This is a genomic window from Bacillus lumedeiriae, from assembly GCF_044891285.1.
Lineage (GTDB): Bacteria > Bacillota > Bacilli > Bacillales > Domibacillaceae > Pseudobacillus > Pseudobacillus lumedeiriae.
The window spans coordinates 115,343-230,685 of the sequence record NZ_JAUIYO010000003.1 but is presented as its reverse complement, the minus strand read 5'-3'; the positions used below and the strand labels follow the sequence as shown (position 1 = coordinate 230,685).

The following is a 115,343-nucleotide window of genomic DNA, read 5'->3' as shown; positions in this document are numbered from 1 at the left end:
TTTCATTATTTCCACATTTCCCCTCGTCTGTTTTATGCTTGCTGCGGGGCTCCTGCGCATATGCCGTTTAGTTGTTTCAAGCAGATGATAATGGTAATATTAAATAGGCATTTTATAAGATTTTTAGGCTCACGAACGAACTTGTTACAAGTAAAAAGGAGCGTCTATAGATGGGGTTATTAACTAAGATGTTTGATGCAAATAAACGCGATGTTAAGCGATTAGAAAAAATGGCGCTGAAAATCGAAGCATTAGCCGACGAAATGGAACGTTTATCTGATGAAGAGCTTCGCGCCAAAACTACTGTTTTCAAAGAACGTTATGCGAAAGGCGAGTCACTTGATAGCTTGTTAACAGAAGCTTTTGCGGTTGTGCGTGAAGGGGCGCGCCGTGTGCTTGGTCTTTACCCGTATCGTGTTCAGCTGATGGGGGGGATTTCCCTCCATGAAGGGAACATTTCCGAGATGAAAACAGGGGAAGGGAAAACCTTAACGGCGACAATGCCGGTTTATCTTAATGCGATCTCTGGTAAAGGTGTTCACGTGATTACAGTCAATGAATATCTTGCTTCCCGTGACGCAGCAGAAATGGGTGAGCTTTACAATTTTCTCGGTTTGACGGTTGGCCTGAACGTGAACAGCTTATCAAAAGAAGAGAAGAAAGAAGCTTACGCTGCGGATATTACGTATGGAACGAACAATGAACTTGGCTTCGATTATCTGCGCGATAACATGGTGCTTTATAAAGAACATAAAGTGCAGCGCCCGCTTCATTATGCCGTGATCGATGAAGTAGACTCTATTTTAATTGATGAAGCGCGGACACCGCTCATTATTTCTGGACAGGCACAAAAGTCGACACAGCTGTATATCCATGCCAATAGTTTCGTTCGTACATTAAAAGTGGAAGATGATTATACGTACGATGAAAAAACAAAGAGTGTATTGTTGGCGGAAAATGGAATCAATAAGGCGGAAAAAGCGTTCAGCATTGAAAACTTGTTCGATTTAAAGCACGTCACACTAAACCATCACATTAATCAAGCACTAAAGGCGCATGTCACGATGCAGCGCGATGTAGATTACGTTGTTCAGGAAGATGAAGTGGTCATTGTTGACCAATTTACAGGCCGTTTAATGAAAGGCCGCCGGTATAGCGATGGTCTTCATCAAGCGATTGAGGCGAAGGAAGGCGTGCCGATTCAAAATGAAAGCATGACGATGGCGACGATCACGTTTCAGAACTTTTTCCGAATGTATGAAAAGCTTTCCGGTATGACAGGAACGGCGAAGACGGAAGAAGAAGAATTCCGCAACATCTACAACATGAAAGTCGTCAGCATTCCAACAAACCGGCCGATCGCCCGTGACGACCGGTCCGATTTAATCTATGCCTCGATGGAGGGGAAATTCCGTGCGGTTGTCGAAGATATTTACCAGCGGTACCAATTAAAGCAGCCAGTGCTTGTCGGTACAGTAGCTATTGAAACGTCCGAATTAATTTCTTCTTTATTAACTAAACGAGGCGTTCCTCATAACGTATTGAATGCGAAAAACCATGGACGTGAAGCGGAAATCATTATGGAAGCCGGTCAGCCTGGTTCCATTACAATTGCGACAAACATGGCCGGACGCGGAACGGACATTAAGCTTGGAGAAGGTGTGAAGGAACTCGGAGGTCTAGCGGTGATCGGCACCGAGCGCCATGAGTCCCGCCGGATTGATAATCAGCTGCGCGGACGTTCTGGACGTCAAGGAGACCCAGGAATTACTCAATTTTATCTTTCCATGGAAGATGAACTGATGCGCCGTTTTGGTTCTGATAACATGAAATCCATGATGGAAAGACTTGGAATGGATGACGATCAGCCTATTCAAAGTAAAATGGTGAGTAAAGCTGTGGAATCTGCTCAAAAACGTGTGGAAGGCAACAACTTTGATGCCCGTAAGCGTCTGCTTGAGTATGACGATGTCTTACGTCAGCAGCGGGAAATCATTTATAAACAGCGCGATGAAGTGCTGGAGTCTGAAAACCTTCGTGAAATTTTAGAAGGCATGATTTTGGCAGTGATTGAGCAGGTGGTTGGAGCACATCTGGCTGCGAATGCGTCGGAAGAACAATTAAATATGCAAGGAATCGTTGATTATGCAAATGCCAATTTATTAAGTGAAAGTGAACTCACACTCACTGATTTAGAGGGCAAACAAGCGGATGAAATGATTGATGTCATTTATGAGAAAGTGAAAGCGCGATATAGCGAAAGAGAAGAACAGATGGGCGAAGAGCAAATGCGTGAATTCGAAAAAGTCGTCCTGCTTCGTGCCGTTGATTCGAAATGGATCAATCATATCGATGCGATGGATCAGCTGCGCCAAGGAATCCATTTGCGTGCTTACGGCCAAATCGATCCGTTGCGTGAATACCAAAATGAAGGGTTTGCCATGTTCGAAAACATGGTCGCATCCATCAATGAAGAAGCCGCTAAATATGTGATGAAAGCTGAAATCCGCAACAACCTTGAGCGTCAAGAAGTCGCCAAAGGCCAAGCCGTCAATCCAAAAGAAGACGAAGACAGCAAAGCGAAAAAGAAACCAGTCAGAAAAGCCCCTGCAGTCGGCAGAAACGAACCATGCCCATGCGGAAGCGGAAAAAAACACAAAAATTGTTGTGGGTAAGTAGAAAAGCGGAGCCGACTGCTCTGGAGCGACTAGCATATGACCTCGAGCTCCAAGGAGGCGGAGCTGGCCAAGAGAAAAGCGTAAGCGCCTGAACTGTCTCGACAGGCAAATGTTCTTTCACCAAAGAAGCCGCTCTTTGGCTTCATTGGTGGAAGGTTATTTGACCCGAGGGACAAGGCGCTGCAGCTGGTCAAGAAAAGCGTAAGCGGCCTTTCTGTGCTGAACAATGCATAAAATCCTTGAACAAAGACAGAAGTAACATAGTAAAATAAAGAATCATTTTCATTTTTCTCAACAACATTGAATAAGAGGTGCTTATATGGAATTATTTGAAATTCGAAATGAGTTAGACAAAACAGCTAAGAAGTTAGCGGACTTCAGGGGGTCTCTTTGACTTAGAAAACAAAGAGGAACGGATTGCTGCACTTGAGGATGAGATGCTGCATCCTAACTTTTGGGATGATCAGCAGGCGGCACAAACAGTGATTAACGAGGCGAATGGCTTAAAGGAAATTGTCAATGAATATAAGGAATTGCTGGAGATCCAAGAAAATCTGGAGCTGACGCATGAGTTGGTGAAAGAGGAAGCGGATGCAGATCTGCAAGGCGAACTGGAAAATGAGATGGAGGAATTCCGTAATCGAATCAGTGATTTTGAGCTGCAGCTGCTTTTGAGTGATCCTTACGATAAAAACAATGCTATTTTAGAGCTTCATCCAGGAGCAGGCGGCACAGAGTCACAAGACTTTGGTTCGATGCTGCTGCGTATGTATACACGCTGGGGGGAGAAGCAAGGGTTCAAAGTGGAAACGATGAACTATCTTCCTGGAGATGAAGCAGGCGTAAAAAGTGTGACTCTTTTATTTAAGGGACATAATGCCTACGGTTATTTAAAGGCGGAAAAAGGTGTACATCGTTTAGTACGTATTTCTCCGTTTGATTCTTCTGGCCGTCGGCACACATCCTTCGTTTCCTGCGAAGTCATGCCAGAGTTTAATGATGACATTGAAATTGATATCCGCTCAGAAGACCTTAAGGTTGATACGTATCGGGCAAGCGGTGCGGGCGGACAGCACATCAATACGACAGATTCGGCTGTACGGATTACGCATGTGCCGACAAATACGATCGTGACGTGCCAGTCAGAGCGTTCACAAATTAAAAACCGCGAACAAGCAATGAAAATGTTGAAGGCAAAGTTATATCAGAAGAAAATTGAAGAACAAGAAGCTGAACTTGCAGAAATTCGCGGCGAGCAAAAAGAAATTGGCTGGGGAAGCCAAATTCGTTCATACGTGTTCCATCCATATTCCATGGTCAAAGATCACCGCACAAGTGAGGAAACAGGAAACGTGCAGGCAGTCATGGATGGAGAGATTACCCCATTTATTAACGCATACTTGCGCTCGCGTTTATAAAAGAGATGAAAAACTGTTCCGAAAATCAGTAACTCACTGACTTTCGGGACAGTTTTTTTGTGAGATCATGTTTAAAGTCATAAAAAACGTTTAAAATAACAAGGAATAGTTTATTACATAAAACTGGTCGTTATGCAGCAAAATAATTGTAATGCCACAATACATCGTACCAGGGGAGTCTTCACTTCATAAATAACGGGCTAGTGAAAGTTCAAAAAGTGTATACAATTGGTGAGAATGATTGACCTAGCTGTGTTAGCCGTTATTTTACGTATTTCCCAACCGTTCGACAAGGTTTTAAAAAGTGAAGGCTTTGGTATAATTAACGTGCATTGCATATTTTTTCTAGGAGGAGAGAACATGAAGTTCAAAAAATCATTTATGGCTTTGTTAGTTGGTTCATCGATTGCACTTGCAGCATGCGGCGGCGGCAATAAAGCAACAAATGAAACAGCAAATGAAGAGCCAACGACGGAAACAACGAGTGCACGAGGTGAAGAAGTGTACAAGCAAAGCTGTATGAGCTGTCACGGTCAAAACCTTGAAGGTCAAGTGGGCCCTTCTTTACAGAAAGTAGGAGCTAACCTCAGCAAAGACGAAATTTTAAATATTATTAAAAATGGTAAAGGCCAAATGCCTCCGAATGTTGTTCAAGGTGCAGATGCTGAAGCAGTCTCTGAATGGCTTGCAACAAAAAAATAAAGTAAAAACAAGGAATGCAGTGAATGAGCTGCATTCTTTATTTTTGCTTTATTACGGTCTAATATTTTCATTTGAGTTGTTACAAAATATTTCAATTTTTTCATTGTATATATAAGCGTCCTTATGCGGAAAAATCGATTATTTTATTTAAAGCGCATTCAAAACACTTGGATATGTTACGGTGCGAAAAGAAAATGTAATAAAATTGCGGCTTAACGCAAGTTTAATCAGTGATATAATAAATCTGAATTTGAGGAGGAAAACTGAGTTTTTTCAGCTTTTTTCCTGTATAACTGACAAATGATGATAGGTGGTTTTTATGATAGAAATGAAGGGTGTGACAAAAACATACCCAAACGGAGTCACAGCGCTGCGAAATGTTGATGTTTCCATTAAACAAGGTGAATTTGTTTATGTAGTAGGACCGAGTGGTGCTGGCAAATCGACTTTTATCAAGATGATGTATAGGGAAGAAAAATCGTCAAGCGGCCAAATCATTGTGAATGGCGTAAATTTGTCCACGTTAAAAGACAAACAAGTTCCGCTGCTTCGCCGGCAAGTAGGAGTTATATTTCAGGACTTTAAATTACTGCCGACTCTGACCGTCTATGAAAATGTCGCATTTGCGATGGAAGTGATTGAAGAAAGCCCGTCTGTTATTAGAAAACGGGTGATGGATGTGCTGAATCTCGTCGGATTAAAGAATAAAGCAAGAATGCTTCCATCAGAACTATCGGGCGGAGAGCAGCAGCGTGTATCTATTGCCCGTTCAATCGTCAATCAACCGAAAGTGGTCATTGCGGATGAGCCGACGGGAAACCTTGATCCAGATACGGCATGGGATATTATGAGCATTTTTGAAAAAATCAATCATCAAGGCACCACGCTGGTGATGGCTACACACAATAAAGATATTGTCAACACGATTCGCCGCCGGGTGATCGCCATTGAAAGCGGCCGGATTGCCCGGGATGAACAGCGGGGGGATTACGGATATGAAGCCTAGAACATTTCGCCGCCATCTTCGGGAAAGCTTTAAAAACTTAAGCCGCAATGGCTGGATGACGTTTGCCGCTGTGTCGGCTGTCACTGTTACGCTTTTGTTAGTGGGAGTCTTTCTTATCGTTTTACTAAATTTAAATAAGGCTGCGGCCGATATCGAAAATGATGTGGAAGTACGTGTGTTAATTAAATTGGACGCTGCGGAAGCAGAGAAGCAGGCGCTGAAAGAACAGCTGACAAGCCTGCCTGAAGTAGCAAGCGTCACCTATTCGCCAAAAGAAAAGGAATTAAAAAATTTAATTAAAGACCTCGGTGACGATTTTGCCTTATTTGAGCAAAACAATCCATTAAACGATGTGTTCGTTGTAAAAACGAAGCGGCCTGGGGATACACTCGCCGCAGCGAAGAAAATGAAGACGTTTGATTATACAGAAGGCGTTATTTATGGCGAGAAAAAAGTAGAAAGACTGTTTAGTTTTTTAAAAACAAGCCGGAACGTCGGACTGGTACTTAGTTTAGGGTTGTTATTTACGGCGATGTTCCTTATTTCCAATACGATTAAAATGACCATTTTTGCACGCCGGAAGGAAATTGAGATTATGAGGTTAGTTGGAGCCGCTAATGGATTTATCCGCTGGCCGTTTTTGTTAGAAGGATTATGGCTCGGATTGATCGGTTCAGTACTGCCTGTCGCTGTAGTAGTGATCGGTTATACATACGTTGTGGAAGAACTAACAGCTCATATGCAAGGCCACTTCATTCAGCCGCTCGCCTATTTCCCATTTGTATGGCAAATTAGCGGTGTCCTTTTACTTATTGGAGCGTTTATTGGTATGTGGGGAAGCTTGATGGCCGTTCGCCGATTTTTAAAAGTGTAATAGACAAAAAGCTAAACTAGAAGTTTTCAAGGGAACAGAGAGGGGATTTTGGATTGAAGAAAGGAATAGGACTGACGGCTGCTTTAGTCGCATCACTTAGTTTGGGAAGTACATTTGGGCTGGAAGATAGGGTATTTGCTTCAACACTATCGGATCTTGAAAGCCGTCAGCACGAAATTGACAACAAACAATCGAATATTGAACAACATATGAATGAGAAAAATAAAAAGATTATTGAACTCCAAAATGGGCAGGAAAAGCTGTCTAAAGAAATCAAAACACTGGATCAATCGATTTCAAAGGCAGCCAAGCAAATTCGGGAAAAACAAGAAGCTGTTGCTGAAATGAAAAAAGAAATTACGAAGCTCCAAAAAGAAATAGAGGAATTGAAGGTCCGAATCGCTGAACGTACCCTCGTCCTTCAAGAGCGTGCTCGTTCGCTCCAGAAAAGCGGAGGTTCAGCCAGCTACATTGACGTGCTGCTTGGTTCGGAAAGCTTTACCGATTTCATTAACCGTGCAAGCGCCGTCACGACGCTTGTAAATGCCGATAAAGAAATATTAGAAGAGCAGGAGCGGGACAAAGCTCAGCTCGAAAAAAGTGAAAAGCAGGTAAAAGAGAAGCTCGAAAGCCTCGAAAGTATGCTGGCTGATTTAGAAACATTAAAGGTGAGTCTTGATCAGAAAAGAGCAGAAAAAGATAAGGTAATGAAACAGCTGGCAAGTGAAGAAGACCATGTACATAGCCAAAAGTTAAGCTTGAAGGAAGAAGAAAAGCTGCTGGCATCTCAAGAATCAGCAATCAAAGCAGCTATTTCTGCTGAAAAAGCGCGTCTCACAAAGGAAGAGAAGGAACGTGCTGCCCGTGAAAGGGAAAGTCAGGCGAAAACAAATGCCCCTGCAAAATCAGCACCTTCTAAAGAAGAAACAAGATCGGCCGATCGTTCGGCTGATACACCAGCTGTTTCAGCAGGAGCATTTATGCGTCCGGCACAAGGAAATATCTCTTCTGAATTTGGTTTAAGAAGTCTAGGCAACCATAAAGGCATTGACATTGCCAACAGTGTCAGTGTGCCTATTGTAGCGGCTGCCGACGGAGAAGTGATTCGTTCTTATTACTCTTCTACTTATGGAAACTGTATTTTCGTTTCTCATTCTATTAATGGGAAAGTATTTACAACAGTATACGCCCATATGTCTGAGCGGGTTGTTCAAGGCGGAAGTGTGTCAAAAGGCCAGACGATCGGTTATATGGGAAATACAGGGCGTTCTTACGGACAGCATTTGCACTTTGAAATGCATGAAGGCCCGTGGACACAATCTAAAGAAAATGCTGTTGATCCGCGCAAGTACGTTCATTTTTGATTATGAGGAGTTATTACAATTAAAAGCAGAGATGAATGGCTTTGATCCGAAAACAAAAGGAGAAGCTATGAATGCATGAGGTACCAGCTGTTTTCTTAAGAAACATGTAGAGTTTAGAAAAAGAGCAATGGCAGCGTGTCAGCGCCTTAAATCTTATTATCCATGTTATTAGTATCTGGAACACCGTGCATCTATAACAAGCAATTGAACATTTGAAAACGACAGGAAAATATAAAGAGGAATTACTACCTCGTATATCCCCATTGAGATGAGAATAGGTGAATATTGATTTAAACCGGAGATTTGAGAGTCTATCTATTCACTACACCCACTTAAGATATAAAAACCCCAATTTTTCTCTGCGTTAAGGAGAAAAATTGGGGTTTTTGATTCTGAAAAACTCCTTATCTTGTAATATCTGTGTTTTGTTCCTAAGTTTGTTTTTCTTAAAAAGGGACAGTGCAAATTAGCTATTTAAATGTCTCTTTTACTTATACGAAAACACTAATATTATCTTAGTTTCATAGTGAATCCTTTACTGCCAGTTAAACAACTATAAGTCAATATCGACAAAACCTTCACAAGTAAAACGAACATCTGTTGAAATATAATTTTTAACACCTGTTTCGACATTAATTATCCCGCCTGGCTGATGTATGTTAAATTCGTTCTCTTTACTTTTCTTTGACAAGTAAATACCTAAAGCTAGACTTCCGGATCCACAAGCTTGCTCGAAGAATCTAGATCCCGTTTCTTTCACGTAAACATATGGCCATATTTCATATTCCTTTTCTGTTAACTTTCTATAGGGAATGATTCCAATTGCTTTGTTTTCAATTTTTTCAGAAATCGTCTCGATAATAAGGTTAAAATCATCCTTGCATGGCCAATAGTCTGTTAAGAAATGAGTGATCCCATTTAGCTGCACGCAACTTCCTGAAATGCTTCTTCCATTAAGATTAATAACAATATCTTTAATGGAAATAGGATATGGCATTTCAGCTTTCGCTTCAAAATGATTAGAAGATTTAGCTTCAACCACACAGGCAAGTGGTGATTCTGCTCCAGAAGATTCTAACAAAAATCTATTGTTTTCTGTGATCCCTTTGTAGTAACAGTATGCAGCAGCCCCTAAAAGTGCATTTCCACAAAATTCTCCTCCTGACATTTCCAATCTAAGTAAAGAATTTTTACTTTTCGGCGCAACTATAAAGCCTGCCTGTTCTGCATTAACATATTCATAGCCCATAATCGTATTGGCGATTTGTGCATAGTGATTAGGAGCAACATAGTTGGTTATTAAAACTGTCATATTTTTTGAAGGACTAATCTTTACAAAGTTAAGTCTCATTACATAATCCCCTTCCTTATTAAATCCCTGTATGTAACCTTATTTATTTGAGCAATAGATACATCTGCTTTAAACGCTCCTGTAAACGATCAGGATAACTTTCTTAATTGTACCAAATGACTTTTCGATTTGAGAAAATGTTTCATTTTGTTCAATTCTTACTGTATTAGCTTTAGTAACTCAGTCAACTGCCTCTATCTCATTTATCACCCTTTGACCACTAAAAGGCAGTTTACAATACAAACAACTTTTTCTCTATCAAAAAGGACTTTTCATACGCAATTAAAAGCAAGCGTCTGACCATTTAAATGTAATCATCTTTTTGTCTCCCTTCAATTTCCTTTAGTTAAGTAAAATCACAATAGAAAAGGGGGCTATATCAATGGAATCACTCAGAAATGATTTCACGATATAGCCCCCTATTAACTAAAAAACTATGGGCAAACTGCTCAGTTTTGCTAGATATTAAGTTAAATCAACAGATAACAAAAGAGAAATGGCTTGTTTCATCATACGACGATCTTTACTCGATGCCATATTAACATTCTTTCTTATTTCCTGGCTTAGAAGTCCTAATGACTAATAATCATTTTCATTGTAATCGCTTTATGACAGGGTGTCAACAGGCGGTTTCAAAATAGTAAATCAATATTGATGTCTATGAGGCTGACTTTACTACACTATTTGATGTAAAGAGTAAAAAAATGTTCTTGAATAAGCGTTGATAAGAACAAAAGCGCAACGCCTGACTTTAGCGACGTATTTTGTAATCAATCTTCCTGAGCCGGGCACCTAGGTTTTCCTAAAGAATCAACTCTGGGCGTTCGCCCGCGCAAACTTCTCCCTTTTGAATAATCTGTAATTGTAAGCGAGAGAAAGGGGAGGTGTTAAGTATGAGCGGTGGTGGCGGCTACGGAAGTGGATTCGCGTTGATCGTTGTCTTGTTCATTCTCCTAATTATTGTTGGAGCAGCTTATATTGGCTGGGGCTACTAATAATAATTAGAAGAGGAGAAAAACGGCCGTCGACAAAGTCGACCGCCGTTTTTTTATGTTTATTACAAAACTTATATGGATAGGTGTTTTGCTATATTCTGAAAGATTGACCCAAAAGGCTGCTAAAAACAACTTTTTAGAGTCCGTTCTTTTCTTTTGATTAAATTTTTGAATAGTAATGGGAAGACTTCTTCTTTTTTGATAACATTCAAACGTTTATTTTTCACTGAGTTAATTTTAGGAGAAAGCGATTGTCCCCAATGGAAATCAACAGGGGAATGTAACAAAGCATTATAATAAAAGAAATTGGACGGGAAAGTATTTTTTCTGTAAAGTAATACCTAAAGAGGTATAGAGGAGAGCTGGATATGTCTTATTTTTTTCGAAAAAAGATTGAAGAGGTCCGACTTGCAGCGGCTACTATTTTGGGGGTAAAGGAATAGAATGAAGTGAATTGGTTTACGATAGGATCTCTGACGATACCGGCTGTTCAGCTTGCCGTTCTTGCTGCTTTTATCATTGCAGCAGGTGTTCTTTGGTTTAAAAAGGACAAGTTGTTTTTACATTTTTATGAAAATGCGGTCCTGATTTTTATTGTTATATGGAAATTGAGTATAGTTTTATTTAGTTTTTCGCTCGTAAAGCAGGCACCTTTGTCACTCTTGTATTTTAACGGCGGCTGGAAGGGGATTTGGCTTGGAATATTTTTTGTTTATGGATACACTCTATGGAAATGCCCTCTGGAAAGGCGAACACAAGCTGCATGGATATGGATGCTGATCGTTGTCTCTTTTGAAATTATCCTCCCTTTACTCACTGGACAGGCAGGGGGGACAGCATTTATTCAGCTGGCAGGGGGACTCGTGCTGCTTGTCAGGCCGCTTCAGGAAGTTCGAGGAGTGATTTGGCTGTTTACGTTATGGCAGCTGTTGTTTGAGTCATGGACCGCTGAATTATTCTCCAACAGTGGCCTGCTTTACATAGGAACGGCCTTGTTTTTCACTTTCATGATGAGGAGGGAACCCATTGAATAAGAAATGGCTTGGCGTTGCTTTGCTTATGCTGCTCGCGGGCATTGCGATCGTAAATATTGTGAAAGATCGACAGGAAATAACGGAAATTGAAAATCCGGGAATGAAAGTCGTCGATCAAGAAGTGGTTTCAGGGGAAGAAAACGGTCTTGGCCTTGGCAGCCGGGCGCCGGATTTCACTTTGCGGACATTAGAAGGAAAGGAAGTCTCCCTGTCAGATTATCAAGGAAAAAAAGTCATTTTAAATTTCTGGGCGACGTGGTGCCCGCCTTGTAAAGCTGAAATGCCCCATATGCAAAGCTTTTATGAAAAAGAAGCAGAAAAAGGCAATGTAGAAATTCTAGCAGTGAATTTGACGAGTGAGGATAGAGGAAAAGAAGAGGTAGCTAAATTCGCAGAGCAATACGGTTTAACTTTTCCTATCCCGCTTGATGAGGACGGAACTATTGGCCAGCGATACCAAATCGCTACTATTCCAACTACTTATATCCTTAATACAGATGGCACCATCCATCAAAAAATCATCGGTCCAATGGACGAACAAATGATGCGTGAACTGGTGAGCGAACTCAAATAAGTGGAGTGTAAATCTTTCCATCTGATCATAACTTGTCCCCTCATTTCATAGTGTAAAAGAAGGGAGCTGTCCGTGTGGTAGTGAGCTGGACAGCTTTTTTAGCTTTCCAATTTGGAGGGGGCGGAATGGTGAAGAGAAAATGGATAGCAGTGCTGATCGTATCTTCTTTTATTACGGGAGCTGGAGGAATGTATGGGAGCTTAACGGTGCTTAATGAGAAAGAACATACAGTCCAGCCGCGGGAAAGCGGACAGGGACAGGCGACATCGGAAGGCCTGCCGGACGAGCTCCATAAAGTACAGACGGCCTATGAAGTCATTGCTGATCAATATGTTGAGAAAGTGGATCGTACGGAATTGATAGAGGGGGCGATTGATGGAATGATCGGCTCTTTGAAAGATCCCTATTCCGTCTATATGGATGCTGAAACAGTGAAGCAGTTCGAAGATTCTCTTGACTCTTCCTTTGAAGGCATTGGCGCAGAAATTACGGTTGTGGAGGGAAAGCTGACGATTGTCGCTCCATTTAAAGACTCACCAGCGGAAAAAGCCGGCTTGAAGCCGAAAGATCAAATCGTTGAGATTGATGGGCAGTCAGTAAGCGGCTTGACGATTTACGAAGCGACAAAGAAAATCCGCGGTAAAAAGGGCACAACAGTTACGATCGGCATTATCCGTCCGGGTATGACAAAGCCGCTTGATGTGAAAGTGAAGCGCGATAATATTCCGATTGAAACGGTATTCGCAAAAACAAAAGTGAAGCAGGACAAACGAGTGGGAGTGATTGAAATCACTTCTTTTTCGGAAGATACAGCCAAAGACTTTAAAGAGAAATTGAAAAAGATTGAGAAGAAAGAACTGGACGGGCTGATCATTGATGTACGTGGAAATCCGGGCGGCTTTTTAACGAGTGTGGAGGAAATATTGAAAGTATTCGTCACTGAAAATAAGCCTTACATGCAGATTGAAGAAAAGACCGGACGGAAATTGCCGTATTTCTCAGAAAAGAAAAAAGTGAAGCCCTATCCGATTGCTGTGCTTACAGATGAAGGAAGTGCTTCCGCATCTGAAATACTGGCAGGTGCACTGAAAGAAGCGGAGGGGTATCCGATTATCGGTGAGAAGAGTTTTGGCAAAGGAACGGTACAGCAGCCAGTGCCGCTTGGAGATGGAAGTAACTTGAAGCTGACTACTCATAAATGGCTGACGCCAAATGGCAATTGGATTCATGGCAAAGGCATTAGACCTGATATTGAAGTGAGGCAGCCGGATTATTTTTATGCCCATCCCCTTCAAGTGAATCAGCCGCTCACCCGTGAAATGAATAATGACAGCGTCAGAAGCGCCCAAACGATGCTTGACGGTCTCGGCTACGCTCCAGGACGAACCGACGGTTACTTCAGCACCGAAACAGAAAAAGCTGTCCGAGCTTTCCAAATCCAAACAGGCATCAAAGAAACAGGAACCATTGACAAACAAACAGCAAGCAGGCTAGAGCAAAAATGGATAGAAGAAATGAAAAAAGAGAAAAACGACCTTCAAATGCAAGCAGCCTTAGCCTATATAAGAAACTTAGATAAGTAGAAACAAAAGCGCAGAGTGCCTGCCTATCGGCGACAAGCATAAGGCGAGCCGGCGGGAAGGCCGCCCTGCAGCCTTCTTGCTGGAACGACTTATGACCTCGAGCCGATGGCGCTCGGAGCTGGATGAGAACAAAAGCGCAGAGTGCCTGCTGATCGGCGACAAGCATAAGGCGGGCCGGCGGGAAGGCCGCCCTGCAGCCTTCTTGCTGGAACGGCTTATGACCTCGAGCCGATGGTGCTCGGAGCTGGATGAGAACAAAAGCGCAGAGTGCCCGCCGATACAATTGAAAATCAATCAATAGCTGTCTCCATGTCTTGGAGATGGCTATTTTTGTTAAATAAACGGCTATTGAAAGCATCTTGATTGATAATCTGCTGTGATATACTCACGCGCAGCCGTTTTTTTTGGTACAATATCCATAGAATGCAAGGAATGTAAGGTGGGGAACGCCGTGTTACAAGAATGGTTGTTGGAGCTGCTCACTGGCTTCGGAAGATTATTCATTCACCCAATCTTTTATTTTTCATTTTTACTCGCTTTTGTCGTCGGTATGTTTCGGGTAACGAGAGAACGAAAGGATTTCCACACACGGGTGTATGATATTTATCAAGAAATTCGCTTCATATTGCCTTCCAGCTTATTGCTTGGGCTGCTGTTGTCGATCGCAGCTATCGTTTCCGGCTTAACGCTTCCGCTTGAGCTGTTGAATTTTATCGCTGCGATTACGATTATTTTAAGTGCAGGAGGCTTTCGTCTACTTTCTCCTGCATGGACGATCGGGCTTGCTTTATTGATCTTCGTTATATTCGAAAAAATAGGCCGTCCATTGATCCCGTATGACGGGTTGGAGCTCGGAAAGATCATTATGACGATGGCCATCATTTTAGCTTTGCTCTTAATCACTGAAGGTTTGCTTATTTTCAAACGAGGCTGGCAAGGAACTTCGCCGCGTCTCGTACGAAGCCCGCGCGGATTAAGTGTAGGGGTTCAATTCGCCCAGCGCTTATGGCTCGTTCCAGTATTTCTAGTACTGCCGGCAGGTGAACTTGCTTCTCCGTGGTCATGGTGGCCGGTTATATCTATCGGTTCGGAGACGTACTCGTTTATTTGGTTTCCTTTTTTAGTTGGTTTTGCCCAATTAATTAAAAGTACGCTGCCAGAGCTCGCTGTGAAAGCAACTGGAAAAAACATTATCACCATTGGCGTCATTACAATGCTGCTTGCTGTGGCTGCTTACTGGCTGCCGCTTCTTGCTATAGTAAGTGCGGTGTTTGCTATTGTAAGCCGTATCTGGATTTCCTGGCGGCACTACGCCTATGAAAAGAACCGCCATTATTTCTTTACACCGCAGCCAAAAGGGATTATGATTCTTGGTATTTTGCCGCATACACCGGCAAAAAAAATGGATTTGAAAATTGGTGAAATTATTTACAAAGTAAATGGCATGGAAGTAAACAACGAAAGCGAGTTTTATGAAGCATTACAAAAAAATGCCGCTTACTGTAAACTTGAAGTCGTTGACGTCAATGGTCAAATTCGTTTTGCGCAAGGGTCGCTTTACGAAGGGCAGCATTATGAACTTGGCTTGATTTTAGTCGAGGAAGAAAAGGAATTTGTCTCGGTAGAAAAGTAACATGGCTTTCATCGTGAACCGGAAAATACTCTTTATCCGGAAAGGAATAGAAAAGTGGAGAATGCTTTGATTCAATGGCTGCCAGCTCATCCGATTCCCGCATTTTTACTGAGTGTTACTCTAAATATTGTAATAGCCATTTCAGGTGTGCTTCCGAGCGCCTTTATTACAGCGGCAAACATTGCCCTTTTTGGCTTCCAAACGGGTCTGCTTATATCAATTATTGGTGAAGCAGCAGGGGCTGTAGTCAGCTTTATTCTATACCGAAAAGGTCTTAAAAAGTTTACTTCTCATATGAAGCTGGAAAACAAATTCTTAAATAAACTACAGAATACAAAAGGAATAGAAGCGGTTTTTCTTGTGATTTTTTTAAGGGTTTTGCCTTTTGTTCCTTCCGGTGCGGTCACGCTGACAGCTGCTTTTAGTAAGATGGGGCTGTTTACCTTTAGTATAGCGAGTACAGCAGGAAAAATTCCTTCGTTGTTCATCGAGGCATACTCAGTGGAGCGAATATTTGATTTAACTGTCGAATGGCAGCTTTTCATTCTTTTTGCTCTTATGTCTTGCTTTATGATCTATACATATTGGAAAAGAAAAAATCATTAAGAAATACTTGTCACTGCGGTTGTCTGATACAGGTATTCCCATGTCAAAAACTACTTGATTGTTTCCGAAAGAAATGGCAAAACCTATAGATGCTCAAGAGGAGCAATTTATTCAAAGTGGGTGAATATGCAATGAAAACGAACATTCAAGTGCTGCCTATTATCGCTTCAATTGGTATTGGTGCGGCTGCTTACAGTATGATGACAGGACGTGGCGGACAGCTTCAAAATATGCTCCCGCAGCTATCTGCCGTCGGCAGCCAGGGAACAAATAACCAAAATACCCAATCAACAATGGGAACAACTATGCAGTAAATATCAAGGGGGGTTCTGAAAGCTTTGCTTTCGGGGCACCCCTTCTTTCATTACGGTAAGTATTTTTTTAGCTTATAGATAAAATTTTTTATAAAAGAGTCCGTGTTTTCTGATATTTTGCTTTCTAAATATTGACTGAAAAAGTCCGGTGTTTTAAAGTAGAAGTATGTATATAAGTGAGGTGAGGATGTTGGGAAGGCAATAGAAAAAAATATAAGAATGTTTGCAGGCAGTGATCGTTGGTTTATGGACTTATTTCATCAGTCTGCTTTTTGTACGCAAACAGGCCGGATCAAGCCTCAGCGCACGAGAAAAAGGACGGTTGAATAGAGATATTCATTTTAATTTAACGGAGGTGTAATTCCTTGCGGCACAACGTTCGCCGTAAGGAGCTCATTTGGACATATTAAACTTAATCATGGTTGCCTTTTTAATTGCTTTAACCGGTTTCTTTGTAGCAACCGAATTTGCAATTGTAAAGGTTAGAAGCACAAGGATCGATCAGCTGGCAGCAGAAGGGCGTGCCAATACAGAAGCTGCGAAGAAGGTCATTTCGAATCTTGATGAATACTTATCGGCATGTCAATTAGGGATTACAGTGACGGCTCTTGGTCTTGGATGGCTCGGTGAACCGACGGTTGTACGTTTGTTGAATCCGCTGTTTGTTCAGTTGAATTTGTCAGATTCCCTGACTAGTGTTTTGTCATTTATAATCGCTTTTTCTACCATTACTTTTTTGCACGTTGTAGTTGGTGAATTAGCGCCGAAAACAGTGGCGATTCAAAAAGCTGAAGAGATCACTTTGTTGTTTGCCAAACCAATGATTATTTTTTACCGCCTGATGTATCCGTTTATTAAAACGCTAAATGGATCATCTAGACTCATCATCAGATTATTCGGTTTCAAGCCTGTTTCGGAAAACGAAATGGCGCATACAGAAGAAGAGTTACGTATGATTTTATCGGAAAGTTTGAAAAGCGGAGAAATTAACCAGTCAGAATACAAGTATGTGAATAATATTTTTGAATTTGATGACCGGCTGGCAAAAGAAATTATGGTTCCGCGTACCGAAGTGACAGCTTTCGACAAGTCACAAACAGTAGAGCAATGTATCGTCACCGCCATGGAGGAAAACTATACTCGTTATCCGATTGCTGATGGCGATAAAGACCGAATCATTGGTATGGTCAACATGAAGGAAGTGCTGACCGATTATATCAGGGATGAGAAGAAAAAGACCTTGACGATTGATCATTACATTCGTCCTGTGATTCAAGTGATTGAATCGATTGCCATTCACGACCTGCTCGTAAAAATGCAGAAAGAACGCATTCAAATGGCAATTTTGATTGATGAATACGGCGGAACAGCTGGACTCGTTACAACAGAGGATATTCTTGAAGAAATCGTCGGTGAAATCCGTGATGAATTTGACCAGGATGAAACGCCGATGATTAAGAGAGTCAACGATCAGCAAATGATTCTCGATGGAAAAGTATTAATCAGTGAAGTGAATGATTTATTCGGTCTGGACATTGATGAAGAAGACGTTGATACGGTCGGCGGCTGGATTTTAACTGAAAAGTTCGAAGTTCAGGAAGGCGATACGATCGAACGGGATGGCTGTACATTTAAAGTCATTGAACTAGACGGCTACCATATCAAGTTTATTGAAGTAACAAAAGAAGCCCCCGCCGTTTCACCAGCGGTTGGAGAAATAGAAGCTATAGAAGAAGCCTGATCCGCATTGTACGGATCAGGCTTTTTTTTGATTTTCTTTCTACATGCTTTATGCGCGCCGCTCTTTATAAAAATACAAAATAGATAATCGCTGCTAACACGATTCGATAGATAGCAAAAGGAGTTAGTTTGATTTTATTAATAAGAGCTAGGAAGAAGCGGATGGACACTAGAGCGAAGATAAAGGCGCTAATGAAGCCGGCAATAAAAAAGGGAAGAGCATCGAGAGTAAAGTACTCCCAGTTTTTAATCAGCGACAAGGCACTTGCTCCTGCCATGATCGGCATAGCCATGATAAATGTAAAGTCTGCTGCTGCCCGATGGCTCATGCCAAGCAGCACACCTCCAGAAATGGTAGAACCGGAACGGGAAAAACCAGGCCACAGGGCGATACACTGAAACAAACCGATAAGAAAGGCTTGTTTATATGTCACATCATCAACGGTTTCCGCTTTTACTTGTCCAGGAGCAAACCAGTCGGCTGCAAGCATAAGGATGGCCCCCGCTACAAGACCAATCAATACAGTATTAATGGTAAATAAATGCTCGTCAATATAATCCTCGAATAAAAAGCCAAGTACGACAGCTGGAAGCAGCCCGATGAACACATGAACGAGTGTTAAGCGCGGGCCAGCTTGATATGATGCCGCTTTTCCTCTTTGTAAGCCGAGGAGATTGATAATACGGTCTTTAAAAACAACGACCACTGCCAAAATAGAGCCGAGTTGAATCACAATTTTAAAGCTATTAGCTACTGGTGCTGAAAATAACTCTTTTGATTTTAATAAAAGGTCATCCACAATAATCATATGTCCTGTAGAAGAAACAGGCGCAAATTCAGTGGCTCCTTCTACAAGTCCAAGAATAAAAGCAACGAATAATTCCCACCAATTCATTTTGTCACCTCAAAAAAATAAAATAGATAGCCACTTAACGATTGTATGGCTACAATGAAAATATGTCTAGTTTAACGTAGAAATACCATTACTTTTTACTATTTATTATTATAAATGAAAGGAAGTGACTAGTTTATGGGAATACATAACTATTTTAAAAGTTTATCTGATTTGGAACATTTATTTAGGCTGCCGGGAAAGTTTAAATACCAGTCGCATACGGTGGCTGCTCATTCATTTAAAGTGACAAAAATCGCTCAGTTTTTGGGAACAATTGAAGAGTTACAAGGTGCAGACGTCAATTGGCGGGCCCTGTACGAAAAGGCGCTCAACCACGATTATGCGGAATTATTTACAGGTGATATTAAAACACCGGTTAAATATGCGACAACCGAATTAACAGACTTGTTCTCGCAGGTGGAGGAGCAAATGGCGAAGAAGTTTGTGGAACAGGAATTTCCCAAAGAGCTGCAAGGCATTTACGTTGAGCGTTTTAAAGAAGGAAAAGACGACACGCTGGAAGGAAGGATTTTATCGGTAGCGGACAAAATCGATCTGCTTTACGAATCATTTGGGGAAATTTTAAAGCGTAATCCAGAGCCGTTATTTCTAGAAATATATAAGGAAGCATTGACTACGATTATGGAATTCTCCGATTTAAACTGTGTGCAGTATTTTATTAAAAATATTTTGCCGGACATGCTCTCTGAAGAGTTTATTCCATACAACGAGCTCAATTATATGACGGACATGATCGTGCAAAAGTATGAAGATAAGTGAGATCTCTTTTGAAAAAAGCTTCTTGCTGGGAGTGAGAATATGATAGACAAACTCATCATGGCAATGGTCTTGCCCGGTTTTCTCGTCGTCTTTTTTACAAGAGTGACATTTAATCGTTATCTAGGACTCGGTTTGACCGTTGCTTTAATCGCAGCCTCCGCCTATAAAGGGTATACCCACACATGGCCGCTCATTATTATCGATGCTGCTTCATTAACGATCGGTTTCTGGTTGTCTAGCGGAATGATGAAAAGACAAAAATCAAGTCCATAAAAAAGAAATGAACGGCTATTGTTCAGCAGCCTCTGCAGCTGGATACGATAGATCCCGTTTGCCGGTTAACGGCAGACGGGATTTTTTTGTGGATAACTTGTTTAAAGTATCCAGCAATGTGGTGGAAAAGTGGATAACTTATCCAAAGTAGTGAACGATACTAGTGTATAAAAATTTCTGCTTGATTTTAAATAGGGTATGGGGTATTATAAGTTTAAATCATTTATACCCCACAGGGTAAAAGGAGGAAACGATTTATGTTTTTTCGTTCTTATTTCGATGAAAAATTAGCTCAATATTCTTATATGGTAGCTTGTCAGAAAACAGGAGAAGCGATTGTGATCGACCCGGCACGTGATATTACACCTTATGTGGAAACAGCGAAAAAAGAAGGTTTTCGTTTGACAGCGGCAGCCGAAACGCACATTCATGCTGATTTCGTCTCAGGGGCGCGTCAGCTGGCGAATGATTACGAAGCGACATTATATTTGTCGGATGAGGGAGACGAGAATTGGAAATATCAGTATGTCGATCAACTTTCTGCCGACCTTGTGAAAGACGGCGATGTTTTCATGGTTGGAAATGTGGAATTTAAAGTAATGCATACACCGGGACATACACCAGAAAGTATTTCTTTTATCTTAACGGATCGCGGCGGCGGTTCCGTCGCACCGATGGGTATTTTCACAGGAGACTTTGTCTTTGTCGGTGATGTCGGCCGTCCAGATTTATTAGAGAAAGCAGCGGGGGTAAAAGGAACAGCCGATACAGGAGCTGCACAAATGTATGACTCGATTCAAAAGTTCAAGCAGCTGCCGGATTATTTAGTCGTTTGGCCAGGTCATGGGGCGGGCAGTGCATGCGGAAAATCCCTCGGAGCCGTCCCGTTATCAACTGTTGGCTATGAAAAAGCAAACAACTGGGCGTTGAAAGAAACGAACAAAGAGCAATTCCAAAAAGAACTGTTGAAAGATCAGCCGGAACCGCCGAAATACTTTGCGATGATGAAGAAAGTGAATAAAATCGGACCGAGTGTGCTGACGAATGAATCGATTCCTTACGTGGAACATTTAAGCGGACTGGAAAAGTATTTGAATCAAGAGGACGTCATCGTGATTGACACGAGAAACGGCCATGACTTTGCTGATGGCCATATTGAAGGCACGATCAATTTGCCTTACACAAAAATTTTCACGAATTGGGCAGGCTGGATTCTCGATTATGATAAACAACTAGTTATTATTGCGGAGAAAGAACGGCAGATAGAGATTCAGAAGTCTCTCCAATCTATTGGTCTTGACAAAATTGTTTCTTTTGCGAGCCCGGCTGTGATCAGTGAAGTGGAAACGCTTGAGAAGTATACAAATATTGACGTCGAACAGTTAAAAGCTCAATATGATAAGGATGATGTGTACGTCATTGATATCCGTCAGCAGCAGGAGTGGGAGGCGGGCCGCCTGCCAACTGCCCATCATCATATGCTTGGTTATTTAGAAGAGGCAATAGCTCACCTGCCACAGGATAAAAAAATTATTGTCCATTGCCAATCTGGTGCCCGCTCTGCGATCGGCACAAGCTTGCTGCAGGCGAAAGGGTTCAAAAACATTGAAAACGCAGAAGGCGGCTTTGCCAGCTGGAAGAAAGCAAACGGAGAAATTGTGTATTCATAACAAGGAGGAATAAACATGAATAAAGTAACGGTGTACTCAACAAATACATGCCCATATTGCACAATGATGAAGAATTTTTTACAGGAGAAAAATGTTCCTTTTACAGAGGTAAATGTTCAACAGGATCGGGAAGCAGCACAGCGTCTCGTAGAAACAACCGGCCAAATGGGAGTGCCGCAGACGGAAATTAATGGCCAATGGGTGCTTGGATATGATCCTGATGCCGTCATGAAGCTGCTTAAATAATGACTAGAAGGCTGGCTCAAAAACAAAGCATCATGCCCTTTTGAGTCAGCCTCTTTTTCATCACTTACGGAGGTGGTTATTTGTGAAGTATGAAAAAGAGTTACAAAATCGCCTAAAACGTATCGAGGGTCAAGTGCGCGGTGTGCTGCGGATGATGGAAGAGGAAGTAGAATGTGCAGCTGTCGTTACACAGCTAAGTGCAGTCCAAAGCGCTGTCAGCCGAACGATGGGACTTGTAGTCAGCCAAAATTTGGAGAAGTGCCTTCGCGATCATATTGAACAAGGAGAGCAGACAGATATCCTTGTGAAAGAAGCGGTGAATCTTTTAGTGAAGAGCCGTTAATTTTTTGAAAAGAAATATACCCCTGCTAGTAAAAATGGTCATGTGTTATATATGTGTTTTACTGCTCAGGTCATTATTAAAAATAGAATGCTTGTTAAAGGGGTTTGATATGAGCGATCAAGTAGTAGAAGATAGAGAAATAGGAAAGGAGAGGAGAAGCCGATGGATTGGTCGATAGGATGGATAGCAGCCATTTTTTTAATCGCGTTCGCTGGATCATTCTTATCGGGAATGGTCGGAGTCGGCGGTGCGATTATTAATTATCCGCTGTTTTTATATATCCCTCCACTGCTTGGGTTTGTCGCTTTTAGCCCTCATGAAGTGGCTGGTGTGACAGCCATTCAAGTGTTTTTTTCTACGATTGCCGGTGTATGGGCCTACCGGAAAAGCGATTACTTAAACAAAACATTAATTGGATATATGGGTGTTGCTGTATTAGCGGGAAGCTTTTTAGGAGGGTTCTTCTCTAGCAGCATGGAAGAGACGATGGTGAATGTCATATATGGCATTTTAGCTGCTTTGGCAGTGATGATGATGTTTTTGCCGAAGAAAGGCATCGATTCCCGGTCGGCTGAAAATGTTTCATTTAATAAATGGCTCGCTGCTATACTTGCTTTCCTCGTTGGTGTTGGAGCAGGAGTTGTTGGAGCAGGAGGGGCTTTCCTGCTCGTGCCAATCATGCTCACTGTTTTAAAAATCCCTACGAGAATGACGATTGCTAGTTCTTTAGCGATTACGTTTCTCTCCTCAATCGGTTCAGCGGGAGGAAAGCTCCTAACGGGGCAAGTGCTGTGGCTTCCAGCACTCATTGCCGTCATTGCCAGTTTGATTGCTTCCCCTCTCGGTGCAAAAGTTGGACAGAAAATGAATACGAAGTGGCTGCAATGGCTGTTAATCATTTTGATTACCGCAACAGCCATTAAAATTTGGCTCGATATTTTGTAGAAAGGCTATGTTAATGATGATTGTTGAATCCGCTGCTTCGCTGATTGGAGCAGAAAGAGAGTACCTTCAGCAGAAATAAACAGGGGAATAGAAAAAACCTTTCCGATCACCGGATTGGTTTTTTTTATGGAAATCAAGCAGAACATACGTGCGTTTATTAATAGCCATCAGCGTTTTAATTATGCTAAAATGGGAACTATGATTACTAACATTGGAAATCGGAACAAGCTTTAACAGGAACGTTCATCGGTGAAAGAGTAAGTATATTTGTAAGAAGACCAGGGGGTTGGATGGTGAAAAACGAATTTGAAATTGTCTCGAAATATAGTCCGCAGGGGGATCAGCCAAAGGCGATCGCTGAGCTCGTTTCTGGAATTAAAGAAGGGAAGAAACATCAGACACTGCTTGGGGCGACAGGAACAGGTAAAACGTTTACTGTGTCTAACGTTATTAAAGAAGTAAACAAACCGACACTTGTCATCGCCCATAATAAGACGCTCGCCGGCCAGCTGTACAGCGAATTTAAAGAGTTTTTTCCGAACAATGCGGTTGAGTACTTTGTCAGTTATTACGATTATTACCAGCCGGAAGCATATGTTCCCCAGACAGATACGTTTATTGAAAAAGATGCGAGCATTAATGATGAAATTGATAAACTTCGCCATTCGGCTACATCGTCTTTATTTGAGCGGAATGATGTCATTATTATTGCTAGTGTTTCTTGTATTTACGGCTTAGGTTCTCCGGAAGAATATCGTGATCTTGTTGTTTCTTTACGGACTGGAATGGAAATTGAACGCAACGAGCTGCTTCGTAAATTAGTCGATGTTCAGTATGAGCGGAATGATATTGATTTCAAGCGTGGAACATTCCGGGTCCGTGGGGATGTGGTGGAAATTTTCCCGGCGTCCCGCGATGAACATTGTATCCGTGTGGAGTTTTTCGGAGATGAGATTGATCGGGTTCGTGAAGTAGATGCTTTAACTGGAGAAGTTTTAGGGGATCGTGAGCATGTCGCTATTTTCCCGGCGTCCCACTTCGTTACACGTGAGGAAAAAATGAAAATCGCGATCGGAAATATTGAAAAGGAGCTGGAAGAACAGCTGGCTATTTTACGTGAAGAAAATAAATTGCTGGAGGCACAGCGCTTGGAGCAGCGAACGCGTTATGATTTGGAAATGATGCGGGAAATGGGCTTTTGCTCAGGCATTGAAAACTATTCCCGGCATTTAACCTTGCGGCCGCCGGGGTCTACACCGTATACGCTTCTCGATTATTTTCCAGATGATTTTTTAATTGTTGTTGATGAGTCTCACGTGACGCTTCCACAAATCCGCGGCATGTTCAACGGCGACCAAGCGCGCAAACAAGTGCTCGTCGATCATGGTTTTCGCCTGCCATCCGCCAAAGATAACCGGCCGTTAAGATTTGAAGAATTCGAAGATCATGTTCATCAGATTGTCTACGTGTCTGCTACACCGGGCCCATACGAACTAGAACATACCCCGCATATGACAGAACAAATTATACGTCCAACGGGGCTGCTTGATCCGACTATAGATGTCCGTCCGATTGAAGGACAAATTGATGACCTGTTAGATGAAATTAATGAGCGGACTGCTCGGAATGAGCGAGTGCTTGTTACGACGTTAACGAAGAAAATGTCCGAAGACTTAACCGATTATTTAAAAGAGGTCGGTGTGAAAATCCAGTATCTTCATTCAGAAATTAAAACACTTGAGCGGATCGAGATTATCCGCGATCTTCGTCTCGGCAAATATGATGTGCTTGTTGGCATTAACTTGCTGAGGGAGGGGCTGGATATCCCTGAAGTGTCGCTTGTAGCGATCTTGGATGCGGATAAAGAAGGCTTCCTTCGTTCTGAACGTTCATTGATTCAGACGATCGGCCGGGCAGCGCGTAATGCCAGCGGCCACGTGATCATGTATGCGGATAAAATCACCGATTCAATGGCAAAGGCATTAGATGAAACGAAGCGCCGCCGGACCATTCAGCAGGAATATAATGAAGCACATGGAATCACGCCGCAAACGATTCAAAAAGATATCCGCGATGTCATTCGGGCGACACATGCGGCCGAAGAGACGGAAAATTACAAAGTATCTGCTGCGAAGAAGAAGATGAATGTTCAAGAAAGAAATCGTCTGGCATCCAGCCTTGAAAGTGAGATGAAAGAGGCTGCTAAAGCGCTTGATTTTGAACGGGCGGCTGAGCTGCGTGACGCATTGCTAGAGTTGAAATCGGAAGGATGACTATGATATGGGAATAGATAAAATTATCGTAAAAGGAGCAAGAGCGCACAATTTAAAAAATATTGATGTGACGATTCCGCGTGATCAGCTCGTCGTTGTAACGGGATTATCCGGCTCCGGGAAATCGTCGCTTGCGTTTGATACGATTTATGCAGAAGGACAGCGGCGCTATGTAGAGTCGCTATCTGCTTATGCCCGTCAATTTCTCGGACAAATGGATAAACCGGATGTCGATGCGATCGAAGGATTGTCCCCGGCTATTTCTATTGATCAAAAGACGACGAGCCGTAATCCGCGTTCAACGGTCGGAACGGTGACAGAAATTTACGATTATCTCCGCTTATTATTTGCCCGTGTCGGCCGCCCTGTCTGCCCTGTGCACGGCATTGAAATTGCGTCACAGACGATTGAACAGATGGTGGACCGCTTAATGCAGTATGAAGAACGGACGAAGCTGCAAGTGCTTTCTCCGGTTGTTTCCGGCCGCAAAGGCACGCATGCGAAGGTATTTGAAGATATTAAGAGGCAAGGCTATGTTCGGATGCGTGTAGATGGAGAGATGCGGGATGTAGAAGAGGAAATCGAACTCGACAAAAATAAAAAACATTCGATTGAAGTCGTCATTGACCGTATTGTTGTGAAAGAGGGCATCGAGGCGAGGCTGGCTGATTCTCTTGAATCCGCCCTAAAGCTTGGTGAAGGCAATGTTATTATCGATGTCATTGGACAGGAAGAGCTGCTATTCTCTGAACACCATGCCTGTCCGCACTGTGGCTTTTCAATCGAAAAGCTTGAGCCGCGCATGTTTTCATTTAATAGCCCATACGGTGCTTGTCCGACGTGTGATGGTCTCGGCTCGAAGTTAAAAGTAGATATTGATCTTGTCATCCCAAATCCTGACTTGAGTTTAAAGGAGCATGCTATTGCTCCGTGGGAACCGGCGAGCTCGCAATATTACCCGCAGCTTTTGGAGTCTGTCTGCCGCCATTACAATATCAACATGGACGTGCCGGTAAAAGACTTGTCGCAAGAGCAGCTTGATAAAATTTTATACGGATCTGGGCGGGAGCGTATTCATTTCCGTTACGAGAATGATTTTGGACAGATCCGTGAAAATGATATCTTGTTTGAAGGCGTGATCAGTAATGTGGAGCGCCGTTATCAGGAAACAAGTTCTGAATACATTCGAGAACAGATGGAAAAGTATATGGGAAAGCAAAAATGCCCAACGTGTAAAGGCTATCGTCTCAGAAAAGAAAGTTTAGCCGTTAAAGTGAACGAGCTGCATATTAGTGAAGTAACGAACTTTTCCATTGAGGAAGCAGAACAATTTTTTAGCGGTTTATCATTAACAGAAAAAGAAATGCAGATCGCTCAATTGATTTTGCGGGAAATCCGCGAGCGTCTCGGCTTTTTAGTGAATGTGGGCCTTGATTACTTAACTCTTAGCCGTTCGGCGGGAACGTTATCCGGCGGAGAAGCTCAGCGGATTCGTCTTGCTACTCAGATTGGTTCGCGGCTGACAGGTGTTCTTTATATTTTAGATGAACCGTCCATCGGCCTGCATCAGCGCGATAATGACCGCCTGATTCAAACGATGCAAAATATGCGTGATATCGGCAACACATTAATCGTCGTCGAGCATGATGAAGATACGATGATGGCAGCCGACTATTTAATTGATGTAGGTCCGGGTGCTGGGGTACATGGCGGCGAGATTGTTTCAGCCGGCACGCCAGAAGAAGTGATGAATGACCCCGCTTCACTTACCGGTCAATATTTATCCGGGAAAAAATTTATCCCGCTGCCGAAAGAGCGCCGCAAGCCAGACGGACGCTGGATAGAAGTAACCGGAGCAAAAGAGAATAACTTGCGCAATGTAAAGGTAAAATTTCCGCTCGGCACGTTTACCGCAGTGACAGGTGTATCAGGTTCGGGGAAAAGCACGTTAGTCAACGATATTCTTTATAAAACACTGGCGCAAAAACTGAACCGGTCTAAGCAAAAACCAGGAAAGCATGGGAGTGTGAAAGGGATTGAGCACCTCGATAAAGTGATCGATATTGATCAGTCACCTATCGGGCGGACGCCCCGATCGAATCCGGCTACTTATACAGGTGTGTTTGATGATATTCGGGAAGTGTACGCTGCGACAAATGAAGCGAAAGTGCGCGGCTACAAAAAAGGACGGTTCAGTTTTAATGTCAAAGGCGGCCGGTGTGAGGCATGCCGCGGAGACGGAATTATTAAAATTGAAATGCACTTTTTACCTGATGTCTACGTGCCTTGTGAAGTGTGCCATGGCAAACGCTATAACCGCGAAACGTTAGAAGTGAAGTATAAAGGGAGAAATATTGCCGATGTCCTCGCTATGACAGTCGAAGATGCACTCGAGTTTTTTGAAAACATTCCTAAAATTAAGCGCAAGCTTCAGACGATTGCCGATGTCGGTCTTGGTTATATTAAGCTTGGGCAGCCGGCAACGACACTCTCAGGCGGTGAAGCCCAGCGCGTAAAGCTTGCTTCTGAGCTTCACCGTCGTTCAACAGGCCGCTCGTTTTATATTTTGGATGAGCCGACAACAGGTTTGCATGTAGATGATATTTCCCGTCTGCTGACGGTACTGCAGCGATTAGTCGAAAATGGCGACACGGTGTTAGTCATTGAGCATAATCTCGACGTTATTAAGACGGCTGATTATATTGTTGACCTAGGACCTGAAGGCGGGGACAAGGGCGGCACAATTGTTGTCACTGGTACACCAGAAGAGGCAGCCGAAGCAGAAGGGTCATATACTGGTTACTATTTGCATAAAGTGTTAGCGCGTGAAAAGAAAAGAGAGACGACAGTGAACAGCTGAAAGGATTGAAACTTTTTTCCTGCTTTTTCGTAAGGCTATGTGAATGACAATTGTTGATGCTGCCTCTTTGTTGATTGCAGCGGAAGGCGGAAATCAACAGGCGCGTTTAACAAAGCCTGTCGTAAAGGTAGACAGAAAGTTACTTTTCAATGAATGGAGTGCCTGGAATGAACGAGGAGAAAAAAAGAATTTTAGAAATGGTAGAAGCGGGCATCATTTCAGCAAGTGAAGGGTTAACGTTATTGGAGGCTCTGAATAAGGAGCCAGACCAACATGTCCGCAAAGAGCGGAGAGAGAATATTTTGGATGAACTTGTAAATTTCGGCCAAAAGTTAAGCGGCAGTTTACAAAAGCAAAGTACCGACTCAAGCACTTCGCCTAATCAACCGAAAGATAAGCTGTTTCAATTTGTTCAATCCACTATGCAAAAATTAAAGGATTTCGAGTTTCCGCTCGGAAAAACGGTGGAATTCTCGCACACTTTTCAAGAAAATGATTTTTCCCCGCAGCGCATTAAGGTTGAGATGGCAAACGGCAACTTTACGATAAAGCCATGGGAAGGCAATAGTGTAAAAGCTGAGTGCTACGTAAAAATGTACGGGGCCGATAACGAGGATGAAGCACGTGAATCATTTATTAAAAACAGCGTCTTCTATGCGCGGGAGAATAAGCTTTCATTCTCAGTCGGTCTGAAGCTTATGAAGGTGGATACGGTTCTATATGTGCCGGAAGAGGCGGTCAACGAGGTGTCTGTGAAGCTCTTTAATGGATCGTTTAGCATGCGCGGTCTCGAAGTGAAGGAGCTGGAAGTAAAGACGGCGAATGGAAAGATTGAAGTCAAACAATCAAAAATCAACGAATTCGAAGGCGAAACAGGCAACGGTCAAATTTACTTGATTGATTGCGAAGGAAGGAAGGCGGAGGCAAGCTCATTCAATGGTGCCGTTCATGTTGTCGGTTCCATCGGCTATACAGATATTAAATCGTTCAACGGCAACGTTCTGTGCGACTTGAAATCAGAGGTCTGCCACACAGTGAAAGCACAGGCTGTGACTGGAAATATTGAGATATATGTGCCTGATCATATGACGATGAAAGGCATATTGCGCACGAATCTTGGTTCGCTGTATCTTCCTGAATCCGGCATAAAAAAAGCAGGTGAAAAAGAAGAGATGGTTCAGAAGATTGTTCATTTTGAAAGTGAAAAAGAGGAGCTGGCACAAGTGACGATCGAAGCTGGGACGAAAACAGGCTCCGTCTCTATCAAGACGACTTCTTTCCACAAAAATAACAGCGGTGAAGAAAACGCAATGCCGGCCGATGTGGAGGGAGAATAAATCAGATGAATTGGCTGACTGGCATTTTAATTAATGCTGTGTTATTTATTGCCATTTCCGGTTACTTCCCCGGGCTGAAAGTCGATAGTTTTTTATCGGCCGTCGCCGCTAGTTTTATATTGTCGATTCTAAATATAATTGTCCGGCCGTTGCTTATCCTCTTTACGCTGCCTATTACATTTTTTACGCTCGGCTTATTCTTGTTTGTTATTAATGCCATCACGCTGCTTCTGACAGACAGTATTATGGGATCTGCATTTGACATCTCCAGTTTTGGAATGGCCCTATTCATAGCGGTTATTATGGCAGTGGTGAACCTGATTTTACAAGCGACAATTTTCAAGAAAAAATAGCTGTTTTTTGCGTCCTGAATATTGAGGACGCTTTTTTTTTGAACTAAGGGCTGTCTCATTCTTGATAGGAGAGAGTCTCGTATCTTTTGCTTCAATTAACGCCAGCCATTAACATGGCCTTGTCTTTACATTGCTTGGAGGAGAGGGGAGGCAGTTCTTTGATAGGGGGATAAAAATTCTAGTCCTCATTTTAATTGTGCGTGATAAAAATGTTACAATAGAAGTATATTGCCCTTACGAGGAGGAGAAAAAGTGGTCAAAGTACGCACAACTGACTTGCTGAAAAACTTAGACTTAGAACTCATTAGCGGTGAAGACGGGCTTCATCGTCCGATTATAACGAGTGATCTTTCCCGCCCGGGCCTCGAGCTTGCCGGCCTTTTTGATTATTACCCGAAAGAGCGGGTGCAGCTGCTTGGCATGAGTGAGCTGACGTTCTTTGAAAAGCTTCAACCGGAAGAAAAGCAGGAGAGAATGGAGCGGCTGTGCGATGATCGAACGCCGGCTATTGTGATTTCCCGCGGATTAGAAGTGCCGGAAGAATTAATTGAAGCTTCTGAACGGCAGGCCGTGCCTGTCATGAGATCTAAATTGACGACAACAAGGCTTTCAAGCAGGCTGACGAATTATTTAGAAAAAATGCTGGCCCCGACAACAGCTGTTCATGGCGTGCTCGTTGATATTTATGGAGTAGGTGTGCTGATCACTGGTCAAAGCGGCGTCGGTAAAAGTGAAGCGGCTCTCGATCTCGTCAAAAGGGGGCATCGTCTCGTTGCTGATGATTGTGTAGAAATCCGTCAGGAAGACAATGAGGTGCTCGTTGGCAGCTCACCGGAATTGATTGAGCATTTACTGGAAATTCGAGGCCTTGGCATTATTAATATTATGACATTGTTCGGTGCTGGAGCCATCCTGGGGTCCAAGCGGATTACTCTTAACGTTCACCTCGAGCTTTGGGACTCTAAAAAGCAGTATGATCGTCTTGGCATTGAAGAAGACAAATTAAAAATCATTGATACAGAAATTACAAAAATTACCCTCCCGGTACGGCCAGGACGAAACATTGCTGTTATTATTGAAGTGGCAGCGATGAATTTTCGTCTGAAGCGTCTCGGGATTAACGCAGCGAAAGACTTTACAGACAAATTAGCTAACGTTATTGGTGAGCGCGACTCCGGGCTTATGTGAGGAAGAATGGCTGATAGAAAGGAGAAAAAGCATGGAAGGTTATCCGCTCGACCCGATTGCTATCGCTTTCGGACCGTTCCGTGTTCACTGGTATGGTCTGATTATCGGCTTCGGGATTGCACTTGGTTTTTATTTAGCCGCGAAAGAAGGGGATCGTCTCGGTTTAGCGAAAGATACATTCGCTGATTTACTCATTTGGGCGATTCCAATTGCCATTCTTTCTGCGCGTGTTTATTACGTTTTATTTCAGTGGGAATATTACTCTCAGCATCCGGGAGATATTATTAAAATTTGGAATGGCGGGATTGCCATCCATGGAGCATTAATCGGTGCAGTGCTGACGGCTGTGGTTTTTTCGAGAGTGAAACGCATTTCTTTTTGGAAGCTTGCTGATATAGCAGCGCCTAGCATTATTCTCGGGCAGGCGATCGGCCGCTGGGGCAACTTTATGAATCAAGAAGCACATGGGGGAGAAGTGACACGTTCTTTTTTAGAAGGACTGCATTTGCCTCAATTTATTATTAATCAAATGTACATTGACGGGCACTATTACCACCCAACTTTTTTATATGAATCCATTTGGGACTTCATCGGTTTCTTTTTGCTTCTAAGCTTGAGGAAAGTGAACTTGAAACGGGGCGAACTGTTTTTATCCTATATTATTTGGTATTCGATCGGCCGCTTCTTTATCGAGGGGTTGCGGACAGACAGCTTGATGCTGACGGATTCTCTGCGGATCGCCCAGGTGATTTCACTCGTTCTTCTTGCGAGTGCGATCGTTATTTGGGTCATTCGCCGCAAACAAAAAGCGGCACAGCTGCCTTATAACAGTCTAGTGAATGAAAACTCATAGAAGGAAGCGGGGAGAACGATGGGGAAAACCTTAAAAAACGGGCTGCTTTCGGGGCTGAAAACGACGTGGATACTCGGTAAAATTATTTTTCCGGTTACTCTCATTGTGACATTACTGCAATATACACCTGTGCTGCCGTGGCTGATGGAGGCGATCAGCCCGGTGATGCGGCTGTTTGGACTATCAGGTGATGCATCTATTCCGCTCGTGCTCGGTAATTTTTTAAATTTATATGCCGCCATCGGTGCTATTTTATCACTCGATTTAACGGTGAAAGAAGTATTTATTCTAGCTGTTATGCTATCTTTTTCACATAATTTGTTTCTTGAGTCGAGTGTGGCTACCCGTGTCGGTGTGAGATTGTCTGTCGTGCTTGCGGTAAGACTCGGGTTGGCCATTGTTTCAGCAATAGTCATTAACCTCGTTTGGCGTGGTGGAAGTGCTCCAGCACAATATGGCATGGCACCGCCGCTGCAGGCCGATCCTGAAGGCTGGGGGCAAATATGGCTCATCGGTCTTGAGAAGGCGGGTTATGGGATTTTTCAGCTTGCTTTAATCGTGATTCCGCTCATGATCGTTATTCAAATTTTAAAAGATTTAAAGTGGCTCGCTGTCTTTTCCCGGTGGATGTCACCGATCACCCGCATGCTCGGGATGAAAGAAAACACGTCAACGACGCTTGCTTCGGGCTTGTTGTTTGGTCTGGCTTTCGGCTCTGCTGTCATGATTCAAGCAGTGAAGGAAGACGGAGTCGGCTACAGGGACGTCACGCTTGCGATGATTTTTTTAGTGGCCTGTCACGCCATCGTTGAAGATACGTTGATTTTTGTCCCGCTCGGTATAACGGGTCTGCCTTTGGTCACATTATTTTTCATCCGTCTGATTACGGCGGTTTTATTGACGCTTGCTGTATCAGCGATATGGAAGCCTGCTGAAATGACACAAGGAAAGGAAGCAAAACTATCATGACGAAAATAACGACATTGTTATTCGATTTAGATGGAACGTTAATTAATACGAATGAATTGATTATCTCTTCTTTTTTACACACATTAAATCACTATTTTCCTGAAAGATATAAGCGGGAAGACGTCTATCCATTTATGGGGCCAACGCTAGTTGAAACGTTTTCAAGCATTGATGAGGAGCGCGTAGAAGAGATGACCGCCCGCTACCGTGCGTTTAATCTTCAAAATCATGATGCGCTTGTGACGGAGTTTGACGGTGTGTTTGAAACGATCCGCACATTGAAGGAAAATAATTTTAAACTGGCGATTGTCTCTACGAAATTGCGCGATACGGTCATTAAAGGATTAAAGTTAACGAACTTATATCCATTTTTTGATGTGATCGTGGCTATGGATGATGTGACTCACACAAAACCGCATCCGGAGCCGCTTCTAAAAGCATTAACCGCACTTGACTCTAAGCCGGAAGAGGCGATTATGGTTGGAGATAACTTCCACGATATTAACGGCGGCAAAAACGCTGGGACATTAACAGCTGGTGTAGCATGGTCTGTTAAAGGAAAAGAGTTTTTACAATCGTTTCATCCGGATTATATGCTTGAGACGATGCCCGATCTGCTGGATATTCTTCAAATTGGGAAAGTGGAAAAGTGAGAAAGACGAAGCGGTATAAAACAGAAGGGGCGAATTCGCTCTGGAATATTTATAAAACCGTCTCATTTTGGAAAACGTTTAAAAATACAGCGGTCATCGAAATTGGCCGCTTTACGCCTTTTATGAAAGTAAAAAACAGTTTATATCGTACGTTCCTCGGAATGAAAATTGGCGAACAGACAGCGCTCGCCTACAAGGTAGTGCCAGATATTATGTTTCCGGAACTCATCTCGATCGGGCGCAACACCATTATCGGCTATAATACTGTCATTCTTGCTCACGAATATTTGATCGAAGAGTACCGCCTTGGTGAAGTGATTATCGGTGATAATGTGATGATCGGGGCCAATAGTACGATTCTTCCTGGAGTGACGATTGGAGACGGTGCCATCGTCTCTGCTGCCACACTCGTTCATCGCGACGTCCCGCCCGGCGCCTTTGCCGGCGGTAATCCAATGCAAATTAAAACAAAGAATTAAAGGCTGTCTACTAGAGACCCGGTTCTCCATTATACGTTCACATATAGTATGGTCGAATGCTTCATACTATAGATGACGTGGGAGGTGCCGGGCTCTTTTTTATAGGATTTGTTCAACTTCCCTGTTGATTTTGCAGGAGTCTCACGCCAATCAACAAAGGGAAAAATTAATAATAATTATGAACATAGCCTTTCTTATAAATAGTAATGAAGGGAAGATACAGGTTGTGCTGATTTGTGGCATGCAAAGAGCGTTGTTCGGTGCTGTTGATCACAGCAAAATTCTCTCTTGACTGTAATTGTCAGAAACGTTAAACTACTTATAACTTCATCATGTTAGCACATTAGCGAACTAAAGTGTGTTGCGTGAAATATAGGGATCATCGGGTGATAAATCATGTCGAAGCTGTTAATGTTTGAAAAACCGGCCGGGATGCGCGACACGCTGCCGCACATATACGAAACAAAACGGAAGCTGAAAGAGGCAGCAGAAAAAGAAATGAGAAGCTGGGGATATCGTTTTATTGAGACACCGGCTCTTGAATACTATGAAACGGTAGGAGAAGCATCCGCTATTTTGGATCGTCAGCTATTTAAATTGCTGGATCAGCAGGGGAACACGCTAGTACTTCGTCCAGACATGACAACGCCGATTGCGCGTGTGGCGGCGTCGAAGTTGTTAAAGGAACGAGTGCCTTTGCGGCTTGCATATTCAACAAATGTGTATCGGGCTCAGCAGCGTGAAGGGGGAAGAGCGGCTGAATTTGAACAGATTGGTGTAGAAATGATTGGTGATCAGACGATTAGCGCCGATGCAGAGCTCGTTGCACTGCTTGTATCTGTTTTGAAGAAAGCGGGAATTGAACGTTTCCAAATTTCACTTGGCCACATTCGTTTTATAGATGAGTTGTTCACACAAATACTTGGCACAGAAGAGCGGACCGAATATTTACGCCGCTTTTTATACGAAAAAAATTACGTCGGCTACCGTGAACACGTGAAAAGCCTGCCGCTTTCTTCTATCGATCAACAGAGACTTCTTCGTTTTCTTGAGTTATCAGGAGCGCCTGAATGCCTTGAAGAAGCAGCCGATTTAATTGAAGATGGAGCTGGAAGCGAGGCAGTTGAGGAACTTCGCAGCGTATATGGAAGACTGCAGGAATACGGTGTGGCAGATTACATACAATTTGATTTGCCGCTTGTCAGTCATATGAGCTACTATACGGGATTAGTATTTGAAGTGTATGTCGATGGGGCGGGAACTCCAGCAGGAAACGGAGGCCGTTATGATCATCTGCTTGAAAAGTTTGGCCGGCCGGCTAGTGCGACGGGTTTCGGTCTCCGGGTAGATGTTCTCCTTGGTGCATTGGAACAGCTGGCAGAAGAAGAGAAAGTACACTGCATTTTATTTAGCAGTGATCGCCGCTTAGAGGCGATTCAAGAAGCGAACAAACGGCGTGAAGCAGGGGAAGCGGTTCTGCTGCAGGATGTTGCTGGAGTTGAAGATGTAGACCGCTTTACTGAGACGTGTAAAAGCGTGTCATTCTTCGTTGGAAAAGCAGCAGGAGGAAGGGAGTTTTAATGTCAATGTTAACAATTGCAATGCCGAAAGGACGGATTTTTGAGGAAGCGGCTGCCCTGCTTCGAGAAGCGGGCTACCGGCTGCCTCCAGATCTTGATGAGTCCCGCAAGCTCATTATTGAAGTGCCTGAAGAAAATTTACGTTTCTTTTTAGCAAAACCGATGGATGTTGCTACGTATGTAGAATATGGTGTAGCCGACCTTGGAATTGCCGGAAAAGATGTGCTGCTTGAAGAAGAACGCGCGGTGTATGAATTGATTGACTTGAAAATTAGCCCTTGCTACCTGGCTGTTGCCGGGCTCCCGAACACTTCCGTTGATGAAGTGGCACCGAAAGTGGCGACGAAATATCCAAATATCGCCTCTTCTTATTTTCGCGGGCAAGGTGAGCAAGTGGAAATTATTGAATTGAACGGATCGATTGAACTCGCTCCATTAATTGGACTTGCTGATCGAATTGTGGATATTGTATCCACAGGCCGGACGTTAAAGGAAAACGGACTTGTTGAATATGAAACGATTGTCAGCGTGACTTCCCGATTAATTGTCAATCCGGCCAGCTATCGCTTAAAAGATAAAGAAATTAGCCAGCTTGTCGATCGGTTGTCGGACATTATTGCAGAAAAGGCAGTGTGAGGAGAAATGAAGATTCAAAGCGTTGCAGCAGAATTATCATTGAAACGGTCTGTCGATAGCGGTACGGATGAACAGCGTATGGCTGTTCGTAACATTATTCAGGGGGTTCGTTCTGATGGCGACGCTGCTTTATTGGCGTATACGAAGCAGTTTGACAAAGCTCAATTGGATCACTTAAAGGTAACGGAGCTGGAAATAGAGGAAGCATACAATGAGTTTCCAGAAGAGATGATAGAGGTGATCAGACAAGCGGCAGATAACATCTACACTTTTCACGAAAAACAATTGCGGGAAACGTGGACATATACGGATAGCAGCGGCACGATCCTTGGCCAGAAAATGACGCCGCTTGATTCCGTTGGTGTATATGTGCCAGGAGGAACGGCTGCGTATCCATCTTCGGTTTTGATGAACGTATTGCCTGCTAAAGTGGCGGGGGTCAAGCGGATTGTGATGACTTCACCGCCAGGAGCAGATGGATGCCTGCCTGCAGGAGTCTTAGTGGCAGCTAAAATTTGCGGTGTTCAGGAAATTTATAAAGTCGGCGGCGCCCAGGCGATTGCCGCACTCGCTTATGGAACAGAATCGATTGAGCCGGTCGATAAAATTACTGGACCGGGCAATATATTTGTAGCATTGGCGAAACGCGAAGTATTTGGCACGGTGGACATTGATATGATTGCCGGGCCAAGTGAAATTGTCGTTCTTGCTGATGACAGTGCAAGACCGGCAGAAATTGCTGCTGATTTGCTGTCACAGGCGGAGCATGATACACGTGCAAGCAGCGTACTTGTTACACCTTCACAGAAGCTTGCAGAAGAAACGGCGAAAGAAGTGGAAAGTCAGCTGAACGATCTGCCTCGAGCAAGTATTGCTAGAGAATCTATTGAAAATTATGGTGCTATTTACGTCACAAAAGATATGAAGGAAGCAATAGACGTAGTGAATGGGCTGGCGCCGGAACATTTAGAAGTGATGACCGAGAACGCGATGGATGTTGTGAAAGACATTCGACATGCAGGTGCTATATTTGTTGGGCGTTTCAGCTCGGAGCCGATCGGTGATTATTTTGCCGGGCCGAACCATGTGCTGCCGACAAATGGAACAGCCCGCTTTTCTTCCCCGCTGAATGTCGATGATTTTATGAAAAAATCAAGCTTGATTATTTATAGTGAACAATCATTTAACGAGAATTTCAAAAAAATCGCTGCTTTCGCCCGCCTCGAAGGATTAGAAGCCCACGCGCGGGCAGTAGAAATAAGAAAAGCATAGCCGACTGTTCTGGGGCGACAAGCATATGACCTCGAGCCCCAAGGAGGCGCAGCTGGCCAATAAGAAAAGCGTAGCCGACTGTTCTAGGGCGACAAGCATAGAGCACTGAACAGTAGAAGAAATTTTTGATTGACAGATGGGAGTTGGATAGGTTGAGTAACCGGACATCAGAGTTAAACCGCAATACGAATGAAACGAAAATCCAGCTTGCTTTTTCGGTCGATGGCGAAGGAAAAGCAGACATTGGAACGGGTGTACCGTTTATGGATCATATGCTTGATTTATTTACAAAGCATGGTCAGTTTGATTTGACGGTCAAAGCAGACGGCGATGTGGAAATTGATGATCATCATACGACAGAAGATATCGGAATTTGCCTTGGACTCGCTTTAAAAGAAGCACTTGGTGACAAAAAGGGCATTAAGCGTTACGGTAATTCATTCGTTCCGATGGACGACACGCTTGCACAGGTCGTCGTTGATTTAAGCAATCGTCCGCATTTTGAGATGCGTGCTCAGTTTCCAGCGCAAAAGGTCGGCACGTTCGATACAGAACTTGTCCATGAGTTTCTATGGAAGCTTGCTTTAGAAGCACGGATGAATTTGCATGTGATTGTCCACTATGGCAACAATACACACCATATGATTGAAGCTGTCTTTAAAGCACTTGCCCGGGCACTTGATGAAGCGACTATGATCGACCCGCGTGTTAAAGGCGTGCCGTCAACGAAAGGAATGTTATAATGATCGGCATCGTAGATTATGGGATGGGCAATCTTTTCAGTGTCAGCAAAGCACTCGAGAGACTTGGCATTCCGTATGTGATCAGTGAATCGCCAGAAGAACTCAATGAAACAAAAGGTTTAATTTTGCCGGGGGTTGGTTCTTTTAGAGATGCGATGGCTCTATTGAAAGAGAAAAAGCTGGACGATTTTCTTTATACATATGCTGAAAGCGGCCGCCCGCTTCTCGGTATTTGCTTAGGGATGCAGCTTCTGTTTCAGGAAAGTGAAGAAAACGGCCGGACGGAAGGGCTCGGTTTATTAAAAGGGCGTGTTACACGCATTCCGGCGGGAGCAGACGGCAAAATGAAAGTTCCTCACATGGGCTGGAACGCGCTCTCTTTTCATAAGGAGTCGCCTGTGCTTGATGGAGCAGAAGAAGGATATGTTTATTTTGTCCATTCTTATTACGTAACGGAAATGGATGAGGAGTCGCTGCTTGCGAGCACGGTTTATGGTGTTGGAATTCCCGCTGTCGTCGGCAAAAATAACGTATTCGGCATGCAGTTCCATCCAGAAAAAAGCGGCGCGGTCGGTATGCAGCTGTTAACGAATTTTACAAAAGCAATGGAGCAATCGGAGGAGATTTTATGAGTTTTACCATTTACCCGGCCATTGACATGCGGGGAGGCAAGTGTGTCCGGCTCAAGCAGGGAGATTATAATCAAGAAACCATTTACGGGGATTCACCTTTTGAGATGGCTAAATCCTTCGTCGAAGAAGGGGCAAAATGGATTCATATGGTTGATTTAGATGGGGCAAAAGACGGGAAACGAATCAATGACGGCTTTGTGATTGAAGCGGCGCAAAAACTTGGGGCGAACGTGCAAATTGGCGGCGGCATTCGCTCAGAGGAAGATATCCGCCATTATCTCGACAATGGGGTGGACCGAGTGATTATCGGCAGTCTCGCCGTTTCAGAGACCGAGCTTGTCAAACAATGGCTCGGCAAGTTTGGAGATAAAATTGCCATTGGTCTTGATGCGAAAGATGGATTTGTTGCCACACACGGCTGGCTTGAAACTTCTTCATTAAAAGCTGTAGATCTCGGGAAAGAACTTGCGGCGGCTGGAGCAGAAACGTTTATTTTTACTGATATTGCCACAGATGGGATGCTTTCCGGGCCGAATACTGAGGCAGTAGCCGAGCTTGCTCGGGTGACTGGGAAAAGCGTCATTGCTTCTGGCGGTGTCAGCTCGCTTGCTGATTTGAAGGAAATTAAGCGTTATGAACAAGAGGGTGTCAGCGGAGCAATCGTCGGAAAGGCGATTTATACCGGCCAGTTCACTGTTCGAGAGGCGTTGAAGGAGGCGGGCAATTAATGGTGACGAAACGAATTATCCCGTGCCTCGATGTCAAAGAAGGACGCGTCGTAAAGGGCATTCAATTTGTTGAACTGCGCGATGCCGGTGATCCAGTTGAACTTGCCAAAGTGTACGATGAGCAAGGAGCAGATGAACTCGTATTCCTCGACATTTCCGCTTCTCATGAAGGCCGGAAAACAATGGTGGAAGTCGTGCAGGATGTTGCCTCACAGCTCGCTATTCCATTTACCGTAGGGGGAGGGATTAACTCTTTAGAGGATATGAAACGTATTTTGCGCGCGGGTGCGGATAAAGTATCACTCAATACAGCGGCTTTACTTCATCCGGAGCTGATCACGATAGGCGCTGACTACTTCGGTACGCAATGCATTGTCATTGCCATTGATGCCAAATGGGATGAAACACTCGGCTCATGGCGAGTGTATACGCACGGCGGCCGCCGTGCGACAGAGCGGGAAGTGATTGACTGGGCGCAGGAAGCGGTCAAGCGGGGCGCAGGAGAAATTTTATTAACAAGCATGGACAGAGATGGAGAAAAGCGTGGTTTTGATCTTGCATTGACGAAAGCAGTCAGTGAGGCGGTCACCGTACCGGTTATTGCTTCCGGCGGCGCAGGAGAGGCGAATCACTTTTTGGAAGTATTTAAAGAGGGACAAGCAGATGCAGCACTGGCAGCTTCGATCTTTCACTATAAAGAAACGAGCGTAAATGAAGTGAAAAACTTTTTAAAAGCTCAGGGAGTGAATATGAGATGAGCATAACAATAGAAGAGATTCAATTTGATGAAAAAGGGCTTGTGCCTGCCATTGTGCAGGATGGGTCTACATATGAAGTATTAACGCTTGCTTATATGAATAAAGAATCGCTGCAGCGGACAATCGAAAGCGGAGAAACGTGGTTTTTCAGCCGTTCCCGCCAGGAGCTTTGGCATAAAGGTGAAACGAGCGGTCATACGCAAAAAGTGATGAATATCAAATATGACTGTGACCAAGATGCCCTCGTCGTGCTGGTGAAGCCAGAAGGACCAGCCTGCCACCGCGGCACGACAAGCTGTTTTGAGCATTCTTTATACGAGGAACAATCGACAGAGCTGCCATACACGATCCTTCACAAGCTGGAGGAGGTCATTGCCGATCGGGAACAAACCCGGCCTGAAGGAGCATATACAACCTATTTATTTGATAAAGGCGTCGATAAAATTTTGAAGAAAGTCGGCGAGGAAGCAGCTGAAGTCATTATTGCAGCCAAAAATCGGGACAAAGACGAATTACAATGGGAAGCGGCCGATTTGCTTTACCATTTGCTCGTGCTTCTTCGTGAACAAAAAGTCGCGCTTGCTGATGTACTTGGAGTACTTGCTAAGCGCCATGAGGAAAAAGGAAACTAGCATGATAGGAACTGTCTAGAAAGTCATTGAACATACGGCTTTCAGGCAGTTCTTTTTCTAACGCAGGCAATATAAAGTGGACAACATGCTTGAACTGTTAAATGAAGCACAGAACTTTCTCCTCTGTGCTTTTATTTTCGCTTCTTCATCTGAACTCTATTAACGAGCCGCTGTCACCTGTGGTATACTCAATAAGTTAATTAACAATGCTCGGAGGACTTTCATGATAAAAAACTCAAAGCCATGGAAAGAAAAAGGGAAGATTGTCTCCTTTTTGCCAACAGGTGAGTATTACTATACAAAAGGATTAAAAGCGCTGCGAAAAAGAGAACTGCCGAAAGCGAAAAAGTATTTGTCGCGCGCGATGGATTTGGAGCCGCTCGAACCGATGATCGCCTGTCAGCTGGCAGTCGTAGAAACGGAGCTTGGCAATTTTGAACAGTCCAATGGCTTGCTTCATTTTGTGCTGGATGACTTAGATCCGCTCATTAGTGAATGCCATTATTTTTTAGCGAACAATTACGCTCATTTAGGTTTATTCAGAGAAGCATTTAAGCATGCACAGGCATATTTAGAGCAGGATGAGACAGGTGAGTTTCGGGAAGATGCGGAAGACTTGCTTGATTTGATTGCGCTTGACAGCGAAGACGAGTTGGATGAGCTGTATGAACAGGATGAATTAATTTCGATGCAGGAAGAGGCTCGTTATTTACTTGAAGTGGGAAGCTTTGAAAAAGCGGTTGAACGTCTCGAAGAAATCATCGAAAAATATCCTGATTTTTGGTCTGCTCATAATAATCTTGCCCTTGCGCACTTTTATCTCGGTCACGTGCAAAAAGCGCATGGTGTACTAGAGAGTGTGTTGGAAAGGAATCCTGGAAATTTACATGCTCTATGTAATTTGGCCGTCTTTTTATTTTATGAAAAGCAGTACAGTCTGTTAAGGGAATTAGTGAATTTGCTGCGCAAGATGTATCCGCTTCTGCCTGAGCAGCAATTTAAACTGGGAGCAACATTTGCTTTAATCGGTCAGTATGAAGATGCGTACCGATGGCTGAAAAAGCTGTATAAAACCGGCTTCCAGGGCGAGCCTTCTTTTTACTACTGGCTGTCGCATTCCGCTTATTTTTGCGGCCGCCGGGAAACAGCGGAGGCTGTTTGGAAATACGTGCTGAAAATTAGTCCAGAAAAAGCTGGACAGGAGCCATGGGCAGAGGGAAAGGCAGAACACCTTGGTCATGAACATCAACCGTCTTCGATCGTCAGACGAATGAACAGCGAACACGAAGAAGAGCGTCTCTTTGGTATTTTTCTGCTTTCTGTGACAGAGGATCATAAACAAGTGATGAGCCATCCGGACTTTTGCGACATTGAAACACTAGCCTTTCGGGAGAAAATTTATTTGGCTGATATTCTTGGCATGCCGGTGGAGGCAAAGCTGAAAGAAGAAGCGTATATCCGCCTTGCCCATGAAACGGCTTGTGTACTTTATAAAAGATTTCAGCCGATCGGCACAGAAGAAGCAGGGGTATTTCTGCTCTGGTTTGCTGTTTTCAGTGAGTTGGCTGAGGAACAGACACGTTTGAAAAACAGCCAAGCTTTTGCGGCGGCAACAGAATATATGTGGTGTAAACTTCGCGGACAAAAAGAATCCCAGGCAAACCTTGCAGAAAAATATGGTCTCTCTTCTTCTACACTGCAAAAGTATATCAAGCATGTTCGCGACCGGCTGTAGTGAGCAGAAAAATAGACGGAAAACCATGAATTGATTAGGATGAAAGAGAAGAATAAACTATACGATTTAGGATATCGATACACTTATAGAAGAAAAGGAGTGGCTTGTTTTGACAGTGGAAGACAAAATTTATGATGTCATTATTATTGGAGCAGGACCAGCAGGGATGACAGCTGCTGTTTATACATCACGTGCCAATCTTTCTACGTTAATGATCGAGCGAGGTGTACCGGGCGGGCAAATGGCGAACACAGAAGAGGTAGAGAACTACCCGGGATATGATCATATCCTTGGCCCGGAACTATCAACAAAAATGTTTGATCATGCGAAAAAATTTGGCGCTGAATATGCATACGGCGACATTAAAGAAATCATTGATGGTGAAGAATATAAAACCATTAAAGCAGGCACGAAAGATTTTAAAGCTCGTTCTGTCATTATTACTACTGGTGCAGAATGGAAAAAACTTGGTGTGGCGGGAGAAAAGGAATTAACCGGCCGCGGTGTGTCTTATTGTGCAGTGTGTGACGGCGCTTTCTTTAAAGAGAAGGATCTTGTTGTCATCGGCGGCGGAGACTCGGCTGTTGAAGAGGGAACGTATTTAACGCGCTTTGCGAAAAATGTGACGATTATTCATCGCCGCGATGAACTACGTGCTCAAAAAATTCTACAAGACCGCGCATTTAAGAATGAAAAAGTTGACTTTATCTGGAATTCTACAGTAAAGGAAATTAATGAAAAAGACGGGAAAGTGGGCAGTGTGACGCTCGTTTCTACAGAGAACGGCGAAGAGCGGGAAATTCCTATTGACGGCGTGTTCATTTACGTAGGCATGGTGCCGTTAACAAAGCCATTCTTGAACCTAGGCATTACAAATGAAGCGGGTTACATTGTCACGAATGACCAAATGGAAACGAGCGTACCAGGCATTTTTGCTGCTGGCGATGTACGGGAGAAAACACTTCGTCAAATTGTTACTGCTACTGGGGATGGAAGCATTGCTGCTCAAGCGGCTCAAAGCTATGTGGAAGAATTAAAAGAAAAATTCATGTAAGAACATAAGTTTAACAGTATGTTAATTGGCTCGTAATGAAGTTGAAATAAATATATGCTACATTGTAGACACTATCAAGCTGATTGAAAACCCTTGTCTTTCGAGGTGCGAAGCCTGGTGGGGAGCGTAATGGCCAACAGGGTCATGGATGAGCACCGCAGACAGGCGGACAACGAAGAAAGCGAGCGTTTGTCAACAGCCTGAAGCTATACCCCTTCTATGTTTGATTATATCCCTTTTGTTGAGGTTGTTCCGATGATCGGTGTGATTGCCGCGGCTAAAACGAGCTGTGTAAATCATCACCGCAGGAACAGCCTTTTTTTGTGTTCATATCTAATGAAGGGTGAGCAAGCCGCTCTGCTTTTCTTATTGTCCAGCTCCAGCGGCTACCCCCTCGAGGTCACAAGCCAAATCTCCGGGAAAGGAAAAGAACGACCTTTCCATGAGATTCGTCTAGTGCTTGTCGGGGGTAAGCAAGCCACTTCTGCTTTTCTTAGTATGGCATTGAGATCGGTGGAAAGAACATAGTATAATGGTAAGAATGATAGAACAGGCGAATGATCTGAGATCTTTTGATTTCGGTGTCCGTCCGGAGGTGAAAAATGTGCAGCGTGTAACGAATTGTTTGTTGTTAAAAGATGATAAAGTGTTGCTTCTGCAAAAACCCCGCCGCAATTGGTGGGTTGCTCCGGGCGGGAAAATGGAGCCCGGAGAATCTATTCGGGATGCGGTGATCAGGGAGTATAGGGAAGAAACAGGTATTTATTTGCGCCGGCCTACTGTGAAAGGCATTTTTACATTTATTATTAAAGATGGAGACGATATTATTTCCGAGTGGATGATGTTCACTTTTTTCGCTGAGGAAAGCGACGGTGTATCAGTGAAAGAATGTGAGGAAGGTCAGCTCGACTGGCATCCTGTCGAGAAAATCAAAGAATTGCCGATGGCGGAAGGGGACCGTCACATATTAGAGTATATGATCCATGGAACAGGTACGATTTATGGCGCTTTTACATACACGCCTGATTTTAAGCTGCTTTCTTATCGGCTTGACCCGAATTGAGAAAAATAAGCAGGGAGCATAAAAGCAAGAGCTGTCTCGAATACAAGATGTTGCCCCTCTCACCCGATATCTCGTTCTGCAATGAATAAGGAACGGTTATCTAGAAGAATGCCCGGAGAGGTTGGTTTTTTGTGGGACAGCTCCTGTTTAATGACCTCCAAAAAGGAAAGGGGAATGGGAATGAGCAATCATGCGGGGAATGATATGCAGTTAGTGATTATTACCGGCATGTCTGGCGCCGGGAAAACAGTAGCCATTCAAAGCTTTGAAGATCTTGGTTTTTATTGCGTCGATAATTTGCCGCCGACTTTGCTTCCGAAGTTTTTGGAACTGATGAAGGATTCAGGCAATCAAATGAATAAAGTAGCAGTCGTCATGGATATGCGCGGCCGGGAGTTTTTTGATTATTTGTTTCAGTCGCTGGACGAAGCGGCTGAGATGGCTTCTGTGACTCCTAAATTATTGTTTTTGGATGCAGAAGATTCTGTGCTTGTCCGCCGTTATAAAGAGACAAGGCGCTCCCATCCGCTTTCACCAACAGGACTCCCGCTTGACGGCATTCGGCAGGAGCGTGGACTTCTGGAAGATTTAAAGGGACGGGCACATATCATTTATAATACATCTAATATGAAGCCAAAAGAATTGCGCGAGAAGATTTTAGGGGAATTTTCCCCTGATAAAAAAGCCGTTTTTACAGTGAATGTCATGTCTTTCGGTTTTAAACATGGCCTGCCGATCGATGCAGATCTCGTATTCGACGTTCGTTTTTTACCAAACCCGCATTACATCGACCATTTGCGTCCGCGCACAGGGCTTGAGGCTGATGTATCAAGCTATGTAATGAAATGGAATGACACGCAGAAATTTCTTGAAAAAGTGCTTGATTTGCTTTCATTTATGCTGCCGCACTATAAAATGGAAGGCAAGTCACAGCTCGTGATCGCCATTGGCTGCACAGGGGGACAGCATCGTTCTGTCGCTTTAGCAGAATACATTGGCAGCTACTTTGCCAGTGATTATCAGACGCGCATTACGCATCGGGATATTCACAAGAAAACGGTTCAAGCGACATGAAGAAAAAAGGACGCAAAGTTGTTATTATCGGTGGCGGCACCGGATTGTCTGTTCTTCTGCGCGGCTTAAAAAAGCACCCAATTGATTTAACGGCGATTGTGACTGTTGCTGATGATGGCGGCAGTTCAGGACGTTTGCGGGATGAATTGAATATTCCTCCTCCGGGAGATATACGCAATGTACTGGCGGCTTTGTCGGACGTTGAACCGCTTGTAGAAACGCTGTTCCAGCATCGGTTCAGCACGAAAAATGAACTGTCCGGGCATTCTCTCGGCAACTTAATGATTGCGGCATTAACCTCGATTACCGGTGACTTCGTTCACGCTGTGCAAGAAATGAGTAAAGTGTTAAATGTGCGTGGAAAAGTGCTGCCGGCAGCGAATCAAAGCGTCGTGCTTCATGCAGAAATGGAAGACGGGACGGTTGTCTCAGGTGAGTCTAAAATCCCGTATTCAGGAAAAAGAATTAAACGGGTATTTCTATCGCCTGAAAACATCAAGCCGCTTCCTGAAACGATTCGAGCGATTAGAGAAGCTGATTTAATTATCGTCGGTCCCGGCAGTTTATATACGAGTATTTTGCCAAACCTGCTCGTGCCGCAAATCGGAGAAGAAGTGTGCCGTTCAGCGGCAAAGAAAGTATACATTTGTAACTTAATGACACAGGCTGGCGAAACGCTTGATTTCACAGCAAGCGATCATGTGAAGGCGATTTATGATCATATGTCCTGTGCGTTTATAGATACGATTTTAGTGAATGATGATTTGATTCCGGAGCATATTCAAGAAAAATATAAAGAAGAAATGGCTAAACCGGTTGTTTATGATGTGGATTTGTTGAAATCACTTGGACTTAACGTTATTTTTGACGAAATCGTGATTCGTGAAGATGGGATGGTCCGTCACGATACCAACAAAGTGGCTGAAATTCTTGTTGGGCTCATTCAAGATAAAAAATAAATGGAAGAGGGTGGCATCCTTGTCATTTGCTTCTGAAACGAAAAAAGAACTGACAACGCTTGAAGTGAAAGATTGCTGTGCGAGAGCGGAACTTTCAGCTCTTATTCGGATGAATGGCTCTCTCTCTTTCTCTAATCGTCTTTTAGTCGTCAATATTCAGACAGAAAATGCAGCGATTGCTAGAAGGATTTATGTGCTGTTGAAGAAAAACTATGAAGTAGAAGTAGAACTGCTCGTCCGTAAGAAAATGAGGCTGAAAAAAAACAATGTGTACATCGTCCGCCTAAAAGAAAAAGCGCGGGATATTCTCGAAGACCTGGCTATTATAGAGGGGTCATTTTCGTTCGTTCACAACATCTCACCGGTCTTGATCGAGAAAAAGTGCTGCCGCCGATCATATTTACGCGGCGCTTTTTTAGCGGGGGGATCTGTGAATAATCCGGAAACGTCTTCTTACCATTTGGAGATTTTCTCACTTTATAAGGAGCACAATGATGCCTTATGTGAATTAATGAATCTCTTTGACTTGAACAGTAAAACGTTGGAACGGAAGAAAGGATTTATCACCTATTTAAAAGAAGCTGAAAAAATCACCGAGTTTTTAAATATTATAGGAGCTCATAATGCATTGCTTCGCTTCGAAGATGTTCGCATCGTCCGTGATATGCGCAATTCTGTTAACCGCCTCGTCAACTGTGAAACGGCAAATTTAAATAAGACGATCGGTGCGGCTGTGCGCCAAGTGGAAAATATTCGGCTGATCGAGTCATCAGTCGGCTTAGAGGTGCTGCCAGCGAAATTGCGTGAAATTGCCGAACTGCGTGTGGCTCATCAAGACGTTACGCTTAAAGAGCTTGGGGAAATGGTGTCAGGTTCGGCAATTAGTAAGTCAGGTATTAATCACCGCCTTCGTAAAATAGATGAAATAGCTGAGAAAATCCGGGCGAATGAACCGATTAATAAATAGGCTTTGTTAAACTAGCCTGTTGATTTCCGCTGGGGCGATTGCTTTCTGTTCCGAGCGATAATAGTCATTCACATAGCCAATAAATAAGAAAAGAGGAGAAAAGGATGATTGAAAAAACAACCAAAGTTCAACTGAAGACGGGGCTGCAAGCACGTCCGGCCGCGTTGTTTGTTCAGGAGGCAAATCGCTTTGCTTCAGAAATTCACCTTGAGAAAGAGGGGAAGAAAGTTAACGCGAAAAGCATTATGGGTATCATGAGCTTAGCGATTAACCGGGGGTGTACCGTCACACTGTCTATTGACGGCCGTGATGAAGAAGAAGCACTGGAAGCACTTGTTGATTTTATTGAAAAAGAAGAAAATTACTAATATCAATTAAAGGCTTTGTTAGACGTGCCTGTTGATTTCCGCTGGGGCGCTCACTTCAATCAACAATAGTTATTCACATAGCCAAATCAAAAAGAAGAGACCTTGCTTTAAGGCCTCTTCTTTTCATGTTTCTTTATTTTTTCTCTGGCAGTTCATTTCGAGTTAAGATTTTGTCGATCAAACCGTATTCAAGAGCGCGTTCAGCTGTCATAAAGTTATCGCGGTCTGTATCTCTAGCGATGACTTCAAGCGGCTGGCCTGTGCGGTCAGCAAGAATTTGGTTCAATTTATCACGAAGGAAAAGAATACGTTTCGCAGCAATTTCAATTTCCGTTGCTTGTCCTTGTGCTCCTCCCAGCGGCTGATGAATCATGACTTCACTGTTTGGAAGGGCATAGCGTTTGCCTTTCGTACCGGATGCCAGCAAGAAAGCACCCATGGAAGCAGCCATACCGATACAGATCGTCTGTACATCTGGCTTAATGAATTGGATCGTGTCATAAATGGCCATACCTGCAGTAATGCTTCCTCCTGGACTATTAATGTAAATAGAAATGTCCTTTTCAGGGTTTTCCGCTTCAAGGAAAAGCAGCTGAGACACAATGGAGTTAGCTACGTTGTCATCAATTCCACTGCCAAGCATAATAATGCGGTCTTTTAATAAACGTGAATAAATGTCATAAGCACGTTCTCCACGATTTGTTTGTTCAATAACTGTAGGGATTAAATTCATTTTTTCTCCTCCTTAAAGAATGAAATAATTGCTCATGCGGGAAAAATTATGTAGTAGTATCATACAATGATGGTCAATGAAGGTCAAATAATACGACTTATAATACCTAGATGGAAAAAGATTCTTCTACGATAGAATTCTATTATACCCAGTAAAACTCCTGCTAAACACCCGAACAAAATGTTTTCATTTGCATTTTTTAAATATCACTATTGCTTTTTCTCTGTTCTTCCTTTATAATTTTGAAATGTACTGATTAAGCCCTCGTGGTGCAACGGATAGCACGTGAGATTCCGGTTCTTAAGATGTGGGTTCGATTCCTGCCGAGGGCGTCATGAAGTGTTGATATGACAGTGTTTTTATGAATGTTTATTCGTAGAAACACTGTTTTTTTGTGCAAAAAAATTAACCGCGAATCACGCCAAGTATGATACTAAATGACTGCTTACAAGTAGTATAGGGAGACTTTCTTACTTTTTTGATAAAGTTTACACGATGATTTTTCACCGATTTGATTGTATTGAAAGACGCGAGGACTCCTGCGGGGAAAGCGAAGCTCCTGAACGGAAATCAACGGACAAGTTTAAAGAGCCAAGCAAAGGGATATCAATTAATTTGCGTGCCAATTTAAGGTGTTTATGTAATTGGCGGGTAAGCGATTTGTATAACACGCACGTTACCCACAAAAAACTGCAGGAACACTATTCTTTACATTTTCATACTATATATAAGACGTGAGGCAGCACCTTGCGTCACATGGGACTGGTCTTTTGCAGTCGGGACTGACTTCTTATAGTCAGTCTTTTTTTTGATATATTATTTATAAGGCTCCTCCTTTATTTGCGGGGAGGTTGAAAAATTGTAAATTTTCATTCTCAAATTTCTTTCCTGTTGTATAATAGAATAGGGAGGGGGAGAGAAATTTGAATATGCATTTGAAGCCGGGCCTTTGGCAGCAGCAGACAATGAAGCTTGCAATGACACAAGAGTTAACACAGGCAATTGCTTTGCTGCAATACTCTGCCCAAGAGTTAGTGGAATTTTTAGAATCAAAGACGATGGAGAACCCATTTATTCAGCTTGATACGTCTGAAATGAAAGCGCTTCAGCTGAAGGAGAAGGCAGGAACACGTAAAGGGAAATTAGAAAAGAAAGACGATAAAAACTGGGTGGAGCATTTGGCTGATCACTCCCAGACATTAACAGACTATTTAAGAATGCAACTTTCGTTGATTCCAATGAGCTCTGATCAAAAGAGAATACTCGATTTTTTATTATATAATATGGATGAGAACGGCTATATGTCGATTACGGTGGAAGAAGCAGCAAGCATGTGCCGCTGTCAAGAGGAAGAGGCGGCCAAGATCCTTGGGATGATTCGGGATTTAGAGCCTGCCGGTGTCGGGGCTATGAATTTGCAAGATTGTCTGCTTTTACAGCTTGAACGAATGAAAGGGGTGCCGGCGCTCGTTCCAGTCATTATTCAAGACCATTTCATTGCATTTGCTGAAAAGAACTGGCGGTCGGTTGCGAAGAAATTAAATGTCCAGATAAAAGAAATTCAGGAAGCAGCTGATTTTATCCAAAAGCTGAATCCGAAGCCAGGAGCCCGTTTTCATTATGAACAGCCGACATATGTTCGGCCGGATTTGACGGTCACCTTAAAAGATGATTCCATTGAGGTGCACCTGCTGGAAGACGAGATGCCGAAAATTGTTTTTCAAAAAGAATATTTTAATGAGTTAGCTGAACATAAAGATGAACAATTAAAAGAGTTTATGAAAGATAAACATAAAGATTATCTATGGCTGCTGAAAAGTTTGGAGCAGCGCAAAAGGACAATTCAACGTGTCGGTTTGAAAATCGTAGAAAAGCAAAAAGACTTTTTCTTCTGCGGACCGAGCCGTATGCAGCCTCTCACGATGAAAGAGATTGCTGATGAACTGGAGATTCACGAATCGACCGTCAGCCGAGCTGTACGGGGGAAATATATGCAGACACCTTACGGGACGTATGAACTAAAAACTTTCTTCCCGGCTGGTTTGTCTGGAGGGGGACACGGCACAGAAGAAACGGCTTCCGCTGCCCAAGTGAAAGCGAAATTAACAGAGCTTGTGAATGAGGAAGATAAGAAAAAGCCGCTCTCTGATCAAGAGATTAGTAATTTGCTGGAAAAAGAAGGATGGAAGGTGTCAAGAAGAACGGTCGCTAAGTATCGGGATCAGCTTTTTATTCCGTCTTCCTCGAAAAGAAAACGATATGACTGAGAATAGAGGAACCATAAGTGAAAAACGTTTATTTTTATACGCGGGCACAGTGTTCGCTCTGTATAGAAGCGAAGGCTGTTTTAGAGCTCGTTCAGGAAGATACACCGTTTTGTCTTCATGAAAGGAATATTGACGAAAGTGATGAATGGACTGAGAAATATGCGCTAATGATTCCAGTGATTGAAGTGGATGGAGAGATTATTCAATTTGGAATAGTGGACTATCCAACCGTTAAGAGCAAACTGGAAGCTTAGATGATTCTTAGACGTCCGATTCATTGCAAGCTGTTTTTGTCCCTGCTGCACTTCGTGTGAAGACAGGGATTATTTTTTTTTATGTGGGAACATATTTTGTAAAGAGGGACAAAATGGGGACGACTCCTAAGGGGCTGATCCTTTGGATTTGGGCCTGCTCCTTGCTGTTGCTGAAGGGGATGCGGAAGGCGAGTCGTTTCTATTTGCTCTGTTCATGAAAAGCAGCCCTTCTCATTGAAGAATGAAGCAGCAGCCGAACAAATCGTAAGTGAAAGATGAAAGGAAGATGTTTACTGCAATAATCTTTGGAACATGAAGGAGGAGCGATTGGGATGACAGTAAAAGTTGGAATTAACGGATTTGGACGTATCGGACGTGTCGTCTTTCGTGAAGCTCTGAAGTATCCGAACATAGAAGTAATAGCAGTAAATGATTTAACAGATACCGAAATGCTCGCCCATCTTCTAAAATATGATACGGTTCACGGTGTATTGGATGAGGACGTAATAGTAGACGGCGAATACATTGTCGTTGGCGGGAAAAAAGTAAAAATAACAGCAGAACGCGATCCTACCCTTCTTCCATGGGAGGAGTTGGGCGTAGAGGTCGTCGTTGAATCAACCGGCCGTTTCACACAGCGTGAACACGCAGTGAAACATTTAGAAGCCGGAGCAAAAAAGGTAGTCATTTCTGCTCCGGCTAAGGAGGAAGACATTACGATCGTGATGGGTGTCAATCATGAAAAATATGACCCGCATAATCATCACATCATTTCCAATGCTTCCTGTACGACGAACTGCTTAGCGCCACTGGCAAAAGTCTTGAATGATAAGTTTGGCATTGTGCGCGGCATGATGACGACGATTCATTCTTATACGAATGACCAAAAAACTCTAGATTTTCCTCATAAAGACTATCGCCGGGCCCGAGCTGCAGCGGAAAATATGATTCCGACGACAACGGGGGCAGCTAAAGCCGTTTCCCTCGTTCTGCCTGAATTAAAGGGGAAATTGAACGGTATGGCTATACGTGTGCCGACTCCTAATGTGTCTGTCGTTGATTTAGTAGCTGAACTGAAAAGGAGCACGACAGCGGAAGAGGTGAATGCTGCATTAAAAGAAGCAGCAGAAGGCGTATTGACAGGTATCCTTGCTTATAATGAAAAACCGCTCGTTTCAATAGATTACAATGGCAGTGGTGCTTCTTCTACGATCGATGGATTGTCTACGATGGTGTTGGAAGGCCGAATGGTAAAAGTACTGTCTTGGTATGACAATGAAGCGGGCTATTCTAACAGAATCATTGATCTTATTGATTACATTGCCAAAAAAGGCTTTTAATGATAAATAATGTGATACTAATACAAAAATGTGTTATATTTTTTAATATCTTTGTTGGAAAATAGTAACCCACCATCTATAATGTAAATGGGATGAAAGGGGAGCGGGGAAAAGGATCCCCCTCCTTTTTATTTAGTTTTCTTTTTAGCAAGGGAGGCCTTTTTATATGAATAAAAAGACGATGAAGGATTTGGATGTGAAAGGAAGGCGCGTGTTTTGCCGTGTCGACTTTAATGTGCCGATGAAAGACGGCGAAGTAACAGATGATACACGAATCCGGGCTGCGCTGCCAACTATTCAATATTTGTCTAATCAAGGCGCCAAAGTCATTTTAGCGAGTCACCTTGGCCGCCCAAAGGGTGAAGTGAAAGAAGAGCTGCGCTTAACACCTGTAGCAGCCCGCTTATCACAGCTTCTGGATAAAAAAGTGGAAAAAACGGATGAAGCCTTCGGTGAGACTGTTCAGCAAAAAGTCGACGCCATGCAAGATGGTGATGTGCTGCTTCTTGAAAATGTTCGTTTTTATCCAGGAGAAGAGAAAAATGACGAAGAGTTAGCGAAACAATTTGCGGCGCTTGCTGACCTCTACGTCAACGATGCATTCGGAGCTGCTCACCGTGCTCATGCTTCAACAGAAGGAGTTGCCCGTCATTTGCCCGCTGCAGCTGGTTTCCTAATGGAAAAGGAGCTAGACGTACTTGGCAAAGCGTTAGCTGATCCGGAGCGTCCGTTCACGGCTATTATTGGCGGGGCGAAAGTGAAAGATAAAATTGATGTGATTGATCATTTGCTTGATAAAGTGGACAATTTAATTATTGGCGGCGGTCTCGCTTTCACATTCGTCAAAGCAAAAGGATATGAAATTGGAAAGTCACTGCTTGAAGAAGATAAAATTGAATTAGCTCAGCAGTTTATGAAAAAAGCCGAGGAAAAAGGCGTAAACTTCTTAATGCCGATTGATGCGGTTGTGGCAAATGAATTTTCTGCAAATGCTGAAGCGAAAATTGTAGATATTGATCAAATTCCATCGGATTGGATGGCGCTTGATATCGGTCCAAAAACGAGTGAGCTGTACAAAGAGGCGATCCAGAAGTCTAAGCTTGTTATTTGGAATGGACCGATGGGTGTATTTGAAATGGACAAGTTTGCTGAAGGAACAAAGGCAGTAGCTGTTGCTCTAGCTGAAGCGGAAGGCGCCTATTCTGTCATCGGCGGCGGTGATTCTGCTGCGGCGGTCGAAAAGTTCAGCTTAGCTGATAAAATGAGCCATATTTCAACAGGAGGCGGCGCTTCCCTTGAATTTATGGAAGGCAAACAGCTTCCAGGTATTGTTGCTTTAAACGACAAATAAAATCGACGCAAAACGTGGGGAAGGATGAAGCATGATGCGCAAGCCCATTATCGCGGGCAACTGGAAAATGCACAAAACCTCATCAGAAGCAAAAAGCTTTGCGGAAGAAGTGAAAAGCCTTGTGCCTGACGCTGGAGTAGTAGACAGTGTGATCTGTTCACCTGCTTTATTTTTAGAGCAGCTCGTTCAAACAGTAGAAGGTTCTGATGTGAAGATTGGTGCGCAAACGATGCATTTTAAAGACAGCGGGGCATTTACCGGGGAAATCAGCCCCAAAGCTCTGCATGATATTGGTGTTCAATATGTGATTATCGGTCATTCTGAACGCCGCGAAATGTTTAATGAAACGGACGAAACCGTTAATAAAAAAGTACACGCTGCCTTTGTACATGGATTAATTCCGATCGTATGCTGCGGGGAAACGCTAAAGCAGCGCGAAAATGGCGAAACGGACAGCTTTGTTGCCGGTCAGATTGAAAAAGCGCTTGAAGGGCTGACGGAGGAACAAGTTGGAAAAATAGTCATCGCCTACGAACCGATTTGGGCGATTGGTACTGGAAAGTCTTCTACCGCATCAGATGCGAATGAAGTGTGCGCCCGTATTCGTCAAACGGTTGCGGAGCAATTTTCGCAGGAAGCAGCTGACAGCGTGCGTATCCAATATGGCGGCAGCGTCAAGCCGAACAACATCGGTGAATATATGGAGCAGCCTGATATTGACGGTGCGCTTGTTGGCGGAGCAAGCCTTGAATCCGCTTCTTTTCTACAGTTATTGGAGGCAGTAAATCATGGGTAAATCACCTGTTGCGCTTATTATTCTAGATGGCTTTGCCTGCCGCGCTGAACAGGAAGGAAACGCGGTAGCGCAGGCAAATAAGCCAAACTTTGACAGGTACTGGGAGCAGTTTCCTCACACAACATTAACAGCATCCGGCGAAGCGGTCGGCCTTCCGGAAGGACAGATGGGGAATTCTGAAGTCGGCCATTTGAATATTGGTGCCGGCCGTGTTGTGTATCAAAGCTTAACACGAATTAACATTGCCGTTCGTGAAGGCGGGTTTTTCGAAAACGAAGCATTTCTAAAAGCAATTCATCATGCGAAACAGCATGGATCGGCTCTTCATTTGTTCGGATTATTGTCTGATGGCGGTGTACATAGTCACCAGAATCATTTATTTGCTTTATTAAAGCTTGCTGCTCAAGAAGGTTTGGAAAAAGTATATGTACATGCCTTTTTGGATGGCCGTGACGTTGGCCCGCAGACAGCTAAAGGCTACATTCAAGACACGCTTGCCAAGATGAAAGAGTATGGAAGCGGTCAATTTGCTACGATTTCCGGCCGCTATTATGCGATGGACCGTGACAAACGCTGGGAGCGGGTAGAGAAAACATATCGTGCGATCGTTTACAATGAAGCTCCGTTCTTTAAAGATCCGCTGGAAGTAGTAGACGAGTCGTATTCAAATGGCATTCATGATGAATTTGTTGTTCCTGCTGTATTGACAGATGATGCCGGTCAGCCTGTGGCAAAAGTAGAAGATGATGACGCTATTATCTTTTTCAATTTCCGTCCAGACCGGGCCATTCAATTGTCAAATGTATTCACGAACGAGGAGTTTGAAGGATTTGACCGCGGCGGTCAGATGCCTAAAAACCTTCACTTTGTCTGCATGACTCCTTACAGCGTGACGGTCAACGGCGATATTGCTTTTGACAACATTGATTTGACAAATACGATTGGGGAAGTATTAGCGGCTCACCATTTAAATCAGCTGAGAATTGCGGAAACAGAAAAATATCCGCATGTCACTTTTTTCATGAGCGGCGGACGAGAAAGAGAATTTCCAGGGGAAAAACGTATTTTAATTAATTCTCCAAAAGTAGCCACATATGACTTACAACCAGAAATGAGTGCGTATGAAGTAACGGAGGCACTGTTGGATGAAGTGAATAATGACCAGCAGGATGCGATTATTTTAAATTTCGCCAACCCTGACATGGTAGGTCATTCCGGACTTCTGCAGCCAACGATTAAAGCAGTAGAAACGGTAGATGAATGCTTAGGCCGCATCGTCGATTTAATCCTTGCAAAAGGCGGCACAGCGATCATTACGGCAGATCATGGGAATGCTGATGAAGTAGTGACAATCGAAGGCGACCCGATGACTGCTCATACAACGAACCCGGTGCCGGTGATTGTGACAAAGCCGGGGATTGATTTACGAGAAGGCGGCATTCTTGGTGATTTAGCACCAACCATGCTTGATTTATTGAACATCGAAAAACCAACTGAAATGACCGGCACAACTTTAATAAATAAATAATCTTTTTATGAGAAAAAGGAGAGAATTGATATGCCAATTATTACTGACATTTATGCACGTGAAGTATTAGATTCCCGTGGAAATCCCACAGTGGAAGTAGAAGTATATACACAATCCGGCGCATTCGGACGGGCACTCGTGCCATCAGGTGCTTCTACAGGTGAATATGAAGCAGTAGAGCTGCGTGATGGCGATAAAGGCCGTTACCTTGGCAAAGGTGTTCTAAAAGCTGTTGAAAATGTAAATGAAGTGATTGCTCCTGAACTTGTTGGAAGCTTCGAAGCACTTGATCAAATCGGTATTGACCGCGCCATGATTGAGCTTGATGGAACAGAAAACAAAGGCAAGCTCGGTGCAAACGCTATTCTTGGCGTTTCCATGGCTGTTGCTCATGCAGCTGCTGATTTCCTTGGCGTTCATTTGTATGAGTACCTTGGCGGTGTAAATTCAAAACAACTTCCAGTACCGATGATGAACATCCTAAACGGCGGAGAGCATGCTGATAATAACGTCGACATTCAAGAGTTTATGGTCATGCCGGTTGGAGCGGAAAGCTTTAAAGAAGGCCTTCGTATGGGTACAGAAATTTTCCATAGCTTAAAAGCGGTCTTAAAAGAAAAAGGATTAAATACAGCGGTTGGTGACGAAGGCGGCTTTGCTCCGAACTTGAAGTCAAACGAAGAAGCGCTGCAAACAATTATTGAAGCGATTGAAAAAGCCGGTTACACGCCCGGCGAGCAAGTCAAATTAGCGATGGATGCTGCTTCTTCTGAGTTCTACAACAGAGAAGACGGCAAATATCATTTAAGCGGAGAAGGCGTTGTTAAAACGTCTGCAGAAATGGTTGACTGGTACGAAGAACTCGTTACTAAATATCCGATCGTTTCTATTGAAGACGGCTTAGATGAAAACGACTGGGAAGGCCACAAAATGCTGACTGAGCGTATCGGTAACAGAGTTCAGCTTGTTGGTGATGATTTGTTTGTAACGAACACGAAGAAGCTTGCTGAAGGAATTGAGCAAGGAGTCGGCAACGCTATTTTAATTAAAGTAAACCAAATTGGTACACTGACAGAAACATTTGATGCTATTGAAATGGCTAAACGTGCCGGCTATACAGCTGTCATCTCTCACCGTTCTGGTGAAACAGAAGATGCAACAATTGCTGATATCGCTGTTGCAACAAATGCTGGCCAAATTAAAACAGGTGCACCATCAAGAACAGACCGTGTGGCTAAATACAATCAGCTTCTTCGTATTGAAGATCAGCTTGGTGAGCTGGCTGAATATCTTGGGGACAAAACGTTCTACAATCTTAAAAAATAATTTTCAGTTGTAAAAAGTGACAGGGAGCTGGTTCCTTCATCGTATCAAAGCGAAGATGGAGCTGGCTCCTTTATTTCCTTTTTACCTGTTTTATGTTAAACTTGTTTCATTCGTATGTTCGTTGATGTGGAGGTAGAAACATGCACACTTTATTAGTTACTTTGCTCGTGATTGTATCAATTGCGCTGATCGTTGTTGTGCTGCTGCAGTCAGGAAAAAGTGCTGGTTTGTCCGGAGCGATTTCGGGCGGAGCAGAGCAGCTCTTTGGCAAGCAGAAAGCACGCGGCATTGACTTAGTGCTGCACCGCGTGACGGTTGTATTGGCTGTCTTGTTTTTCGTTTTGACGATCGCTGTATCTTATTTTGGACTATAATGAAAGAGGGCGTCTCAAAGGCTGGGCTTTGAGACGCTCTTTTTTAATGAAATCATTTGGCAGGATAAAGCCTTCTGCTGGTTTCGCAGGGGAATATTCCGTAAAATGATAATGAATGTGTGTGGAACGGTTCATACTAGAGAAAAGGGGTTTTTTGTACTATGAGATTACGTCTGCCAAAACCATTTACATTTGAAGCTGGAAATCGGGCTGTACTCTTGCTTCATGGGTTCACGGGCAATTCTTCTGATGTGCGGATGCTTGGGCGCTTTCTTCAAAAGAAAGGGTACACATCGCATGCCCCGCATTATAAAGGGCATGGGGTTCCTCCAGAGGAGCTGGTGCATACCGGGCCTGACGATTGGTGGAAAGATGTAATGGCTGGCTATGAGCATCTAAAAAGCCTTGGCTGCGATGAAATTGCTGTGGCTGGCCTTTCCCTTGGCGGGGTATTTTCCTTAAAGCTTGGGTATACTGTGCCCGTTAAAGGAATTGTAACGATGTGTGCACCGATGTATATCAAGAGTGAAGAAGTCATGTATCAAGGAGTGGTTGATTATGCCCGCCAATTTAAAAAGTTTGAAGGGAAATCAGAAGGGGTTATTGAACAAGAGATAGAAGCATTTAAAAAAACGCCGATGAATACGTTAAAGGCACTGCAGCAGCTCATTTCGGACGTACGCGGCAGCATAGATCTGATTTATGCCCCGGCTTTTATCGTTCAAGCACGGCATGACGAGATGATTAACTCGGAAAGTGCTACCATCATTTACGACGAGATTGAATCAACGATGAAGGAAATCAAATGGTATGAAGAGTCTGGCCATGTCATTACGATCGATAAAGAAAAAGAACAGCTGCATGAAGATGTTTATGCGTTTTTAGAGCGGCTGGACTGGGCAGAGTAATAGGCGGCTGGACAGGCACTTTGCATTTAAAGAGATAGGAGTGAACGGGATGGATGAGCAAAACGATCTTGTTGACAGATTGTTAACTTGTATGAAGGAGGAATCTTATAAGCCTCTTACAGTAAAAGAATTAGAAGAATTATTGCAGATTGAAGATTCCGCTGAATTTAAAGATTTCGTAAAGGCGCTCGTTTACATGGAGGAAAAGGGGTTAGTTGTCCGCACGAGAGCGAACCGCTACGGCCTTCCTGAGAAGATGAATTTAGTTCGCGGCAAAATTTCCGGACATTCGAAAGGCTTCGCTTTTTTAGTACCTGAAGAGCCAGGTATGGATGATGTATTCATTCCGCCTCATGAAACGAATGGGGCGTTAAATGGTGACATTGCCCTTGTCCGGATTACTTCTGAAACGAGCGGATCACGCCGTGAGGGGACCGTTGTACGTATTCTAGAACGCGGAAAAACAGAAATTGTCGGTACATATACTGACAGCAGGCACTTTGGCTTTGTGATCCCTGATGATAAGAAGTTTGCCAGTGATATTTTTATTCCAAAAGAAGCGGCCAATGGAGCGATTGAAGGTCATAAAGTTGTTGTGAAAATTACTTCTTATCCAGACGGCCGTAAAAGTGCTGAAGGGGAAGTTGTTCAAATACTTGGACATAAAAATGATCCAGGTGTGGATATTATTTCAATTATTTACAAGCATGGACTGCCGCAGGAGTTTCCTGAAGAGGTAATGGCCCAGGCGAATGCCACACCAGAAACGATTAGCGAAAAAGATATCGAAGGCCGACGTGATTTGCGCGGTGAAACCATTGTGACGATTGACGGTGCAGATGCGAAGGATCTTGACGATGCGGTCACTGTTCAAAAGCTTGACAATGGCAATTTCAAGCTCGGTGTTCATATCGCTGATGTCAGCTATTATGTGACAGAAGGATCTGCCATTGACGAGGAAGCATATGAACGAGGAACGAGTGTGTACTTGGTAGATCGTGTCATTCCAATGATTCCACATCGTCTTTCTAATGGCATTTGCTCGCTGAATCCAAAAGTAGATCGGCTGACGTTGTCATGTGAAATGGAAATCAATGCTGCAGGTGAGGTTGTGCAGCATGAGATCTTCCAAAGTGTGATCAAGACGACCGAACGAATGACGTACGGTGATGTCAACCGTATTCTTGTAGACAAGGACGAAGAATTGCGGGCACAATATGAGCCTCTCGTACCGATGTTTGAAGAGATGGAGCAGCTGGCAGCGATTTTGCGTAACAAACGGCAAAAGCGCGGTGCCATCGATTTCGACTTTAAAGAATCAAAAGTAATTGTTGATGAAGACGGAAAGCCGACTGATGTTGTGCTGCGGGAGCGGTCCGTTGCGGAACGGTTAATCGAGGAATTTATGCTTGCAGCGAATGAAGCGGTAGCCGAGCATTTTCACTGGATGGATGTACCGTTCATTTATCGAATTCACGAAGATCCAAAAGAGGATAAGCTGCAGCGCTTCTTTGAATTTATTACCAACTTTGGGCTGATTGTCAAAGGAACAGCTAATTCGGTTCATCCGCGGGCACTTCAGGAAGTGATTGAAGCCATTGAAGGAAAGCCGGAAGAAGTCGTTATTTCTACGGTGATGCTTCGTTCCATGCAGCAGGCGAAATACCATGAGGAAAGCTTAGGGCATTTTGGGTTATCAACAGAGTTTTACACCCATTTCACTTCACCGATCCGCCGTTATCCGGATTTGATTGTCCATCGTTTAATCCGTACGTATGTAATTAAAGGACAGATCGACCCAGCAACACAGGCGAAGTGGGATGCTCGTCTGCCAGAAATCGCTGAGCATACATCGAATATGGAGCGCCGGGCAGTGGATGCTGAACGTGACACCGATGAACTGAAAAAAGCGGAGTTTATGCTTGACAAAATCGGGGAAGAGTTTGATGGTATTATTAGCTCCGTCACGAACTTTGGTATGTTCGTTGAACTCGAGAATACGATTGAAGGTCTCATTCACGTTTCTTATATGACGGATGATTATTATCGTTACGATGAGCGCCACTTCGCCATGATTGGTGAACGGACAGGAAATGTTTTTCGCATTGGTGATGAAATCAGTGTCCGGGTCAGAGACGTGAACAAAGAAGAGCAGTCGATCGACTTTGAAGTGGTTGGGATGAAGAATACGAGAGAGCGTTCGCGTGAACAGACAAAAACCATTCACACGAAATCAAACAGCGGAAAAGCGCGCGGTCCGCAAGGCAACAGTGAAGGGGAAGCCGGTGACTGGAGCAACCAAGCACCGAACAAAAAGAAAAAGCGCGGCAAATATTCCGAAGGCGTTCCGAAAAAACAAGCAAAGAAACGCCGCCGCAATAATGGATAAATCGAGCAGAGCTGTTTCGTAAGTGGGGCTGTCCCATAAGGGTCTGACCTCACCTGCAATATGTCTGGATATAGTGGATGTCCAACCTCCTGCTATACAGGCTATTGTTGATGTGAGGTCTGACACTTTCAATTGAGAAAGCCTCACTTTGGCTGCAACTTAAATAATGGAAGGTGAAGAAGGATGCCAAAGGGAGAAGGAAAAGTAGTTGCGCAAAATAAAAAAGCGCATCACGATTTTTTTATCGAAGAAACATACGAAGCCGGGATTGTGCTGCAAGGAACAGAAATTAAATCGATCCGCGCGGGGCGTGTGAATTTAAAAGATGCTTTTGCCCGTATTTATAAGGGGGAATTGTTTGTTTATAATATGCACATAAGCCAGTATGAACAGGGGAACCGCTACAATCATGAGCCGCTCAGAACGAGAAAGCTACTCTTGCACCGCAAACAGATCGATAAGCTGATTGGGGAAACGAAAGAAGCCGGCTACTCGATCGTACCGCTGAAAATGTATTTAAAAGATGGCTATGCCAAATTATTAATCGGTCTTGCGAAAGGAAAGAAAAAATACGATAAGCGTGAAGATCTTAAGAAGAAAGAAGCGAAGCGCGACATCGAACGTGCCTTTAGAGAACGGCAGAAAGGATAAAAATCATTCCATGCTGTTGCATTTTTTAAGACATATGGTATAATGAAAACTGTAGCTAAGCTACGGACTTAGAGTCCTCTCCTATTTTTATAATGGGGACGTTACGGATTCGACAGGGGTAGTTCGAGCTTGGGCTGCGAGCCGGAGGGACGTCTTCGTATCAACGCAAACGCCTAAATATAACTGGCAAAAACGATTTAGCTTTAGCTGCCTAATATAGAGTAGCTGCTCCTCCCGCTATCGTCCATGTAGTCGGGTAAGGGGTCCAATCTCAGTGGACTACGCCGGAGTTCTCCGCCTGGGGACAAAGGAAGAGACTAATCAGGCTAGCTGTCCGGCCGCCAGTCGATAGGCAAAAGGAACAGCGAATACCGAATATATCGACTACGCTCGTAGACGCTTAAGTGGCGTTATCTTTGGACGTGGGTTCGATTCCCACCGTCTCCACCATACATAACTTGGTGGATTATATTTAACCTAATCAAGGACTTGCCAATTAAGGCAAGTCCTTTTTGCGTTTGTAGAATAAAAAACGGCTAGTGCATTTGAAAAAATGATTCTTCAAACGATCATTTCATTTTTAGCATCTGAGGGGTATATTTCCCGTTCTGAGGTGTTACTCTTTCGTAATGTTCTAGTATCCATAATGCACGCTTTCGTTTTTTATTGATCCTTAAATCAGAAGGTTCAATCATCTTTTGTTGGTTCGTCTTGTGTAATAACAATAAAGTCGTTTAAAAATCCAATCTTTATGCAACAATCGCGCCCGTTTGTTTAATATTACTTTTTAAATATAAACTCTCTCTACTTACATTATACAATTATTATCAAGTTATCTATAGACTGTTCTTTTTGCAATTTCGATACTATACTCTTAAATACAAATCTAAAAATATAAGGGGTGTATCCGTATGAACGATAAAAAAGATGTCTTAGATAATGGTCCTTTTTTTCATGGTACTAAAGCAGAACTGAATATTGGAGATTTATTAGTACCACAACACTTATCTAATTACCAAGATAAAAAATCCAACTATATATATTTTACTGCAACATTAGATGCTGCTAAATGGGGGGCAGAATTGGCGAGATCTAAGTCAAAAGAAAGAATTTATATTGTAGAACCATTAGGTGATTTTGAAAATGATCCGAACTTAACTGATAAAAGATTTCCTGGAAACCCAACACGTTCTTACCGGTCTAAATCTCCTTTGAAAATAGTAGCTGAATTAGGTTCGTGGGAAAGACATTCCGATGCAGAAATAAATCATATGCTTACTTCTTTAAAAAAGTTAAGTGAAGAAGGCAAAAATGTAATATACGATTAATCATTAAAATATATAAAGTCGTGACTCAACAAAACCAAGAATCAATTTGTGTTTACAATTGATTTTTGGTTTTGTTTTACTATGTCTCGGCCCTATCCCTTGCAACAAACTGGCCCGTTTGTGGAACAACTTAATACATTTTAATTTTAAACAACTTTATTTTCACTTAACACATCTATCCTCGACAGCAGCGCTTATTTTTGTTTCTTTTTTCCTATACATTAAACTAGTATAATAGACTTATTGTATGAAAGTGGAAAAAGAAGAAAGAGTGAGGATGATGATAAAAAACTTTAGGTTGTATTTTACAATGATCATGATTGCTTTTTCTATATTCATTTCGTTTACAGTATCATTTATTGATCAAGTCAAGATAAAGAAAAGTCTAATGAAAGAGCAACAGGAAAAATTGAAATTAACAGAAGAAATGATTTTACTGTCGTTGCACACGATCGATAAAGCCTATTATTTATTTGATAATGAAATCGTATTAAAAATGAAAGAGAACTCCGATAAACTAGTGTCCCTTTATGAAAGAAATCCGAAGGTTGAAGAGTGGGACTTGCAAGCTCTTAAAAAGGAGCTTGGCATGGATGTGTACATCATTAATGAATACAATCGAATCATTCACAGCAGCCTGCAAGAAGACGTTGGGCTTGATTTCCGGCTTTGTTGTAAGGAGTTCTCCAACTTGCTTGACCAACGCCGGAAAGGAAATAAATTTACTCATGATGGCATGGACATTCAGCAAAAAAGCGGTGCGATTAAAAAGTACAGTTATGTTCCTACTCCAGATCACAAGTATTTAATTGAATTAGGGTATTCATTAGATGATGAGGAGATATTTAAACAATTTAACTTTTTAAAGGTACTTGCTGAATTGGAAAGTACATACCCTTCTATTTATAAAATTCAAATTTACAATTCGGAAGGGTTTTTATTAGGAGAACAACCAGTAAATAAAAAGAACATGGAAATCCCTTCAGAAAGAAGGAAGGTTTTCAATCAGGCGGCCAAAGATGACAAAATGGAAGAAATGGAGGGAAAATGGGAAGGGTTTGAAGCGTATTATCGATATATTCCTTATAAAGCGATTAAAGATAGAGGGATTTCTACTAACAGGGTGGTTGAAATCATTTATAACAAAAATGAATTGAACCGATTATTAAGTGAATATAAAAGGGACTTTATCGTTCAAACGCTGCTTATTTTGGCGGCAGCTGTTATTCTTTCATTTATTATTGCGCGTCTGGTTGCGAGACCGATGTATTTGGCTTTTCATGATAGCCTAACAGGACTTAAAAATAGAGCAGCTTTTGAAGAAACGTTAAAAGCTATCGTTGAAAGAAAGTCGGGCAAACCTGCTTTAATGATGATTGATCTGGATAATTTCAAACTTGTGAATGACCGCATGGGGCACGATGAGGGGGATCGGCTGCTGAAAATGGTGGCGCAAATGATTCAGTCGTGTGTTAGAAAAGGAAGTGTGTCGGCAAGACTTGGCGGAGATGAATTCGCTGTTATTTTTGCGGATGCTGAAAGAGAACGGGTCCTAGCTAAAGCTTCTTCCATGCTATTCAAAATGAATCATTCGATAAGATGTAAGGGCGATTCTGATCAAATAGACGTAACGATGAGTATCGGCATTGCCTTTGCAGATGATAAAGACGATCTGGATATGTTATATAAAAAGGCAGACATTGCCTTATATCAATCTAAAGAAAAAGGAAAGAATCAATATCAAATTTATGAAGGGTTTTTAGAATGAGGCTGAACAATGAAGGAGCATCCTGTAACGTTGAAGGGTGCTCTTTCCGTTTGTTATTTAAGCAACGTTGTGGAAATGTGCAGCGAGCTTTTATTGCTTGTAGAATTAACATACGCTACATGTTTAAAAAAAATAAAAAAACGCAAAAAATATATTGACTAATTTAATTTATTAGTGGTATATTTAAATTTTTGCTTAAATTTATCTGTTGTGGTAACATATAATATATAAGTAAATATGGAGGTGGATGGTTTGTATCAGGTTGGCGATAAGGTTTTTTATCCGATGTACGGGGCAGGTATTATTGAGGCCATAGAGGAAAGAGAGGTCCTAGGGAAAACCCAGGAATATTGTGTTATCACCATTCCTCTAAGTAACATGGACGTGATGATTCCGATGAAGACCGTCAGCAGTTCACGAATCCGTTCCATTACTACGAAAAAAGAGGCAGCAAATATACTGTTTAATTTTCATAATGAAGCGTCAAGTTGTTCGCTTTCATCGAAAGAGCGACTGAGAAAGAATACGGAAAAAATGAAGACGGGCGATATGCAAGGTACGGCGGAAGTTGTTCGTGATCTATTGTACTATAGGAAAGAAAAGGCACTGAATGTAAGTGAAAAACAAATGTTGGATCACGCCAAAAAGATTTTAATTAGCGAATTAGTTTTCATTAAAGGTATTACCGAGGCAGAGGCATCTGATTTATTAAAGTTAATTAGCTAAGTGAGAAGGGGCTCATGACTTTTTTAAAAGTTTTTGTTAAACTCCCTCGTTGATTTCCACCGCGGGCGGTCCAGAAGCCTCCTCGTCGCTATGGCGCCTGTGAGGTCTCCCTTGGACACGCTTTTCCCGCAGGATTCCCGTACCTTCCTCTCTCATCAACAATAACCTTTTCAAAAAGACTGTAGTTCATCCCTATTCTAATGAAAAATACAACGATATGTTTATTTTTTCCGCTTTTGTTTATGTATCGTCTCGAGCATATCTCTTTTTTTGAAAAACTATTCCCACCACTCATCTAACGATTTGTGTTATAAATAGCGTTTCAGAATGGGGATGGAATGATAAAAGCAATATCTATCTTTCAGTCGTACAAGGCGAAATGAAAAAAATGTAAAAAATACCAAAAATGCTATTTGAAAAAAACGTAGGATGCTGTTAATATATCATCCTGCGTTCTTTTTTATGTGAAATAATAAATGGTAAACAATCCTTTGTTTTCAGGTGAGGGAATTGTAATAAAAGGAAATGTTTAGGGGGGAATTACTGTTTTATTCGTCATGTTTCTTGTATTTTTGAAAAATCTAAAATATTTTACAATAATATATTGAAACTATATGCTAATAGCAGTAATATAGCTCTAGCGATATATTGCATACATCTTAATTAGGTCTTTATTGAGCGAACAATAGATGACACATCTTGGGAGGACAGACTATATGAAGTCTAAATTATCTTTTTCAGCTTACTCCACGATAGGGTTCATGTTATTTGCCTTATTTTTTGGAGCAGGCAATTTAATTTTCCCGGCGCAGCTTGGCCAAAATGCCGGTACAAATGTTTGGCCTGCAGTGATCGGCTTTTTAATTACAGGAGTGGGATTGCCGTTCCTTGGAATTTTGGCGATGGGCTTTTCAGGAAGTTCCAACTTGCAGGAACTTGCAAGCCGGATTCATCCAGCTTATGCTGTTATTTTTACTTCGCTTCTTTATTTAACGATTGGTCCATTTTTTGCAACTCCGCGTACAGGTACAGTTGCATATGATATTGGTATCACGCCGTTTGTCGGTGAAGGTGCTGGACAAGTCGGATTATTCATTTTTACGTTGGTGTTTTTCGGTGTGACGATGTGGCTTTCGTTAAATCCATCAAAAATCGTTGACCGGGTCGGGAAGGTTTTGTCACCTGTGCTGATTGTCCTTCTTTTCGTATTATTAATGATGGTGATTGTCAGACCAATCGGATCGATCGAAGCACCTCAGGACGCATACGCAAATGGAGCATTCGTGAAAGGATTTTTGGAAGGATATAATACGATGGATGCCTTGGCTTCACTTGTATTCGGAATTATCGTTATCAATGCGGTCCGTGCGTTAGGTGTAACGGCTAAACGGGAAGTGTTGGCTGCCACAGTCAAATCAGGGGCCGTTGCTATTACGCTTCTTGCTATTATTTACGTCGGAATTGCCTATTTAGGTGCAACGAGTACAGAAAAATTCGGTATTTTCGAAACAGGGGGACCTGTTCTTAACAGTGCAGCGTCTTATTATTTCGGAAGCCTTGGGACGATCATGTTATCGGTTATTATCATACTTGCCTGTTTAACGACGAGTATTGGATTGATTACGGCTTGTGGTGAATACTTCCACACGTTAATGCCGAAAGTAAGTTATAAACAATTCGTCGTGTTCTTTTCATTATTATCATTAGTGATCGCCAACTTCGGATTGTCGAACATTATTACGTATTCAATCCCTGTCTTAATGCTCCTTTATCCGCCGGCTATCACTTTAATGGTTCTCACATTTTTGTCACCGCTGTTCAAGCATTCGCGTGTTGTATACGTGGCAGCTACAGTAGTAGCACTGATGATTAGTATCATTGACGGATTTAAGACGTTTTGTGACTTAGTAGGAATCGCCTATTTTAACTGGATGGAACCGATTGTATCGTTTTATAAGCAAACATTGCCGTTGTACGACCAAGGTCTCGGCTGGCTTCTTCCAGTTTTAGGTGTCATTCTCATTGTTGGCATTATCGTCCGTGTTCGCAGATTATTTGTTACTACCGTAGAAGCATAATAAAATAGTCTGTTGACAAACATTCGCTTTCTTCGTTCATCGTCCAGAAGGACAAACGTTTTTAATCAGCCTGCAATATCAGTATAGACTTTGTCTACAAGCGGATGCCCCACAAGTATAACTTTTAGGGGCATCCGCTTTTTTATATGGTTCTTTACTTGTCTGGTGATTTCTGTTTCAGGCGCTTCGCTTTCTCTGCAGGAGTCTTCGTGCGCTCGACTGCAATCAACTCAGTGGAAAATACTCGTTTGAACTTTGTCAAAAAATCGAAAGAAAAAAGACTCACCCTAAAAAGTCGTTGTTAACGACCTTTTGGATCAGCCTCTTTATTTCGATTTTAGCGAACGAAACTCTTCAATTACACGGAGCCAGTTTTTTCTCATAGCAGCAGCAGCGTCTGTATCTCTTCTTTCTTTTAAACATTGAATGATCGCCGTATGTTCAGTGATTGACTCTTCTGTTAAGGGAATAGAATGATGGAAAAACAGTCGCATGATATGTGAGCGCAGAGAAGCCGTCATCTTAAGGATATAAGGGTTATTGGCTGTAGCGACGATCATTTGATGAAATTCCTCATCGGTTTTCAGCGCTAAAAAATAATTTTTAGAACGGATTGCTTCAGCAAATTTCTCATTTGTCTGTTCGAGCAATGAGATAGCATCATCTGTTAGATGAGGAATGGCGAGTTCAGCGGACAATGCCTGTAATGCTGCTAACGGAGGAAGCAGCTCCATTAACGATTCCTTTTCTACTTCTGTGACTTGCGTAGATTTACCTGGATACATTTTTACAAACCCTTGAGCTTCAAGAAGCTGCAGTGATTCCCGGATGGGCGTTCTGCTGACAGCCAATGCCTCAGCAAGCTCTTTGTCGTTCAATTTTTCACCCGGCTTCAAGGTTCCATCAATAATCCATTGTTGAAGTTGATTGAAAGCACTCTCTTTTGCGGACTTCCGTACCGGTTTTGAATGATCAGTAGGTATTGGCATGAAAGGTCACCATCCTGCATAAATTCTAATGTTATTCTTGTATAGTATACAAGAAAATGACGTACATAGAAATATATAATGTATGTATTGTACATATTTTCAAAAAATAGTTTGCTTCAGAGACTGCTCTTGTTAAAATTAGGGAGAAAGAAAGGCAAAATCGTATGGAGAGGGAGATTGGATGTTTAAAAAAATTGCTGCTGATGCGTTAGGTTTATCTGACATTGGAACGATTATTTCACCGGCTGATTATGATAAAACGGATGCAGATGATTATGTTATGCATGAAGATGATGAGAAAATTTATTTTTTAATCAAGACGAAAGCGGATGAGTATTGTTTTACGAATCTAGCCGTGATTCATGTGGATGGAGAAAGTGCGATTTCTTCTAAACGAACGTTGAAGCGCTATCCATATTCCCAATATAAAATTTCTAATGTTGTTCTGGAGACAGCGGGCAAAATCGATATGGATGTGGAAATTAAATTTCAATTAGGCAGCCAAACGTTTGATATTGATGTGAGAAAAGACCAGATTGAACAGTTGAAAGACTTGTATAAAGCGTTATTGCGTATCGCTGAGGTCACGCATGAAAATGAGCTTTATATGAATCTCGCTTTGCAAAGTTTAGACAAAGCCGCGAATATTTTGCAAAGTTCTCGCACAGACGAGACGAAGTTAGGCGATACGTACCGGGAGTTAACAGATTTCGGCTTTACGTGGATGACATCTGCGCGTGAAAAGTATCACTTGAAAGACTTTGGCAGCGTGTTCGAGAAATATATTAACAATTAATAAATGTCATGAGGACCTATCTGTTAGATGGGTTCTTTTTAGTTTTGCGGCTGTTTTTAAGACATACAAGTCGAATCTGTCAATTTACTCGCCAATCTTGTTGAAATACTAATCACACAATGGATTTTACCGGCCGAACGGAGAAAGGTTTGTGAGAACCATTTTTGGAAAGGCGTTTGAAAAATTCCGAAATTTGTATTGACGTTTTATATAATTACAATTAGAATGAAATCGTATGAGTTGATAACAATTATCATTGTCAAACAAAAAAGAAAAGGCAGGAGTACATAATGAAGTTCAATAAGTTGTTTAAACCTATGCTGGCAAGTGCTGTACTTGCGATTGGCCTCGCTGGATGCGGAGCTAATGAGAAAGAGACGGAACCGGAAAAAGCAGCTCCGGCACCGGAGAAACAAGAAGAGAAAATTGTCAACGTTTACACAGCAAGACATTATGAAGCTGATGATGAAGTGTACAAGAAGTTTACAGAGGACACAGGCATCAAAGTAAACGTTGTAAAAGGTGAGGCAGAAGAGCTGATTGAGCGTTTAAAGCGTGAAGGAAAAAGCACAGAAGCTGACTTATTCGTGACAGTAGACGGCGGCGTTCTTGCGAATGCGAAGAAAAATGATATTTTGCAGCCGGTTAAATCAGAAGTCATTGAGAAAAACGTTCCAGCGAAATTCCGTGATGCGGATAACAACTGGATTGGGATGTCTACGAGAGCACGTGTGATCGTATATGCGAAAGACAGAGTGAAGCCAGAAGACTTATCTACTTATGAAGATTTAACAAGTGACAAGTGGAAAGGGAAAGTACTTGCCCGTTCTTCTACAAATATGTATAACCAGTCGCTCCTTGCTTCTTTCATTGAGTTAAATGGTGAAAAGGAAGCAGAAAAATGGGCGGCAGGAATTGTGAAAAACTTTGCTCGTCAGCCGGACGGCGGTGATCGTGATCAAGCGAAAGCAATTGCGGCAGGTACAGGCGATGTAGCGATTATGAATACGTATTATGTTGGATTAATGGCGAATTCAGAAGATGCAGAAGAAGTGAAAGTAGCAGAAAATATTGGTGTATTCTTCCCGAACCAAGAAACAAATGGCACACATGTAAATATTAGCGGAATTGGTTTAACAAAGCACAGCAAACATCCTAACAATGCAACTAAGTTAATTGAATATGTTACTGACAAAGAGGCGCAGGAATTTCTATCAGCGAACAACTATGAATTCCCTGTAAACGAAGAAGCAGAGAAACCTGAATTGCTCAAGTCGTGGGGCAACTTTAAAATGCAAGAGCTGAACTTTGACAAGTTAGGCGAATACAACCAAAAAGCAATTGAGATCTTTAACAAAGTGGGCTGGAAGTAAAAGTGAAAAAGAAACTGATAAGCCGTTCGATTCGTAAAGAATGGAACGGCTGGTGGGCAATCAGTCTAATTGGGGCGACAGTGATACTGTTGCCTATTCTCTTTGTATTCTCTTCTTTGTTTTTTAAACCGAATGAAAACTGGTTTCATATTCGTGAGTATTTATTAGGGACATATGTACAAGAAACATTGATTCTTGTTATTTCAACGGGCGTGCTGACAGCGGTTTTAGGAGTAACGCTGGCATGGCTTGTGACAGCGTACGACTTTCCGCTGAAGCGTTTTTTTCGGTGGGGATTAATTTTGCCGCTGGCCATTCCGCCTTATATTGCGGCTTACACGTATCGGACGATGCTCAGCTATACGGGAGTTGTGCAGGCGACGCTGCGGAATGAATTTGGTTACCAAATGAGTCAGGAATGGTTAAACATTTCATCGCTGCGCGGTGCTGTGTTTATTTTTACACTATTTTTGTATCCGTACGTGTTTTTGATTACGAGAGCTTTTTTGGAAAATCAAAGTGCTTCCTTTTTTGAAAATGCTAGACTGCTCGGAAGAAAACCCTTTTTTATTTTCATAAAAATCGTTCTTCCTCTTTCTCGGCCGGCAGTTGTAGGGGGAGTCGTGCTTGTGATCTATGAAGTGCTGAGTGATTATGGAGTAACGAGCTATTTCGGTATTCATACGATTACAACCGCTATTTTTCAAACGTGGTTTGGCATGTACGATGTGAACACTGCCATGCGGCTTGCTGCCTGGCTGATGCTCATTGTCGTAGCTATGTTTATTGTGGAAAGACTGCTTAGAAGCCGGCAGCGATATCACTTGCCGGTAAAGTCAAGGCCTCTTGCTGCGATGAAACTGAAAGGCATAGGAGCAGCTGCTGCCTTTGCTTACTGCGCCGCTATATTTGCAGCAGGCTTTCTTATTCCGTTCGTTCAGCTTATTGCGTGGGCTGCTTTAACGTTTGACACAGTATGGAATGAGACATTCGCTGAGCTTGTATATCGAACGCTTTATGTGGCGTTTATCTCTACGGCACTGATCATTATTTTTGCGGTAATTGTAGCAAATGTGTGCCGGAAGCCATCGACTTTTTCTTATTTTCTAGCGAAATGGGTAACGACGGGGTATTCGATCCCTGGAGCGATTATTGCGATTGGGGTACTTGCGGTATTTATCGGACTGGATCAGTGGCTTGCCCCGCTTTATGCGATGATGGGCATGGACGATGCACCGCTCATTTTAAGTTTATCGATTATCATGTTAATCGTCGGTTACGTCATTCGCTTTATGGCAACGGGATATAATGCGATTGAAGTGGGATTTGAGAAAATAGGTACGAAATATACAGAAGCGTCACGGATGCTTGGAAGCGGTGTAACGAAGACCTTTTTCAAAGTGGACCTGCCATTAATGAAAGGGGCCATCTTTAGCGGATTTATTTTAACATTTGTTGAAATATGTAAAGAGCTGCCACTCGTTTTATTATTAAGGCCGTTTAACTTTGAAACACTGTCGACAAAGACGTATCAATTTGCGAAAGATGAACGGATTCATGAAGCCTCGATTTCATCGCTGATCATTATCGCAATTAGTGCGCTGTCTATTATCGTCCTGCAAATGGCCAATAAGAAGGTGAAGGAATGAAAATTGTAGACGTCCAAAATCTTGTTTTTTCGTTTTCTTCTGCAGGGGAGCCTGTGATTAATGGTGTGTCCTTGTCGATCATGAAAGATGAGATTGTCGGGATTCTCGGACCGAGCGGCAGCGGAAAAAGCACGATCCTTCGTTTAATTGCGGGGTTAGAAATGCCATGGCAAGGTTCTATTTCTATTGCTGAAAAGCCAGTCGTTACAGAGAAACTATTCGTCCAGCCCGAAGATAGAGGAGTAGGCATGGTATTTCAAGATTACGCGCTTTTTCCGCATATGACCGTGACAGAGAACATTATGTTTGGTTTAGGGCGGCTGCCAAAAAAAGAACGCAAGCCGCGTGTGCTAGAAATGCTGAAACTCGTTAAAATGGAAAAATTCGCTGAACGTTATCCACATGAATTAAGCGGCGGCCAGCAGCAGCGAATTGCTTTGGCGAGAGCACTTGCACCTAAACCGAATGTACTGTTAATGGATGAGCCGTTCAGCAACTTAGATGCAGATCTAAAAGCGGAAATTAGGGAGGATTTGCGCGTCATTTTGAAGAAGGCGAACATTACTTGCATGATTGTGACGCACGACCGCGAAGATGTGGAAGCCATTTGTGACCGCAGCATTGAAATGGGTCAAAGAGAATAGAATGTACAGTAGAAAAAGAAAAGGGTATCCCAAAAAATTAGTCTTTTGGGATACCCTTTTTTATTGCAGTCGGCTTTTCTTAATATACGGTCTAACTTCCAAAAATGCAGTCAACTACTTATTTATTTTCCTACAGTTACTTCATATTCTTCATGTTCATGTAATCCTTCTTTATTTTCAACATGAACTTTCACTTGGAATGTACCGGCTTGTGAGAAGGGATGAGCAGCTGAATATTCGCCAGGGCTGGCTTCTTTTGCGGCGACCCATTCGTGTTTCCCAGAGTTATCCGCATTCCAAATTTCGTAGCGGACTTGTGCTTTTTCTAAAGGAGTCTCCTTCATCTGTAAACGGACAGTTAATGTTGTATCTGCACCGGCTGTGATACTTTTCGGCTCCGTGAAGTGCATGCTGAATCCTTCTGTAATGCCATGTCCGTGTCCATGTCCATGCTCATGATCTGTGTGTCCTTCATGATCGTGATGTGTCTCCTCCTGAACAGCGGCTCCTTTTCCGACAGTCACTGACTTAGTCGGCATCGTATGCAGACCTCTTGCTGTCACGTGTACTTGTACGGTAAAGACGCCATCATGGTCAAAGGCTGTTTCCGCTTCATATGTGCCGTCTTTATTGTTTTTCGTTTGAATCATTTGGCTTTCTGTTTTTTTGCCATCTTCCCATACTTCAAATTCGACTTCATTGGCATCAGCTACTTTTTCATCTCCTTGTGTAACGCTAGCCTTCATCGTTATTTTTTCGTTTACGGCAGCTGTTTCAGGAACGTCAAGCTTAGCTTCCAGCATTTGTGGAACTTTTGTATTCTCAACTTTCTTTTCTGCTTTTTCTGTCCCGCTGTTACAAGCAGACAGTGCGGCTATTGCTAAGACTAAAATAACCATCCAAAATGTTTTTCGCATATCCAATCCTCCATTTTCACCTATGTATCTGGCGAAAGCTTTCTCTTTTCATCCAAAAAAGTTACTTTGAAACGAGCTTTTTCACATCGTTGATGATCTCCTCGCTGTTCGTACCTGAAGTGAAAATATACTCATTTACAATTTCACCATCCTTATTCACTAAATACAAATTCGTATTGTGGATCACTTGATCGGATGATTTTGGCTTTTGAATAAGAGTTTGAAATTCTTCCCTGCCAAACCATTCAATTTCTTGCTGTGTATAGCCTGTGAGCATGTTCCAGTTTGATTCATCTTCTGTAAAGTTGGCTATGTATGTTTTTAATTTTCTCGGTGTATCGGCAGCAGGATCTACACTAAAAGACACAAGCTCTACTCCGATATTCTCTTCTTTCAATTTTTTCTGCAATGCGGCCATATTAGCAGTCATCGGAGGGCAGACGGTGTCACAATTCGTGAAGATAAAGTTAGCAATCCACACTTTCCCTTTCAAATTATCAGTGCCAAATGACTGTTCATTCTGGTTCATAAAAGTAAATGACTGCATTTGGTAAGGTTTTACTTCGGTTAAACCGCAAGCTGAAAGGAGGATGAATGCGGTGTTTAACATAAGCAGTCTTGTTTTTCTCACGATGCTGCACCTCTTTTCTATTGATCATTCATTACAGGATGAAAAAGAATATCTGAATTAAGCATAATCAATGAATGTGAAGTCCTTGTGAGAAAACTTTAACAAATTTCAAACAAAAGGTTCAACGAGGAGAGGCAGTCGAATCGTCACAGTCGTTTCTTTAATGCTGCTGTTGATTAAAAAGGAGCCATCGTGCAGCCTGATGATTTCTTTCACAATGGATAGGCCAAGCCCAGTTCCGCCTGTTGCTCGAGTTCTTGCTTTATCTGTCCGGAAAAAGCGTTCCCCAATGCGTGGAAGGTCTTCTGCAGGAATGCCGATCCCCTGGTTTGTTATTTGCAGCAGCATCTCGTCGCCTTCTTGTGTTAACACGACTTTGAGTACACTTTTTTCAGAAGAGTACTTGATCGCATTATCTAACAAGTTATACATGACTTGCTGAATCCGATTGGGATCACCATTAATAATTAAATCTTCTTGGAAATGTACATCTGTTTCCATCTTTTTATCATTTATATGGATATCAAACAGATGAAGGGTATCTAACAGCAACTGAGCGATGACAATCGGTTCTTTATTTAGCATGTACATATTTTCTTGAAGATGATCGAGGTCGACTAAGTCATGAATCAGCTTTTTCAAGCGGTCTGTTTCTTTTTCAATGGTCTGCAAATAATGCTCTGCCTCTTCTGGAGATGTGTAGATTTGTTGTTTTAATGCTTGCGTGTAGCCGCCGATATAGGTGAGCGGTGTTCGTAATTCATGAACGACATTCGATAAAAATTCTTTCTTTCGGATGTCCTGTTCTTCTAGTGAAGATGTCATTTTATTAAATGCTTGAGCCAGCTGGCCGATCTCATCGTTCGTTTGAATCGGCAGCCGATTGGTGTAATTGCCTTTGGATACCTCTTTGGAAAACTGCTGAATCTCTGTAAGCGGCTGAAACATGGACTGCCGAATTCGATTCACAATAAGAAAGAGCATGAGAAAAAATAAAGTGCCTGTTATCACTAAGATTGGCAGGCTGCCCTGGAATACTTCTTGAAGAGCAGCCAGTGGAACGTAAATATATACAAATCCGATGAGCCCTTTCTCACCCATGATTGGGAAAATAGCACCGATAATTTCCCGTTTGAACTCCTTTACATAGCCTTCTTTCATCACGTACTGGCCTTGTTCCAGCAGCTTGCGGTCTCGTTTATTCACGAGTGCTTGATAATCGATTTTATATGGAAAGTATGTGGACAATTCATCTAAATTATCGACGACAATGATGTCATATTCCGATACGACGTTGTACCAGTGAATTTTTTCAATAATTTCTTCACTTAAAGCACCGTAATGATAATGAGAGGCCGTTCGTTCTCCTTGATAAATAACGGAGTCGCGAATGCTGTTTAAATATAAATCCTTATATAAAAAGTGCAGGAAAAAGAAAGAAAAAATAATCGTGAATATGATACACGCTAAAATAAGCCAGAGCACTTTTTGGCTTAACGTTATACTTTTCACTAGGACACCTCAAATTTATAGCCGATCCCCCAAACCGTTTGAATGAGATCCGCATGATCCTTTAATTTCAATCGCAGCGTTTTAATATGTGTATCGACGGTTCGTTCGCTTCCATTATAGTCTTCTCCCCAAACCGATTGCAGCAGCTGCTCTCTTGTGAAAACAGTTTCAGGATGCTGGGCGAGCCGGGAAAGAAGTTCAAACTCTTTTAACGTTAGTGAAAGAGTCTGTCCGTCCACCGTCGCTTTATGAGCATTCGTATCAAGAGTCAGCGGGCCAATCGTATAACGATTTTTCTTTTGCGGAGAAGGGTTCGTTCTTCTTAAGACAGATTCAATTCTAGCTAGCAGTTCGCCAGGATGAAAAGGCTTGACGATGTAATCATCCCCGCCGAGTTTAAGTCCGTGAATTTTATCCCATTCTTCTCCTTTTGCTGATAAAAAAATAAGAGGGAGGTCATATTTTCTCTTCACCTCTTTCGTAAATGTAAAACCATTCATATAAGGCATCATGACATCAACAAGTAATAAATGGGGTACCTGCTTATCAATAGCAGCAAGAGCCTCTATCCCATTAGAGGCTTCAACGACACGGTACCCTTCCTTTTCTAAAAATGTCCTCACTAATTCACGCATCGTTTCTTCATCATCTATAATCATGACAGTGAATTCGTTCATATTCGAAACCTCACTTTCTTTATTATTTCTTTCTAAAGTATAGTCTTATTCTAGCCATCTTTTGTGAAGTTTTTGTGAGTTTAAATGGTTAAAAAAACAAACATGGTAAACAATGCTCCAAAATCTTGGATAAACGTAACAGATCGATCATAAAAAAGCATATTGACCAATGGGTCAACATAAAGTAAGATGCAATTGACCAATTAGTCAATTGTGGTGTGTTTTTAAAAAGAATTTGTTAAATTCCTCGGTTGATTTTTGCTGGAGGGACCCGCTTTCTGCTCCAATCAACCAAGATGGAAAATCAACAATAGTCATGAACACAGTCTTAAAAAAGGGGGAAGCAAGATGGCGATTGTGGAACTTCATCAGTTAACGAAGTCGTATAAAAACAACCGTGGAATTTCAGATATTTCTTTTTCGATCGAGGAAGGAGAAATTTTTGGTTTTATCGGTCCAAACGGTGCGGGTAAAAGTACAACGATTCGCACACTATTGAATTTGATTTTTCCAACGAGTGGAAGCGCCGCGATTTTTGGCAAGGACATCGTGAAGCACTCGAAAGAAATCCGGCAGGACGTCGGCTATTTGCCTTCCGAAGTTCATTATTACGATGATATGAAAGTGATTGATTTATTAACGTATTCTGGGCGTTTTCATAGAAACTTTAATACAGTGAGAATGAAAGAGCTGGCAGACGGCTTAGATTTGGACTTGAGCCGAAAAATAGAAGACCTTTCTTTCGGTAACCGTAAAAAGGTCGGGATTGTTCAGGCGCTTTTACATCAGCCTCGGCTGATTATTTTGGATGAACCGACAGGTGGACTGGACCCGTTGATGCAGCATTATTTTTTTGACTTGCTTCATGAAGAACAAAAGCGGGGCGCGACGATTTTCTTTTCGTCTCACATTTTGAGCGAGGTGCAGAAGATGTGTGAGCGCGTGGCAATTATTAAAGAAGGAAAGCTCGTTCAAGTAGAGTCCATCGAGAGTTTAACGAAAAATAAAGTAAAAAACGTCACGCTTATTTTTAAAGTGGGAGAGCCGCTGCACATAGAGTTGGAAGGTGTGATCCAACAGGAAATAAAGTCGAATGAAATGCGTTTGCTTTACAGCGGGAACATTCAAGAGCTTCTCAGCAAATTAAATGGCTTGCCGCTTCATGATGTGTTAATTGAAGAACCGACGCTTGAAGAAACCTTTATGCACTATTATGAAAAATGAGGAGGGATGGACGATGATTTTTCAAAGGGAATTTAAGCGGGGCCGGAAGTCTTTACTCATTTGGAGTGTGATTCTCGGCGGCTTGATTGTAGGGCTGTTAAGTATGTTTCCGCAGTTTGCTGAGCAGCAGGAAAGTCTATCAAAGATGATGGAAGCGTACCCTGAATCGATGCAAAAAGCATTTGGACTCGATGAGTTAAGCCTTGGAACGTTAATGGGCTTTTATGGGATTGAAGTTCACATGATGACAACACTTCTTGGGAGTATTTATGCCGCAATGTTAGCATCGAACATCCTGGCGAAGGAAGAAAATGAAAAGACGATTGAGTTTTTGCTGTCAAAGCCGATTACGAGAAGTCAAATCGTAGCACAAAAGTTAGGAGTAGTCATCGTTAATATACTTATTTTTAATAGCGTGGCGGCAGCAGCCGGACTCATCGGTTTTCAATTTGCTAAAGATCATGACGTGCCATATGAAACGTTCGCGTTGTTAATCATCGCAGCGATCTTGCTTCATTTCACGTTTGCAGCTATTTCGTTTATGCTTTCGTCTGTGATGAAGAAAACAAGAAACACTCTTTCTGCTTCAATTGCCCTTGTGATCGCAGCTTACTTTTTAAATATGATATCAGGAATATCCGAGGATTTGGACGTATTAAAATACTTTAGTCCATTCACTTATGCCGATGCGTCCTCCATTATTAAAGAGGATGCTATCAACATTTTATATCTTGTGATGATGGCGGCTGTGATCCTGTTTAGCATCTTAGCGGCATTTATGGTATACCAGAAGAAAGACATTTCTGTTTAAGTAAAGAAAGTTCGAGGTGTTCAAGATTGTATGAAGCGTTTGAGAAGCAGCCTCAAGCAAAAAAAGACTTAATTTTACAAGTGGCCATTGAGGAATTTGCGAAAAATGGTTATGAAAAAACGACAACAGCTGTTATTACAAGCCGGGCCGGCATTTCTAAAGGAATCCTTTTTCACTATTTTAAAAGTAAAAAGAATTTATATATGTACTTAGTTTCCCACATTATTACGCTGTTGACAGAAAAGACGATGGAAGCGATCAGTCATGTGACATCGGATGACTTTTTTGAGCGGGTAAAGGAAATTGTGCATCTGAAGCATGGGGCAACAGCACCGTATAGGAAAGAAACACAGTTGATAACCGCTGCTTTTTTTCATCCGCCGACAGAGGTGATGGCTGAAATGGAAGTGTTGCTAAACAAGCATTATGAAGCGTACGGAGAAGAATTCATGAAACGTCATATTTACTTGAAAGAACTCATTCATGAAGAGAAATTGCGCTCAGGCATTACAGTAGAAAAAGTGATCCAAATGACCGACTTCATTGTCGAGCAGTTATCAGCTAAATATCAGGCACTTTATAAAAATAAACAATATGATTTTTTTCAGGACCCCGGTCCGCTGATGAAAGAGCTTGGTGATTATCTTGACATTGTGAAGCATGGTGTATATGAGTCTGAATAAGAAGAATATGGGCATGGTGTAAAGCGGCGCACAAAGAAGCGCCGCTTTATTATTTTTGTAAAAATACATGATTAACAGAAGCAGCAATGTCGAAAACAGCAGGTAAAGCTGTATTCAGCCGCTGCTGACATAAAACGTTTTGTATGTACATACACTCAGTTGACAAGCTGTTTCTTATATCGTCCGTATTGGCGATGTCTGGCCAATAAATAAATAGAAAATTGGAGTGAATGGAATGAAGAAATACGGATTCTTTAGTTTGCTCATTGCGTTTGTTTTCTTGCTTACGGCATGCGGCGAAGATCAGGCAGCTAACAGCAGCAGTGAAGGAGGTGAAAAAAAGGTATATAAAGTCGGTATTGATACGACGTATCCTCCATTTGAGTTTGAAGAAGGGGGAGAGTATAAAGGAATTGATATTGATTTAATCAACGCGATCGCTGAGAACCAAGGCTTTCAGATCGAATTCTCCCCAATGGATTTCGGCGGAATTATTCCTGCCATGCAAGCCGGACAATTGGATATTGCTATTGCCGGGATGAGTATAACAGATGAGAGGAAAAAGATCGTTGATTTTTCTGATCCTTATTTTGATGCAGGCATCACTCTCGTCGTGAAGAAAGATAATGAGAATATCAAAGCGGTCAGTGATTTAAAAGGAAAAACAGTAGCGGTGAAAAAAGGAACAGTAGGCGCTAAGTTTGCTCAGGAACATGCGGGGAAAGAAGGATTCCAAGTGACGCAGTTTAACGACAGTCCGGCTATGTTCCAGGAAGTAGTAAACGGAAATGCGGATGCCCTGATCGAAGATTACCCTGTTATTGCCTATGCGATTGCTCAAAAGGAGCTCGGTTTGAAAGTGGTGGGAGAACGCTTGAACGGTGATCAATATGGAATTGCTGTGTTAAAAGGTAAAAATCCAGAACTGCTTGAAAAGATCAATAAAGGCCTAGCGGGGCTAAAAAAGAACGGTAAGTATGATGAGATCATCAATAAATATCTTGCAGAATAAATGGAGTATGTAAAAAGCTGAAGCTGAACTTGGCAGATAAACGATACTTTAAACACCCTCAGGCTGCTTGAAAACATTTTTCAACAGCCTGAGTGCGTTTTTTCTATAAGGGGGATAGAATGGAGACGATTATGAATGCCTTGCCTTATTTAATGAAAGGCCTGCAAGTCACCCTTTATATTTTTGTCATTGCTATTATTCTAGGTTTTATGATTGGTTTGATGATGGCACTCATGCGGCTTGCTTCTCTGAAAGTGTTAAATTGGACGGCAAAAATATTTATTGATGCCGTTCGGGGAACCCCGTTTCTTGTTCAGTTGTTTTTTATTTATTTTGGGTTGAATTCGTTGGAGTGGATTTCTTTTGATCGAACGACAGCTGGCATTCTCACGATCGCGATCAATGCCGGGGCTTATTTTGCCGAAATTATCCGCGCCGGCATTCAGTCGATTGATAAAGGACAAGCTGAAGCGGCAAGGTCGGTTGGTTTGACGAATATGCAGACGATGCGCTACATCATTTTGCCGCAGGCGTTCCGGCGGATGCTTCCAGCAATCACCAATCAATCTATTATTAGTTTAAAAGATACATCGCTCTTGTCCATTATCGGTATTGCGGATTTGATGCAGCAAGGAGGCGTCCAAGTTGCCGCCACATTTGAAGCGTTTAAAATCTGGCTGACTGTCGGAGTAATTTACTTTATCATTATTTACTTCGTGTCCTTGTTAGGAAGTTTCCTTGAAAGAAGGGTTGAACTGCGATGAATGTGATCGAAGTGAAAAATTTAAAGAAATCATTTAACAGCCTTGAAGTGTTAAAAGATATTACCGTCACGATTCAAGAAAAGGAAGTAGTGTGCGTGATTGGCCCATCCGGCTCCGGAAAAAGCACGTTTTTACGCTGTTTAAACCGGCTTGAAACGATTACCGGCGGACGTGTCTTTATTAATGGCTGTGACATTACTGATCCGAAAGTGGACATTAATAAAGTGAGGCAGCAGGCCGGCATGGTGTTTCAGCAGTTTAATCTTTTTCCCCATAAAACAGTCACAGAAAACATCACGCTCGGCCCAGTGAAAGCACTCAAAATGGATAAAAGGGAAGCTGTTAAACAAGCATATGAATTGCTGGCGAAAGTCGGTCTGCAGGAAAAAGCGGAAAGTTATCCCGGTGAATTATCCGGTGGGCAAAAACAGCGTGCTGCCATCGCCCGGGCACTTGCAATGAATCCGAAAATTATGCTTTTCGACGAACCGACTTCCGCTCTTGATCCTGAAATGGTTGGAGAGGTGCTTGGTGTCATGAAGCAGCTTGCAAAAGAAGGAATGACAATGGTCGTTGTGACTCACGAAATGGGCTTTGCCCGTGAAGTGGGAGATCGCGTCATTTTTATGGACGGCGGCTATATTATTGAGGAAAACGAACCGGCGGAGTTGTTTGGCAGACCTCAGCACGAAAGGACGAAAGCGTTTTTAAGCAAGGTGCTGTGAATAGAAGGCAGTGATTGCTAGTCAGTAAGTTTTTTAATATCGACAACAATTCGTCCATACATGTTCAAAATTGGCTACCCTATGACAGTGATTAAAAATAAGACGGAGCGTGTCCCTAAAAACTACGTTTTTTGGGACACGCTCCGTCTTATTCATTAAATATATAACAGCCGTTCATTTTCTTTTTCTAATAATGATTAAAAACAGGGAAGTCACGAGGCCAGCACAAATGAGCGCGTAAATAATAGTAGAGTACATGTTCATCAAGTGAACGATCTTTCCCCACTGTTCCCCAAACGCTGCCCCAGCCAAAACGAGGAGTACATTCCATATAAATGTGCCAATAGCTGTATAAAAAAGAAAAAGTGAAAAGTTCATTCGGGACATGCCAGCGGGAATGGAAATGAGGCTGCGAACGAGAGGGATAACCCGGCAAATAAGCACCGTCCAATAGCCGTACTTGTTAAACCAGCGATCTGCTTTATAAATATCTTTTTTGCTCAGGCGAAGAATGCCGCCCCAGCGGTCAATTACTTTCTCGAGTCTTTCCACATCGAGCAGGCTGCCGATTTTATACAAAATCATTGCCCCGGTAAGCGATCCGCCGGTTGCCGCCAAGATGACTCCCATGACTGTTAATGAGGAAAAAGTCGTCATCGTTCCTCCGAAAGTCAAAATGACCTCTGAAGGGATCGGCGGAAATACATTTTCAAATGCGATTAATAGAAAGATCCCTACATAACCAAACTGCTCCATAAAGTCGATCATCCAGCTTTGCATACAATCCCTCACTTTAAAAAACTTATTACTTATAAGATATGAAGGACTTGTCTAAGAAAGTATGATTTGATTCATAAAGAACAATCCAGCTTCCAAATGGAATAACAACGAACAGCACAAAAAAATACGGCTCGTAAATAATACACAGAACCGTACAGGATCATCAGCTGTTTAGTTTCTTGTAAATGGCTAACAGTTGTTCGCGTTCTTCTATTGTCAGTTTTTCAAATAACTTTTTACGCAGTTCTTGTCCTTCTAGATGAGCCTTTTCCAGTATGGTATGTCCGGCATCTGTAATATCCAGGTAAAGAATGCGCCGATCATTTTCATCTGCAAGCCGGACAGCTAATTCTTTTTGGATCAGCTTTTCAGACAGATGGGTCAAAGAAGGGGGAGTTAGTCCAAGCGATTTGGCAATGTCGGACGGACGGCTTTTTCCATGATCGTTCAAGTGACTGAGCACAAGAATATGGGAAATGCCGAGGCTTTCATTAAATGTTTTATTCCAGTGGATAATAAGTTTATTTGTTACTTGATCCATTGTGTGTAAAAGGTCAAAAATAGTTTCGCTTTCCATCAAATCCCTGCTTTCTATGTTTCTGTTGTTATTATATTATCATAAGGCTTTGTTAAACTTGTCTGTTTATTTCTGCTGCAGGCGCTCGCTTTCTGCTCCAATTAGCAATAGTCATGAACATATCTATCATAAAAAGAAAAGCCCCTTAAAATAAGGGACTTGCTGGGTCAGAAGAAAAAATGCTCCTGGCCAGTAAATGTTCTTAACTGGTCAACAGAAGAAAAACGATTTACAAATGCTCGCTTTTTCTAAATTATTGAGCGGAAAATCCGCCGTCAATAACGAGTTCTGCTCCGGTAATGAAAGAGGCTTCATCGGATGCCAAGTACAGCGCAGCATTGGCAATGTCTTCTGGTTTACCTAAACGCTGCAGCGGAGTAGCGGCTACTAAATGTTCGACGTAGCTCTTTGTAGATTCAAGGTCTTTAGTCATTGGTGTTTCAATAATTCCAGGGAATAAAGCGTTGACGCGGATCCCAAATCTGCCATACTGTGTTGCGGCTGCTTTTGACATTGCGCGGACAGATCCTTTTGAAGCAGAATACGGGTTAAAGCCCATGCCGATTTGTGCCGTGAAAGACGAGATGTTCACGATGGATCCTTTCTTTTGTTCTTTCATATAAGGAACAACATGCTTGATGCCAAGGAAAGGACCAAATCCATTAATTGTCAACATTTTTTGCCAATCATCAATATTGATCTCTTCTGCTGGTTTCTCAGAGGAAATGCCTGCATTGTTCACGAGAATATCTATTTTACCGAAACGTTCTTTTACTTCTTTCAACAGTTGTGTCCAGTCATCTTCAGAAGCAACGTTCAATTTCATGCCGTGTACGTTTTTAAGCTCGCTGATTTTGGCAAGAGCTATTTCATTAATATCAGCGGCGATGACTGTTGCGCCTTCTTCACTGAAGAGATGTACCATTCGCTCGCCGATCCCGGAAGCCCCGCCAGTAATGATTGCTACTTTGTTTTCTAGTCGTTTCATTTTTCATTCCTCCATTAACGTAATTTGACTGTTCCACCGTCAACCATGATTGTTTGTCCGGTAATATAGTTGGCATCGTCACTTGCTAAGAACACAGCTGTTCTGCCAATATCTGCTTCCGGATCTCCAAGCCGGCGAAGCGGAATCTTTTGAACCATGGCATCATACGCTTCTTTATTATTGTCACGCCATTGCTCCACACCAGGTGTAAGGGCGATCGGTGAAATGAGGTTAACGTTAATGCCATCTGGGCCCCATTCATTTGCAGCAACTCTCGAAATAGCACGGATGGCTTCTTTTGCAGCAGCATAGGATGTCTGTGTCGGCTGACCTTCAAGCCCCGCTCCGGATGCAAAATTAATAACTTTTCCTTGTGTTTTCTTTAATTCAGGGTAGCAGGCCTGCATAAAATGAAACGTTGGATAGAATCCTGTACCGAAAGAAAGATCAAAATGTTCCATCGTTGTTTCTGTAAAAGAAACATTTCTAGAGGCGTGTGCATTATTCACTAAAATATCAATTTTGCCAAAATGGCTGACCGTTTCTTTAACGATCATCTCAACATTTTCTTTCACAGAAATATCTTGAATGAAAAGAGCCCCTTCAGTACGTTCATTTATTTCAGCCAGTGTTTTTTTGCCGTTTTCTTCATTTATATCAACAATTGCAATATGAGCACCTTCTTTTGCCATAGCTAAGGCAATACCACGGCCGATTCCGCCGGCACCGCCAGTTACGATAGCAACTTTTCCAGCAAGTCTCATATAACATACCTCATTTCAGAAAGTATTTAGATGTTTAACTATTTCACGCTTAAATAATACAACATAAAAAACATTTAAGCAAGTTCATTACCTAGAAAGAAAAAAGCCAGGGCCCTGACAGCCGCTGGCTTATTCATTATTTTTATGAATATCTGTTTCTTCGGACATCTCCATGGCAAAGGCTGGGTTCGGGCGTATGTCGCTTCTGCTTACGTCTTCATCAAAGATATGATTGATGAGATAGATGTGGAAGAAGACTTCTGCTGCAGCAATAACGACTGCTGTCCAGAAACTTGCCCAGCCAAGAGAAATAGTTTCATTTATAACCATGCTGCCGAAGATCCATATGCCGAAATAAGCAAGACCAAAATCGGCAATTGTAGCGATCACATTGCCAAAGCGCGGCAGAATAAACAAGTCGCCAACTATATAGGCAGCTGCTGTTAAAAGGATGCTGATCGTTAAGATTTCACCGAGGTCAAGGCCATAAAAAAGCCCGAGGATGAACCAAACAGCGGCTGTACACATAACAAATTTGATGAATAATGCTTTTGTATGTCCCACCCTTTATCGCCTCCTTGTAAAAATAGTTTGATGCCTATTTTAAAAATTATTCTTTTCGTATGGCTTTGTTCATTTACCTGTTGATTTCCGCTGCAGGCGCTCGCTTTCCCGCAGGAGTCTCGCGTCTTCCACTCCAATCAATAAGTGTGATTAACATATCCTTTCATATAAAGAACCTCTGTTATTCAACATCATTCACGTGGGATAGATTGCTTTTATTTTCCTTAGCATAAACAAAATCATCCGCCGCATACTAAGTGGCGTACCACTCAATTACAGGGGGGATTTCATTTGATGAATCAACAAAATGAACAAACACACATGAACATGCATACAGGTACTACTGTTTCAGCACAGATGAATCATGGGGCACATGAAGTGATGGACGTTCATGAAGTGCTATCCGGCGCGGTAGGAGCGATGAATGAATACACGATGCTTCGTTCCCATGTAAAGGATCCAGAATTGCTTAAGATTCTTGATCGTCAGTACCAATTTATGCAGCAAGAGTACAATACGACGGTAGACTGTTTTCGCTCAGGAAAAGATCCAGCTGTTCCGACACAAAGTTACGAAATGACTCAAGGAAATGATTTTGTTTACGGATTAACACCGACACAGCCGAAAAAACCGATGCAGTCCGCATCTGAAATCAACGATGAAGTCATCTCGTGCGCAATGCTTGGAGCGATGAAGTCGATGGCTGCAGCAAAAGCAACTGCAGCACTTGAAGTAACAAACCCGGTTGTACGCCGTGTACTAGCGGACTCCATCCCGAACTGTATTGAGATGGCATACGAGCTTTCCATTTACCAAAACAAGCATCATTATTATCAGGTGCCGCAGTTTGCTGAACAGGATACGCTGCAAATGACCCAAGCGTATGCACCAGCTATGGGTGTTCAAGGTAATATGACGACTCATTAATAAAGAAGCGCTGTCCTTTTTGTAAGGACAGCGCTTCTTTTGTGTATAATGAAAAAAGAGGTGAACAGTTTGAATGAATTTATTGAATTAGGAATTGGTCCATTGTGGACAGGGAAGTTACAGGAAAAGAAGATAGAATCGCCAACACCTGTGCAAAAGGAGGCGATTCCGCTCTTATTAAATGGTGACGACGTGATTGCACAGGCAAAGACGGGGACTGGGAAGACGTTTGCTTTTCTGCTGCCGCTGCTTCAAAAAATAGAACCTGCTCAACATTATGTGCAAGGATTAATCGTTACTCCGACGCGAGAGTTAGCTCTGCAAATCACGGAAGAGCTGCGCGGACTGCTAACGAGCGAAAGCGGCATACATATACTAGCTGCTTATGGAGGACAGGATGTTGAGCAGCAAATCAGGCGGTTAAATGAACAGGTACACATTATTGTTGCTACGCCGGGACGGCTGCTCGATCATATCCGCCGTGGTACGGTGGATTTAACCGATGTGTCATTGCTTGTGCTCGATGAAGCGGACCAAATGCTGCATATTGGCTTTTTAGATGAAGTGGAAGCGATTATTAAAGAAACGCCATTTACAAGACAGACCGCTTTATTTTCCGCAACGATGCCGAAAGATGTCCGTAAGCTGGCAAAGAGGTATATGAGAGAGCCGAAAACCGTTCATGTGAAAAGCAAAGAAGTAACGGTAGAGCAGACCAAGCAGTTCGTCGTTGAAACGACTGACCGCCGCAAACAGCAGGCTTTGTGCGAAGTGATTGACGAAGTGCAGCCATTTTTAGGTATCATCTTCTGCCGGACGAAACGCCGCGTCAGCAAACTGTGCGATGAAATGAAAGCGAAAGGCTACAACATTGATGAATTGCATGGGGATTTATCACAGGCAAAGAGAGAAAGGGTCATGAAACGGTTCCGTGATGCAGAACTTCATTTGCTTGCCGCAACGGATGTCGCTGCCCGCGGGCTTGATGTAGAAGGAGTCACTCACGTATTTAACTATGACATTCCACAAGATATGGAAAGTTATATTCATCGGATTGGACGGACGGGAAGAGCGGGAGAAGAGGGAGAAGCTTATACGTTTGCTGCTTTAAAAGACAAAGATTTTCTCCGCCTGATTGAAGCAGGGCTGGGCCGGGCGCTTGAACGGAAAAACGTCGAATCTGCTAAGCCGTCTGCTGAAGATGAAGAGCGGGGAAAACCAACGGAACGGCGGCAAACGAACCGTCCATTCACGGGGCAGGAGCGGACAAAAAAAAGAAGGCGGAAATGAAAAAAAGAGGCTGAAGAGCCTCTTTTTTGAATAGCAGTCGGCGGTGTCGAATATACGGTCGGCAACGTTAGAAATGCCGTCGGTTCAACTCAACTTACGGCCGCTGCTTCTCCGAATGCTTTTGCGGTCGGAACGGATACCACCAGTTCCAGTCACCGAGCAGCTTCATTAAACTTGGCACAAGCAGCAAACGGATGATCGTGGCATCAATAGCAATAGCGAGCGCAATCCCGATGCCGATTTGTTTGACAGGTACAACGCCTGTAAAAGCGAAGGCGCCGGTAATGACGATCATAATTAATGCAGCGGAAGTAATGACTTTGCTCGTAGTAGCCAGGCCTTCCACTGTGGATTGCGTATTATCGCCTGTTTTCAAATAGTATTCGCGGATACGTGAAATGAGGAATACTTCATAATCCATGCTCAAACCAAAGACGACACTGAAGACGAGTACGGGCAGAAGCAGGGAAATGTCCATTTCCTCCATCCCTAAATGGCCTCCTTGAAATAACCAGACGAGAATGCCAAAAGTGGAAGTAAGTCCGAGTACATTCATTAAAATGGCTTTCAACGGAATAATGATTGACCGGAAAGCGAGCATAAGGATGATAAAGGTCGATACTAAAATAACGGCAAGGACGAGCCAGATTTTATTGAAGATCTCATCATAAATTTCCTGATTAAATTTTGGATGTCCGCCAAATTGCATGTGAACCGGCCAATGCTGTCCACTCCAATCACGCGCAAGGTCCTGGGCAGCATTTGAGCTTGCCTCGACCTTCAGATGAATGGGGATCATCAGCTTGTCGCCTCGAATAAATGGTTCAATGGCCGGTTGAAGCTGTTTTTTTATTTCCGGCTGCTGCAAGGAAGCGGCCAGCTGTTTCGGTTCATTGATGTGGTTGACGGAAAAGATCGTATTGACTTCATTGACTTCTTTTTTAGAACGAAATTGAGCTTCTAATTGTTTCATTTGATCCAAGCCCGCTTCATTAAGCCAGCCGCCTTTTCGTTCGGCAATGGCATAAATGGTACTTCTGTTTTCTCCCATGAAATCACGTTCGATTTTTTCATAAGCTTTCCGTGAATCGAATGTTTTTGGAAGAGCCTCAACATTTGGAATGGCTAGCTTCATGTTTTGGACCGGCATGACACCGGCGATTAAGATTGCTGCCGCTGCTATGGCGATGAGTACGGGACGCTTCATGACAGCAGAAGCAAATGTCCGCCAGCCGGCGCTGCTGTCTTTATCTGTACGAAGCAGGCGCCATTTATAAATCCGATCGTCAAGCACGTATAAAAGTGCCGGCAGAAGAGTGAGTGATCCGATTACAGCAACGACAACGACGACCGTACCGCCGATGGCTAAGTTTTTAAAAATGTCTACATCGATGAGCAGCATCGCTCCAAGTCCGATAAATACACAGATGGCTGAAAATAAAATCGAGTGGCCGGCTGTATGGATCGTCGTAATCAAGGCTTCTGTTTTAGAATGTTTTCGAAATTCTTCCTTATAACGATTAATAAACAGAAGGGAAAAGTCGATAGACAGAGCGAGCCCTAACATCGGCGCAATGTTTAAAATGAAAATAGCAAGATCGACATTTTTTCCAATAAGGGCTAAAACTCCGAAACCAATGACAATGGTGATTCCGCCAACAATGAGCGGCAGCACCGAAGCTGTAATTGTGCCGAAAGCAAACAGCAGAACGAGCAGGGCAACCGGCAGTCCGATCAGTTCTGCTTGTTTTAAATCATCTTGACTCGCTCGGTTAATATCCTCCGAAATAACTGGTCCACCTGTTAACGTCATGCCCTCTTCACTTTTTATTTGTTGATTAATGTCTTGTAGGACGACTGACATGTCATCTGTTTTTTCATCGATATGTATCAAGGCATAAGCAGATTCTTCTTTCAGCATGTCAGGTGTATCCAAAGGCGACTCAATCGCTGATGAGACGTGCAGTTTCTCTATTTTAGCGAGAGTTCTGCGGATTTTCTTCTGGAATGCCTCACTTGATTCATTTGCTCCTTTTTCAAATAACACCATGACTGTCGATTTTGGGAAATCAAATGTATTCGTTAATTCTTTCTGAACTTGTTCAAATTCTCCATCTGTCCGAAACCCATCACCCTCGAGCATAGAAGGAAGCCGGGAAGCGAATATTCCCATAACGACTGCAGCAGCAAGCCACAGGATCAGAATAACTTTATGGAAACGGATGAGAAGAGTAGAAATGTTTCGCATTATGTAAGCACCTCTCCATTGTTTTTTTCACAAGTTTAATCATACGATACTGTGCCTTGTTTTGGAATGAAAAAGGGATTTTTGGCAAGAAAGGGGACACATAAGGTAGGGGAAGCGGGCAAAGATATAATTGTGCATGCAGCACAAGAAATTATGATTTAACAGGGAGGTTACTATGGGAATTTTAAGCGGAAATCCAAAAGATGAACCGATGCATTATGGAGAAGTATTCAGTGTGTGGACAGCATTGCTTACAGCTAACTCTATGATTGGCGGTTATCAGACGCTTCTCAATCATGCAGGGGATGAGAAGCTGAGCAAGCTGATAGAAGAATCCATCAATTTGGCGAGAACGGAAGCGAAGCAGTTTGAACAACTATTAAAGGAAAATGGTGTTGGACTTCCTCCTGGGCCTCTAGAACGCCCACAAGCCGATGTCAACAGTATTCCTGCCGGAGCGCGTTTTCAAGATCCTGAAATTTCCATGATGATTTCCGGCAACATTGCTGCGGGACTAAGTGTGTACAGTCAAATTATGGGACAGTGTATCCGGGAAGATATTGCAGCCCTATTTATGCAGTACCATACTCAGCAGGCAGCTCTCGGCGCACGTTTCTTGCAGTTAAATAAAGAAAACGGCTGGCTCATACCACCGCCACTTCATCACGGTGAAGCGGTAACAATAGGATAAATACCATCGGGGCTGTCCCATAAGGGTCTGACATTTTGTTTTTGGGACAGCCCTGATGTATAGTTGAAAGAAAATAAATATTTCTCATTGACAATGAGAAGCATTATCAAATATACTGGTAAATGAAAGTAAACACATCCACAAATAGGAAAGACGATAAATAAACAATCGTCGTCACAGCTGTAGGGAGATGATAAAAGCGTTCATAAATTGACTGTTTTTTTCTGAAATTAGCTTCTAACTTTACGAGTAATTCTTGCATAAACAAGTATATTTTTGTAAAATGTGAGACGATAAGTTGTCAAAGGAGCAAACTTCGATGAAGGATAAGTATCTTCTGGATGAATCGTTAGGCTATAAATTATTTCAGGCCTCACGTTTAATGACAAATACGCTTAATCGTCATTTTAGAGAGCAGGGTTTCTCACTTACTCATGAACAATGGCAAATTTTAAGCAGATTATACGAAAAAGATGGTCAAACACAGCATGAATTGGCTTTGCTAAATGAGAAAGATCAGCCAAGCGTCTCACGTTTAATTGATAATATGATTAAGCGTCGCTTGATTGATCGCAAGTCACATCCAACAGACAAACGCATTAATTTAATTTATTTAACCAGTCATAGCAAAAGAATGGAAAAGGAGTATATAACCTTAGCGCTTCAGACCATTCAAGAAGCTGGTTACGAAGTAGATGAAAAAGAGCTGGCGATTTGTTTAAAGGTGCTGGACAAGATACGAGCCAATTTAAAATAATTTTAAAATGAAAAAATGTGGATCATTTTTCTTGAGTGATATACTTGTTTAAACAAGTATATCCGGTTAGGGAAGATTATTTTTTTATCCTTTATTGAGAATGAGTTTCATTTTCCCTCTTTGACAACGTAAAAACTTCTGTTGCGGCAGTAAAGTAAGGAATAGTGTTATGAAAAAAAGATATTTAGTGATTACGTTAATCATCTTGTCTATTCTCTCTATATTTATTGGGGTGACGCATATTTCCCCGCTGGATCTGTTGAATTTGACAGATGAACAGACGCAAATTGTCTGGAAAAGCCGGATTCCGCGCCTTGTCAGTATTATTATCGCCGGAGTCAGCTTGAGTGTCAGCGGCTTAATTATGCAGCAGCTAAGCAGAAACAAATTCGTTTCACCGACAACAGCAGGAACATTAGATTCTGCGAGACTTGGAATTTTAGTATCTCTCATTTTATTCACAGCTGCCAGTCCGATTGAGAAAATGATCGTTGCGTTCATTTTTGCACTAGCCGGCACGTTCGTGTTTATGAAAATTCTCGACAAAATCAAATTCAAAGATACCATTTTCATTCCACTCGTCGGATTGATGTTCGGAAATATTTTGACATCCATTTCAACTTTTTTCGCCTATAAGTATGATTTGATTCAGAATATGGCTGCCTGGCTGCAAGGAGACTTTTCAATGATCATTTCTGGGCGGTACGAGCTTTTATACATGAGTCTTCCGCTTTTAGTGATCGCATACATATATGCGGAACGCTTTACATTGGCTGGTATGGGAGAGGATTTCGCTTTGAATCTCGGCTTGAATTATAAGCAAGTCGTCAATATTGGTCTAGTCATCGTTGCGCTTTCCGCGACACTCGTCGTGTTAACTGTCGGCATGATTCCGTTTTTAGGATTGATCGTTCCGAACATTGTGTCGATTTACCAGGGAGATCATTTAAAGAAAAGCTTGTCGCATACGGCACTGCTCGGAGCTGTTTTTGTTCTGTTTTGCGACATCATCGGCCGGGTGCTTATCTACCCGTACGAAATCCCGATTGGGCTTACAGTCGGTGTCATCGGAAGCGGCATCTTTCTATATTTGCTGATGAGGAGAAGGGCGTATGAGTGATAAAAAGAAGTTACTAATCCTTTCAGCTGCTGCTGTTATGTTGATCGCTGCTTTTATGTTCATTGGACTTGGAAACAACTGGGGTTATGCTTTGCCAAAACGAGCGATGAAAATTTTTGCTATCGTTCTGACTGGAGCAGCCATTGCTTTCTCGACATTGATTTTCCAAACGATTACAAACAACCGCATTTTAACCCCAAGTATTTTAGGACTGGATTCGCTTTATATGCTCATTCAGACCATTTTAATTTTTGTATTTGGTTCCACTAATTTAACGTGGATGAACAAACAAGTGAACTTTGTTCTTTCGGTTGTACTGATGATTCTGTTTGCAGGAATACTTTATAAAATCCTCTTTAAACGTGAAGGGGAAAATATTTATTTTCTTCTTCTGGTCGGATTAATATTCGGTACATTCTTTCAAAGCTTTACTTCTTTTATGCAAGTATTGATTGATCCAAATGAATTCCAGATTATTCAGGATAGGATGTTTGCCAGCTTTAATAATGTGCAGACAGATGTGTTGATACTCGCTTTGATCATTCTCGTGCTTGTTTCACTTTATTTTATTCGTTTTATGAAATATCTTGATGTGCTGTCGCTCGGAAAAGAACACGCCGTTAATTTAGGTGTCGATTATGACTACACGGTAAAGCGGCTGTTAATTGTTGTGGCAATATTGATCTCTGTTGCGACTGCGCTTGTCGGCCCGATTACATTTCTCGGTCTGCTTGTTGTCAATGTCACTTATGAGATGTTCCGCACATTCAGGCATTCGTATTTGCTGGCAGGCTCGATTTTAGTCAGCATTATCGCTCTTATCGGCGGCCAGTTGATCGTGGAACGGGTCTTTACATTCAGTACGACATTAAGTGTCATCATTAACTTTGTCGGCGGTGTGTACTTTATTTATTTACTGCTAAAGGAGAATAAAAAATGGTAGAAGTTAAAGAGGTATCGAAACGATATGGAAACAAAGCGGTCATTGACCATGTCTCTGTCTCAATTCCAAAAGGGAAAATCACTTCTTTTATCGGACCGAACGGAGCAGGGAAAAGTACACTACTGTCGATGATCAGCCGTTTGATCACGAGAGATGACGGGGAGATTTTCATTGACGGAGAAGATGTGCATGAAGCAAAAAGCAAGGAGCTGGCGAAAAAAGTAGCCATATTGAAGCAAACGAACCATTTAAACCTGCGTTTGACGATTCGGGAACTCGTTTCATTTGGCCGCTTTCCTTACTCACAGGGCAAGCTGACGAGAGAAGATTGGAAGTATGTTGATGAAGCGATCCGTTATATGGAGCTTGAGGATATACAGGATAAATATATCGACCAGTTGAGCGGCGGTCAGCGCCAACGGGCGTTTATCGCGATGGTTATTGCACAGGACACGGAATACGTGCTGCTTGATGAGCCGCTTAATAATCTTGATATGAAGCATTCTGTACAAATCATGAAAGTATTAAGAAGGCTGACAAATGAGCTTGGAAAAACAGTCGTCATCGTCATTCATGATATTAACTTTGCTTCTTGTTATTCCGATTATATTGTCGCTTTAAAAGATGGCAAAGTAGCAAAAGAAGGGACTGTTGATGAGATGATGGACCGTAATGTATTAAAAGACATTTACGAAATTGATATGAAAATCGAAATAGTCAATAATGAAAAAATTTGTGTGTATTTTAAGTAAAAGATAGAGGTGGAAAAGGGTATGTGGAAAAAGTTATCTTTATTAATGGTTATGGCCTTATTCGTCATCATAGCGGCCGCTTGCGGTTCAAATGATGAAAAAGCAGAAACGATAAGCAGTGAACCTAAAAAAGAATCAGAAGAAATCACAATCAAGCACGAACTTGATGAAACGAAAGTGAAGAAAAATCCGGAAAAGGTTATCGTATTTGACTTTGGTACGCTGGACACATTGGATCAGCTCGGTGTGGAAGTAATGGGACTGCCGAAACAAAATATCCCGAAGTATTTGTCTAAATATGAAGACGAGAAATATGAAAACGTAGGAAGCTTAAAAGAGCCTGATTTTGAAAAAGTAAATGAACTAGGACCAGATGTAATCATTATTTCCGGACGACAAGCTGAATTGTACGATCAGTTCGCTGAAATTGCTCCGACAGTTTACTTAGGTGTGAACCCGGCCGACTATATGAACTCATTTAAAAAGAATGTAACAACATTAGGTGAAATTTTTGGGAAGGAAGAGGAAGTAAAAGCAGAAGTATCGAAAGTGGAAGAAGAAATCAGCAAACTAAACGAACAAGCGTCTAAAGAAAAGAAAACAGCGTTAGTCGTATTAGCGAATGACGGCAAAGTAAGTGCATACGGACCAGGTTCCCGCTTTGGTTTAATCCATGACGTATTTGGTGTTACACCGGCCGATAAAGATATTGAGGTATCTCAGCACGGACAAAGCATTTCTTTTGAATACATCGTTGAGAAAGATCCAGATTACTTATTTGTCGTTGACCGCGGTGCTGTCGTATCAGAAGGCGGCGGCTCGTCTGCACAGCAAGTCATTGAAAACGATTTAGTAAAAAATACAAAAGCTTATAAAAACGACAACATTGTGTACCTTGATCCCGGCTACTGGTACCTATCAGGCGGAGGATTACAATCCGTTTCTGAAATGGTAAAAGAAATACAAGAAGGATTAAAATAATTCAACTGTAACCTCCAATGGACCCCTGCTTCCATTGGAGGTTATTTTTTAGTTGTTAAAAAATTGGCTTTGTTAAATGTGCCTGTGGGTTTTCTCTTAGACAAGCTTTTTCAATAGGAGTCCCACATCTTCCGCTCCAATCAACAATAATTATTAACGTAGCCTATTTGTTTAAAAAAAAACAAACGTGGAATAACATAATACCTTTTCAAAGTACCAGCTGAATGGGCGACTGAGGAAAGTAGTTCAACTACAAATAGTAAAGGTGGCATGACATGTTTTTCCGCAAAAAAGAACTTCAATTTCACGCAAAACCAGACAAGTCAGATCCAGTGTATGCGAAGCACCTTCAAGAGATTCTAGGCGGACAATTTGGAGAAATCTCTGTCGCCATACAATAGGCAGCTGGGCAAAAGGAAAGGCACCAGATGGACAGCCGTTTGAGTATGAAGAAATGACAGTGATTTATAGGGAGAAACCCTGCCTTGAACCGGCTCCCTCATATATTCACGCTACGCCGCCGCACGATCCAAATTAAAAATATTTTATGAAGGAGATGCGAGTGATGGAAAAAGATGTATTAAACGGTGTGTTATGCGAAGTGAACAATTGTGTCTATTGGGAAAAAGGAAACAGATGCTCAGCCGATGAAATCCTTGTTGTAAGCCATAAAGGAAAGAAAGCGTTAAATGTAGAAGAAACTGACTGCCAAACGTTTAAAATGGAAGGATAGAAAGGGATAGATGCAGAGGAAGGGCTGTTCCAGAAACCAGGGAGAACTGGCTGGGAACAGCCCTGCTTTTTTATTAGGATAAATATCTATAGCCATCTCATCCAAAATAAAACGGGTATCAGACCCATTTTTTTTGTCAAACATAGGGGAAGAAGGAGGTGTTGAACTTGGCGAAAGACGTATTATGTGAAGTAAACAACTGCACGTATTGGGCACAAGGCAATAAATGTTCGGCTGAAAGTATTTATGTAGTGAGTCACAAAGGAAAAGAAGCTTCTAACACACAAGAGACGGACTGTAAGACGTTTGAACCGGGAATGTAAAAAACGTTTTTGGAAAGAATTGCTGACACATGGGTAATATTTGACGTTAATAACATAAAAAGGCCTCCTGAACAATGAATGTCCATGGAGGCCTTTTTATTCATTTATTCCTTTGAGAATGGCAGGGCGATCTGAAAGACTGTACCTAGGGAGGTACTTTCTTTTAAAATAAGTTCCCCTTTTAATGCATGGGCCAGCAATTTACTGTAGGGAAGACCGAGACCAAGTCCCCTCACTTTATATTTTTTCTGTTCTCCACGATAAAAACGTTCAAAAATAAGAGTCTGTTCGGCCGGTGGAATCCCGATGCCGTTATCTTTTACTTCAATCGAGAGCATGCCGCTATCTTGTTCCGACAGGATCACATCAATTTTCCCAGCTGAATCGATTGCATGACGGGCGTTGTTCAGCAGATTCACAATGATTTGCTGCAGGCGGACAGCATCGGTCAAAAAGCATCGGTTTCTCTCTAATAGAGAAAGGGAAATAGTGATGTCCTCCGTTTCCTGCCCTAACTGCCACTGATGGACGATTTCGGAAATTAATTCATTGACGGGATGTTTTTCAACAGCTACAGGCAGAGCATTCGCTGAAAATGAGTTGAATTCAAGCAGGTCATTTACCATCGTTTGCATTTTAGCTGTTTCTTTTAAAGAGATGTCAATGAAGTTTTTTGCTTCTTCTCCCGTTACGACTTCATCTTTGACCGCCTGTAGAAGACCGCTGATGGAGGTAACCGGCGTTTTTAATTCGTGGGTGACACCAGCGAGCAGTTCAGCACGCAGCGATTCAAGCTGCTGCAGTTTTTGAGCCATTTCTTTAAATGAATAGACGAGATCGTATACCTCCTGTTCTTTAATATGCTCCGGCAAGCGTACATGATAATTGCCTTCTTGAATTTGCTTTGCCGCTATGGCTACTTGACTGATCGGGGTGGCAAGCCGGCGTGACAGAATATAAATGGCTGCCCAGCCGAAGAGTCCGAGACTGACGATCAAACCCGTCAACAATCGATATTCCTCTGTAACATTTTCAAGCTCGTTTTCTGGCTGCAGCATCACGACCCAGCCGAAAATAATGTCATCGACTTTAATGGGCTTTTTGATCATCCACACGCGTGAACCATTCGCATCTTTAGGTGAAAGTTTTAAAACATCCCCCTTTTTCTGTAAAACAGAAGCGGCGAAGGCATCGGCTTCAACAACATCGTTCGGCTGATTAGCAGAAAGAACGAGCCCTTTAGCGTCCGTAATATACATGGCCGGGGGGTGTTTAGATTGTAAAAAAAGTTCGCGGCTTTTTAACACTTCTTTATCGATTGTCGGAGAAATGCTTTTCTCTTCCTGACTGCCGGCAATTCGATCCGCCAATTCTTCTGCAATGAACTCCGATACTTCTAGACGATTTTTAAGCATCGTATGCTGCAGCCAAAGGACTGTTAAAATGGTGGCAATGAAAAGACCAAGACAGAGAGCAGCGACATAACGGGTTGTCCAGTAGTGCAGTAAAGAGACTCTTCTAGTTGTTTTCATAGACACAAAATTGATACCCCAATCCCCGTAATGTTTTAATTTCTCCTTCGGTCTCCGGCCAATTTTTCAATGCTTTTCGGAGTCGCTTAATGGATAAATCTACGGCGCGGTCGCTGCCATCGTAATCATGGCCCCATACGTGTTCAATTAATTGTTCACGAGTAAACGTCCGATTCGGCTGGGAAGCGAGGAATAGCAGCACTGATAAATCACGCGGGGGTAACGTTAAATCGACTCCTTTTAGAGACACGCGGTGGGCGGAGGAGTCGATCGTTAGGCTGCCATAATGTTTGATAAATGAGGAGGGCATCTCATTTCCTGAGCGTCTCAGCACAGCTTTGACACGTGCCACAACTTCCTCCCCGTTAAAAGGTTTGGTGATATAATCATCCGCGCCATTATTCAATCCTTCCAGACGATAGTTCACATCTCCAAGAGCCGTCAGCATAATCACTGGGCACGAGCTCGTCTGGCGAATTTCTTTTAAAACGGTCCAGCCATCAGCCTTAGGCATCATAACATCAAGCAGTACGAGGTCAGGCAGCTCTGAATGAAATAAATCCAGCGCCTGCTGGCCGTCAAAAGCTTGAACGACATGAAAGCCGCCTTTTGTTAAATAAGCCTTTAATACTTGGCTGATTGCTAATTCATCTTCTGCAAGCAATATAGCAGCTGTCACCTGTATCACCTCATTTTTACGGTCTAGTTTCAAGTACTTCCGATCTTCTATTGTCTAGCTCCGAGGTCATATGCCAGTCTGACTGCATGGCTGAAAAGCGCCATTTCGTCAGCCAGTCATATGCTTGTCGCCCCAGAGCAGTCGGCTCCGCTTTTCCTGTCCAGCTGCAGCGCCCAGCCCCTCGAGGTCAAATAACCTTTTCTCAATGAAGTCAAAGAGCGGCTTCATCGGGAAAAGAACATTTGCTTGTCGGGGCAGAACAGGCGCTTCCGCTTTTCTATTGTCTAGCTGCGCCTCCTTGGGGCTCGAGGTCATATGCCAGTCCAACTGCATGGCTGAAAAGCGCCATTTCGTCAGCCAGTCATATGCTTGTCGCCCCAGAGCAGTCGGCTCCGCTTTTCCTGTCCAGCTGCAGCGCCTTGCTCCTCGGGTCAAATAACCTTCACCCAATGAAGTCAAAGAGCGACTTTCTTGGGTGAAGAACATTTGCCTGTCGGAGCAGAACAGGCTCTTCCGCTTTTCTTCAGTATAAAATAAAAGTAAATAAGCTGCCAGATGGACAGCTTAAAGGAGAGGGGGATTAAGGTTTCATTGATCGTTGGATTTGGCGGATTTCGTGTTTAATTGTGTCGATATCTTTGTTTAATGGGCTAATGCCAAAAGCGGCAGCCTGCTGTTTTACCTTTGCTTCCCGTACTTCTTTAGCTAGTGTTTCCAGGTCTTTGTTTTTGGGATCAATGGCGAACGATTCTGCTTGTTCAAGGATGATGTCGGAAAAATCTCTGATTCGTTTCAACTGTTGGCCGTCCCGATATTTATACGACGATATCTCGGCTTTTGTTGCAGCTGGACTTGCGGCGGTCATTGAAGGAGCTGATCCTAAAATGCCAATTGAAAGAGCACCGCTCATCACATAAGACATTGTTTTTTTCTTCATCTATTTGTTCCTCCTATGTATAGAAAGGGCTAAGTAACTATTTGATATACTTAATGTAAACAACAAATGTGTCAACAGCATGTCAAATGAAAAATATTTATGTTTAATTTACATGTGACAAAAAAGGAAGATATTTACCTTATTTCTTGGAAGAATAGAAGTTTTGTAGTATGATAAACCTGTTTGAATAGAAAGAAATATATCTGATAATCGAGGGAAATGAATGAACGTGCACGAACAAAAACAGTTATTGTTACTCATGCAAGAAGCTTATGAAGAAGCCTACCGGGATGACAGTAAGATTGAACAAGTGATGCACATAATTAAAGAAAGAATGCAGGAAATGTACAACACACATGCACATAGCAGGTAAGAGACGGCCAAAGTGCCGTCTTTTCTTATCCTTCTTTAGGAAGAATACAGTACTTATGTATGATAGTAAGGATGTGAAGCAGAATGAAGATGTTTATTGAACAAAAGACTATTTCGAACGAGCTTGCCCAACGGATGGTGAATGCGGCGAAGGAAAAAGCCTGTGAGTTTGGTATAGCTGTTAATGTAGCGATTATGGATGCAGGAGGGAACTTGCTTGCTTTTTCCCGCATGGATGGTGCCCCGCTGTTGAGCATTAATATTGCTCAGGATAAAGCTTATACGGCAGCGGCATTTGGGCGGCCCACTCACGAATGGTATGATGTTATTAAGGATAATCCGTCATTAAAAATAGGCATTGTGCATACGGAGCGGCTGACTGTGTTTGGCGGCGGTTACCCTGTACGTTGTGGAGATCAGCTTGCGGGCGGGATCGGAGTGAGCGGCGGGTCGCTGGATCAGGACCAGGCTTGTTGTGAAGCGGCACTGAGAATTTTAACGGATTAAAATGAAGAACGTTCCAGACTGTTGATAAACGAATGCAGTCAGTCTGAGGTGTGTAAAATAAATTATGTTCGTTATTGATTTAATTTGGAGGGAAAGATATGCAGCCACCGCGTTTGCAGCCAGGAGATGAAATACGAATCATTGCGCCTTCAATGAGCATGGCGATTGTGAAAGGAGAACAAGTAAAGATTGCAACAGGAAGACTGGAGGACCTTGGCTTCCGCGTAACGTTTGGCCGTTATGTTCATGAGCATGATTTTGTGTTTTCTACGTCTGTTGAAAATAGGATACGAGATCTGCACGATGCCTTTAGCGATCCGAATGTAAAAGCAATTTTTACAGCGATCGGAGGTTATAATACGAATGAGCTGCTTGCTCATATTGATTATGAGCTTATTAAGCAGAGTCCGAAAATTTTAATGGGTCATGGCGACATTACTGCGCTTCAATTGGCAATTTATCAAAAGACTGGCTTAATCACTTATTCAGGCCCGCAGTTTTCGACATTTGGCATGAAGCAGTTAGAGGACTATACCGTACAAGGGGTACTGGCTGCTTTGACGAATGATGCTCCACTTGAACCCGAGCCTCCTGAGGCATGGAGTGACGACATATGGTGTGTAGATGAGGAGGAGCGCACGTATTATCCGAATCAAGGCCCGGTCATTGTCAAGGAAGGGAAAGCGGAGGGAAGGCTCATTGGCGGTAATTTAAGCACGATCAAATTGCTGCAAGGAACAGAGTTTATGCCTTCTTTAAAAGGGGCGGTTCTGTTTATTGAGGATGATAATGAAACACATTTAATGAAGTTTAACCGTGATTTACAGTCTATCCTTCATTTGCCGGATGCAAAAGACTTGCAGGCAATTCTCGTAGGACGCTTTCAAAAAGAATCGGACATGACCGAACCAGCGCTTATTTCGCTATTGGAAAATAAGCCGGAACTGGAAGGTATTCCAATCATCGCGAATGTGAGCTTCGGACACACCCATCCGCTTGTTACGCTGCCAATCGGTGGGTGGGCAGAAATCACAGCCAAAAACGGGAAAATGAACATCCTTATTAGCGGATCTTAAAGGAGGCTGACCCAAAAGGTCGTTAAAAACGACTTTTTAGGGTCAGTCTTTTTCTCTCCATTCAATTTTTGAATATGATTGGATTATTTTCGTGAACATGAGAGAAGTTTTTCTTCTTTATGTTGTGATTCTAATTGCAGCAAATATTGTTTCATCTCGATGCCGCCGCGATAACCGGTAATTGCTCCATTTTTTCCGATCACACGGTGACATGGTATGGTGATAAGGACAGGATTGGCGCCGATGGCTGTTCCAACCGCACGAACGGCCTTAGGTTTTTGAATACGTTCAGCGATATCGGAATAAGAGTAGGTATTACCATAAGGAATCTGTTTCAAAGCTTTCCAAATCTCCTCTTGAAAAGGCGTTCCTTTTATATCTATAGGAAAGGAGAACGATTGCCGTGTCCCTTCAAAATATTCTCGCAGTTCATCAGTATATATCTTTAATGTTTCCTCACTTTTTACAAGAAAGGCTTGTGGAAATCGTTTCCGTATCGACGCTTCGAATTCCTCATACGACTGCCCGGGCGAACCGACATAACAAAGCCCTTTTTTCGTCTGAGCTGCGTATAATGGCCACTGGCCGCAATCTACAGTCGACCAGTGAATAATTTGTTCTTTTGTGTTCATTCTATTCCCTCAATTCTCGTATGGAAATCTTTTCTCCAAGACTATGTTAATAACTATTATTGATGTTGCTCCTTTGTTGCCCGGAGCAGAAAGCAAGCGCCTGCGGAAGAAATCAACAGTCACATATAACAAAGCTTCTTTAAAAGGTGTTTGTTGTATATCGTATTGTAGCTATCATATCTTTTCATCAAAAATGAAACAACCTTAGAATGATGACATAATCTTAGCGGCATTTTTATTTCTGCTTGTGCATAAAAGAGGGTAAACAATAATATTTTTCTTGAAATGGAGAAAATGCTTAGACTATGATACAAATAAAGAGAACGCTATGTACGTTCTTTATTTTTTTGACCATAAATTCCCATTTAAAGGAGTATACAATAATGAAAATAATAAAAGTAAAAGATTATAACGAATTAAGCGAAGCAGCTGCTCAGTTTGTATTAGAAAGAGTAAAACAGAACCCGAAACTAGTGCTTGGTCTTGCAACGGGAGGAACGCCAGAAGGGATGTATAAACGGTTAGTGGACGATCATCGCACAGCAGGAACGAGTTACAAAAATGTCACAACGTTTAACTTAGATGAGTATGCGGGGCTGAAACGGACGGATGAGAGCAGTTATTATGCGTACATGAGACATCATTTGTTTGATCACATTGACGTACCAGAAGAAAACATTCATTTGCCAAACGGGGAAAAGGAAGATTTACAAGCAGAATGCAGCGAATATGAACAGTTGATTAAAGAGGCAGGGAATATCGACTTACAAGTACTTGGCATTGGCGGCAACGGCCATATCGGCTTCAATGAGCCAGGTACATCATTTGATTCGCTTACCCACGTCGTTACGCTTGAGGAATCGACGAGAAAAGCGAATGCTCGTTTTTTCCCAAGTGACGCTGAAGTGCCTACACATGCACTGACAATGGGAATCGAAACCATTATGCGTGCGAAAGAAATTGTCATGCTTATTTCTGGGGAGTCGAAAGCAGAAACGGCAGCACAGCTGTTCAGCGGAGAGGCGAATGAAAACTTTCCAGCTTCGGTGTTAAACAATCATCCGAACACAACGGTGATTATTGACGAAGCAGCCTTAACAAAAATGAAAAAGTAATGAAAGAGGAGCTGCCCCCAAAGGGACAGCTCCATTATTTATTATTTAAACACTTTAACACGTTCACTAATTGGCTGGAATTCTTTGTCTCCTGCAGGGGCAGCTGGTGTACCAAATGGCATTTGTGCATGCAGTGTCCAGTTTTCGGGCACATTCCATTCGTTGCGCACTTTTTCATCGATGAGCGGCTGATAGTGCTGAAGGGTAGCACCGAAGCCTTCTAATTCAAGTGCTGTCCAGACGATGTGCTGAAGCATGCCGGACGATTGCAGAGCATAGTCTGGAAACTTATCACTGTATGTTGGAAACTGTTCTTGAAGTCCTTTAATGACCTTTTCATCTTCAAAGAAGAGAATTGTACCTGTTCCAGCTTTAAACATTTCCATTTTTTCTTCAGTAGAGCCGAAGTCTTCCTCTGGCACGATTTCCCGCAATGTTTCTTTTGTTAAATTCCAGAATTTATCATGCTGTTCCCCGAGAAGTAGAATTGCTCGTGAAGACTGCGAATTAAAGGAAGTTGGAGTATGCTTAACTGCGAATTCAACGATTTCTTGAATACGTTCGTCAGAAACAGGCTGTTCTTTGCTGATGGCATAAATAGAGCGTCTATCCTTCACTGCTGTGTAAAAATCTTTTGTCATGATGATTCCCTCTTTCTATAAATAATTTTACTACCTATAAAAGCAGTATGTCTGTCATTCAAAGCGCTTATCCTTGTTTGAAGAAATGTTATAATCGCTCGAAAAATCAATTTGTTACATTTTGTAACTTAGTATAAAAATAAATCAAATGTATGTCAAGTAACAAAGCTTATAAAGATGAAGAGATTTCTTCTTTAAGAGAAAAGGGCTATAATAAAAAAATAAAGAGGTGAAGAGGATGAATGATTTTCAGCTTTGTCCCAAGTTTGAAAAGGGGATGCAGATGCTTGGAAAACGATGGACTGGATTGATTATTAATCAGCTTCTTTCAGGTTCGCAGCGGTTTTCAGAGATCAAAGCGGGGCTGCCGATCAGCGGAAAGCTGTTGACGGAGCGACTGAAGGAAATGGAAGAGGAAGGGCTTGTTACTAGGAAAGTGTATCCAGAAGTGCCTGTACGGGTGGAATATACATTAACGGAAAAAGGAAAGGCGCTTGCCCCGATTATGAAAGAAATTTCAAAGTGGGCGGAGGAATGGGTTGAAATTAGGGAGCAAGACGGAGCAAGTTCTGATTAAAAAGAAAGAGGTGGATCATGAGTTCACCCGAAAGAGGCCAAACATAAAAACACATGGACATTTTCATGATGAAAAGCCATGTGTTTTTATCTAGCGGCTAATTGTCTCCCTAGAACGAATTTGCTGCTTTCTTAGTTGTCATGCAAGTCATCTGTAGAATCACTTAGAGCAACAGCCGAGTTCGCGACTTCTTCAGAAGCGTGTTCGATTTCCTCGACAATGCGGTTAAGCTGTTCCATTTCGTCTTCGATGAGGTGATTTTGCTGCTTCGTATTGGCGATTAATTCGAGCAATTGATTGAAGTCTTCCCCTGTTTTTTCCATACTGTCGATTCCTTTAGCCACTAATTCATTGACCTTATCGACGGATTGGCTCATTTGTCCAATCAGACCGTTTGTTTTCATGATATGATCAGAAACGTTAGCGGTGGATGTTTTCGTCTGATCCGATAATTTGCGGATCTCTTCGGCAACAACGGCGAAGCCTTTGCCGTATTCTCCAGCGCGTGCAGCTTCAATCGAAGCATTTAATGCCAGCAAGTTTGTCTGGCCGGCAATATTGCCGACGATCGTGATGACTTCTGTAATGCTAGATGCGATATGGTTTAACTCCGTTGAAAATGTATGGATATCCGTCACTGCTGTTTGGATATCTGTCAGCTGTTCTTCTTGTTCTTTTAGCATTTTCTGACCTTTTAAGGAATGATTGGCGGATTCATCTGCAAGCGTCATGCCGTCTTTTGAGATTTGTAAAATTGAATCCGATTTCATGCCCAATTCTTTTAAGGAAGCGCTTGTTTCCTCCGAAATAGCTGCAAGCTCTTGAGAAATCGAGTGAACCCTTCCTATCAGTATCTCCTTCTTTTGCTGAGCTACCGCACGGATGCGTTCCTCCTCATTTTCATAGGCTTCAAGGACGAGCTGCTGCTCAAGGTTTAACAGTTTAGAGACAGAGGATATTTCTTGGAACTTTTCATCAGCTGTTTTGTCCTGGCGGAAGATCACGTCTGTAAGAAGGTTGAAAAGTTCCTGGAAAGCAGACATATACCATTTGGTTTTTAAGCCGATGCGTACATGTACATAGGCAATACGAAGCCGCTTATTAATAAATTCATCATCAATCTCTCCGTTAAATAATTCCCAAATATGCTGTCTTAATGTTTTTTTCAGCCGTTCGACGCTGCTATGATTCTGAATAATATCGAGCAGATTTGGCTGTTTAATAATCGTATCATAAAAAGTGGTTACAATGCTGTCGAGGTTCTTTTCCACGAGAGGCTGCAATGCCTTAACGGTCGTCAAATCTTTTTCTGTCAAATGGATCATATCCAGTTGATTAGAAAGGCTGCTTTCAGGGCGTACAGACAGACGCCCAACAGCTGAAATAGAAGCTGCTAACTCGATTTCAGCTGTTTTCTTTGCTTTTGTTCTGAAAAATATCATAATCCCACTCCTATAGCCCCATCAATTATACGACAGGATTCCATCGCTCTTTTAAAAATAACCTTATCTTACATATCGGAAGTTTACGAAAAATATTTACATAGGAAAGAGAAATGTTCACTTTATTTTTGAAAATTAAGGAAATAGTGAATTCTTTTGTAAGAAGGCGCTTGCGCTTTTCTTGTTCAGCTGCAGCGCCTAGCCCCTCGGGTCAAATAACCTTCCCCCAATGAAGCCAAAGAGCGGCTTCTTTGATTGAAGAACATTTGCCTGTCGGGGCTGAACGAGACGCTTGTGCTTTTCTGTTGTCCAGCTCCGCCTCCTTGGGGCTCGAGGTCATATGCCAGTCCGACTGCATGGCTGAAAAGCGCCCTTTCGTCAGTCTGCCATATGCTTGTCGCCCCAGAACAGTCGGCTCCGCTTTTCTTTTCTTCTTAATTCCGTTTTGTCTGCATATAGTATAGAAAGAGATAAAGGGGCGTTGAGGGTGAAGATTAGAGAATTTATTACGAATCCTTATATTTTTATTGTCTTGGGTATATGGCTTCTCACTTCTTTTCTAACGATGTTTTATATTAGTTGGACGCTGGCTGTTGTTGCATTTGCGGGTATTATTTGTTTCTTTTTTTACATTACCGCGGTTTATCGCTTCGTCCTTTATAAAGGCATTTCGTGGCTTGAAAGAAGGGAAGATGACCTCTTTATGTCACTTTGGTATGCCTGGCCTGTGTATGTTCTTTTATCGATTACTATTTTTTTACTCGTTGGTGAACTGTGGGCGCTCGCTTATGCAGCTGGGGGAGCAGCGGGGATCCTGTCGGGTGAGCTTTGGCAATTTGGCCGAGTAGGAAAAAAGAAGAAAGAGCAGATGAAAAAAGAAGCCTAGTGAATGAGTGGGAAGAAAACAGTTTAATGATCGAGTATTTAAAGGGAAGACGGAGCAGCTTGGTATGTGGTAAATGTTCTCAGGCACTCCCATTAAGCTCGATGGACATAGGTTTGCAGTCAAAAGAACGCCCTGGCATCAATGCTAGGGCGTTTATTATTGATTAAACAGACTGCAAAAACGATACAACTTGCTCTGGAGATTTAGCATTGGCGCTGTGAAGGTGAGCCTGCTTTTCAGCGTTTTGGAAAATTAAAAGGCTTGGGATGCCCATAACATCGTATTTTTCAGCGACTTCCGGAAATTCATCGCGGTCGACCTCGTACCAATCGTATTGATTATACTCAGCGATAATGTCGCCGATAAACATATCCATGCGGGTACAGTCGGGGCACCAGCCAGCCGTGAATTTCATGATGACCGGTTTTTCTTGTGAAATTAGTTGTTGAAATTGCTCTGTGTTTTTAATTCTTTCCATTTCTCATTCTCCTTCAATTATGATTCTGTTTTCTATTGTAGCCGTTTAAAGAGGTTTTAGACAATTAAAACAATTGAACGAGCGGGAAAAGGCCGCCCGCAGTGGAAATCAACAGAGGGATTTAACAAAGCCGTTGGAATAGAAAATCAATTATGGGAACTATTTTTCTTCCCTTTGCCCGACCATATACTGTTGTGAAATGACACTTTAACGTTATAATGTAAGAAGTGTAATTTTATAAGAAAGAGGCATCCTTCCATGAATTCTCCAAACCAAAACTCCAGCCGCATTGATTACGGATTGATTCTTATATTGTTAATGATGTTCATTACGAGTTGTATTGCGATTTACAGTGCCCAGACGACCGGCCAGTATGGCAGTAACTTCGTGATGAAGCAAATATTTTACTATATTGTGGGGATTGTTATTGTCTTTGTCGTCGTTCGCTTTGACTCTGATCAATTGATGGGTGTTTCTTGGTATTTGTACGGGCTTGGTATTATGATGCTGGCTTTTTTAATTGTAGCTCCATCAAGTATTGCTCCGGTCATTAATGGGGCGAAAAGCTGGTATCAGATTCCAGGGTTTTCACTGCAGCCGTCGGAATTTATTAAAGTCTTTTTAATTTTAACGCTTTCCCGTGTGCTGATTATCCATCATCAGAAGAATCCAGTAAAGACGATTCAGTCTGATTTATGGCTGCTCGTTAAGTTGGGGCTTGTGACGATGTTTCCGCTTCTGCTCGTTATGCAGCAGCCCGATCTTGGAACATCGCTCGTGTTCCTATCTATCTTGCTCGGCATGATTTTTGTTTCAGGCATTACGTGGAGAATCTTGCTGCCGTTGTTTGGTTCGGCCATCGTATCTGCTGCCGGTATTTTATACATGGTGCTTTGGCATCCGCTCATTTTGGAAAAATACCTTGGCGTTAAGCAATACCAGTTTGGGCGGATTTATTCGTGGCTTGACCCTTATACTTATGAAAGCTCTACTGGTTTCCATTTGACGAGATCGCTGCTTGCGATCGGGTCTGGGCAGACGATGGGAAAAGGATTCGGCTACCGTGAAGTGTATCTGCCGGAAAGTCATACCGACTTTATTTTCAGTATTATCGGCGAAGAATATGGATTCATTGGTGCCAGCATCGTTGTGAGTCTTTTCTTTCTGCTGATCTATCATATTACGAAGCTTGCTTTAGGCACGAAAATCCCTTACTACACATATATGTGTGCCGGCGTTATTGCGATGATTACGTTCCATGCGTTCCAAAATATCGGTATGACGATTGGACTTTTGCCGATCACAGGGATTCCGCTTCCATTTATTAGCTATGGCGGGAGCTCGCTCATGGGAAATATGTTCGCTATTAGCCTGATATTTTCTATAACCTTTAATGAGCGGCACTATATGTTCTCATCAGACGACTAGCGGGCTGTTTGTTCGTTTCATTACAAAAGATTGATCTAACGAGAAAGGTTTCTCGTCTGGATCAATCTTTTTTTGATGGATCTGGATAAAAAAGAGAGCCATTTAGATCATATACGGATGAAATCGGCTGATACATGATGTCATCGATTTAAAAATAGTCATGTTTCGTAAGGTGGACTACTGCCTTCTGATGATTCCGATGAATAATAACTAAAAATTTTAATTCTTTAGTCGATAAAAGGAAAGAGCAAACTTTTTGACAATCATCATAGAACATAGGGGGAAACAGATATTGAGATGGAATTCGATTCGAACGAAACTGCTTGTGATCTCTGTCGCTTTATTGCTCATTCCAAGTCTAGTGATCGGGATAACAGCTTTTTTCAGTTCCAAAAATAATCTGAATGAAGTTGGAGAGACAACGTTAAAAAATGGGGTGCAGATGGCACTGCAAATCATTGACTCTCTCAATCAACAAGTAGAAAATGGCAGCCTGACGATGGAAGAAGCGCAGGAGCAGGCAAGAGTGTATTTAATTGGACCTAAAAATAAAGAGGGAATAAGAGAGCAAACAAGTCCAGTTGACCTTGGTGAGAATGGCTATTTTAATGCCTTTGATGAACAGGGAAGAGACGTAGCCCACTATTCTGATGAAGGGGACGACTCATGGGAAGTAGCTGATGTAAACGGAAGTCTTTTCGTTCAAGAGGTGATTCATAAAGCCCAAAATGGCGGAGGATATACGACCTATGAATGGAAAATTCCTGATGATCCGAAGAAGACTGGGGAAAAGGTCGTGTATAGCGCCCTTGACCCGAACTGGGGCTGGGTCGTGGCAGCTGGAACGTATAAGATGGATTTTAATAAAGGAGCCAATCAAGTTCTAGTTATTATTGCAATCACGATTGCTGCAGCCACAATCATTGGACTTGCTGTGATTATTTTGTTCACAAGATCTTTAACGAAACCGCTTCATTTAGTAACCGAGCATGCCAACCGGTTAGCCGATGGTGATTTAACGGTAGAGGCCCTGCGAATTAAGAATAAAGATGAGATTGGGACACTGGCAAAAGGCTTTAATATGATGGCGGCGAATATGAGAGAAATTATCCTGGCGGTTGAACAATCGATTCGGCAGGTTGGCGACTCTTCACAAAATTTAAGCGCCATTGCTGAAGAAACATCGGCTTCAAGCGAAGAAGTCGGCAGTGCGATTCACGAAATTGCGAGCGGAGCCGCTAAGCAGGCTGAAGATGCTGAAGCGTCTAACTTGAAGATGATTGACTTTACCGCACAAATGGAAGCGGTTCAACGACAAAATGAAAAAATGACGGAGAAAAGCAAGGCAGCCAGCGAAGCAAGCCAGGCTGGTCTAGAGCAAGTAAACAGCCTGCAATTGAAGTCAGAAGAAACGAATCAACTTACTCAATCGGTCGCAGAAGTGATGACCCGTCTGTCTGATAGGGTGAAAGAGATTGAAAGTGTTATTGCAGTAATTCATGCGATTTCTGATCAAACCGATCTGTTAGCGTTAAATGCGTCGATTGAAGCGGCAAGAGCCGGAGAGCATGGAAAGGGCTTTTCTGTGGTAGCAGAAGAAGTAAGAAAGCTTGCAGAACAATCTGCTAAGGCGACAGGGGAAGTCCAGCAGACCTTAACGGGCATCATTCAAGAAACGGAAAAAGCTTCTAAAGCGATTGAATTGAACCAAACGTTAACAGCGGAACAGACAAAGGCTGTGACAGAGACAGAACAAGCCTTTCAACTCATTGCTGCTTCTATAGAGGATATTGTTTCATCTATTCATGAAGTTGGCTCGGAAATGAAAGCGATGGGGAGTCATAAAGAGGAAGTGCTGCAGTCGATCGAAAGCATTGCAGCGGTTGCTGAGCAATCAGCTGCTTCCACTGAAGAAGTGACAGCTTCCATGGAAGAACAGCTGCGGGCGATCGCTGCCATTGCAGACTCTGCTGAGCAGTTAAATGAAGCCGGCGAGGAACTGAAACAGAAGATTTCTAAATTAAGACTATCTTAAAAACGTTTATAGAACACTTAATCTACCAAGAACAGAATGAAGCAGAGGGCGGCTCCATGGTTTGGCTTCACTCACGATGTATTGTATGGTTGAATACTAAACACTCAACCATACAATACATCGTTGTGGAAACAGACATTCTAAATTTGAGCCGGCCTCTTTCTGTAGTGAAGCGGGAAAAGGGAAGATTAGATTGACAGAAAAGTTCACATGGCCGGTTCCTTGTTAATTATTATTGTCTTCCAGGTAATTAGACATCAAGTCCTGTACCTCAGATTCGACAGCTTTAAGGTGATCTTCCTCTAAAGTGCGTTCAGGGTGTGGATGGAACCAACTGATTTCCTGTTCATGGAAAAGACCCTGGTACTCGTTCCCTTGAATATTGAGTGTGAACTGATGACGTTCATGTACTTGATCTTCAAATAGTGGCTTGACCTCAAAATCTTCAAAGTTCTGATTACTGTCCTCCAAATGATCGCTCATCAAGTTATGCACCTTAGATTCGACAGCTTTAAGGTGATCTTCCTCCAGGCTGCGTTCAGGGTGTGGATGGAACCAGTTAATTTCCTTTTCATGAAAAAGGCCTTGATATTGGTTCCCTTGAATATTGAGTGTGAACTGATGACGTTCATGCACTTGATCTTCAAACAATGGCTTGACCTCAAAGTCTTCAAAATTATGATTATTGTCTTCCAAGTGGTCAGTCATCAAGTCGTGCACTTCAGATTCGACAACTTTAAGATGACCTTCCTCTAGACTGCGTTCAGGGTGTGGATGGAACCAGCTAATTTCTTTTTCATGGAAAATTCCTTGATATTGATTTCCTTGAATATTGAGCGTGAACTGATGACGTTCATGCACTTGATCTCCAAACAATGGTTTTACTTCAAAGCTTTCAAGCTGAAGACTTTCGCCCCCCAAGTCGCCGGTCATCAAATCATGCACCTTAGATTCGACAGCTTTAAGGTGATCTGCTTCCAGGCTGCGTTCAGGGTGTGGATGGAACCAATGAATTTTCTCATCGTGGAAAATTCCTTGATATTGGTTTCCATGAACATTCAGTGTGAACTGATGACGTTCATGCACTTGATCTTCAAACAGTGGTTTTACCTCAAAATCTTCAAACATGATGAAAGCCTCCTTAAATATAATTGTTTTTTAAGTTTACCCTAAAGGACCTTAGATATTCTCCGTTCTTCAGTCCAACTTAAGATAATCAGAGGAAAATAATAGTGAGTATACCTTCCTCATTTCGTTTGTATCTATAGTATAGCCGCCCTAATTTAAAGAAAAAGAAGGGGAAGTTTAAAATTTCCTTAGAAAATCTTAGTCAGTGTCCTTTGTTTCAAATGTAATGGCTTCAATTTCTCCAGTGTAGGCGTTAATGACGACAGTGGCTTCTTTTGTTTTTGATTGATCGATATCCACTTCGTACACAAGTTGTCCGTCTTCATCGTCCAAATCTACTTCAATAATAGTGCCGGTGACTTTTTCTAGTGCTATATTTTTAGCTTGTTCTTCTGTAATAGGTGTACTAGGAGCAGAAGGGGTGGAATCCGTGCTCTCTTTTTCGTTGGTGTTTTGAGTGACGAGAGGTTTTTTGTTATTCATTTTTTGTTTTGTAAAAGAAAGAACTTCGCCTGTTTGTCCATCTACAGTCACCTTATAAGGAATTTGATCTTTAATGATTGTCAGTTTATAGATTGGTTGATCATTTTCTTGGTCACTGTCGATCTCCTCGACAGCAGCGCCATATTTTTTCTGAATCATATGGCTGACTGTTTCTTCTGAAAGGAGGGATTCCGAGCGATTCACTGTTTTTGTTACACTATACCAGCCGACGGTGCCGACGAGGAGAATGAATAACACACCTGCAACTAATTTTTTCATACGCTGTTCACCTCTTGTATGATAGAAAAATTCAGTGGAACGAACTAAAGTGTCAGACTCTTATGAAACAGTTCTATGTTCAAGATGTGTAACATGTCAAACAGGAAATGTCAGCGTAACCGTTGTGCCTTTTCCCTCTTCGCTATCAATATGAATCTCGCCATTATGGGCAGCGACAATTTTTCTTGCAATAGAAAGCCCTAATCCTGATCCTCCAGTTTCTCTCGTTCTTGCTTTATCTACACGGAAAAACCGTTCGTATACATGGATTAAATCCTCTTTGGGAATGCCTACTCCATAATCGGTAATCGCTAGGAACAGGGAGGACTTACTCCGTGTAATGGCAATGTCAACCGATTCTTCACTATATTTAAAGGCGTTATCTATTAAAATGTACAGAAGCTGTTTTGTTTTTTTTTCGTCTGCCATAATGATTGGATCATCTGTATGTACATGTATGGAAATTGAACGCTGAAAGGCTTGTTGTAGATGCTTTGCTGTTTGGCGGCAGACAGCGGCTATATCTACTTGTTCGATACTCATTTGCCACTGAGATTCCCCCTTTGCCAGTAAAAGCATTTGTTTTATCAATTGTTTCATCCGAATCGATTCAGAATGAATGGCTTCTATTGCTTCTTCCAAAATATCAGGACGTTTCATTCCCCAGCGCTTTAACATATTTGCATAGCTTTCTATGACCGTGAGCGGTGTTTTTAACTCGTGCGAGGCATCAGATACGAATTGTTCTTGCTTCTTATAATTTTCCTCTAATAAATCCATCATGCTATTAAATGTATTAGCCATTTGATCGAGTTCGTCTTTTGAAGATGTATTGCGTATGATTTTTTTAAATGTCCGCGATTCTTGAATTTCCTCCATCGTTTGAATGAGTGATTGAATCGGAAGAAGGATGACTCGGCTTAGGATTTGGCCGCCAATGATGGTTGGAATGAAAATAAGAAGGGACGCAGCGATCAAAATGACCCTCAAAATTTTCAAAGAATGTTCTACATCTGTCAAATGCTCCGTTACTTCAAGTGAAACAACATCACCATTGTTCCAAATTACTGGTGTGTGAATCACTGCATATAAATGACGATCATGATGAATGACATCCGCTTTTTCACCTGATTCGTACGAAAAAGGGAGGTTCTGTAAATGAATTTGTTCTTTAATGGCTACAAATAGCGGTTTTCCCCGTAGAGGAAGAATTCGAATCATTCCATTAAGAGGCAAATAAGCCCGCAATAGATTTTCTGTGCTAACGGAAGTATTAGCTGTTTGCTTTAGGCCCTCTGTCATGTTTTCAGTCTCTGCTTTAAGGTGCTCCATCGCATTATTTGTCATCGTCTGTTTGAAAATAAAGTAAATTGAACCATTAGCAACGACTAAAAGCGCAAAAAGTAAAATGGTAGATGTAAGTATGATTTTTGTTTGAAGTTTCATTTTTTATTCCTTTAATATATATCCAACACCGCGAACGGTATGAATATAAGGCTTTGAAAATGGTGAGTCGATCTTTTTACGCAAATAACGAATATACACATATACCACGTTTGTATCGCCATAGTAATCAAATCCCCATACATTTGTTAATAGTTGATCGAAGGTTAAGACCTGATTTTGATTTTTCAATAAGTACACGAGTAAATCATACTCTTTTGGAGTTAATTCAATCGGCTGCCCGGCTCGATACACTTCACGTGTTTTTTCTTTTACGATTAACTCTCCAAATTCAAGCGAATCATCCGTTTTGTCTACGGAAGGCGGGTGGCGCATCCATACACGAATGCGTGCAAGTAACTCTTCAATTTGAAAGGGCTTCGTAATGTAATCATTGGCGCCTAAGTCCAGTCCGCTGACTTTATCAGGCAGGGCATCGCGCGCTGTTAATAAGATAACAGGTACATGGCCGTCGGCTGAACGAATGCGCCTCAACACTTCAAGACCGCTTAATTCTGGAAGCATGACATCTAATAGAAGCAGGTCCCAATCTTCTTGTTGAAATAAAGAAAAACCTTCCATCCCAGTGTGGGCAGTTTTTGTTTCGTACCCTTCATACTCCAGCTCTAATTGAATAAGACGTGCAATTTTAGCTTCATCTTCCACGATTAAAATTCTTCCTTTATTCATCTATGATTCCCCCTTTTATATCAAATAGTAAGGGCTTTTTCTGAAAAAGCCGCTGGGCTGTCTCCAACTAATATAAGACCGCCTTGGGATGAAGGAAATCTCTCGAATGATCAAGTTTGTTACAACTTGG

The 115,343-nt window shown here is 42.4% G+C and carries 114 protein-coding genes, 1 tRNA gene, 1 other RNA gene and 3 pseudogenes (1 of these 119 cut by a window edge); 91 read left to right on the top strand and 28 right to left on the bottom strand.

The features are described 5' to 3' along the window. The first annotated feature begins 170 nt into the window (after window positions 1–170). From secA to QYG89_RS07300, 6 genes are all read left to right on the top strand, one after another. A complete protein-coding gene (secA, locus tag QYG89_RS07325; protein ID WP_404316096.1) occupies window positions 171–2,675 on the top strand; it encodes a preprotein translocase subunit SecA in 2,505 nt (834 codons plus the stop codon). A 322-nt stretch (window positions 2,676–2,997) separates the two neighbouring features. Further along, a protein-coding gene (gene prfB, locus QYG89_RS07320; protein WP_404316094.1) for a peptide chain release factor 2 occupies window positions 2,998–4,096 on the top strand; the annotation gives its coding sequence in 2 pieces (ribosomal slippage) (window positions 2,998–3,069 and window positions 3,071–4,096; 1,098 coding nt in all). Between the two features lie 360 nt (window positions 4,097–4,456). Then, window positions 4,457–4,798, top strand: a complete 342-nt coding sequence (cccB, locus tag QYG89_RS07315; protein ID WP_404316092.1) for a cytochrome c551 — start codon at window positions 4,457–4,459, stop codon at window positions 4,796–4,798. 319 nt (window positions 4,799–5,117) lie between these two features. Beyond that, complete coding sequence (gene ftsE / locus QYG89_RS07310) at window positions 5,118–5,804, top strand: cell division ATP-binding protein FtsE (RefSeq protein WP_404316090.1); 687 nt, start codon at window positions 5,118–5,120, stop codon at window positions 5,802–5,804. Then, on the top strand, window positions 5,794–6,678 hold the full coding sequence (ftsX, locus tag QYG89_RS07305; RefSeq protein WP_404316088.1) for a permease-like cell division protein FtsX: 885 nt from the start codon (window positions 5,794–5,796) through the stop codon (window positions 6,676–6,678). Before ftsE ends, ftsX begins: the two co-directional genes overlap by 11 nt. A gap of 53 nt (window positions 6,679–6,731) precedes the next feature. Then, entirely contained in the window at window positions 6,732–8,042 is a 1,311-nt protein-coding gene (locus tag QYG89_RS07300) for a murein hydrolase activator EnvC family protein (protein WP_404316086.1), read from the top strand. A 553-nt stretch (window positions 8,043–8,595) separates the two neighbouring features. On the opposite strand, the gene QYG89_RS07295 is transcribed toward QYG89_RS07300, so the two are convergent. Next, entirely contained in the window at window positions 8,596–9,393 is a 798-nt protein-coding gene (locus QYG89_RS07295; protein ID WP_404316084.1) for a hypothetical protein, read from the bottom strand. 893 nt (window positions 9,394–10,286) lie between these two features. Between QYG89_RS07295 and QYG89_RS07290 the strand changes: the two genes are divergently transcribed. The 8 genes from QYG89_RS07290 to QYG89_RS07255 all read left to right on the top strand — a co-directional run bounded on the left by QYG89_RS07290 (window position 10,287) and on the right by QYG89_RS07255 (window position 17,873). Then, a complete protein-coding gene (locus QYG89_RS07290; protein ID WP_152151433.1) occupies window positions 10,287–10,388 on the top strand; it encodes a YjcZ family sporulation protein in 102 nt (33 codons plus the stop codon). A gap of 449 nt (window positions 10,389–10,837) precedes the next feature. Then, window positions 10,838–11,422 (top strand): hypothetical protein, encoded by a 585-nt coding sequence (locus QYG89_RS07285; protein WP_404316082.1) that lies wholly within the window; start codon window positions 10,838–10,840, stop codon window positions 11,420–11,422. Then, window positions 11,415–11,996, top strand: a complete 582-nt coding sequence (locus QYG89_RS07280; RefSeq protein ID WP_404316080.1) for a peroxiredoxin family protein — start codon at window positions 11,415–11,417, stop codon at window positions 11,994–11,996. The genes QYG89_RS07285 and QYG89_RS07280 overlap by 8 nt, the downstream gene beginning before the upstream one ends. Before the next feature lie 128 nt (window positions 11,997–12,124). After that, the gene (locus QYG89_RS07275; protein ID WP_449727743.1) at window positions 12,125–13,579 is read left to right on the top strand and encodes a S41 family peptidase; all 1,455 of its coding nucleotides are present in this window, start codon (window positions 12,125–12,127) and stop codon (window positions 13,577–13,579) included. Window positions 13,580–14,030: 451 nt separating this feature from the next. Next, window positions 14,031–15,212, top strand: a complete 1,182-nt coding sequence (locus QYG89_RS07270; protein ID WP_404316078.1) for a PDZ domain-containing protein — start codon at window positions 14,031–14,033, stop codon at window positions 15,210–15,212. Between the two features lie 54 nt (window positions 15,213–15,266). After that, entirely contained in the window at window positions 15,267–15,818 is a 552-nt protein-coding gene (locus QYG89_RS07265; RefSeq protein WP_404316076.1) for a TVP38/TMEM64 family protein, read from the top strand. A gap of 131 nt (window positions 15,819–15,949) precedes the next feature. Next, the gene (locus QYG89_RS07260) at window positions 15,950–16,132 is read left to right on the top strand and encodes a hypothetical protein (RefSeq protein WP_404316074.1); all 183 of its coding nucleotides are present in this window, start codon (window positions 15,950–15,952) and stop codon (window positions 16,130–16,132) included. A 397-nt stretch (window positions 16,133–16,529) separates the two neighbouring features. Continuing rightward, complete coding sequence (locus tag QYG89_RS07255) at window positions 16,530–17,873, top strand: hemolysin family protein (protein ID WP_404316072.1); 1,344 nt, start codon at window positions 16,530–16,532, stop codon at window positions 17,871–17,873. A gap of 64 nt (window positions 17,874–17,937) precedes the next feature. Here QYG89_RS07255 and QYG89_RS07250 read toward each other — a convergent pair whose 3' ends face one another. Continuing rightward, window positions 17,938–18,768 carry an undecaprenyl-diphosphate phosphatase gene (locus tag QYG89_RS07250; RefSeq protein ID WP_404316070.1) on the bottom strand — a complete coding sequence of 277 codons (831 nt, stop codon included), beginning with the start codon at window positions 18,766–18,768 and terminating at the stop codon, window positions 17,938–17,940. Window positions 18,769–18,903: 135 nt separating this feature from the next. Between QYG89_RS07250 and QYG89_RS07245 the strand changes: the two genes are divergently transcribed. The 30 genes from QYG89_RS07245 (at window position 18,904) to QYG89_RS07100 (ending at window position 48,191) form a co-directional block, all read left to right on the top strand. Further along, window positions 18,904–19,548 carry a YfbR-like 5'-deoxynucleotidase gene (locus QYG89_RS07245; protein WP_404316068.1) on the top strand — a complete coding sequence of 215 codons (645 nt, stop codon included), beginning with the start codon at window positions 18,904–18,906 and terminating at the stop codon, window positions 19,546–19,548. Between the two features lie 39 nt (window positions 19,549–19,587). Beyond that, complete coding sequence (locus QYG89_RS07240; RefSeq protein ID WP_404316066.1) at window positions 19,588–19,821, top strand: CsbA family protein; 234 nt, start codon at window positions 19,588–19,590, stop codon at window positions 19,819–19,821. Between the two features lie 257 nt (window positions 19,822–20,078). Continuing rightward, window positions 20,079–21,491, top strand: coding sequence for a rhodanese-like domain-containing protein (locus tag QYG89_RS07235; protein ID WP_404316064.1), 1,413 nt, complete (start codon window positions 20,079–20,081; stop codon window positions 21,489–21,491). Window positions 21,492–21,506: 15 nt separating this feature from the next. Continuing rightward, window positions 21,507–21,737 (top strand): glutaredoxin family protein, encoded by a 231-nt coding sequence (locus QYG89_RS07230; RefSeq protein WP_404316062.1) that lies wholly within the window; start codon window positions 21,507–21,509, stop codon window positions 21,735–21,737. Window positions 21,738–21,819: 82 nt separating this feature from the next. Further along, window positions 21,820–22,080: a metal-sensitive transcriptional regulator gene (locus tag QYG89_RS07225; RefSeq protein ID WP_404316060.1), complete on the top strand. Its 261-nt coding sequence runs from the start codon at window positions 21,820–21,822 to the stop codon at window positions 22,078–22,080. Between the two features lie 162 nt (window positions 22,081–22,242). After that, the gene (locus QYG89_RS07220) at window positions 22,243–23,025 is read left to right on the top strand and encodes a sulfite exporter TauE/SafE family protein (protein WP_404316058.1); all 783 of its coding nucleotides are present in this window, start codon (window positions 22,243–22,245) and stop codon (window positions 23,023–23,025) included. A gap of 293 nt (window positions 23,026–23,318) precedes the next feature. After that, a complete protein-coding gene (gene uvrB, locus QYG89_RS07215; protein WP_404316215.1) occupies window positions 23,319–25,298 on the top strand; it encodes an excinuclease ABC subunit UvrB in 1,980 nt (659 codons plus the stop codon). A gap of 7 nt (window positions 25,299–25,305) precedes the next feature. Next, window positions 25,306–28,158, top strand: a complete 2,853-nt coding sequence (gene uvrA / locus QYG89_RS07210; protein ID WP_404316056.1) for an excinuclease ABC subunit UvrA — start codon at window positions 25,306–25,308, stop codon at window positions 28,156–28,158. A gap of 167 nt (window positions 28,159–28,325) precedes the next feature. Next, window positions 28,326–29,495 carry a DUF4097 family beta strand repeat-containing protein gene (locus tag QYG89_RS07205; protein ID WP_404316054.1) on the top strand — a complete coding sequence of 390 codons (1,170 nt, stop codon included), beginning with the start codon at window positions 28,326–28,328 and terminating at the stop codon, window positions 29,493–29,495. Window positions 29,496–29,500: 5 nt separating this feature from the next. Next, window positions 29,501–29,848 carry a phage holin family protein gene (locus tag QYG89_RS07200; protein ID WP_404316052.1) on the top strand — a complete coding sequence of 116 codons (348 nt, stop codon included), beginning with the start codon at window positions 29,501–29,503 and terminating at the stop codon, window positions 29,846–29,848. Between the two features lie 252 nt (window positions 29,849–30,100). Then, the gene (gene hprK / locus QYG89_RS07195; protein WP_404316050.1) at window positions 30,101–31,036 is read left to right on the top strand and encodes an HPr(Ser) kinase/phosphatase; all 936 of its coding nucleotides are present in this window, start codon (window positions 30,101–30,103) and stop codon (window positions 31,034–31,036) included. A gap of 31 nt (window positions 31,037–31,067) precedes the next feature. Then, window positions 31,068–31,889 (top strand): prolipoprotein diacylglyceryl transferase, encoded by an 822-nt coding sequence (gene lgt, locus QYG89_RS07190; RefSeq protein WP_404316048.1) that lies wholly within the window; start codon window positions 31,068–31,070, stop codon window positions 31,887–31,889. An 18-nt stretch (window positions 31,890–31,907) separates the two neighbouring features. After that, window positions 31,908–32,858 (top strand): nucleoside recognition domain-containing protein, encoded by a 951-nt coding sequence (locus QYG89_RS07185; protein WP_404316046.1) that lies wholly within the window; start codon window positions 31,908–31,910, stop codon window positions 32,856–32,858. Then, a complete protein-coding gene (ppaX, locus tag QYG89_RS07180; RefSeq protein WP_404316044.1) occupies window positions 32,855–33,511 on the top strand; it encodes a pyrophosphatase PpaX in 657 nt (218 codons plus the stop codon). The genes QYG89_RS07185 and ppaX overlap by 4 nt, the downstream gene beginning before the upstream one ends. Then, window positions 33,508–33,990: an acyltransferase gene (locus QYG89_RS07175; RefSeq protein WP_404316042.1), complete on the top strand. Its 483-nt coding sequence runs from the start codon at window positions 33,508–33,510 to the stop codon at window positions 33,988–33,990. The genes ppaX and QYG89_RS07175 overlap by 4 nt, the downstream gene beginning before the upstream one ends. 396 nt (window positions 33,991–34,386) lie before the next feature. After that, the gene (locus QYG89_RS07170) at window positions 34,387–35,571 is read left to right on the top strand and encodes an ATP phosphoribosyltransferase regulatory subunit (RefSeq protein ID WP_404316040.1); all 1,185 of its coding nucleotides are present in this window, start codon (window positions 34,387–34,389) and stop codon (window positions 35,569–35,571) included. Next, window positions 35,571–36,206 carry an ATP phosphoribosyltransferase gene (gene hisG, locus QYG89_RS07165; RefSeq protein ID WP_404316038.1) on the top strand — a complete coding sequence of 212 codons (636 nt, stop codon included), beginning with the start codon at window positions 35,571–35,573 and terminating at the stop codon, window positions 36,204–36,206. The genes QYG89_RS07170 and hisG overlap by 1 nt, the downstream gene beginning before the upstream one ends. A gap of 6 nt (window positions 36,207–36,212) precedes the next feature. Then, entirely contained in the window at window positions 36,213–37,478 is a 1,266-nt protein-coding gene (hisD, locus tag QYG89_RS07160; protein WP_404316036.1) for a histidinol dehydrogenase, read from the top strand. A 152-nt stretch (window positions 37,479–37,630) separates the two neighbouring features. Beyond that, on the top strand, window positions 37,631–38,221 hold the full coding sequence (gene hisB, locus QYG89_RS07155; RefSeq protein ID WP_404316034.1) for an imidazoleglycerol-phosphate dehydratase HisB: 591 nt from the start codon (window positions 37,631–37,633) through the stop codon (window positions 38,219–38,221). Then, entirely contained in the window at window positions 38,221–38,853 is a 633-nt protein-coding gene (gene hisH / locus QYG89_RS07150) for an imidazole glycerol phosphate synthase subunit HisH (protein ID WP_404316032.1), read from the top strand. Before hisB ends, hisH begins: the two co-directional genes overlap by 1 nt. Next, complete coding sequence (hisA, locus tag QYG89_RS07145) at window positions 38,850–39,581, top strand: 1-(5-phosphoribosyl)-5-[(5-phosphoribosylamino)methylideneamino]imidazole-4-carboxamide isomerase (RefSeq protein WP_404316030.1); 732 nt, start codon at window positions 38,850–38,852, stop codon at window positions 39,579–39,581. Before hisH ends, hisA begins: the two co-directional genes overlap by 4 nt. After that, complete coding sequence (hisF, locus tag QYG89_RS07140) at window positions 39,581–40,339, top strand: imidazole glycerol phosphate synthase subunit HisF (RefSeq protein WP_404316028.1); 759 nt, start codon at window positions 39,581–39,583, stop codon at window positions 40,337–40,339. The genes hisA and hisF overlap by 1 nt, the downstream gene beginning before the upstream one ends. A 2-nt stretch (window positions 40,340–40,341) precedes the next feature. Continuing rightward, window positions 40,342–40,971, top strand: coding sequence for a bifunctional phosphoribosyl-AMP cyclohydrolase/phosphoribosyl-ATP diphosphatase HisIE (gene hisIE, locus QYG89_RS07135; protein WP_404316212.1), 630 nt, complete (start codon window positions 40,342–40,344; stop codon window positions 40,969–40,971). A gap of 223 nt (window positions 40,972–41,194) precedes the next feature. Next, window positions 41,195–42,706: a tetratricopeptide repeat protein gene (locus QYG89_RS07130; protein ID WP_404316026.1), complete on the top strand. Its 1,512-nt coding sequence runs from the start codon at window positions 41,195–41,197 to the stop codon at window positions 42,704–42,706. 115 nt (window positions 42,707–42,821) lie between these two features. Then, the gene (gene trxB, locus QYG89_RS07125; RefSeq protein WP_404316209.1) at window positions 42,822–43,760 is read left to right on the top strand and encodes a thioredoxin-disulfide reductase; all 939 of its coding nucleotides are present in this window, start codon (window positions 42,822–42,824) and stop codon (window positions 43,758–43,760) included. Window positions 43,761–44,364: 604 nt separating this feature from the next. Then, entirely contained in the window at window positions 44,365–44,823 is a 459-nt protein-coding gene (locus tag QYG89_RS07120) for an NUDIX hydrolase (RefSeq protein ID WP_404316208.1), read from the top strand. A gap of 180 nt (window positions 44,824–45,003) precedes the next feature. Continuing rightward, a complete protein-coding gene (gene rapZ, locus QYG89_RS07115; RefSeq protein ID WP_404316024.1) occupies window positions 45,004–45,897 on the top strand; it encodes an RNase adapter RapZ in 894 nt (297 codons plus the stop codon). After that, complete coding sequence (locus QYG89_RS07110; RefSeq protein ID WP_404316022.1) at window positions 45,894–46,856, top strand: gluconeogenesis factor YvcK family protein; 963 nt, start codon at window positions 45,894–45,896, stop codon at window positions 46,854–46,856. Before rapZ ends, QYG89_RS07110 begins: the two co-directional genes overlap by 4 nt. 19 nt (window positions 46,857–46,875) lie before the next feature. Continuing rightward, complete coding sequence (whiA, locus tag QYG89_RS07105; RefSeq protein ID WP_404316020.1) at window positions 46,876–47,823, top strand: DNA-binding protein WhiA; 948 nt, start codon at window positions 46,876–46,878, stop codon at window positions 47,821–47,823. 104 nt (window positions 47,824–47,927) lie between these two features. Beyond that, window positions 47,928–48,191, top strand: a complete 264-nt coding sequence (locus QYG89_RS07100; protein WP_404316018.1) for an HPr family phosphocarrier protein — start codon at window positions 47,928–47,930, stop codon at window positions 48,189–48,191. A 133-nt stretch (window positions 48,192–48,324) separates the two neighbouring features. Here QYG89_RS07100 and clpP read toward each other — a convergent pair whose 3' ends face one another. Then, window positions 48,325–48,924, bottom strand: coding sequence for an ATP-dependent Clp endopeptidase proteolytic subunit ClpP (gene clpP / locus QYG89_RS07095; RefSeq protein ID WP_404316016.1), 600 nt, complete (start codon window positions 48,922–48,924; stop codon window positions 48,325–48,327). Window positions 48,925–49,184: 260 nt separating this feature from the next. Here clpP and QYG89_RS07090 point away from each other — a divergent pair. The 17 genes from QYG89_RS07090 to brnQ all read left to right on the top strand — a co-directional run bounded on the left by QYG89_RS07090 (window position 49,185) and on the right by brnQ (window position 68,008). After that, a tRNA-Arg gene (locus QYG89_RS07090) sits at window positions 49,185–49,256 on the top strand. A 597-nt stretch (window positions 49,257–49,853) separates the two neighbouring features. After that, window positions 49,854–51,191 (top strand): RNA polymerase factor sigma-54, encoded by a 1,338-nt coding sequence (rpoN, locus tag QYG89_RS07085; RefSeq protein ID WP_404316207.1) that lies wholly within the window; start codon window positions 49,854–49,856, stop codon window positions 51,189–51,191. 17 nt (window positions 51,192–51,208) lie between these two features. Next, on the top strand, window positions 51,209–51,445 hold the full coding sequence (locus QYG89_RS07080; RefSeq protein ID WP_404316014.1) for a glutaredoxin family protein: 237 nt from the start codon (window positions 51,209–51,211) through the stop codon (window positions 51,443–51,445). 332 nt (window positions 51,446–51,777) lie between these two features. Further along, window positions 51,778–52,785, top strand: a complete 1,008-nt coding sequence (gene gap / locus QYG89_RS07075) for a type I glyceraldehyde-3-phosphate dehydrogenase (RefSeq protein WP_404316012.1) — start codon at window positions 51,778–51,780, stop codon at window positions 52,783–52,785. A gap of 166 nt (window positions 52,786–52,951) precedes the next feature. After that, window positions 52,952–54,136: a phosphoglycerate kinase gene (locus QYG89_RS07070; protein WP_404316010.1), complete on the top strand. Its 1,185-nt coding sequence runs from the start codon at window positions 52,952–52,954 to the stop codon at window positions 54,134–54,136. Window positions 54,137–54,170: 34 nt separating this feature from the next. Next, entirely contained in the window at window positions 54,171–54,932 is a 762-nt protein-coding gene (tpiA, locus tag QYG89_RS07065; RefSeq protein ID WP_404316206.1) for a triose-phosphate isomerase, read from the top strand. After that, window positions 54,925–56,460, top strand: coding sequence for a 2,3-bisphosphoglycerate-independent phosphoglycerate mutase (gpmI, locus tag QYG89_RS07060; RefSeq protein WP_404316008.1), 1,536 nt, complete (start codon window positions 54,925–54,927; stop codon window positions 56,458–56,460). Before tpiA ends, gpmI begins: the two co-directional genes overlap by 8 nt. Before the next feature lie 30 nt (window positions 56,461–56,490). Continuing rightward, window positions 56,491–57,786 (top strand): phosphopyruvate hydratase, encoded by a 1,296-nt coding sequence (gene eno / locus QYG89_RS07055; protein ID WP_404316006.1) that lies wholly within the window; start codon window positions 56,491–56,493, stop codon window positions 57,784–57,786. Window positions 57,787–57,926: 140 nt separating this feature from the next. Beyond that, a complete protein-coding gene (gene secG / locus QYG89_RS07050) occupies window positions 57,927–58,160 on the top strand; it encodes a preprotein translocase subunit SecG (RefSeq protein ID WP_404316004.1) in 234 nt (77 codons plus the stop codon). 161 nt (window positions 58,161–58,321) lie between these two features. Further along, window positions 58,322–59,068, top strand: a complete 747-nt coding sequence (locus QYG89_RS07045; protein ID WP_404316002.1) for an alpha/beta hydrolase — start codon at window positions 58,322–58,324, stop codon at window positions 59,066–59,068. A gap of 49 nt (window positions 59,069–59,117) precedes the next feature. Continuing rightward, entirely contained in the window at window positions 59,118–61,457 is a 2,340-nt protein-coding gene (gene rnr, locus QYG89_RS07040; RefSeq protein WP_404316000.1) for a ribonuclease R, read from the top strand. 183 nt (window positions 61,458–61,640) lie between these two features. Then, window positions 61,641–62,108, top strand: a complete 468-nt coding sequence (smpB, locus tag QYG89_RS07035) for an SsrA-binding protein SmpB (RefSeq protein WP_404315998.1) — start codon at window positions 61,641–61,643, stop codon at window positions 62,106–62,108. Window positions 62,109–62,202: 94 nt separating this feature from the next. After that, window positions 62,203–62,558: a transfer-messenger RNA gene (gene ssrA, locus QYG89_RS07030) on the top strand. Window positions 62,559–63,019: 461 nt separating this feature from the next. Beyond that, on the top strand, window positions 63,020–63,436 hold the full coding sequence (arr, locus tag QYG89_RS07025; protein ID WP_404315996.1) for an NAD(+)--rifampin ADP-ribosyltransferase: 417 nt from the start codon (window positions 63,020–63,022) through the stop codon (window positions 63,434–63,436). A 280-nt stretch (window positions 63,437–63,716) separates the two neighbouring features. Continuing rightward, window positions 63,717–65,204 (top strand): GGDEF domain-containing protein, encoded by a 1,488-nt coding sequence (locus tag QYG89_RS07020; RefSeq protein ID WP_404315994.1) that lies wholly within the window; start codon window positions 63,717–63,719, stop codon window positions 65,202–65,204. 237 nt (window positions 65,205–65,441) lie between these two features. Continuing rightward, window positions 65,442–65,930: a CarD family transcriptional regulator gene (locus tag QYG89_RS07015; protein WP_404315992.1), complete on the top strand. Its 489-nt coding sequence runs from the start codon at window positions 65,442–65,444 to the stop codon at window positions 65,928–65,930. Window positions 65,931–66,646: 716 nt separating this feature from the next. Next, window positions 66,647–68,008, top strand: coding sequence for a branched-chain amino acid transport system II carrier protein (gene brnQ / locus QYG89_RS07010; RefSeq protein ID WP_404315990.1), 1,362 nt, complete (start codon window positions 66,647–66,649; stop codon window positions 68,006–68,008). Between the two features lie 326 nt (window positions 68,009–68,334). Here brnQ and QYG89_RS07005 read toward each other — a convergent pair whose 3' ends face one another. After that, window positions 68,335–68,997 (bottom strand): GntR family transcriptional regulator, encoded by a 663-nt coding sequence (locus QYG89_RS07005; protein ID WP_404315988.1) that lies wholly within the window; start codon window positions 68,995–68,997, stop codon window positions 68,335–68,337. A 181-nt stretch (window positions 68,998–69,178) separates the two neighbouring features. On the opposite strand from QYG89_RS07005, the gene QYG89_RS07000 reads away from it, so the two are divergent. From QYG89_RS07000 to QYG89_RS06985, 4 genes are all read left to right on the top strand, one after another. Next, on the top strand, window positions 69,179–69,793 hold the full coding sequence (locus QYG89_RS07000; protein WP_404315986.1) for a PH domain-containing protein: 615 nt from the start codon (window positions 69,179–69,181) through the stop codon (window positions 69,791–69,793). Window positions 69,794–70,083: 290 nt separating this feature from the next. Beyond that, window positions 70,084–71,166: a Fe(3+) ABC transporter substrate-binding protein gene (locus tag QYG89_RS06995; RefSeq protein ID WP_404315984.1), complete on the top strand. Its 1,083-nt coding sequence runs from the start codon at window positions 70,084–70,086 to the stop codon at window positions 71,164–71,166. Between the two features lie 2 nt (window positions 71,167–71,168). Next, window positions 71,169–72,815 carry an ABC transporter permease gene (locus QYG89_RS06990; protein ID WP_404315982.1) on the top strand — a complete coding sequence of 549 codons (1,647 nt, stop codon included), beginning with the start codon at window positions 71,169–71,171 and terminating at the stop codon, window positions 72,813–72,815. After that, the gene (locus tag QYG89_RS06985; RefSeq protein WP_404315980.1) at window positions 72,812–73,459 is read left to right on the top strand and encodes an ABC transporter ATP-binding protein; all 648 of its coding nucleotides are present in this window, start codon (window positions 72,812–72,814) and stop codon (window positions 73,457–73,459) included. The genes QYG89_RS06990 and QYG89_RS06985 overlap by 4 nt, the downstream gene beginning before the upstream one ends. Before the next feature lie 122 nt (window positions 73,460–73,581). Here the strand turns inward: QYG89_RS06985 and QYG89_RS06980 are convergent, their stop codons facing one another. The 4 genes from QYG89_RS06980 to QYG89_RS06965 form a co-directional block, all read right to left on the bottom strand. Continuing rightward, on the bottom strand, window positions 73,582–74,376 hold the full coding sequence (locus QYG89_RS06980; RefSeq protein ID WP_404315978.1) for a FixH family protein: 795 nt from the start codon (window positions 74,374–74,376) through the stop codon (window positions 73,582–73,584). A gap of 61 nt (window positions 74,377–74,437) precedes the next feature. Then, on the bottom strand, window positions 74,438–75,007 hold the full coding sequence (locus tag QYG89_RS06975) for an SCO family protein (RefSeq protein ID WP_404315976.1): 570 nt from the start codon (window positions 75,005–75,007) through the stop codon (window positions 74,438–74,440). Between the two features lie 108 nt (window positions 75,008–75,115). Next, the gene (locus QYG89_RS06970) at window positions 75,116–76,519 is read right to left on the bottom strand and encodes a sensor histidine kinase (protein ID WP_404315974.1); all 1,404 of its coding nucleotides are present in this window, start codon (window positions 76,517–76,519) and stop codon (window positions 75,116–75,118) included. Beyond that, window positions 76,519–77,196 (bottom strand): response regulator transcription factor, encoded by a 678-nt coding sequence (locus tag QYG89_RS06965; protein WP_404315972.1) that lies wholly within the window; start codon window positions 77,194–77,196, stop codon window positions 76,519–76,521. The genes QYG89_RS06970 and QYG89_RS06965 overlap by 1 nt, the downstream gene beginning before the upstream one ends. A 348-nt stretch (window positions 77,197–77,544) precedes the next feature. Between QYG89_RS06965 and QYG89_RS06960 the strand changes: the two genes are divergently transcribed. The 6 genes from QYG89_RS06960 (at window position 77,545) to QYG89_RS06935 (ending at window position 82,415) form a co-directional block, all read left to right on the top strand. Then, the gene (locus tag QYG89_RS06960; RefSeq protein ID WP_404315970.1) at window positions 77,545–78,420 is read left to right on the top strand and encodes an ABC transporter ATP-binding protein; all 876 of its coding nucleotides are present in this window, start codon (window positions 77,545–77,547) and stop codon (window positions 78,418–78,420) included. 13 nt (window positions 78,421–78,433) lie between these two features. Continuing rightward, entirely contained in the window at window positions 78,434–79,231 is a 798-nt protein-coding gene (locus QYG89_RS06955) for an ABC transporter permease subunit (RefSeq protein ID WP_404315968.1), read from the top strand. Between the two features lie 26 nt (window positions 79,232–79,257). Beyond that, a complete protein-coding gene (locus QYG89_RS06950) occupies window positions 79,258–79,914 on the top strand; it encodes a TetR/AcrR family transcriptional regulator (RefSeq protein WP_404315966.1) in 657 nt (218 codons plus the stop codon). Window positions 79,915–80,149: 235 nt separating this feature from the next. Further along, complete coding sequence (locus QYG89_RS06945) at window positions 80,150–80,926, top strand: transporter substrate-binding domain-containing protein (protein ID WP_404315964.1); 777 nt, start codon at window positions 80,150–80,152, stop codon at window positions 80,924–80,926. A 119-nt stretch (window positions 80,927–81,045) separates the two neighbouring features. Continuing rightward, complete coding sequence (locus QYG89_RS06940) at window positions 81,046–81,690, top strand: amino acid ABC transporter permease (protein ID WP_404315962.1); 645 nt, start codon at window positions 81,046–81,048, stop codon at window positions 81,688–81,690. Beyond that, window positions 81,687–82,415 carry an amino acid ABC transporter ATP-binding protein gene (locus QYG89_RS06935; RefSeq protein WP_404315960.1) on the top strand — a complete coding sequence of 243 codons (729 nt, stop codon included), beginning with the start codon at window positions 81,687–81,689 and terminating at the stop codon, window positions 82,413–82,415. The genes QYG89_RS06940 and QYG89_RS06935 overlap by 4 nt, the downstream gene beginning before the upstream one ends. 174 nt (window positions 82,416–82,589) lie before the next feature. Here the strand turns inward: QYG89_RS06935 and QYG89_RS06930 are convergent, their stop codons facing one another. The 5 genes from QYG89_RS06930 to QYG89_RS06910 form a co-directional block, all read right to left on the bottom strand. Next, window positions 82,590–83,195: a DedA family protein gene (locus QYG89_RS06930; protein ID WP_404315958.1), complete on the bottom strand. Its 606-nt coding sequence runs from the start codon at window positions 83,193–83,195 to the stop codon at window positions 82,590–82,592. A 163-nt stretch (window positions 83,196–83,358) separates the two neighbouring features. Further along, complete coding sequence (locus QYG89_RS06925; protein ID WP_404315956.1) at window positions 83,359–83,772, bottom strand: MarR family winged helix-turn-helix transcriptional regulator; 414 nt, start codon at window positions 83,770–83,772, stop codon at window positions 83,359–83,361. 253 nt (window positions 83,773–84,025) lie between these two features. Further along, window positions 84,026–84,760 (bottom strand): SDR family NAD(P)-dependent oxidoreductase, encoded by a 735-nt coding sequence (locus QYG89_RS06920; RefSeq protein WP_404315954.1) that lies wholly within the window; start codon window positions 84,758–84,760, stop codon window positions 84,026–84,028. Window positions 84,761–84,774: 14 nt separating this feature from the next. Beyond that, window positions 84,775–85,524 carry an SDR family NAD(P)-dependent oxidoreductase gene (locus QYG89_RS06915; protein WP_404315952.1) on the bottom strand — a complete coding sequence of 250 codons (750 nt, stop codon included), beginning with the start codon at window positions 85,522–85,524 and terminating at the stop codon, window positions 84,775–84,777. A 129-nt stretch (window positions 85,525–85,653) separates the two neighbouring features. After that, window positions 85,654–86,088: a YndM family protein gene (locus tag QYG89_RS06910; protein WP_404315950.1), complete on the bottom strand. Its 435-nt coding sequence runs from the start codon at window positions 86,086–86,088 to the stop codon at window positions 85,654–85,656. Window positions 86,089–86,382: 294 nt separating this feature from the next. Between QYG89_RS06910 and QYG89_RS06905 the strand changes: the two genes are divergently transcribed. Both QYG89_RS06905 and QYG89_RS06900 read left to right on the top strand, forming a co-directional pair. Beyond that, window positions 86,383–87,015, top strand: coding sequence for a spore coat protein (locus QYG89_RS06905; RefSeq protein ID WP_404316204.1), 633 nt, complete (start codon window positions 86,383–86,385; stop codon window positions 87,013–87,015). Window positions 87,016–87,075: 60 nt separating this feature from the next. Next, on the top strand, window positions 87,076–88,305 hold the full coding sequence (locus QYG89_RS06900; RefSeq protein ID WP_404316203.1) for a DEAD/DEAH box helicase: 1,230 nt from the start codon (window positions 87,076–87,078) through the stop codon (window positions 88,303–88,305). Window positions 88,306–88,399: 94 nt separating this feature from the next. Here QYG89_RS06900 and QYG89_RS06895 read toward each other — a convergent pair whose 3' ends face one another. After that, on the bottom strand, window positions 88,400–90,553 hold the full coding sequence (locus QYG89_RS06895; protein WP_404315948.1) for an MMPL family transporter: 2,154 nt from the start codon (window positions 90,551–90,553) through the stop codon (window positions 88,400–88,402). A 175-nt stretch (window positions 90,554–90,728) separates the two neighbouring features. Here QYG89_RS06895 and QYG89_RS06890 point away from each other — a divergent pair, with 175 nt between their 5' ends. From QYG89_RS06890 to QYG89_RS06850, 9 genes and pseudogenes are all read left to right on the top strand, one after another. Further along, a complete protein-coding gene (locus tag QYG89_RS06890) occupies window positions 90,729–91,244 on the top strand; it encodes a DUF3231 family protein (protein ID WP_404315946.1) in 516 nt (171 codons plus the stop codon). A gap of 319 nt (window positions 91,245–91,563) precedes the next feature. Next, complete coding sequence (locus QYG89_RS06885; RefSeq protein ID WP_404315944.1) at window positions 91,564–92,001, top strand: MarR family winged helix-turn-helix transcriptional regulator; 438 nt, start codon at window positions 91,564–91,566, stop codon at window positions 91,999–92,001. Window positions 92,002–92,170: 169 nt separating this feature from the next. After that, window positions 92,171–93,121, top strand: a complete 951-nt coding sequence (locus QYG89_RS06880; protein WP_404315942.1) for an ABC transporter permease — start codon at window positions 92,171–92,173, stop codon at window positions 93,119–93,121. Continuing rightward, window positions 93,114–94,064, top strand: a complete 951-nt coding sequence (locus QYG89_RS06875) for an iron chelate uptake ABC transporter family permease subunit (RefSeq protein ID WP_404315940.1) — start codon at window positions 93,114–93,116, stop codon at window positions 94,062–94,064. Before QYG89_RS06880 ends, QYG89_RS06875 begins: the two co-directional genes overlap by 8 nt. Then, complete coding sequence (locus QYG89_RS06870; RefSeq protein ID WP_404315938.1) at window positions 94,058–94,816, top strand: iron ABC transporter ATP-binding protein; 759 nt, start codon at window positions 94,058–94,060, stop codon at window positions 94,814–94,816. The genes QYG89_RS06875 and QYG89_RS06870 overlap by 7 nt, the downstream gene beginning before the upstream one ends. A 21-nt stretch (window positions 94,817–94,837) precedes the next feature. Further along, window positions 94,838–95,797: a siderophore ABC transporter substrate-binding protein gene (locus tag QYG89_RS06865; protein WP_404315936.1), complete on the top strand. Its 960-nt coding sequence runs from the start codon at window positions 94,838–94,840 to the stop codon at window positions 95,795–95,797. Between the two features lie 275 nt (window positions 95,798–96,072). Next, window positions 96,073–96,195, top strand: a pseudogene (locus tag QYG89_RS06860) (manganese catalase family protein); the annotation flags it as partial. 167 nt (window positions 96,196–96,362) lie between these two features. Beyond that, the gene (locus QYG89_RS06855) at window positions 96,363–96,530 is read left to right on the top strand and encodes a DUF1540 domain-containing protein (RefSeq protein ID WP_404315934.1); all 168 of its coding nucleotides are present in this window, start codon (window positions 96,363–96,365) and stop codon (window positions 96,528–96,530) included. Between the two features lie 167 nt (window positions 96,531–96,697). Further along, window positions 96,698–96,853: a DUF1540 domain-containing protein gene (locus QYG89_RS06850; protein WP_404315932.1), complete on the top strand. Its 156-nt coding sequence runs from the start codon at window positions 96,698–96,700 to the stop codon at window positions 96,851–96,853. A 104-nt stretch (window positions 96,854–96,957) separates the two neighbouring features. On the opposite strand, the gene QYG89_RS06845 is transcribed toward QYG89_RS06850, so the two are convergent. From QYG89_RS06845 to QYG89_RS06830, 4 genes are all read right to left on the bottom strand, one after another. Beyond that, window positions 96,958–98,385: a HAMP domain-containing sensor histidine kinase gene (locus QYG89_RS06845; protein ID WP_404316202.1), complete on the bottom strand. Its 1,428-nt coding sequence runs from the start codon at window positions 98,383–98,385 to the stop codon at window positions 96,958–96,960. After that, the gene (locus QYG89_RS06840; protein WP_404315930.1) at window positions 98,372–99,064 is read right to left on the bottom strand and encodes a response regulator transcription factor; all 693 of its coding nucleotides are present in this window, start codon (window positions 99,062–99,064) and stop codon (window positions 98,372–98,374) included. The genes QYG89_RS06845 and QYG89_RS06840 overlap by 14 nt, the downstream gene beginning before the upstream one ends. Window positions 99,065–99,172: 108 nt before the next feature. After that, window positions 99,173–99,499, bottom strand: a complete 327-nt coding sequence (locus tag QYG89_RS06835) for a hypothetical protein (protein WP_404315928.1) — start codon at window positions 99,497–99,499, stop codon at window positions 99,173–99,175. 145 nt (window positions 99,500–99,644) lie between these two features. Continuing rightward, the gene (locus QYG89_RS06830) at window positions 99,645–100,001 is read right to left on the bottom strand and encodes a hypothetical protein (RefSeq protein WP_404315926.1); all 357 of its coding nucleotides are present in this window, start codon (window positions 99,999–100,001) and stop codon (window positions 99,645–99,647) included. Window positions 100,002–100,224: 223 nt separating this feature from the next. Here QYG89_RS06830 and QYG89_RS06825 point away from each other — a divergent pair, with 223 nt between their 5' ends. From QYG89_RS06825 to QYG89_RS06815, 3 genes are all read left to right on the top strand, one after another. After that, a complete protein-coding gene (locus QYG89_RS06825; RefSeq protein ID WP_404315924.1) occupies window positions 100,225–100,374 on the top strand; it encodes a hypothetical protein in 150 nt (49 codons plus the stop codon). Between the two features lie 83 nt (window positions 100,375–100,457). After that, the gene (locus QYG89_RS06820; RefSeq protein WP_404315922.1) at window positions 100,458–100,880 is read left to right on the top strand and encodes a GlcG/HbpS family heme-binding protein; all 423 of its coding nucleotides are present in this window, start codon (window positions 100,458–100,460) and stop codon (window positions 100,878–100,880) included. A gap of 98 nt (window positions 100,881–100,978) precedes the next feature. Continuing rightward, window positions 100,979–101,956 (top strand): S66 peptidase family protein, encoded by a 978-nt coding sequence (locus QYG89_RS06815; RefSeq protein ID WP_404315920.1) that lies wholly within the window; start codon window positions 100,979–100,981, stop codon window positions 101,954–101,956. An 83-nt stretch (window positions 101,957–102,039) separates the two neighbouring features. Here QYG89_RS06815 and QYG89_RS06810 read toward each other — a convergent pair whose 3' ends face one another. Beyond that, the gene (locus QYG89_RS06810) at window positions 102,040–102,588 is read right to left on the bottom strand and encodes a methylated-DNA--[protein]-cysteine S-methyltransferase (protein ID WP_404315918.1); all 549 of its coding nucleotides are present in this window, start codon (window positions 102,586–102,588) and stop codon (window positions 102,040–102,042) included. A 383-nt stretch (window positions 102,589–102,971) separates the two neighbouring features. Here QYG89_RS06810 and nagB point away from each other — a divergent pair, with 383 nt between their 5' ends. Beyond that, window positions 102,972–103,703 (top strand): glucosamine-6-phosphate deaminase, encoded by a 732-nt coding sequence (gene nagB / locus QYG89_RS06805; protein WP_404315916.1) that lies wholly within the window; start codon window positions 102,972–102,974, stop codon window positions 103,701–103,703. A gap of 41 nt (window positions 103,704–103,744) precedes the next feature. On the opposite strand, the gene QYG89_RS06800 is transcribed toward nagB, so the two are convergent. Further along, entirely contained in the window at window positions 103,745–104,344 is a 600-nt protein-coding gene (locus tag QYG89_RS06800) for a nitroreductase family protein (protein ID WP_404315914.1), read from the bottom strand. A 238-nt stretch (window positions 104,345–104,582) separates the two neighbouring features. Here QYG89_RS06800 and QYG89_RS06795 point away from each other — a divergent pair, with 238 nt between their 5' ends. Then, window positions 104,583–104,921, top strand: coding sequence for a winged helix-turn-helix transcriptional regulator (locus tag QYG89_RS06795; protein ID WP_404315912.1), 339 nt, complete (start codon window positions 104,583–104,585; stop codon window positions 104,919–104,921). A 131-nt stretch (window positions 104,922–105,052) separates the two neighbouring features. Here QYG89_RS06795 and QYG89_RS06790 read toward each other — a convergent pair whose 3' ends face one another. Both QYG89_RS06790 and QYG89_RS06785 read right to left on the bottom strand, forming a co-directional pair. Continuing rightward, on the bottom strand, window positions 105,053–105,604 hold the full coding sequence (locus tag QYG89_RS06790; RefSeq protein ID WP_404316200.1) for a methyl-accepting chemotaxis protein: 552 nt from the start codon (window positions 105,602–105,604) through the stop codon (window positions 105,053–105,055). Between the two features lie 216 nt (window positions 105,605–105,820). Next, window positions 105,821–106,363, bottom strand: a pseudogene (locus QYG89_RS06785) (protoglobin domain-containing protein); the annotation flags it as partial. A 487-nt stretch (window positions 106,364–106,850) separates the two neighbouring features. On the opposite strand from QYG89_RS06785, the gene QYG89_RS06780 reads away from it, so the two are divergent. Next, window positions 106,851–107,249 (top strand): hypothetical protein, encoded by a 399-nt coding sequence (locus QYG89_RS06780; protein ID WP_404315910.1) that lies wholly within the window; start codon window positions 106,851–106,853, stop codon window positions 107,247–107,249. A 163-nt stretch (window positions 107,250–107,412) separates the two neighbouring features. On the opposite strand, the gene QYG89_RS06775 is transcribed toward QYG89_RS06780, so the two are convergent. Continuing rightward, the gene (locus QYG89_RS06775; protein WP_404315908.1) at window positions 107,413–107,727 is read right to left on the bottom strand and encodes a thioredoxin family protein; all 315 of its coding nucleotides are present in this window, start codon (window positions 107,725–107,727) and stop codon (window positions 107,413–107,415) included. A 258-nt stretch (window positions 107,728–107,985) separates the two neighbouring features. Here QYG89_RS06775 and QYG89_RS06770 point away from each other — a divergent pair, with 258 nt between their 5' ends. The 3 genes and pseudogenes from QYG89_RS06770 to QYG89_RS06760 all read left to right on the top strand — a co-directional run bounded on the left by QYG89_RS06770 (window position 107,986) and on the right by QYG89_RS06760 (window position 111,190). Then, complete coding sequence (locus QYG89_RS06770) at window positions 107,986–109,155, top strand: FtsW/RodA/SpoVE family cell cycle protein (protein WP_404315906.1); 1,170 nt, start codon at window positions 107,986–107,988, stop codon at window positions 109,153–109,155. A 325-nt stretch (window positions 109,156–109,480) separates the two neighbouring features. Further along, window positions 109,481–110,248, top strand: a pseudogene (locus QYG89_RS06765) (cache domain-containing protein); the annotation flags it as partial. A gap of 351 nt (window positions 110,249–110,599) precedes the next feature. After that, on the top strand, window positions 110,600–111,190 hold the full coding sequence (locus QYG89_RS06760; protein ID WP_404316199.1) for a methyl-accepting chemotaxis protein: 591 nt from the start codon (window positions 110,600–110,602) through the stop codon (window positions 111,188–111,190). A 225-nt stretch (window positions 111,191–111,415) separates the two neighbouring features. On the opposite strand, the gene QYG89_RS06755 is transcribed toward QYG89_RS06760, so the two are convergent. The 5 genes from QYG89_RS06755 to QYG89_RS06735 form a co-directional block, all read right to left on the bottom strand. Then, window positions 111,416–112,318: a DUF5342 family protein gene (locus tag QYG89_RS06755; RefSeq protein WP_404315904.1), complete on the bottom strand. Its 903-nt coding sequence runs from the start codon at window positions 112,316–112,318 to the stop codon at window positions 111,416–111,418. A gap of 198 nt (window positions 112,319–112,516) precedes the next feature. Further along, the gene (locus QYG89_RS06750) at window positions 112,517–113,080 is read right to left on the bottom strand and encodes a PepSY domain-containing protein (protein ID WP_404315902.1); all 564 of its coding nucleotides are present in this window, start codon (window positions 113,078–113,080) and stop codon (window positions 112,517–112,519) included. A 96-nt stretch (window positions 113,081–113,176) separates the two neighbouring features. After that, window positions 113,177–114,526 (bottom strand): sensor histidine kinase, encoded by a 1,350-nt coding sequence (locus QYG89_RS06745; protein ID WP_404315900.1) that lies wholly within the window; start codon window positions 114,524–114,526, stop codon window positions 113,177–113,179. A 3-nt stretch (window positions 114,527–114,529) separates the two neighbouring features. Then, window positions 114,530–115,213, bottom strand: coding sequence for a response regulator transcription factor (locus QYG89_RS06740; RefSeq protein WP_404315898.1), 684 nt, complete (start codon window positions 115,211–115,213; stop codon window positions 114,530–114,532). Window positions 115,214–115,332: 119 nt separating this feature from the next. After that, window positions 115,333–115,343, bottom strand: partial view of an urea transporter gene (locus QYG89_RS06735; protein WP_404315896.1) — the end only. The gene runs 934 nt beyond the window's last position; only the last 11 of its 945 coding nucleotides appear in the window; its start codon lies off the right edge, out of view; it ends in the stop codon at window positions 115,333–115,335.

What these genes read in the sequence shown, in the direction of transcription:
- secA (WP_404316096.1), top strand. Translation starts at nt 171, where the DNA reads ATGGGGTTATTAACTAAGATGTTTGATGCAAATAAACGCGATGTTAAG.
- cccB (WP_404316092.1), top strand. Translation starts at nt 4,457, where the DNA reads ATGAAGTTCAAAAAATCATTTATGGCTTTGTTAGTTGGTTCATCGATT.
- ftsE (WP_404316090.1), top strand. Translation starts at nt 5,118, where the DNA reads ATGATAGAAATGAAGGGTGTGACAAAAACATACCCAAACGGAGTCACA.
- ftsX (WP_404316088.1), top strand. Translation starts at nt 5,794, where the DNA reads ATGAAGCCTAGAACATTTCGCCGCCATCTTCGGGAAAGCTTTAAAAAC.
- QYG89_RS07295 (WP_404316084.1), bottom strand. Translation starts at nt 9,393, where the DNA reads ATGAGACTTAACTTTGTAAAGATTAGTCCTTCAAAAAATATGACAGTT.
- QYG89_RS07290 (WP_152151433.1), top strand. Translation starts at nt 10,287, where the DNA reads ATGAGCGGTGGTGGCGGCTACGGAAGTGGATTCGCGTTGATCGTTGTC.
- QYG89_RS07260 (WP_404316074.1), top strand. Translation starts at nt 15,950, where the DNA reads ATGAAAACGAACATTCAAGTGCTGCCTATTATCGCTTCAATTGGTATT.
- QYG89_RS07250 (WP_404316070.1), bottom strand. Translation starts at nt 18,768, where the DNA reads ATGAATTGGTGGGAATTATTCGTTGCTTTTATTCTTGGACTTGTAGAA.
- QYG89_RS07245 (WP_404316068.1), top strand. Translation starts at nt 18,904, where the DNA reads ATGGGAATACATAACTATTTTAAAAGTTTATCTGATTTGGAACATTTA.
- QYG89_RS07240 (WP_404316066.1), top strand. Translation starts at nt 19,588, where the DNA reads ATGATAGACAAACTCATCATGGCAATGGTCTTGCCCGGTTTTCTCGTC.
- QYG89_RS07235 (WP_404316064.1), top strand. Translation starts at nt 20,079, where the DNA reads ATGTTTTTTCGTTCTTATTTCGATGAAAAATTAGCTCAATATTCTTAT.
- QYG89_RS07230 (WP_404316062.1), top strand. Translation starts at nt 21,507, where the DNA reads ATGAATAAAGTAACGGTGTACTCAACAAATACATGCCCATATTGCACA.
- QYG89_RS07220 (WP_404316058.1), top strand. Translation starts at nt 22,243, where the DNA reads ATGGATTGGTCGATAGGATGGATAGCAGCCATTTTTTTAATCGCGTTC.
- uvrA (WP_404316056.1), top strand. Translation starts at nt 25,306, where the DNA reads ATGGGAATAGATAAAATTATCGTAAAAGGAGCAAGAGCGCACAATTTA.
- QYG89_RS07205 (WP_404316054.1), top strand. Translation starts at nt 28,326, where the DNA reads ATGAACGAGGAGAAAAAAAGAATTTTAGAAATGGTAGAAGCGGGCATC.
- QYG89_RS07200 (WP_404316052.1), top strand. Translation starts at nt 29,501, where the DNA reads ATGAATTGGCTGACTGGCATTTTAATTAATGCTGTGTTATTTATTGCC.
- lgt (WP_404316048.1), top strand. Translation starts at nt 31,068, where the DNA reads ATGGAAGGTTATCCGCTCGACCCGATTGCTATCGCTTTCGGACCGTTC.
- QYG89_RS07185 (WP_404316046.1), top strand. Translation starts at nt 31,908, where the DNA reads ATGGGGAAAACCTTAAAAAACGGGCTGCTTTCGGGGCTGAAAACGACG.
- ppaX (WP_404316044.1), top strand. Translation starts at nt 32,855, where the DNA reads ATGACGAAAATAACGACATTGTTATTCGATTTAGATGGAACGTTAATT.
- QYG89_RS07170 (WP_404316040.1), top strand. Translation starts at nt 34,387, where the DNA reads ATGTCGAAGCTGTTAATGTTTGAAAAACCGGCCGGGATGCGCGACACG.
- hisG (WP_404316038.1), top strand. Translation starts at nt 35,571, where the DNA reads ATGTCAATGTTAACAATTGCAATGCCGAAAGGACGGATTTTTGAGGAA.
- hisD (WP_404316036.1), top strand. Translation starts at nt 36,213, where the DNA reads ATGAAGATTCAAAGCGTTGCAGCAGAATTATCATTGAAACGGTCTGTC.
- hisH (WP_404316032.1), top strand. Translation starts at nt 38,221, where the DNA reads ATGATCGGCATCGTAGATTATGGGATGGGCAATCTTTTCAGTGTCAGC.
- hisA (WP_404316030.1), top strand. Translation starts at nt 38,850, where the DNA reads ATGAGTTTTACCATTTACCCGGCCATTGACATGCGGGGAGGCAAGTGT.
- hisF (WP_404316028.1), top strand. Translation starts at nt 39,581, where the DNA reads ATGGTGACGAAACGAATTATCCCGTGCCTCGATGTCAAAGAAGGACGC.
- QYG89_RS07130 (WP_404316026.1), top strand. Translation starts at nt 41,195, where the DNA reads ATGATAAAAAACTCAAAGCCATGGAAAGAAAAAGGGAAGATTGTCTCC.
- rapZ (WP_404316024.1), top strand. Translation starts at nt 45,004, where the DNA reads ATGAGCAATCATGCGGGGAATGATATGCAGTTAGTGATTATTACCGGC.
- QYG89_RS07110 (WP_404316022.1), top strand. Translation starts at nt 45,894, where the DNA reads ATGAAGAAAAAAGGACGCAAAGTTGTTATTATCGGTGGCGGCACCGGA.
- QYG89_RS07100 (WP_404316018.1), top strand. Translation starts at nt 47,928, where the DNA reads ATGATTGAAAAAACAACCAAAGTTCAACTGAAGACGGGGCTGCAAGCA.
- clpP (WP_404316016.1), bottom strand. Translation starts at nt 48,924, where the DNA reads ATGAATTTAATCCCTACAGTTATTGAACAAACAAATCGTGGAGAACGT.
- rpoN (WP_404316207.1), top strand. Translation starts at nt 49,854, where the DNA reads ATGCATTTGAAGCCGGGCCTTTGGCAGCAGCAGACAATGAAGCTTGCA.
- gap (WP_404316012.1), top strand. Translation starts at nt 51,778, where the DNA reads ATGACAGTAAAAGTTGGAATTAACGGATTTGGACGTATCGGACGTGTC.
- QYG89_RS07070 (WP_404316010.1), top strand. Translation starts at nt 52,952, where the DNA reads ATGAATAAAAAGACGATGAAGGATTTGGATGTGAAAGGAAGGCGCGTG.
- tpiA (WP_404316206.1), top strand. Translation starts at nt 54,171, where the DNA reads ATGCGCAAGCCCATTATCGCGGGCAACTGGAAAATGCACAAAACCTCA.
- gpmI (WP_404316008.1), top strand. Translation starts at nt 54,925, where the DNA reads ATGGGTAAATCACCTGTTGCGCTTATTATTCTAGATGGCTTTGCCTGC.
- eno (WP_404316006.1), top strand. Translation starts at nt 56,491, where the DNA reads ATGCCAATTATTACTGACATTTATGCACGTGAAGTATTAGATTCCCGT.
- secG (WP_404316004.1), top strand. Translation starts at nt 57,927, where the DNA reads ATGCACACTTTATTAGTTACTTTGCTCGTGATTGTATCAATTGCGCTG.
- QYG89_RS07045 (WP_404316002.1), top strand. Translation starts at nt 58,322, where the DNA reads ATGAGATTACGTCTGCCAAAACCATTTACATTTGAAGCTGGAAATCGG.
- rnr (WP_404316000.1), top strand. Translation starts at nt 59,118, where the DNA reads ATGGATGAGCAAAACGATCTTGTTGACAGATTGTTAACTTGTATGAAG.
- smpB (WP_404315998.1), top strand. Translation starts at nt 61,641, where the DNA reads ATGCCAAAGGGAGAAGGAAAAGTAGTTGCGCAAAATAAAAAAGCGCAT.
- arr (WP_404315996.1), top strand. Translation starts at nt 63,020, where the DNA reads ATGAACGATAAAAAAGATGTCTTAGATAATGGTCCTTTTTTTCATGGT.
- QYG89_RS07020 (WP_404315994.1), top strand. Translation starts at nt 63,717, where the DNA reads ATGATAAAAAACTTTAGGTTGTATTTTACAATGATCATGATTGCTTTT.
- QYG89_RS07015 (WP_404315992.1), top strand. Translation starts at nt 65,442, where the DNA reads ATGGAGGTGGATGGTTTGTATCAGGTTGGCGATAAGGTTTTTTATCCG.
- brnQ (WP_404315990.1), top strand. Translation starts at nt 66,647, where the DNA reads ATGAAGTCTAAATTATCTTTTTCAGCTTACTCCACGATAGGGTTCATG.
- QYG89_RS07005 (WP_404315988.1), bottom strand. Translation starts at nt 68,997, where the DNA reads ATGCCAATACCTACTGATCATTCAAAACCGGTACGGAAGTCCGCAAAA.
- QYG89_RS07000 (WP_404315986.1), top strand. Translation starts at nt 69,179, where the DNA reads ATGTTTAAAAAAATTGCTGCTGATGCGTTAGGTTTATCTGACATTGGA.
- QYG89_RS06995 (WP_404315984.1), top strand. Translation starts at nt 70,084, where the DNA reads ATGAAGTTCAATAAGTTGTTTAAACCTATGCTGGCAAGTGCTGTACTT.
- QYG89_RS06985 (WP_404315980.1), top strand. Translation starts at nt 72,812, where the DNA reads ATGAAAATTGTAGACGTCCAAAATCTTGTTTTTTCGTTTTCTTCTGCA.
- QYG89_RS06980 (WP_404315978.1), bottom strand. Translation starts at nt 74,376, where the DNA reads ATGCGAAAAACATTTTGGATGGTTATTTTAGTCTTAGCAATAGCCGCA.
- QYG89_RS06965 (WP_404315972.1), bottom strand. Translation starts at nt 77,196, where the DNA reads ATGAACGAATTCACTGTCATGATTATAGATGATGAAGAAACGATGCGT.
- QYG89_RS06960 (WP_404315970.1), top strand. Translation starts at nt 77,545, where the DNA reads ATGGCGATTGTGGAACTTCATCAGTTAACGAAGTCGTATAAAAACAAC.
- QYG89_RS06955 (WP_404315968.1), top strand. Translation starts at nt 78,434, where the DNA reads ATGATTTTTCAAAGGGAATTTAAGCGGGGCCGGAAGTCTTTACTCATT.
- QYG89_RS06945 (WP_404315964.1), top strand. Translation starts at nt 80,150, where the DNA reads ATGAAGAAATACGGATTCTTTAGTTTGCTCATTGCGTTTGTTTTCTTG.
- QYG89_RS06940 (WP_404315962.1), top strand. Translation starts at nt 81,046, where the DNA reads ATGGAGACGATTATGAATGCCTTGCCTTATTTAATGAAAGGCCTGCAA.
- QYG89_RS06935 (WP_404315960.1), top strand. Translation starts at nt 81,687, where the DNA reads ATGAATGTGATCGAAGTGAAAAATTTAAAGAAATCATTTAACAGCCTT.
- QYG89_RS06930 (WP_404315958.1), bottom strand. Translation starts at nt 83,195, where the DNA reads ATGCAAAGCTGGATGATCGACTTTATGGAGCAGTTTGGTTATGTAGGG.
- QYG89_RS06925 (WP_404315956.1), bottom strand. Translation starts at nt 83,772, where the DNA reads ATGGAAAGCGAAACTATTTTTGACCTTTTACACACAATGGATCAAGTA.
- QYG89_RS06920 (WP_404315954.1), bottom strand. Translation starts at nt 84,760, where the DNA reads ATGAAACGACTAGAAAACAAAGTAGCAATCATTACTGGCGGGGCTTCC.
- QYG89_RS06915 (WP_404315952.1), bottom strand. Translation starts at nt 85,524, where the DNA reads ATGAGACTTGCTGGAAAAGTTGCTATCGTAACTGGCGGTGCCGGCGGA.
- QYG89_RS06905 (WP_404316204.1), top strand. Translation starts at nt 86,383, where the DNA reads ATGAATCAACAAAATGAACAAACACACATGAACATGCATACAGGTACT.
- QYG89_RS06895 (WP_404315948.1), bottom strand. Translation starts at nt 90,553, where the DNA reads ATGCGAAACATTTCTACTCTTCTCATCCGTTTCCATAAAGTTATTCTG.
- QYG89_RS06890 (WP_404315946.1), top strand. Translation starts at nt 90,729, where the DNA reads ATGGGAATTTTAAGCGGAAATCCAAAAGATGAACCGATGCATTATGGA.
- QYG89_RS06885 (WP_404315944.1), top strand. Translation starts at nt 91,564, where the DNA reads ATGAAGGATAAGTATCTTCTGGATGAATCGTTAGGCTATAAATTATTT.
- QYG89_RS06880 (WP_404315942.1), top strand. Translation starts at nt 92,171, where the DNA reads ATGAAAAAAAGATATTTAGTGATTACGTTAATCATCTTGTCTATTCTC.
- QYG89_RS06875 (WP_404315940.1), top strand. Translation starts at nt 93,114, where the DNA reads ATGAGTGATAAAAAGAAGTTACTAATCCTTTCAGCTGCTGCTGTTATG.
- QYG89_RS06870 (WP_404315938.1), top strand. Translation starts at nt 94,058, where the DNA reads ATGGTAGAAGTTAAAGAGGTATCGAAACGATATGGAAACAAAGCGGTC.
- QYG89_RS06865 (WP_404315936.1), top strand. Translation starts at nt 94,838, where the DNA reads ATGTGGAAAAAGTTATCTTTATTAATGGTTATGGCCTTATTCGTCATC.
- QYG89_RS06855 (WP_404315934.1), top strand. Translation starts at nt 96,363, where the DNA reads ATGGAAAAAGATGTATTAAACGGTGTGTTATGCGAAGTGAACAATTGT.
- QYG89_RS06845 (WP_404316202.1), bottom strand. Translation starts at nt 98,385, where the DNA reads ATGAAAACAACTAGAAGAGTCTCTTTACTGCACTACTGGACAACCCGT.
- QYG89_RS06830 (WP_404315926.1), bottom strand. Translation starts at nt 100,001, where the DNA reads ATGAAGAAAAAAACAATGTCTTATGTGATGAGCGGTGCTCTTTCAATT.
- QYG89_RS06825 (WP_404315924.1), top strand. Translation starts at nt 100,225, where the DNA reads ATGAACGTGCACGAACAAAAACAGTTATTGTTACTCATGCAAGAAGCT.
- QYG89_RS06820 (WP_404315922.1), top strand. Translation starts at nt 100,458, where the DNA reads ATGAAGATGTTTATTGAACAAAAGACTATTTCGAACGAGCTTGCCCAA.
- QYG89_RS06815 (WP_404315920.1), top strand. Translation starts at nt 100,979, where the DNA reads ATGCAGCCACCGCGTTTGCAGCCAGGAGATGAAATACGAATCATTGCG.
- QYG89_RS06810 (WP_404315918.1), bottom strand. Translation starts at nt 102,588, where the DNA reads ATGAACACAAAAGAACAAATTATTCACTGGTCGACTGTAGATTGCGGC.
- nagB (WP_404315916.1), top strand. Translation starts at nt 102,972, where the DNA reads ATGAAAATAATAAAAGTAAAAGATTATAACGAATTAAGCGAAGCAGCT.
- QYG89_RS06800 (WP_404315914.1), bottom strand. Translation starts at nt 104,344, where the DNA reads ATGACAAAAGATTTTTACACAGCAGTGAAGGATAGACGCTCTATTTAT.
- QYG89_RS06795 (WP_404315912.1), top strand. Translation starts at nt 104,583, where the DNA reads ATGAATGATTTTCAGCTTTGTCCCAAGTTTGAAAAGGGGATGCAGATG.
- QYG89_RS06790 (WP_404316200.1), bottom strand. Translation starts at nt 105,604, where the DNA reads ATGCTAAAAGAACAAGAAGAACAGCTGACAGATATCCAAACAGCAGTG.
- QYG89_RS06775 (WP_404315908.1), bottom strand. Translation starts at nt 107,727, where the DNA reads ATGGAAAGAATTAAAAACACAGAGCAATTTCAACAACTAATTTCACAA.
- QYG89_RS06770 (WP_404315906.1), top strand. Translation starts at nt 107,986, where the DNA reads ATGAATTCTCCAAACCAAAACTCCAGCCGCATTGATTACGGATTGATT.
- QYG89_RS06760 (WP_404316199.1), top strand. Translation starts at nt 110,600, where the DNA reads ATGACCCGTCTGTCTGATAGGGTGAAAGAGATTGAAAGTGTTATTGCA.
- QYG89_RS06755 (WP_404315904.1), bottom strand. Translation starts at nt 112,318, where the DNA reads ATGTTTGAAGATTTTGAGGTAAAACCACTGTTTGAAGATCAAGTGCAT.
- QYG89_RS06750 (WP_404315902.1), bottom strand. Translation starts at nt 113,080, where the DNA reads ATGAAAAAATTAGTTGCAGGTGTGTTATTCATTCTCCTCGTCGGCACC.
- QYG89_RS06745 (WP_404315900.1), bottom strand. Translation starts at nt 114,526, where the DNA reads ATGAAACTTCAAACAAAAATCATACTTACATCTACCATTTTACTTTTT.
- QYG89_RS06740 (WP_404315898.1), bottom strand. Translation starts at nt 115,213, where the DNA reads ATGAATAAAGGAAGAATTTTAATCGTGGAAGATGAAGCTAAAATTGCA.